The sequence below is a fragment of the Variovorax rhizosphaerae genome, assembly GCF_037889975.1.
In the GTDB taxonomy this organism is placed as follows: Bacteria; Pseudomonadota; Gammaproteobacteria; order Burkholderiales; family Burkholderiaceae_C; genus Variovorax; species Variovorax rhizosphaerae.
In genome coordinates, this window is record NZ_JBBKZT010000017.1 from 57672 (window position 1) to 173014 (window position 115343).

General features: G+C 65.1%; 100 protein-coding genes and 2 pseudogenes (2 of these 102 cut by a window edge). 49 read left to right on the forward strand and 53 right to left on the reverse strand.

Features of this window, described 5'->3' with window-relative positions; genetic code table 11:
* The 7 genes from WKW82_RS29345 to WKW82_RS29375 all read left to right on the forward strand — a co-directional run.
* Window positions 1–936: the 3' portion of an amidohydrolase family protein gene (locus tag WKW82_RS29345; protein ID WP_340346227.1), read on the forward strand. The gene continues 141 nt to the left of window position 1, outside the view; only the last 936 of its 1077 coding nucleotides appear in the window; the start codon falls outside the window, past its left edge; the stop codon is at window positions 934–936.
* Window positions 937–1131: 195 nt separating this feature from the next.
* Window positions 1132–2115: a Bug family tripartite tricarboxylate transporter substrate binding protein gene (locus WKW82_RS29350; RefSeq protein ID WP_340346228.1), complete on the forward strand. Its 984-nt coding sequence runs from the start codon at window positions 1132–1134 to the stop codon at window positions 2113–2115.
* A gap of 79 nt (window positions 2116–2194) precedes the next feature.
* Window positions 2195–3190 carry an aldo/keto reductase gene (locus tag WKW82_RS29355; RefSeq protein WP_340346230.1) on the forward strand — a complete coding sequence of 332 codons (996 nt, stop codon included), beginning with the start codon at window positions 2195–2197 and terminating at the stop codon, window positions 3188–3190.
* A gap of 85 nt (window positions 3191–3275) precedes the next feature.
* On the forward strand, window positions 3276–4301 hold the full coding sequence (locus WKW82_RS29360; RefSeq protein WP_340346231.1) for an amidohydrolase family protein: 1026 nt from the start codon (window positions 3276–3278) through the stop codon (window positions 4299–4301).
* A 62-nt stretch (window positions 4302–4363) separates the two neighbouring features.
* The gene (locus WKW82_RS29365) at window positions 4364–5395 is read left to right on the forward strand and encodes a Bug family tripartite tricarboxylate transporter substrate binding protein (RefSeq protein ID WP_340346232.1); all 1032 of its coding nucleotides are present in this window, start codon (window positions 4364–4366) and stop codon (window positions 5393–5395) included.
* Between the two features lie 51 nt (window positions 5396–5446).
* Window positions 5447–6442 carry an aldo/keto reductase gene (locus WKW82_RS29370; protein ID WP_340346234.1) on the forward strand — a complete coding sequence of 332 codons (996 nt, stop codon included), beginning with the start codon at window positions 5447–5449 and terminating at the stop codon, window positions 6440–6442.
* Window positions 6443–6918: 476 nt separating this feature from the next.
* Window positions 6919–7836: a Bug family tripartite tricarboxylate transporter substrate binding protein gene (locus WKW82_RS29375; protein WP_340346235.1), complete on the forward strand. Its 918-nt coding sequence runs from the start codon at window positions 6919–6921 to the stop codon at window positions 7834–7836.
* A 98-nt stretch (window positions 7837–7934) separates the two neighbouring features.
* On the opposite strand, the gene WKW82_RS29380 is transcribed toward WKW82_RS29375, so the two are convergent.
* The 17 genes from WKW82_RS29380 to fabG all read right to left on the reverse strand — a co-directional run bounded on the left by WKW82_RS29380 (window position 7935) and on the right by fabG (window position 26608).
* The gene (locus tag WKW82_RS29380) at window positions 7935–8342 is read right to left on the reverse strand and encodes a GFA family protein (protein WP_340346236.1); all 408 of its coding nucleotides are present in this window, start codon (window positions 8340–8342) and stop codon (window positions 7935–7937) included.
* Window positions 8343–8476: 134 nt separating this feature from the next.
* The gene (locus WKW82_RS29385; RefSeq protein ID WP_340346237.1) at window positions 8477–8950 is read right to left on the reverse strand and encodes a carboxymuconolactone decarboxylase family protein; all 474 of its coding nucleotides are present in this window, start codon (window positions 8948–8950) and stop codon (window positions 8477–8479) included.
* Between the two features lie 100 nt (window positions 8951–9050).
* Window positions 9051–10094: an alcohol dehydrogenase catalytic domain-containing protein gene (locus tag WKW82_RS29390; protein ID WP_340346238.1), complete on the reverse strand. Its 1044-nt coding sequence runs from the start codon at window positions 10092–10094 to the stop codon at window positions 9051–9053.
* Window positions 10091–11488: an MmgE/PrpD family protein gene (locus tag WKW82_RS29395; RefSeq protein ID WP_340346239.1), complete on the reverse strand. Its 1398-nt coding sequence runs from the start codon at window positions 11486–11488 to the stop codon at window positions 10091–10093. Before WKW82_RS29395 ends, WKW82_RS29390 begins: the two co-directional genes overlap by 4 nt.
* A gap of 118 nt (window positions 11489–11606) precedes the next feature.
* A complete protein-coding gene (locus tag WKW82_RS29400; protein WP_340346240.1) occupies window positions 11607–12380 on the reverse strand; it encodes an SDR family NAD(P)-dependent oxidoreductase in 774 nt (257 codons plus the stop codon).
* 35 nt (window positions 12381–12415) lie between these two features.
* A complete protein-coding gene (locus tag WKW82_RS29405; protein WP_340346241.1) occupies window positions 12416–13849 on the reverse strand; it encodes an aldehyde dehydrogenase family protein in 1434 nt (477 codons plus the stop codon).
* Window positions 13850–13883: 34 nt separating this feature from the next.
* A complete protein-coding gene (locus WKW82_RS29410; protein WP_340346242.1) occupies window positions 13884–15194 on the reverse strand; it encodes an NAD(P)-dependent oxidoreductase in 1311 nt (436 codons plus the stop codon).
* Window positions 15195–15269: 75 nt separating this feature from the next.
* The gene (locus tag WKW82_RS29415; protein ID WP_340346243.1) at window positions 15270–16601 is read right to left on the reverse strand and encodes an MFS transporter; all 1332 of its coding nucleotides are present in this window, start codon (window positions 16599–16601) and stop codon (window positions 15270–15272) included.
* A 34-nt stretch (window positions 16602–16635) separates the two neighbouring features.
* Complete coding sequence (locus WKW82_RS29420) at window positions 16636–18072, reverse strand: MmgE/PrpD family protein (RefSeq protein ID WP_340346244.1); 1437 nt, start codon at window positions 18070–18072, stop codon at window positions 16636–16638.
* A gap of 29 nt (window positions 18073–18101) precedes the next feature.
* The gene (locus WKW82_RS29425) at window positions 18102–19079 is read right to left on the reverse strand and encodes a Bug family tripartite tricarboxylate transporter substrate binding protein (RefSeq protein WP_340346245.1); all 978 of its coding nucleotides are present in this window, start codon (window positions 19077–19079) and stop codon (window positions 18102–18104) included.
* A gap of 281 nt (window positions 19080–19360) precedes the next feature.
* Window positions 19361–20287 carry a LysR substrate-binding domain-containing protein gene (locus tag WKW82_RS29430; protein ID WP_340346246.1) on the reverse strand — a complete coding sequence of 309 codons (927 nt, stop codon included), beginning with the start codon at window positions 20285–20287 and terminating at the stop codon, window positions 19361–19363.
* Between the two features lie 282 nt (window positions 20288–20569).
* Window positions 20570–21304 carry an IclR family transcriptional regulator gene (locus tag WKW82_RS29435; protein ID WP_340346247.1) on the reverse strand — a complete coding sequence of 245 codons (735 nt, stop codon included), beginning with the start codon at window positions 21302–21304 and terminating at the stop codon, window positions 20570–20572.
* A 21-nt stretch (window positions 21305–21325) separates the two neighbouring features.
* On the reverse strand, window positions 21326–22480 hold the full coding sequence (locus WKW82_RS29440; RefSeq protein WP_340346249.1) for an acyl-CoA dehydrogenase family protein: 1155 nt from the start codon (window positions 22478–22480) through the stop codon (window positions 21326–21328).
* Entirely contained in the window at window positions 22480–23247 is a 768-nt protein-coding gene (locus tag WKW82_RS29445; RefSeq protein WP_340346250.1) for a citryl-CoA lyase, read from the reverse strand. Before WKW82_RS29445 ends, WKW82_RS29440 begins: the two co-directional genes overlap by 1 nt.
* 9 nt (window positions 23248–23256) lie before the next feature.
* A complete protein-coding gene (locus WKW82_RS29450) occupies window positions 23257–25365 on the reverse strand; it encodes an acetate--CoA ligase family protein (protein WP_340346251.1) in 2109 nt (702 codons plus the stop codon).
* Window positions 25362–25844: a MaoC/PaaZ C-terminal domain-containing protein gene (locus WKW82_RS29455; protein WP_340346252.1), complete on the reverse strand. Its 483-nt coding sequence runs from the start codon at window positions 25842–25844 to the stop codon at window positions 25362–25364. Before WKW82_RS29455 ends, WKW82_RS29450 begins: the two co-directional genes overlap by 4 nt.
* A gap of 11 nt (window positions 25845–25855) precedes the next feature.
* A complete protein-coding gene (fabG, locus tag WKW82_RS29460; protein ID WP_340346254.1) occupies window positions 25856–26608 on the reverse strand; it encodes a 3-oxoacyl-ACP reductase FabG in 753 nt (250 codons plus the stop codon).
* 117 nt (window positions 26609–26725) lie between these two features.
* Between fabG and WKW82_RS29465 the strand changes: the two genes are divergently transcribed.
* The 6 genes from WKW82_RS29465 to WKW82_RS29490 all read left to right on the forward strand — a co-directional run bounded on the left by WKW82_RS29465 (window position 26726) and on the right by WKW82_RS29490 (window position 32760).
* Complete coding sequence (locus WKW82_RS29465; RefSeq protein WP_340346255.1) at window positions 26726–27685, forward strand: tripartite tricarboxylate transporter substrate binding protein; 960 nt, start codon at window positions 26726–26728, stop codon at window positions 27683–27685.
* 29 nt (window positions 27686–27714) lie between these two features.
* Entirely contained in the window at window positions 27715–28851 is a 1137-nt protein-coding gene (locus WKW82_RS29470; protein WP_340346257.1) for a CaiB/BaiF CoA transferase family protein, read from the forward strand.
* Window positions 28852–28947: 96 nt separating this feature from the next.
* On the forward strand, window positions 28948–29880 hold the full coding sequence (locus WKW82_RS29475) for a tripartite tricarboxylate transporter substrate binding protein (protein ID WP_340346259.1): 933 nt from the start codon (window positions 28948–28950) through the stop codon (window positions 29878–29880).
* Window positions 29881–29921: 41 nt separating this feature from the next.
* Window positions 29922–30704 carry an alpha/beta fold hydrolase gene (locus tag WKW82_RS29480; RefSeq protein ID WP_340346260.1) on the forward strand — a complete coding sequence of 261 codons (783 nt, stop codon included), beginning with the start codon at window positions 29922–29924 and terminating at the stop codon, window positions 30702–30704.
* Window positions 30705–30748: 44 nt separating this feature from the next.
* On the forward strand, window positions 30749–32356 hold the full coding sequence (locus WKW82_RS29485; RefSeq protein WP_340346261.1) for an FAD-dependent monooxygenase: 1608 nt from the start codon (window positions 30749–30751) through the stop codon (window positions 32354–32356).
* Entirely contained in the window at window positions 32353–32760 is a 408-nt protein-coding gene (locus tag WKW82_RS29490) for a VOC family protein (RefSeq protein ID WP_340346262.1), read from the forward strand. Before WKW82_RS29485 ends, WKW82_RS29490 begins: the two co-directional genes overlap by 4 nt.
* A 146-nt stretch (window positions 32761–32906) precedes the next feature.
* Here the strand turns inward: WKW82_RS29490 and WKW82_RS29495 are convergent, their stop codons facing one another.
* The 3 genes from WKW82_RS29495 to WKW82_RS29505 are packed head-to-tail and all read right to left on the reverse strand — an operon-like array spanning window position 32907 to window position 34634.
* On the reverse strand, window positions 32907–33461 hold the full coding sequence (locus WKW82_RS29495) for a phospholipase D family nuclease (protein ID WP_340346263.1): 555 nt from the start codon (window positions 33459–33461) through the stop codon (window positions 32907–32909).
* A 41-nt stretch (window positions 33462–33502) separates the two neighbouring features.
* On the reverse strand, window positions 33503–34450 hold the full coding sequence (locus tag WKW82_RS29500) for a DUF72 domain-containing protein (RefSeq protein ID WP_340346265.1): 948 nt from the start codon (window positions 34448–34450) through the stop codon (window positions 33503–33505).
* Window positions 34416–34634 (reverse strand): hypothetical protein, encoded by a 219-nt coding sequence (locus tag WKW82_RS29505; protein WP_340346266.1) that lies wholly within the window; start codon window positions 34632–34634, stop codon window positions 34416–34418. The genes WKW82_RS29500 and WKW82_RS29505 overlap by 35 nt, the downstream gene beginning before the upstream one ends.
* A gap of 182 nt (window positions 34635–34816) precedes the next feature.
* Here WKW82_RS29505 and WKW82_RS29510 point away from each other — a divergent pair.
* The 3 genes and pseudogenes from WKW82_RS29510 to WKW82_RS29520 form a co-directional block, all read left to right on the forward strand.
* Window positions 34817–35046, forward strand: a pseudogene (locus WKW82_RS29510) (DinB/UmuC family translesion DNA polymerase); the annotation flags it as partial.
* A gap of 96 nt (window positions 35047–35142) precedes the next feature.
* Window positions 35143–35304 (forward strand): DUF4113 domain-containing protein, encoded by a 162-nt coding sequence (locus WKW82_RS29515; RefSeq protein ID WP_340346356.1) that lies wholly within the window; start codon window positions 35143–35145, stop codon window positions 35302–35304.
* A gap of 175 nt (window positions 35305–35479) precedes the next feature.
* Entirely contained in the window at window positions 35480–35752 is a 273-nt protein-coding gene (locus tag WKW82_RS29520) for a hypothetical protein (protein WP_340346267.1), read from the forward strand.
* A 328-nt stretch (window positions 35753–36080) separates the two neighbouring features.
* Here WKW82_RS29520 and WKW82_RS29525 read toward each other — a convergent pair whose 3' ends face one another.
* A complete protein-coding gene (locus tag WKW82_RS29525; protein ID WP_340346268.1) occupies window positions 36081–36374 on the reverse strand; it encodes a helix-turn-helix domain-containing protein in 294 nt (97 codons plus the stop codon).
* 54 nt (window positions 36375–36428) lie between these two features.
* Between WKW82_RS29525 and WKW82_RS29530 the strand changes: the two genes are divergently transcribed.
* The 7 genes from WKW82_RS29530 to WKW82_RS29560 all read left to right on the forward strand — a co-directional run bounded on the left by WKW82_RS29530 (window position 36429) and on the right by WKW82_RS29560 (window position 41553).
* Window positions 36429–36911: a hypothetical protein gene (locus WKW82_RS29530; protein WP_340346269.1), complete on the forward strand. Its 483-nt coding sequence runs from the start codon at window positions 36429–36431 to the stop codon at window positions 36909–36911.
* Window positions 36912–37138: 227 nt separating this feature from the next.
* Window positions 37139–38491 (forward strand): AAA family ATPase, encoded by a 1353-nt coding sequence (locus WKW82_RS29535; RefSeq protein WP_340346270.1) that lies wholly within the window; start codon window positions 37139–37141, stop codon window positions 38489–38491.
* 2 nt (window positions 38492–38493) lie between these two features.
* Complete coding sequence (locus WKW82_RS29540) at window positions 38494–39018, forward strand: hypothetical protein (protein WP_340346272.1); 525 nt, start codon at window positions 38494–38496, stop codon at window positions 39016–39018.
* A gap of 28 nt (window positions 39019–39046) precedes the next feature.
* Window positions 39047–39544, forward strand: a complete 498-nt coding sequence (locus tag WKW82_RS29545; protein ID WP_340346273.1) for a hypothetical protein — start codon at window positions 39047–39049, stop codon at window positions 39542–39544.
* Window positions 39537–40277 carry a metallophosphoesterase family protein gene (locus tag WKW82_RS29550; protein ID WP_340346275.1) on the forward strand — a complete coding sequence of 247 codons (741 nt, stop codon included), beginning with the start codon at window positions 39537–39539 and terminating at the stop codon, window positions 40275–40277. Before WKW82_RS29545 ends, WKW82_RS29550 begins: the two co-directional genes overlap by 8 nt.
* Window positions 40274–40729: an HAD domain-containing protein gene (locus tag WKW82_RS29555; protein ID WP_340346276.1), complete on the forward strand. Its 456-nt coding sequence runs from the start codon at window positions 40274–40276 to the stop codon at window positions 40727–40729. The genes WKW82_RS29550 and WKW82_RS29555 overlap by 4 nt, the downstream gene beginning before the upstream one ends.
* Window positions 40726–41553, forward strand: a complete 828-nt coding sequence (locus tag WKW82_RS29560) for a metallophosphoesterase (RefSeq protein WP_340346277.1) — start codon at window positions 40726–40728, stop codon at window positions 41551–41553. Before WKW82_RS29555 ends, WKW82_RS29560 begins: the two co-directional genes overlap by 4 nt.
* A 222-nt stretch (window positions 41554–41775) precedes the next feature.
* On the opposite strand, the pseudogene WKW82_RS29565 reads toward WKW82_RS29560, so the two are convergent.
* A pseudogene (locus tag WKW82_RS29565) lies at window positions 41776–42805 on the reverse strand (IS30 family transposase).
* Window positions 42806–43738: 933 nt separating this feature from the next.
* Here WKW82_RS29565 and WKW82_RS29570 point away from each other — a divergent pair.
* Genes WKW82_RS29570 through WKW82_RS29585 form a run of 4 tightly spaced genes read left to right on the forward strand, consistent with a single transcriptional unit; the run spans window position 43739 to window position 48976 of the window.
* Window positions 43739–44452: a hypothetical protein gene (locus WKW82_RS29570; RefSeq protein ID WP_340346278.1), complete on the forward strand. Its 714-nt coding sequence runs from the start codon at window positions 43739–43741 to the stop codon at window positions 44450–44452.
* Window positions 44449–46689 (forward strand): hypothetical protein, encoded by a 2241-nt coding sequence (locus WKW82_RS29575; protein ID WP_340346279.1) that lies wholly within the window; start codon window positions 44449–44451, stop codon window positions 46687–46689. The genes WKW82_RS29570 and WKW82_RS29575 overlap by 4 nt, the downstream gene beginning before the upstream one ends.
* Window positions 46686–47687, forward strand: coding sequence for a TniB family NTP-binding protein (locus WKW82_RS29580; protein WP_340346280.1), 1002 nt, complete (start codon window positions 46686–46688; stop codon window positions 47685–47687). Before WKW82_RS29575 ends, WKW82_RS29580 begins: the two co-directional genes overlap by 4 nt.
* Window positions 47684–48976: a hypothetical protein gene (locus WKW82_RS29585; protein WP_340346281.1), complete on the forward strand. Its 1293-nt coding sequence runs from the start codon at window positions 47684–47686 to the stop codon at window positions 48974–48976. Before WKW82_RS29580 ends, WKW82_RS29585 begins: the two co-directional genes overlap by 4 nt.
* A 949-nt stretch (window positions 48977–49925) precedes the next feature.
* On the opposite strand, the gene WKW82_RS29590 is transcribed toward WKW82_RS29585, so the two are convergent.
* From WKW82_RS29590 to WKW82_RS29630, 9 genes are read right to left on the reverse strand one after another with little or no spacing between them, the layout of a single operon-like run.
* Window positions 49926–50459, reverse strand: a complete 534-nt coding sequence (locus tag WKW82_RS29590; RefSeq protein WP_340346282.1) for a nuclear transport factor 2 family protein — start codon at window positions 50457–50459, stop codon at window positions 49926–49928.
* Window positions 50456–50824 carry a VOC family protein gene (locus WKW82_RS29595; protein WP_340346284.1) on the reverse strand — a complete coding sequence of 123 codons (369 nt, stop codon included), beginning with the start codon at window positions 50822–50824 and terminating at the stop codon, window positions 50456–50458. The genes WKW82_RS29590 and WKW82_RS29595 overlap by 4 nt, the downstream gene beginning before the upstream one ends.
* Window positions 50821–51579 (reverse strand): SDR family NAD(P)-dependent oxidoreductase, encoded by a 759-nt coding sequence (locus tag WKW82_RS29600; protein ID WP_340346285.1) that lies wholly within the window; start codon window positions 51577–51579, stop codon window positions 50821–50823. The genes WKW82_RS29595 and WKW82_RS29600 overlap by 4 nt, the downstream gene beginning before the upstream one ends.
* Complete coding sequence (locus WKW82_RS29605) at window positions 51576–53744, reverse strand: acetate--CoA ligase family protein (RefSeq protein ID WP_340346286.1); 2169 nt, start codon at window positions 53742–53744, stop codon at window positions 51576–51578. The genes WKW82_RS29600 and WKW82_RS29605 overlap by 4 nt, the downstream gene beginning before the upstream one ends.
* A 2-nt stretch (window positions 53745–53746) precedes the next feature.
* Window positions 53747–54508, reverse strand: coding sequence for an enoyl-CoA hydratase/isomerase family protein (locus tag WKW82_RS29610; protein WP_340346287.1), 762 nt, complete (start codon window positions 54506–54508; stop codon window positions 53747–53749).
* Window positions 54505–55617, reverse strand: a complete 1113-nt coding sequence (locus tag WKW82_RS29615; protein WP_340346288.1) for an acyl-CoA dehydrogenase family protein — start codon at window positions 55615–55617, stop codon at window positions 54505–54507. The genes WKW82_RS29610 and WKW82_RS29615 overlap by 4 nt, the downstream gene beginning before the upstream one ends.
* A gap of 3 nt (window positions 55618–55620) precedes the next feature.
* On the reverse strand, window positions 55621–56790 hold the full coding sequence (locus WKW82_RS29620) for an acyl-CoA dehydrogenase family protein (protein ID WP_340346289.1): 1170 nt from the start codon (window positions 56788–56790) through the stop codon (window positions 55621–55623).
* Window positions 56791–56815: 25 nt separating this feature from the next.
* Window positions 56816–57745, reverse strand: coding sequence for a flavin reductase (locus tag WKW82_RS29625; RefSeq protein WP_340346290.1), 930 nt, complete (start codon window positions 57743–57745; stop codon window positions 56816–56818).
* Window positions 57746–57770: 25 nt separating this feature from the next.
* Window positions 57771–58862, reverse strand: a complete 1092-nt coding sequence (locus WKW82_RS29630; protein WP_340346291.1) for an LLM class flavin-dependent oxidoreductase — start codon at window positions 58860–58862, stop codon at window positions 57771–57773.
* Window positions 58863–58963: 101 nt separating this feature from the next.
* On the opposite strand from WKW82_RS29630, the gene WKW82_RS29635 reads away from it, so the two are divergent.
* On the forward strand, window positions 58964–59872 hold the full coding sequence (locus tag WKW82_RS29635) for a LysR family transcriptional regulator (RefSeq protein WP_340346292.1): 909 nt from the start codon (window positions 58964–58966) through the stop codon (window positions 59870–59872).
* Here the strand turns inward: WKW82_RS29635 and WKW82_RS29640 are convergent.
* Complete coding sequence (locus WKW82_RS29640; protein WP_340346293.1) at window positions 59869–60750, reverse strand: SMP-30/gluconolactonase/LRE family protein; 882 nt, start codon at window positions 60748–60750, stop codon at window positions 59869–59871. The two genes, WKW82_RS29635 and WKW82_RS29640, sit on opposite strands and share 4 nt — an antisense overlap.
* Before the next feature lie 140 nt (window positions 60751–60890).
* On the opposite strand from WKW82_RS29640, the gene WKW82_RS29645 reads away from it, so the two are divergent.
* The 6 genes from WKW82_RS29645 to WKW82_RS29670 all read left to right on the forward strand — a co-directional run bounded on the left by WKW82_RS29645 (window position 60891) and on the right by WKW82_RS29670 (window position 66958).
* The gene (locus tag WKW82_RS29645; protein ID WP_340346294.1) at window positions 60891–61850 is read left to right on the forward strand and encodes a Bug family tripartite tricarboxylate transporter substrate binding protein; all 960 of its coding nucleotides are present in this window, start codon (window positions 60891–60893) and stop codon (window positions 61848–61850) included.
* Window positions 61851–62609: an SDR family NAD(P)-dependent oxidoreductase gene (locus tag WKW82_RS29650; RefSeq protein ID WP_340346295.1), complete on the forward strand. Its 759-nt coding sequence runs from the start codon at window positions 61851–61853 to the stop codon at window positions 62607–62609.
* A gap of 13 nt (window positions 62610–62622) precedes the next feature.
* The gene (locus WKW82_RS29655; protein ID WP_340346297.1) at window positions 62623–63825 is read left to right on the forward strand and encodes a CaiB/BaiF CoA transferase family protein; all 1203 of its coding nucleotides are present in this window, start codon (window positions 62623–62625) and stop codon (window positions 63823–63825) included.
* 120 nt (window positions 63826–63945) lie between these two features.
* Complete coding sequence (locus tag WKW82_RS29660; protein WP_340346298.1) at window positions 63946–64902, forward strand: Bug family tripartite tricarboxylate transporter substrate binding protein; 957 nt, start codon at window positions 63946–63948, stop codon at window positions 64900–64902.
* An 801-nt stretch (window positions 64903–65703) separates the two neighbouring features.
* Entirely contained in the window at window positions 65704–66069 is a 366-nt protein-coding gene (locus WKW82_RS29665; RefSeq protein ID WP_340346300.1) for a DNA-binding transcriptional response regulator, read from the forward strand.
* 154 nt (window positions 66070–66223) lie between these two features.
* Window positions 66224–66958 (forward strand): Crp/Fnr family transcriptional regulator, encoded by a 735-nt coding sequence (locus WKW82_RS29670; protein WP_340346302.1) that lies wholly within the window; start codon window positions 66224–66226, stop codon window positions 66956–66958.
* A gap of 337 nt (window positions 66959–67295) precedes the next feature.
* On the opposite strand, the gene WKW82_RS29675 is transcribed toward WKW82_RS29670, so the two are convergent.
* Genes WKW82_RS29675 through pflB form a run of 3 tightly spaced genes read right to left on the reverse strand, consistent with a single transcriptional unit; the run spans window position 67296 to window position 72044 of the window.
* Window positions 67296–68888 carry an aspartate:alanine exchanger family transporter gene (locus WKW82_RS29675; RefSeq protein ID WP_340346303.1) on the reverse strand — a complete coding sequence of 531 codons (1593 nt, stop codon included), beginning with the start codon at window positions 68886–68888 and terminating at the stop codon, window positions 67296–67298.
* Window positions 68889–68915: 27 nt separating this feature from the next.
* Window positions 68916–69773, reverse strand: a complete 858-nt coding sequence (gene pflA, locus WKW82_RS29680) for a pyruvate formate-lyase-activating protein (RefSeq protein WP_340346304.1) — start codon at window positions 69771–69773, stop codon at window positions 68916–68918.
* Window positions 69774–69782: 9 nt separating this feature from the next.
* Complete coding sequence (gene pflB, locus WKW82_RS29685) at window positions 69783–72044, reverse strand: formate C-acetyltransferase (RefSeq protein ID WP_340346305.1); 2262 nt, start codon at window positions 72042–72044, stop codon at window positions 69783–69785.
* 276 nt (window positions 72045–72320) lie between these two features.
* Between pflB and WKW82_RS29690 the strand changes: the two genes are divergently transcribed.
* The 5 genes from WKW82_RS29690 to WKW82_RS29710 all read left to right on the forward strand — a co-directional run bounded on the left by WKW82_RS29690 (window position 72321) and on the right by WKW82_RS29710 (window position 79043).
* Entirely contained in the window at window positions 72321–74540 is a 2220-nt protein-coding gene (locus WKW82_RS29690; RefSeq protein ID WP_340346306.1) for a DUF3141 domain-containing protein, read from the forward strand.
* Window positions 74537–75721 carry an acetate/propionate family kinase gene (locus tag WKW82_RS29695; protein WP_340346308.1) on the forward strand — a complete coding sequence of 395 codons (1185 nt, stop codon included), beginning with the start codon at window positions 74537–74539 and terminating at the stop codon, window positions 75719–75721. The genes WKW82_RS29690 and WKW82_RS29695 overlap by 4 nt, the downstream gene beginning before the upstream one ends.
* Before the next feature lie 5 nt (window positions 75722–75726).
* The gene (gene fabI, locus WKW82_RS29700; RefSeq protein ID WP_340346309.1) at window positions 75727–76506 is read left to right on the forward strand and encodes an enoyl-ACP reductase FabI; all 780 of its coding nucleotides are present in this window, start codon (window positions 75727–75729) and stop codon (window positions 76504–76506) included.
* Between the two features lie 254 nt (window positions 76507–76760).
* Complete coding sequence (locus tag WKW82_RS29705; protein ID WP_340346310.1) at window positions 76761–78104, forward strand: DUF3300 domain-containing protein; 1344 nt, start codon at window positions 76761–76763, stop codon at window positions 78102–78104.
* Window positions 78105–78113: 9 nt separating this feature from the next.
* Window positions 78114–79043 (forward strand): DUF2950 domain-containing protein, encoded by a 930-nt coding sequence (locus WKW82_RS29710; protein WP_340346311.1) that lies wholly within the window; start codon window positions 78114–78116, stop codon window positions 79041–79043.
* A gap of 137 nt (window positions 79044–79180) precedes the next feature.
* Here WKW82_RS29710 and WKW82_RS29715 read toward each other — a convergent pair whose 3' ends face one another.
* The 7 genes from WKW82_RS29715 to WKW82_RS29745 form a co-directional block, all read right to left on the reverse strand.
* Entirely contained in the window at window positions 79181–79552 is a 372-nt protein-coding gene (locus WKW82_RS29715) for a hypothetical protein (protein ID WP_340346313.1), read from the reverse strand.
* 28 nt (window positions 79553–79580) lie between these two features.
* Window positions 79581–80687 (reverse strand): porin, encoded by a 1107-nt coding sequence (locus WKW82_RS29720; protein WP_340346315.1) that lies wholly within the window; start codon window positions 80685–80687, stop codon window positions 79581–79583.
* A gap of 87 nt (window positions 80688–80774) precedes the next feature.
* Window positions 80775–81728, reverse strand: coding sequence for an electron transfer flavoprotein subunit alpha/FixB family protein (locus WKW82_RS29725; RefSeq protein WP_340346316.1), 954 nt, complete (start codon window positions 81726–81728; stop codon window positions 80775–80777).
* A gap of 12 nt (window positions 81729–81740) precedes the next feature.
* The gene (locus tag WKW82_RS29730; protein ID WP_340346317.1) at window positions 81741–82736 is read right to left on the reverse strand and encodes an SLAC1 anion channel family protein; all 996 of its coding nucleotides are present in this window, start codon (window positions 82734–82736) and stop codon (window positions 81741–81743) included.
* 33 nt (window positions 82737–82769) lie between these two features.
* Window positions 82770–84161 carry a TolC family protein gene (locus tag WKW82_RS29735; protein WP_340346319.1) on the reverse strand — a complete coding sequence of 464 codons (1392 nt, stop codon included), beginning with the start codon at window positions 84159–84161 and terminating at the stop codon, window positions 82770–82772.
* Between the two features lie 20 nt (window positions 84162–84181).
* Entirely contained in the window at window positions 84182–85321 is a 1140-nt protein-coding gene (locus tag WKW82_RS29740; protein ID WP_340346321.1) for an HlyD family secretion protein, read from the reverse strand.
* Window positions 85318–85995 (reverse strand): DUF3302 domain-containing protein, encoded by a 678-nt coding sequence (locus tag WKW82_RS29745; protein WP_340346323.1) that lies wholly within the window; start codon window positions 85993–85995, stop codon window positions 85318–85320. The genes WKW82_RS29740 and WKW82_RS29745 overlap by 4 nt, the downstream gene beginning before the upstream one ends.
* Window positions 85996–86343: 348 nt before the next feature.
* Between WKW82_RS29745 and WKW82_RS29750 the strand changes: the two genes are divergently transcribed.
* Window positions 86344–87507 carry a BamA/TamA family outer membrane protein gene (locus WKW82_RS29750; protein WP_340346325.1) on the forward strand — a complete coding sequence of 388 codons (1164 nt, stop codon included), beginning with the start codon at window positions 86344–86346 and terminating at the stop codon, window positions 87505–87507.
* The gene (locus WKW82_RS29755; protein WP_340346327.1) at window positions 87504–87929 is read left to right on the forward strand and encodes a hypothetical protein; all 426 of its coding nucleotides are present in this window, start codon (window positions 87504–87506) and stop codon (window positions 87927–87929) included. Before WKW82_RS29750 ends, WKW82_RS29755 begins: the two co-directional genes overlap by 4 nt.
* A gap of 13 nt (window positions 87930–87942) precedes the next feature.
* Here WKW82_RS29755 and WKW82_RS29760 read toward each other — a convergent pair whose 3' ends face one another.
* The 3 genes from WKW82_RS29760 to WKW82_RS29770 are packed head-to-tail and all read right to left on the reverse strand — an operon-like array spanning window position 87943 to window position 92031.
* On the reverse strand, window positions 87943–89490 hold the full coding sequence (locus WKW82_RS29760) for a phospholipase D family protein (protein ID WP_422823626.1): 1548 nt from the start codon (window positions 89488–89490) through the stop codon (window positions 87943–87945).
* Window positions 89491–89539: 49 nt separating this feature from the next.
* A complete protein-coding gene (locus WKW82_RS29765; RefSeq protein WP_340346330.1) occupies window positions 89540–90187 on the reverse strand; it encodes a response regulator transcription factor in 648 nt (215 codons plus the stop codon).
* Between the two features lie 5 nt (window positions 90188–90192).
* Window positions 90193–92031, reverse strand: coding sequence for a sensor histidine kinase (locus WKW82_RS29770; protein WP_340346331.1), 1839 nt, complete (start codon window positions 92029–92031; stop codon window positions 90193–90195).
* A 332-nt stretch (window positions 92032–92363) separates the two neighbouring features.
* Here WKW82_RS29770 and WKW82_RS29775 point away from each other — a divergent pair, with 332 nt between their 5' ends.
* Window positions 92364–93269, forward strand: coding sequence for a hypothetical protein (locus tag WKW82_RS29775; RefSeq protein WP_340346332.1), 906 nt, complete (start codon window positions 92364–92366; stop codon window positions 93267–93269).
* Between the two features lie 6 nt (window positions 93270–93275).
* Here WKW82_RS29775 and WKW82_RS29780 read toward each other — a convergent pair whose 3' ends face one another.
* A complete protein-coding gene (locus WKW82_RS29780) occupies window positions 93276–98639 on the reverse strand; it encodes an autotransporter-associated beta strand repeat-containing protein (protein ID WP_340346334.1) in 5364 nt (1787 codons plus the stop codon).
* Between the two features lie 168 nt (window positions 98640–98807).
* Window positions 98808–98993, reverse strand: a complete 186-nt coding sequence (locus WKW82_RS29785; RefSeq protein WP_340346335.1) for a hypothetical protein — start codon at window positions 98991–98993, stop codon at window positions 98808–98810.
* Window positions 98994–99174: 181 nt separating this feature from the next.
* Between WKW82_RS29785 and WKW82_RS29790 the strand changes: the two genes are divergently transcribed.
* A complete protein-coding gene (locus WKW82_RS29790; RefSeq protein ID WP_340346337.1) occupies window positions 99175–100695 on the forward strand; it encodes a DUF3300 domain-containing protein in 1521 nt (506 codons plus the stop codon).
* Window positions 100696–100706: 11 nt separating this feature from the next.
* Window positions 100707–101639, forward strand: a complete 933-nt coding sequence (locus WKW82_RS29795) for a DUF2950 domain-containing protein (protein ID WP_340346338.1) — start codon at window positions 100707–100709, stop codon at window positions 101637–101639.
* Window positions 101640–101750: 111 nt separating this feature from the next.
* Here the strand turns inward: WKW82_RS29795 and WKW82_RS29800 are convergent, their stop codons facing one another.
* The 6 genes from WKW82_RS29800 to WKW82_RS29825 form a co-directional block, all read right to left on the reverse strand.
* Entirely contained in the window at window positions 101751–103481 is a 1731-nt protein-coding gene (locus WKW82_RS29800; protein WP_340346340.1) for a SulP family inorganic anion transporter, read from the reverse strand.
* Window positions 103462–104007 carry a GNAT family N-acetyltransferase gene (locus WKW82_RS29805; RefSeq protein WP_340346342.1) on the reverse strand — a complete coding sequence of 182 codons (546 nt, stop codon included), beginning with the start codon at window positions 104005–104007 and terminating at the stop codon, window positions 103462–103464. Before WKW82_RS29805 ends, WKW82_RS29800 begins: the two co-directional genes overlap by 20 nt.
* Before the next feature lie 10 nt (window positions 104008–104017).
* Window positions 104018–104896, reverse strand: a complete 879-nt coding sequence (ppk2, locus tag WKW82_RS29810) for a polyphosphate kinase 2 (RefSeq protein WP_340346343.1) — start codon at window positions 104894–104896, stop codon at window positions 104018–104020.
* Between the two features lie 30 nt (window positions 104897–104926).
* The gene (locus WKW82_RS29815; RefSeq protein ID WP_340346344.1) at window positions 104927–105946 is read right to left on the reverse strand and encodes a hypothetical protein; all 1020 of its coding nucleotides are present in this window, start codon (window positions 105944–105946) and stop codon (window positions 104927–104929) included.
* A gap of 84 nt (window positions 105947–106030) precedes the next feature.
* Window positions 106031–106285, reverse strand: coding sequence for an RNA-binding protein (locus WKW82_RS29820; protein WP_340346346.1), 255 nt, complete (start codon window positions 106283–106285; stop codon window positions 106031–106033).
* A 28-nt stretch (window positions 106286–106313) separates the two neighbouring features.
* Window positions 106314–107252: a phosphate acetyltransferase gene (locus WKW82_RS29825; RefSeq protein ID WP_340346348.1), complete on the reverse strand. Its 939-nt coding sequence runs from the start codon at window positions 107250–107252 to the stop codon at window positions 106314–106316.
* A 104-nt stretch (window positions 107253–107356) separates the two neighbouring features.
* Between WKW82_RS29825 and WKW82_RS29830 the strand changes: the two genes are divergently transcribed.
* From WKW82_RS29830 to WKW82_RS29850, 5 genes are all read left to right on the forward strand, one after another.
* Window positions 107357–109456: an ATP-binding protein gene (locus WKW82_RS29830; protein ID WP_340346349.1), complete on the forward strand. Its 2100-nt coding sequence runs from the start codon at window positions 107357–107359 to the stop codon at window positions 109454–109456.
* Window positions 109457–109736: 280 nt separating this feature from the next.
* Window positions 109737–111434: a DUF1302 domain-containing protein gene (locus tag WKW82_RS29835; protein WP_340346350.1), complete on the forward strand. Its 1698-nt coding sequence runs from the start codon at window positions 109737–109739 to the stop codon at window positions 111432–111434.
* Window positions 111435–111446: 12 nt separating this feature from the next.
* Window positions 111447–112796, forward strand: a complete 1350-nt coding sequence (locus WKW82_RS29840) for a DUF1329 domain-containing protein (RefSeq protein WP_340346352.1) — start codon at window positions 111447–111449, stop codon at window positions 112794–112796.
* A 15-nt stretch (window positions 112797–112811) separates the two neighbouring features.
* A complete protein-coding gene (locus WKW82_RS29845; protein WP_340346353.1) occupies window positions 112812–113909 on the forward strand; it encodes a WD40/YVTN/BNR-like repeat-containing protein in 1098 nt (365 codons plus the stop codon).
* 24 nt (window positions 113910–113933) lie between these two features.
* Window positions 113934–115343 carry the 5' portion of an efflux RND transporter permease subunit gene (locus WKW82_RS29850; RefSeq protein ID WP_340346355.1) on the forward strand. 1053 nt of this gene lie beyond the right edge of the window, so the window shows 1410 of its 2463 coding nt (coding positions 1–1410); the start codon lies at window positions 113934–113936; the stop codon falls past the right edge of the window.

A 115343-nucleotide genomic window follows, 5' to 3' on the forward strand; every position in this document is an offset into this window, starting at 1 on the left:
CACCACACCTATCTGGTGCCCGATCTGCTGGAGGACCTGCATTGCGGCCACAACATCCGTGGCACGGTCTACGTCGAATGCTCGTTCATGTACCGCGCCGACGGCGACCCACGCTTCGCGAGCATCGGCGAAGTCGAATATGCCAACGGCGTGGCCGCGGCGTTCGCGAGCGGGCGCTACGGGGATGTGCGGGCCTGCGCCGGCATCGTGGGCAAGGTTGACCTGACGCTGGGCGCGATGGCCCAGCCGGTGCTCGAGGCCGCCATGGCGCGCGCGCCCGACCGCTTCCGCGGCATCCGGCACATGCTGGCCTGGGACGCCAGTCCCGAGGTGAACCTGCTGCGCAAGCCGCCCGTCAAGGACCTGATGCTGGACCCGTCCTTCCGGCTGGGCTTTGCGCAACTCGGCAAGCTCGGGCTCTCTTTCGATGCGTGGTGCTACCACCCGCAACTGCCGCAACTGATCGGCCTCGTGGACGAGAACCCCGACACGCGCGTCATCGTCGATCATGTCGGAGGGAAGGCCGGTACCGGCCCTTACGCCGCGCGCAAGGACGAGACCTTCCGGGATTGGAAGCGCTCCATGCAGGAACTGGCGCGACGCCCGAACGTGTTCTGCAAGCTGGGCGGGCTCAACATGCGATTGAACGGCTTCGACTTCATCGATCGCGACCTGCCACCCACGTCCAGCCAACTCGCCACCGCCTGGCGGCCGTTGGTCGAGACCTGCATCGAGTTGTTCGGACCCGGTCGATGCATGTTCGAAAGCAACTTCCCACCCGACAAGGCCGGGTGCTCGGCGCGCGTGCTGTGGAACACGTTCAAGCGCCTCGCCAGCGGCCATTCCGAGGATGAGAAGGCGGCGCTCTTCGCCGGCACGGCCATCCGGGCCTATCGGCTGCCGGAGAGCCTGGGGACACCCGCGCCTGCGTCCTGAATGGTCGACGCCGTGCGTGCAGCGCGGGTGCATTCCTGTTGTCGGACATGCGCCGCGAGTGGCCTCGACCGACGCAAAACGGTGAGCGTCAGCGCAGCTTACCCAAGGGCAACAATTCGCGACTCGACAGCGCAGGACGCGTGAAGCAACCTCAGGGTGTCGCGACTTTGATCGCCAGCCCCTCAGGAGACACACATGCTTCATGCAGCTTCGACACGTCGTCGATGTCTGTCAGTCATCGCATCGCTCGCGCTGATTGCATCCACTGGCGCAGCCCATGCGCAGGCCGAATGGCCAACGCGCGCCCCGATCCGGATCATCGTTCCCTCCGCCGCCGGTGCGGCCGCCGATTTCGTGGCGCGAATCTTTGGCCGCCATCTTGAACAGCGGCTCGGTCAAACGGTGGTTGTCGAGAACCAGCCCGGCGCCGCCACGCTCATCGGAGTCGGAGCGGTCATGCGGGCCCCGGCCGACGGCTACACCTTCCTGCTCTCGGGCAGCTCGACGCAGGCGGCCAATCCCAGCATGTTCGTGAAGCTGCCGTACGACCCCGCGCGCGACTTCGTGGAGATCGGCCTCTTCGGCATGATCCCGATGATCGCGGTGGTCAAGCCGGGAAGTCCCCTGAAGTCGATCGCGGATGTGATCGCGCGCGGCAAGGCGCGCGATGGGCACTTGTCCTATGGCTACTACAGCTCTTCGTCGCAGGTCCCCCCCGCGCTGATCGAATCGCGCACCGGCATGCGCGCACTTGCCGCCCCGTACAAGAACATCACGCAGATCACCACCGACCTGGCCGGTGGCGTGATCGACTTCGCATTCCTGGACGCGATGTCCGCGGCGTCGGCGCTGAACGGCCTTCTGACGCCGATCGCGGTGACTTCGCCGCAGCGCAGTCCCAACCTGCCCGCCGTGCCGGCCGTGGCGGAAACACTCCCCGGCTTCGACATGCAGACGTGGCTGGGCCTGTCCGCCCGGGCGGGCACCCCGCCCGAGGTCATCAAGCGCATGGGCGAATACCTCCGCAGCGCGACAGCTGAGCCTGCAATACGCGACGCACTGATGAAGCAAGGAATGACGCCGCGGACCAGCACGCCACAGGAACACACGTTCTTCGTGGCGGCCGAGCGCACCCGCTGGGCCGAGTTCGTGCGGATTGCCGACATCAAGCCGCAGTGAGCGGCGCGATCGCTTCGTGCAGAAGCGCCGGTGCCTGGCTCCGAAGCACACACATCCAGCAGATCCAACAGAGATTGAAATGCAGTACAAAAAACTTGGCGGCACAGGCCTGACCGTCTCGCGCGTGTGCCTTGGCACCATGACCTTCGGCGGCCAGTGCGACGAAGCGTCGTCCCGCGACATTCTCGACAAGGCATTCGAAGGCGGCATCACGTTCTTCGATACTGCCGACTCCTATCCGTTCGGAAGCGCCCCCGGAGTGTCGGGGAGCACGGAGCAGATCATGGGACGATGGCTCAAGGGCAAGCGTCACCAGGTGGTCCTGACCAGCAAGGGAGGCAGTCGCGTCGGGCCGGCGCCGTGGGACGCAGGCGGATCCCGCAAGCACCTGCTCGATGCGATCGACGCTTCCTTGCGACGGCTGGACACCGACTACGTGGACCTGTACCAGCTCCACCACGATGACCCGTCGACGCCGCTCGAGGAAATCATGGAGGCGCTGGACACGATCGTTCGGTCCGGCAAGGCGCGTTACGTGGGTGCTTCGAACTTCCTGGCCTATCGGCTTGCCCTTTCTTTGGGGAAGTCCGAAGCGCGCGGGTGGGCCAGGTTCGCCTCCGTGCAACCGCGCTACAACCTGCTGTTCCGCCAGATCGAGCGCGAGTTGCTGCCGCTGGCAGCCGAAGAGAAGGTCGGCGTGATGGTCTACAACCCGCTGGCCGGTGGCCTGCTGACCGGCAAGTACGCATCCAGCACGGAATCGCTGCCGGAGAACACGCGCTTCAGCATCGGCAGCGACAAGGCCAACTATCGCGAGCGCTACTGGCACGAGCGCGAGTTCGCAACACTCGCGGCCCTGCGCACGGAAGCGGCAGAAGCTGGCCTGCCTTTGACGAGCCTGGCCGTCGCATGGGTGTTGGCCCACCCATCGGTCACGACCGCCATCGTCGGGGCGAGTCGGCCCGCGCAGCTTGCGGACAGCCTCTCCGCCGTCGACTTCCCGTTCGATCCCGCCTTCAAGGCGAGGCTGGACGAGTTGACGCACGAGTACCGCTTTGGCGACGCACCGCGGTAGTCGCTCGCCCGGCGAGCTTGCAACCTGGCTCGCTTTGCGCGCCCAGGTCCCCCGGCACATTGCAATCGATTGAAGGAATGACGAAATGACGATCACGGGCATCCCCCGCCGAGCCAATGAGGATTGGCTGTCACTGATGCCGCCGGAAGCGCCGCTCGAGCCCGCGTTGCCGATCGTCGATCCGCACGTGCATCTCCGCGACAAGGGCTTCAGGTACTTCATCGAGGAATATGCGCGTGACATCGCGGAGTCGGGCCACAACATCGAGGCCATGGTGTATGCCGAGGGTCATGCCATGTACCGCAGGGACGGGCCCGAACATCTCAAGTGCGTCGGAGAGACCGAGTTCGCCGTCGGCCAGGCAGCGATGGGCGCGAGCGGCAAGTACACCTCGACCCGCGTGGCAGCAGGCATCGTGGGATTTGCCGACCTCACCCTCGGGGAGCGCACACGCGAGACCCTGGAAGCGCATGTGCGCGCCGGCCACGGGAGATTCAGCGGCGTCCGGCAACGCGCGAAATGGGATCCGGATCCGGCCGTACGAGGACCGATCAGTGCCGATGCGCCAGGCCTCTACCTGACGCCCGAGTTCGGCAAGGGGCTCGACGTGTTGACCGCCATGGAGCTCTCGTTCGACGCCAGCATCTTCCATCCACAGTTGGCCGACGTGACCGCACTGGCTCGCTCACACCCGGACGCGAACATCGTCCTGATTCACTCTGGCAGCCCGGTGACGCATTCCTCCTACGCGGGACGCCCGGTGCATGCGGACTGGCTGGCTGGCATGCGCGAGCTGGCAACCTGCCCCAACGTGTCGGTGAAGATGGGCGGCCTGCTCGCGTGCGTCGGGGACTTCGACCCGAAGACGGCACAACGTCCTTCGAGTTCGGAGGAGCTGGCGATGACCTGGCGCCCGTACATCGAGCCTTGTATCGAACTGTTTGGCGCCGAGCGATGCATGGCCTCCTCCAACTTTCCCGTCGATGCGGCGGGCATGCGCTACGGCACGTTGTGGAACGCATTCAAGCGGATCACCTCGGGCTGCACGGCCGACGAAAAGCAGCAGATCTATGCCGCGACCGCGAAGCGCGTCTACCGACTGGAACGCTGAGAAATGCAATACCTCCCGCTCTCTCCTTGAAGCTTCCTCCATCCTTTCACAAAGAAAAAACCATGAGACACATCATTCAGCGTGCGCCAATCCAGGACGATGCGCGTCCATCCCGAGTGCGATGCGGGTCGCTCGGCAAGGCCCTGCGCCTTGTGGCGCTTTGCTTCGGCCTCGCCGCCAGCTTGGCCCACGCCCAATCGTTCCCCACCAAGCCGGTCACGGTCGTCGTGCCCTTCCCCGCCGGCAGCACCACGGACGTCATCATTCGCCTGGCCGGACCACGCATGCAACAGATCCTCGGTCAGCCGTTGATCGTGGACAACCGCGTCGGTGCGGCGGGCTCCATCGGCACGGCGCTGGTCGCCCGCGCGCCCGCGGACGGCTACACGCTCCTCTTCACCAGCCAGGCCCACACGGCCAATTCCAGCCTGTACCCGAATCTCCCGTGGGATCCGGTGAAGAGCTTCGCGCCGGTTCTTCTGGTCGGTTCCATTCCCAACGTCTTCGCAGTGCGCAGTTCTGAGCCTTTCAAGACGCTGGAAGAGTTCATCGCCTTCGCCAAGAGCAAGCCGGGACAACTCAACTACGCGTCCTCGGGCGTGGGCACGTCACCGCATTTGACGACGGAGCTGCTGAAGCAGGCGTCCGCGATCGAGCTCACGCATGTGCCCTACAAGAGCAGCCCCGAGGCACTCAACGCGCTGATCGCGGGCGACGTCGCCATGGCACCGCTGGGCATCGTAATTGCCAAATCACAGATCGAGGCAGGCAAGGTGCGCGCACTCGCCGTGTCTTCTTCAACGCGATCCCGGGTGCTGCCGAACGTGCCGCCCGTTGCCGAAAGCGGCATACCGAACTACGACGTCAGGCCCTTGCAGGCGATCTTCGCCCCGGCCGGAACGCCGCGCGGCATCGTGGATCAGTTGAACGCCGCTTTCACCAAGGCGCTGACCTCGCCAGAGATCGAGAGCAAGTTGGTGGATCTCGGCGTGGAACTCGACCTTCGTTCTCCGCAGGAGACCGGCAAGTTCATCCAGGCCGACGTAGACCGCTGGAGCGTGGTGATCAAGAGGGCGGGCATCAGGCTCGACTGACACCAGCGCCAATGACAGCTTTTTGAGATGGAACCAGGAAAGAAAACATCGATGCAATACACGAAACTGGGCGGAACGGGACTGAGCGTCTCCCGCCTTTGTCTGGGCACCATGACCTTTGGCAGCCAGTGCGACGAGGCTGTGTCCTTCAGCATCCTCGACAAGGCGCTGGAAGGAGGCATCACCTTCATCGATACCGCCGACGCCTATCCCTTTGGCGGCGGGTTGGATGACATCGGCCTCACCGAGTCAATCATCGGGCGTTGGATGAAGGGAAAGCGCCAGCAGATCATCCTGACCAGCAAGGGCGGCGCCGTGCGGGTCGGCCGCAATGTGCCGTGGGACGCGTCACGCAAGCACCTGCTCGATGCCGTGGATGCCTCGCTGCGACGCCTGGGCACCGACTATCTCGATCTCTATCAGGTTCATCACGATGACCCCTCCACGCCGCTCGAGGAAATCGTGGAGGCCCTCGACACCATCGTGCGAACCGGAAAGGCGCGCTATGTGGGCGTGTCGAACTTCCTCGCCTATCGCCTGGCACTCGCGCTCGGCCATGCCGAGGCGCGCAAGCTCTACAAGGTGGTGTCGGTGCAGCCGCGATACAGCCTGCTCTTTCGCCAGATCGAGCGCGAGTTGCTGCCGCTGGCCGCCGAGAAGCGCATCGGGGTCATGGTCTACAACCCGCTGGCGGGCGGACTTCTGACGGGCAAGTACAAGTCGATGTCGGACCCCTTGGCGGAGAACACCCGGTTCAGCGTTATCAGCAACCGGGCCAGTTACCGGGATCGCTACTGGCACGACAAGGAATTCGCAACGGTCGATGCCTTGCGCGACGCCGCTGCCAAGGCCGGCCAGTCGCTCACCGCTCTCGCGGTGGCCTGGGTTCTGGCCAATCCCGTGGTGACCAGCGCCATCATCGGCGCCAGCCGCCCTGAGCAACTCGCCGACAGCCTCGCAGGCGTCGAGTTCAGCCTGGATGCACTGCTGAAACAACAGCTGGACGAACTGACCCATGAGTATCGATTTGGCGACGCTCCGCGTTGAGCGAGTCCTTGACGAGGACGCGCAGGCCCCGCTCGTCATGGGTCTTGCGATTCCATGGCGGTAGCTGAAGCGCGCTGGCGCACACATGTCGCTGCGCAGGACATGCGACGCTTGCACCGCATACATTCACATCTCCGGGCTTGCTCCAACACGCACGGCGAATTGCCTTCAAGTGCCCTGTGAAAGCTCCCGCCGGCGCGCTCTTGCGGATGCGCCGCTGACGTCGGCACGCCTCTTGCGGAATTGACAGGCATGGCGTTGCCGAGAAGGCTTCGCCCTTCGCAGCCAGCGCGCCCAACACCCGTGATCGATGTCCGACACGCATCCGGTCACCGTTCAAGAGAGACAAGGAAGTACCGTGAATTCGAGCAAGAAACTTGGCAGCGCACGCTGCCTTCGAATGTGTGGCTGAACGGACGGCGATTTCGCGCCGAAGCCTGATCGCATTCGGCTTGGCGAGCGGACTGCTTCCCACGATGTCGATGGCGCAAGACCTGTCTTCCAAGACGATCCGCCTCATGGTCGGCGTGCCTCCCGGCGGATCGAACGACTTCGCGGCCCGGCTCATCTCGCCGCATCTGGCGGAAGCGCTGGGCGCCACGGTGATCGTGGAGAACAAGGTCGGCGCGGCCGGCACGATCGCGACGGACTTCGTCGCCAAGTCGGCGCCGGACGGCACGACCCTCTACTTCGGCGGTACCGGTCCGATCCTCATCGCACCGCAGGCGATGCCCAAGGTACCCTTCAACTTCCTCACCGACATCATGCCCATCAACATGGTGGGCGAGACGCCGCTGGCCCTCGCGGTCTTTCCGGGGCTGGGCGTCAAGACGTTGCAAGAATTCATCGCGCTGTCGCGCACGCGTCCGCTGTCGCTGGCCTCCACCGGCACCGGCTCACTACCGCACCTGGTGATCGAGTCCTTGATCCAGGCATCGGGCGGAAACATCCTGCACGTGCCCTACAAGGGCGGCGGCCCTGCACTCGCTGACGCCATGGGCGGCCATGTCAGCGGCGTGGTGCAGGACGTGCCGACATTCATCCCGCTGCACGAGCAAGGCAAGCTGACCCTGCTGGCCGTGACGAGCGCCAAGCGTGTCGAATTCCTGCCCAACATACCGACGGTCTCCGAAACGCTGCCGAACTTCTTCAGCGCGTCGAGCACCCTAGGCGTGTATGCGCCCGCCAAGACGCCGAGGGCGATCATCGACAAGATCAACGCCGCGCTCGTCAAGACCGTTGCACGCGACGACGTCCAGGAGCGCATGCGCAAGTCAGCGATCGTGCCGGGCGCAACGGCATCGCCCGAGGCCTTCCAGAAGTTGACGGCGCTGGAGTACCAGCGCTGGGGGAAGCTGTTGCGGGAGAAGGGCATCGTCATCTCGGCGACCTGATGAACCGCGCGCTGTGAAGGCTGGCGGCCGGAGGGAAGGAAGCTTCACATCGCGTCGCTTTGATCGCGAATGGAGCAACGTCGTCCAAGGGATGCCAGCTAAGGCTGCCCGTCAAACGATTCCATGGCATCTGTCAGCTGCACCCAGGCGAGGCGACGCCGTGTCCATATTTCGCGCCGGGGTGCACCCAGTGCTCGACTCTGTCGGATGGTTCCGACCCGGAGAGAGTAAGTCTGCGGATTCTCCTCGGCGCATGCATAGAGAGGACTTCCGCAGTTCTCGCAAAACGCATGGACCCGCCTGTTGCCGCTCGCTGCGGTCTTGATGTAGCGCCGCGGCGAGCCCTTCATCAGCCGGAAACCGCCGGCAGTCGCCAATATGGTGGTTCGGAAGGCAGAGCCCGACAGTGTTTGGCAGTCAGCGCAATGGCAAATGCCCATGGTGCCGGGCTCCACCTCTGCCTCGAACGCGATTGCGCCGCAGTGACACCCACCTTCGACTTTCATTGCAACTCCTCTGCCCGCGAAGTCCGCTTCCGGGCCAATGTTAGTCAAAAGGCAGCGCCGTTTGAAGGACCGCAGCCCTGATGATGCGCGGAGATGCTCGATGACACCAGCAATCTGCCTTCGCAGGGCTACGTCTACTGCTTGTCGACCTGCTCGAACGATCGAACCACATTGACGTAGCCCTTCTCGATGCGCCGCACAGCATGCTTCGCCGCCATCTCGCGACTCAAGGGTACGAGCCCAAAGCCGGTGGCAATTCGATGCATGAAAGCCGCCCGCCCCGCGATGGAAATCGCGTCGTGCGATGCATGCTCATCCCACCCCGCACTGACGACGGAATCGACGTCGAACTGGCATACGTCCGAGGGCGTGACCGAGAGCTTTCGCACGAGTGACAGCACCGGTTTCAGCCGAGCTTCCACACTTGCATTCTCCGGATCTCGCAGCAACTGCTCCAACACGCCTCTCTCGATCCCGCGCGCATAGGCAACCTCCGCATGGGCGATGAAGACGAATTCGCAGCCTGCCACGCCCGCCGCATAGGCAAAGAGCAGTTCACGCTCAGCCTGGCTGAATGGAGATGCGCCGTTCATCAGCACTTCGCTCATGACGGACCATGGCCCGTAGACCTCTGGGTACCTCTCGTAGATCGCGAGCGGCGTAGCGTTGTCGGGAAAGGATCTGAAGAAGGACAAAGAAACCCGCCTCCTACCGGTGGAAATCGGTGACGACGAAAGTGCCGGTCACTTCAGAACGCGTCATGCTCTCGAACGCCTCGCCGACTTCGGAAAGCCCGATCTCGCGCGTCACCAGCTTGCCTGGCGTGAGGCGGCCGTTCGCCACCAAAGGGATCATCGACGCATAGCGATGCGGGGCCATGCCGAGGGTGCCGATGATCTGCAGCTCGCGGTAGATCATCAGGTCGATCGGCACGCTGATATGCCCGGCTTCCTTCTTGATGGTGAGGCCAATCTGCAAATGACGTCCGCCCTTGCGCAGACTGCGGATGCCGTTGACACAGGTCTCCGAGATTCCCAGGGCGTCGATCGACACATGCGCTCCGCCCTTGGTGATGTCCATCACGGCACCCACCGGGTTCTCCGTCTCCCGGCCGTTGATGACGAATTCGGCGCCCATGACCTTGGCCAATTCCAGGTTGGCGGAATTCAGGTCTACGCCGATAACCCGCGCCCCCAGCGCTGCCGCAACATTGATCGCCGACAAACCGACACCACCGCAGCCGTACACCACCACCCACTCTCCGGCGGTCACTGCGGCGCGGTCGATCACCCCATGAAACGACGTCATGAAGCGGCAGCCGAGGGCGGCGCCGTCGCGGAAGCTCACCTCTTCGGGCAGGGGAACCATGTTCCGATCGGCCAGCGGCACGCAGACGTACTCGCCGTAGCCGCCCGAGTAGTTGCGGCCCGGGATCATCGTGTTGTCGCAGAGGTGGGCGCGTCCGGACTGGCAGTATTCGCAGGTGCCGTCGCTGCCGACGAAGGGCACCACCACGCGGTCACCCTTCTTGAATCGCGTCACGCCCTCGCTGACTTCTTCCACGACGCCGGCCATCTCGTGGCCGATGACGATCGGATAGGCGCGTGGCATGTCTCCCATCCAGACGTGCCAGTCGCTGCGACACACCCCGTTGGCAATGACGCGAATGATCGCGCCGCCCGGCGTCAGCGTGGGTTCCGGTACATCCTGGATGGAAAGCTTCTGGATACCTTCGAGAACCAACGCCTTCATGCCTTGGCTCCCTCGAAAAGCCCGGTAATCTGACCAAGGTTCGTCACCTCTTCAAGGTTCATGATCAAGTCCATCGAGCGCCGCGCGACCTCGTCTCCGAAATCCCTCGACACCAGTTCGCGGTACTTGCGCTGGATGTCGTCGCGGCTTACGGGGTTCTGGGGTGAGCCGGGCGCATAGGAACTGGCGGACAGGGTGCGGCCATCGCGCAGGCGCAATGTGACGCGACCCAACGGCCTTTCAAACGTGCACTCCGGATCCCGTTCGAGCCGTGTGCGTTCGGCCATCGCCAGGATCGCGGGATCCTCGAATCCGATGGCCTCGAGGTCGAGATAGCTCCCCACATCGTTGCTGCCCCTGACGATTCGCATGGCAACCCCGTACTCCGCGCTGAACTGGGCGCCCAGAACGTCCTTCGGACGTGGACCGACACTGCCCGTGTGGACAAAGGCCAGCGGGTCGCATCCGAGAATGACCTCTTCAACGTCCTGCGCAGAAAAGGCATGCTCCGCCTTGATCATGTCGTAGGCCGCGAAGTGAGGTTGCATCAGCGCGCAAGACGCGTACAGCTTGATCGAGGCCCGCTCGGGAAAATGCCACCGCATGCCCAGTTCCTCCGTCAGGTAGCGCGCATCGAAGTCATTGCAGAACGCCTGGAGAAAGCCCCTGCTCCCTTCGAGAATGGTTGGCGGTCCGTTGAGCCCCAAGCGCGCGAGGCGGGCGGAGCGGATGCCGGCTGCAACACTGATGCCCGCATGGACGCGCTTGACTTCCCCTCCGCTCTGCGCGAACTCCGTCGTGCCAGAGGCATGGCTGCCCGCTATGGCGATGGCATTGACAGCGACCTCCACATCGTCGCGCTCGATCATGGCGCTTGCGAGCGCCACGGCGAACACGCCCAGCGAACCGGTATGGTGAAAGCCACGTTCGAGAAGCAGGGAGGGCATGCTGGCCAAGGCCAGGCGAATGACGGTCTCGAACCCCACGACCGCGGCCCGCAGGACCTCCGCTCCGCTCGCGCCCTTTGCCTCTCCGATCGCAAAGACAGCGGGCACCACGGTGCATCCGGGGTGGCAGTTGGCACCCTTGCCACCATAGTCGTCAATCTCGAAGCTGCTTCCGGAAGTTCCGTTGGCAAAGGCCGCGGATTCCGGGTCGAGCCTGAGGCGGGTGCCCAGGATGGACGCCGTCCCGGCAGTGCCGAACTTCGACACGTACTCCTGCGTGATGCGGCAGGTCGGCAGCTCCCTGCAGCTGACCTGGGCGCCGATCTGGTCGAGCAGGTGCAGTTTGACTCGCTCGACGACATGGGGATCGATGTCGCACAGTTGGAGGCCGAGTGCCCACTCGGCGAGCTGCCTTGCCGCGGGCAAGGTGGTGGTGGTTGCTTGCATATGGTCCTGGTTCCCGTTCCGTGTTCCACCGCGCATCGACAGCGCAGTGCTTGCTCTTTTCCTGAAATCACACCGCGACCTACCTGGCGTCTTTCGTAGGCCAGCCAGGGCTTGCGGGTCACCCGGCCATGAATCCGCCATCCACTGTCATCAGGCTGCCCGTGGCGTAGCGAGCCCGGTCCGACATCAGCCACACGGCCATCTCGGCCATCTCCTCGGGTTGCCCGAGCCGACGCATGGGCACGGAGGCCAGCAGCTGATCTCCCCTCAGGGCGCGCGATGCCTTGAGGAAGCCGGTGTCAATGAAGCCGGGGCAAAGGCAATTGACACGTATTGCGGCGTCGGCGTATTCGATCGCGGCCGACTTGCTCAAGCCGATGATGGCGTGCTTGCTCGCGGCGTAGGCGCCCGAGCCCAGGCGCCCGACGGATCCGACCACGGACGCGGTGTTCAGAATGGTTCCGCCGCCCTGTTCGAGCATGTGGGCAATCTCGGCACGCATGCACAGCCAGGTCCCCGTGACGTTGACGCCCATGATCTGCGCGAACTGTTCTTCAGTGAGTTCGCCCACCTTGCGGCCGGCCGCCCCACATTGCCATTGCGCAATGCCGGCATTGTTGAAGGCGTGGTCCAGCCGCCCATAGTGGCTGACCGTGTCCTCGACCATGGCACCGACTGCCGATGCATTCGAAATGTCCACGCGCAGCGCCAGCGCCTGGCCGCCGGCTTGTACGACCAGGTCGGCGGTCTCCTCGGCGCGCTGCAGGTCAATATCGGCCAATGCCAGCCGAGCACCTTCGCGCGCGGCCAGCAACGCGGTCGCACGGCCAATGCCGGCCGCCGCCCCCGTGATCAGGACAATCTTGTCCTCGAGCATCCTGGTTGGATCCATGCGTTCTTTCCTGGGCAATGAGACGACGACGCCGCCTATGCAGCGGCCGGCGATGTGAAGCCGAGCATCGCCTTCACTTCAAGGTATTCCTCCAGGCCATAGGTGCCCATCTCCCGGCCATTGCCCGACATCTTGTAGCCACCCATCGGTGCGGACGGGTCCGCAGGTGCGCCGTTGTAGAAGATGCGGCCGGCGCGCAGCTTACGGCCTACAGCCATGCCGGCATCGATGCTGCCAGCGAACACATAGCCGCCCAGGCCGTAGTCGGTGTCGTTCGCGATGGCAATGGCTTCCGCCACATCCCGATAGGTGATGACCGAGATGACCGGCCCGAAGATCTCTTCGCTCGCGATGTTCATCGCCGGCGTGACGCCGGCAAAGATGGTGGGCGAGATGTAGTAGCCGGCCTCCAATCCCTCAGGCCGATCCAGGCCTCCGCGTACCAGTTGCGCGCCCTGGTCCAGTCCGCTTTGGATATAGCCCCGGATCTTTTCGAACTGTGCGCGATTGACCACCGGGCCCATCGTCGTTGCAGGGTCCGAGGGCGCACCGACTCGCACCTGCGCGGCCGCGTCACGCATGGCATCGAGCACCTGCGCAAGCCGGCTCTCATGGACCAGCACGCGCGATGGCGAGTGGCACGACTGGCCGCTGTTCGACATCGCACGCGCCACATTCCAGCGCGCAGCGGCGTCCTGGTCCGCATCCGGAAGCACGATGTTGGCGGACTTGCCACCCAGTTCCTGCGCCACGCGTTTGACGGTGCCCGCGGCGGCTTCGGCCACCAGGATGCCCGCGCGGGTGGAACCGGTGAAGGACACCATTGCAACCTCCCGGTGCCGCGTGATGGCGTTGCCCACCGTCGGGCCGTCGCCTTGCACCAGGTTGACCACGCCCTTGGGCACGCCGGCAGCATGCATGATTTCGACCATCAGCATGGTGCTCAGCGGCGTGAACTCGCTGGGCTTGATCACCATGGTGCAGCCCGCGGCCAGCGCCGAGCCGAGCTTGATGCACAGGAGCTGCAGCGGCCAGTTCCATGGCGTGATCAGGCCACACACGCCGATGGCCTCCCGGCAGATGATGTTGCGGCCCTGCCGCGTTTCAAACGCATAGTCCTCGAGGGTCACGACGGCCTGCTGCAGGGCCTCCAGCGCGGCGCCGGTCTGGCCCCTGAGGGTCAGGGGCGCGCCCATCTCCTGGCTGATCGTCGCCAGGACCTCATTTTCCCGCTCGGTGAAGGCGGCGATGATCCGCTTCAGCAGGGCGACGCGTTCGGCCTTGCCGGTTTCGCTGAAGGCGGGGAACGCCGCCGCAGCAGCCGCCACTGCGCGGTCGACGTCCTCCGCGCTGCCCAGGCTGATGCTTGCAAAGGGCGTTTCGGTGGACGGATCGATGAGCTCGAACCTTTGCTTGCCGATGGCATCGACCCATTCGCCATCGATATAGAACTTGCCGTAGTGTTTCATGGAAGTCTCTGTAACCTGTGTTGAAGCAGCGCCTTCAGCTGGTTGCTGCGATCGATTGCGCCGCAGCAATGAGCTGATGCCTGGGCCGAAGGCCCTCGGTGCGTGGCACCCCACCTGTCGCGTTCAGTCCGGCTTCGATCGCACCACAGCCGATGCGGGCCAGCAGCGCGGGAGCCCCACTGCGCATGGCCAGTGCGGCGGCGCCTTGCAATTTCTGCAGCACCGAAGCCATGTGGGTGCCGCCGCCTGAGGGGTCGGCTGCGAGCAGTGACAGGGCTGCCTCTGCAGCTCCATTCCATCCTGAGCTCTTTCTCAGCACCGGGCCCAGGCGTTCGAGCGTCAGCCCGTAGGCCAACCCCAAGGCCAGGCATTCGCAGGAGATCAAACGATTCAGTGCCGATACCGCACCGTCGATCAAGTCCACCACGCCGGCGGGCTCCTCGCTTGCTGTCGGCGTGCTGCCGTCACCCAGGTGAACGGCGCTCAGAGAGTCCACCACGCCGATCATGTCGTCCAGGCGCGCCTTGTCCCCCAGCGTGTTCACGCCCATCTGCAAGAGCATTTGCGCACCGTTGGTGACGGGCATCGGCACTCCCAGCGCCATGCCCAGCGACACGGCCTGGTCCACATCCTTGAGCATGAGCGCCAGGGCGAAGTTCGTGGATGGCTGGCCGTCCCAGATGGCCGGCAACACCTTTTCGGTGCCGAAGCTGCGCGATTCGCCGCGACTGAGCGCCTCGATCAGGCGATCGAGGGGGACACCTGCCTTGCGGCCCAAGGCAGCCAGTTCGAGCGCACCCAACCGGCAGCTTTCGAACATGGCGTTGTTCACGGTCTTGGTGGCCTGCCCGTCGCCGACGCGGTCGCCGCAGTGGTAGATGTTGGTGGTAATGGCTTGCAGCAACGGCAGAGCCCTTGCGTACCATTCGTCCGGACCGGATGCCATCAACGTGGCACCGCCAGCGGCGACCGTTGCCGGATTGGCGGACACGGCGGCGTCGACCATGCCGATGCCGCGTGCGGCCAGCTGCGCAGCAATCTCGCCCGTCGCACTGGGCAGTCCGCTGGTCTGGTCGATCACCAGCCTGCCGGCGGACATGGCTTGCGCCAAGCCGCCGTTCCCCAGCAGAACTTCCCGCACATCGCTGCTGCGTGGCAGGCACAGCAGCACCACATCACAGGTCCGGCCGAGTTCGGCCGGAGACGTCGCCCAGCGCGCGCCGAGCGCCTCGAAGGCAGGTGCGGCAGCCGCATTGAGATCCCACACCGTGAGTTCGTGCGCCGCGAGAAAGCGCTTGGCCAACTCGCCCCCCAACGCCCCCAGGCCAATATAGCCAACCCTCATGATTCGGAGCCTCCGTCAATGGACAGTGTGAAACGATTGCGCGTGAGAGGCCGCCGCCATGTGCCATGCACCGTGTCAAGTTCCGACCACGGGGGTATAGGCTTGTCGCTTCTTCACCACCGGGAGCAGGCTGTGGTGCGGTACGCCGGCCATGATCGCGATCAGGCTGACCACCGCGACAAGCACGGCGTAGCCGGCAAACAGCCACAACTGGCCTCCCTGCGCCGCCACAAGGGCTGTGGCAATCAAAGGCAGCGGGCCTGCGAACAACGCACCTGAGCTCTGGTAAGCCACCGACAGGCCGGTGTAACGAACAGAAGTCGGGAACATCTCGGCAAACAGCGACGGGATCGAGGCCAGCGCGGCCGAATGCCCGAGACCCATGATCATCACGTAGCCCACCACCAGTGCGACATACGACTTGCTCTGCACCGCATAGATGAAGGGAAAGGCGGCGAGCCCCAGAAAGACCAGCGAGCACACCAGCAATTTGCGGCGGCCGATCTTGTCGCACACGATGCCGAACAATGGAAGCGCCAGTACCTCGGCGACTGCACCGACGCACACCGCACCCAACATCTGCGTCTGGCTGAAGCCGAGCGTCTTCACCCCATAGGACACCATGAACACGACACACAGATAGAAGAAGGTGTTCGGCGCGGCCTGCGCGAACATCACCGAAAGGAGCTGCCTCGGATAGTCGCGCACGACAGTGACCAGCGGTTGGGCTTCCATCTCGCCATCGGCCTTGGCCTTCACGAAGTCGGGCGACTCGGCCATCTTCGAGCGGATGTAGACCCCCAGCACCAGCATGACGGCGCTCAGCAGGAAGGGCACGCGCCAGCCCCATTCCATCAGGGCCGAACGGTCAAGCCCGGACATGACGAAGAAGGTGACATTGCCCAGCAACAGCCCCAGCAAGGTGCCCACCTGTGACAGCTGACCGTAGAAGCCCCGCTTCGACTTGTCCGCATGTTCGACCAAGGTGATCACGGCGCCGCCATATTCCCCGCCAACCGACAGACCCTGGACGACGCGCAGCAAGACCAGCAACACCGCGCTGATGGGACCGGCCATGGCATAGGTTGGCAACAGCCCGATCAGCGTGGTCGACACGCCCATCAGCATGAAGCTCCAGTACAGGACCGTCTTGCGACCGATCCTGTCGCCCAGGTGGCCCGCCAGAACGCCCCCGATGGGGCGTGCAATCCATGCCGTGGCAAAGGCCATGAAGGACAGCATGCTCGCCGTGAGCGGGTCGAAGTTGGGAAAGAACAGCTGGTTGAGGAACAGCGCGGACATCGTCCCGAAAATGAAGAAGTCGTACCACTCCACGGTGGCACCGATCAGCGTCGATGCGACGACGATGCGCCTGCGCCGCGCATCTTGAGCCTGGTCATTGGTCATCTTGTCTCGTCTCCAAGTTGTTAATAGGCGAACTTCAACCCTGCATCAGCGCATCGCGCGGCTTGCCGTTCCGAGTTCGGGGTTGTGCAAACAACCCGGTGAGTTGCCGGACATCGGCCACGTCCTCCAGGTTCATGATCAAACCGAGCGAGCTGCGGGCGGTCTTGTCGCCGAAATTGCGCGACACCAGGTCCAGGTACTTCTGCTCGATGTCGCCGCGGCCGAGTGGGTTGAACGGCGACCCCAGGGCATAGGCCGTGGCAAACAGCACGCGCCCATCGCGCAGGTACAACGTGACCTTGCCCTTGGGGATCTGGGTCGCGCAGTCAGGATCGACCTCCAGGCGAACGCGGCCGGCGATGGCGGCGACGGCCGGGTTCTGGAATTGGTCCCTCTCGGCGTCCAGGTAGGCGCCTGCGTCGTTGCGGCCGCTCACGATGCGCATGGCGATCCCGTATTCGGCACTGAACTGCGCGCCGACGATGTCCGTGGGACGGGGTCCCGTGGCCCCGGTGTGCACAACCGTCAGCGGCTCGCAGCCGAGCACCACCTGCTCGACGTCACCCGCGGAGAAAGCGTGCGCGGCACGAAGCTCGTCGTAGGCCGCGAAGTGATGATGGATCAGCGCGCACGACGCATGCGGCTTGAGCGCACCGCGCTCGGGAAAGTGCCAGTGAGAACCCAGTTGCTCATGCAGGAAGCGGGCGTCGTGCGCATTGCAAAAGGCCTGCAGGAAACCGCGTTTGCCCTCGAAGATCGTCGGCGGCCCGCTGAGGCCCAATCGCGCGAGGCGGGCGGAGCGAATTCCTCCCGCGGCACCGATGCCTGCGTGAGCGCGCTTCACCTCGCCCCCGCTCTGGGAGTACTCCGTGGTGCCCGATGCATGGCTGCCGGCAACCCCCAGCGCGTCAACCGTCGCGTCCAGGTCGAAACGCTCCAGCATCGCGGTGGTCAACGCGACGCCAAACACCCCGTGAGCAGCAGTCTGATGGAACCCGCGCCCCAACAGCATCGACGGCATGCTCGCCAATGCCAGCCGGATGATGGTCTCGAAGCCTACGGTGGCGGCCCGCAACAGGCTTGCGCCGCTGGCCCCCAGCGCCTCGGCCACGGCCAGTCCGCCAGGCACGATGACGCAACCGGGGTGGGCATAGGCACCGTTGCCGCCGTAGTCGTCGATCTCGAAGCTGCTACCGGCCGTGCCGTTGACAAAGGCGGCATCCTCCGGATCGGCGCGGTGCGCCGTGCCCAGGATGGACGCCGGGCCGCTGCGCCCGAACTGCGTCACGTAAGCACGGGCGATACGCGGTGCCGGCAGGTCATAACAGCTGACTTGGGCGCCAATCTGGTCGAGGATATGCAGCTTGACCCGCTCCAGCATGGCAGCGTCGACATCGCGCAGATCAAGTGCCAGCGCCCACTCGGCGAGCTGCCGGGCGACAGGTGGCATGGAAGATGGTTGGGTGGCCATGGCGGTTCGGTTCTCGTGCATGCGGCGAACTACTCGGCACGCGCGCCAGATTTCTTGATCACCTGTGCCCAGGTGGCGATTTCCGTATTCAGGAAGGCACCGAACTCCTGCGGGGTCGAGGCAACGACATCCAGCGAGACGGCGTGCAATTGGCTGACCACGTCCGGCCGGCTGAGCACTTTGGCAGCCTCGCGCTTCAAGGTGTCGACCGTCGTCTTGGGCGTGCCGGCCGGGGCCAGCAAGCCGATCCATCCCAGCAGTTCGTAGCCCGGCACACCGGCCTCGGCCACCGTGGGCACGTCGGGCAGAAAGGGCGACCGGGTCTTGCCCGTGGTCGCGAGAATCTTGAGCCGGCCGCTCTTGCTCTGCGGGATGACGCCCGGTGGAGACTGGAGCGCGACATCGATCTGGCCGGCCATCAGTGCCAGGGTAACCGGGCCCGTGCCGTTGTACGGCACGTGCACAGCATCGAACCCGGCCATCGTCTTGAGCAGTTCCATGCCCAGGTGGTTGCCCTGCCCTGCCCCCGCGGAGCCGTAGCTCAGGTTGGACTTCTTTGCCTTCGCCAGGGCCAGGAATTCGCCCAGCGTGTTGGCAGGCGATGCGGCTGGCACCGCCAGCGCGAACACATTGCTCGTCAGCTGCGATACCGGCGCGAAGTCCTTGACCGGGTCATAGGAGAGCTTCGGATACAGATTGATGTTGGTCGCGTGGCTCGACGCGGTCACGAGCAACGTGTGGCCGTCGGGCGTAGCCCTCGCCACGTAGTCGGCGGCGATGTTGCCCGCGGCGCCCGGCTTGTTCTCGACGATGACGGGCTGCCCAAGTGCCGCGGGCAGGTGCAGGGCCAGCACCCGTGCCACCAGGTCGATGGTGCCTCCGGGTGGCGTGGACGCGATGATGCGGATCGGCTTGCTCGGGAACGTCTGCGCGGCCGCCGGCAGGCCAAACAAGACGCTTGCCGTCAGAAGAAGTGCGAGACGAGCGATGATGAACTTGGACTTCATATCAGCCTCTCGCGGACAGCGAAGCCCGGGTGATCGGCTGATCGACAAGGCATGGCCTGTCGCTGAGAAGACGTTGGTTGTGTTCGATCATCTGGCGCTTTCCTGTGGTCTTGGCCGCTTGAGTTCGCCCCGAAGGAAGGGCGCTGCGACGGCCGAAAGGACTTGCTTGTCTCCGTCCTTTGCATCAGGCCTTCACTCGGACCTTGACGCGGTGACCATCGCTCGGGCAAGTGTAGAAAGCGGGTTTGCGCGGCGGTAGTCGCCGCGCAATGACAGACCCTTCACTTTTTGTGAAGCTCAGCCCCAGGCCATCGGCCGTCCTGGACCAGCGTTTCCGCCGTCGCGCGCAGCACCACGCGCGCTGCCAAGGCGGCGGGTGACAGTTCGTCCTCGGCAAGCGAGAGCAGCGTGGTGATCCGGTGTGCGCTCGGGTCTGCAATCTCGACACAGATGAATGCGTCCTTCGGCATGCGCAAGATGGCTGCGCGCGGCAGGATGGTGGCCCCGATTCCGGCACGGACCGCATCCATCACGACCGAGAGGCCATCGACCTCCAGGGCAATGCGCGGCTGACACCCCGCTTGGGCGAACGCAGCGTCGACGGCGTCGCGCAATCCTTGCGCGCTGAGCACCATCGGGACATCGGTGAGTTGGTTGATCCGCACCTTCGTACCCAGCAGGCCCTGCAGCTGCGGCATGCCGGCAGCCCCGATCAGGCAAAGCTGCTCGTGGACCAGCGGTTCGGCGCTGCCGCGCAGCCCGCCCGTGGCCTGCATCACGACGGCGAGATCCAGTTCTCGCGCGTTGACCTTCGCCGCGAGATTGGTCGACAGGCTATCGACCACGTGCAGCCGAATATCCGGATAGCGCTCGTGCATGGCGCTGATGAACGGCATGGCGAGTACGGCAGACGCGGAGGTTCCGATGCCCACGCCGACTTGGCCGGACAGCCGGGCCTGTTGCGCCGCACGGACCGCCCCGTCCGCATGGCGCAGCGTGAGCTGTGCCTGCCTGTAGAAGGCAATGCCAGCATCGGTGGCACAAACGCCGGCCGCGGAACGTTGCAAGAGGCGCGTACTGAGTTCCGACTCGAGCCGGCTCATCTGCTGGCTCAGGGCGGACGTGACGATGTGCAGGTCCTTGGCCGCGCGGGTGATGCTGCCAAGTTCAACCAGGCGGACGTAGTAGCGAAGTTGCCGAAGCTCCAATGACGCCGCTCCTGTTGTTGTGATGATGTTTGTCGGTTGAAGCGCCGCTCAACGGACTCGCACGCTATAGCGCTTGTCATCAAGGGATCATGGCATCCCGAGCTTCCCGTGCGAACAAGCGCCGTACTCCTGCATAGCGGTCCCGATGACCTTTTCATGCCAATGACCCACTCTACTCCTCGGATCCAACATCTCCGCTGTGACACGCCGTGGCGGGCGGAGGCGTTCATCCCACCGAAACCAGAAGCAGCCCAACTCCCGTTTGCGCGCGGGGAGGCGGTGTCAACCAAAGAACTCCCGCCCTGCCGTGAGAATGACGTCCACGTACTCGGTCATGTTCTTGTTCATTCGCTGGGTGGGTCCGACGACGGAAAGCGCGGTCAAGCGGCCACTGACGTTGGCAGCAATGCCGATGGCCGTGACGCCCTCGCCTCCTTCGTCGGCAGCAAGAAACCAGCCTCGCTCGCGGCTGGATTCGATTTCGCGGCGCAACGCGTCCCGATCGTTCAGGCTGGAGACGGTCACGGCCTCCATGTCCAGCTTGTCGATCAGGGCGTCCCTTTCTGGCGCAGGCATAGCGCCCAGGATGGCCTTGCCCAGTGAGGTCGCGTGGACGCTGACCACGGTGCCCGGCTCCAGCACAAAGCGCAGCGCGCGAGAGCTCTCCTGGCAGCCAAAGATCCTGACTTGGGTGCCGTCCAGGTGCCCGCACATCGAGCTTTCACCGGTGCGCTTGCTGAGCAGTTCCAGCGCCTCGGCTGCAAAGGTTTGCATGGGGTCCTTGGCCGCAATGCGCAAGGACAAATCCTGCAGCCTGGTGGTCGGGTAGAAGTAGCGCGACTTGGGCATGCGAAGCAGGTAGCCCGCCTCACGCAGCGTGAAGAGAAGGTCCGAGCAGCTGCTGTCGGCGAGATCGAGAAATCGCGCCAGCTCCGAGTTCGTCAAGGGTCGCCCCTCGCGGGCAAATACCTCGAAGACTTGCAGGGCGCGTTGTGCGGTTGGAACAGCCTGTGGCATGGGAATACTGGAAAGAACGGCCTATCGTAGTGCCGACACGCCAAGCACGGTCTGCGCCATCAGCATTGCCTGGATCTGGTTGGTGCCCTCGGCGATGCTGAGATGGCGCGCGTCCCGGTAGTAGCGTTCGACCGGAAAGAGCGAGGTATATCCAGCACCTCCGTGAACCTGCAGCGAAAGTTCGGCGACCCTCAACACAGCGTCGGTTGCGTGGCGCTTGGCCATCGAACAGAACAGCGCGGCGTCGGGCGCGTTCCTGTCCAGAGCGTCCGCCGATCGATAGCACAGCAGCCGCGAGGTTTCCACCAGGGCCATCATGTCGGCGATCATCTGCTGGACGAGCTGGAAGCCGCCAATGGGCCGCCCGAACTGGCGCCGGTCCTTGGCGTACTGGACCGCCGCCTCCAATGCCACTTCGGCGATGCCCAGTGCCGAGAATGCGACCACGCTTCGCCCGATGTTGAGGTACTTCTTGGCCAGCGAAAAGGCCTGGCCGGGTTCTCCAATCAAGTGGTCGGCGGGCACCACGACATCCTCGAAGAGCAACTCACCCAGTGGGCAGCTGTGCATGCCCATCTTCGGCAGGGCGGTGCTGGAAAAGCCCTTTGCGGCCGACTCGAACAGCAGGCAGGAAACTCCATGCCCCCCCTCCTTCAACGCGGTGCGCGCGAAGACCACGCCGACATCGCAGATCGGACCGTTGCTGATGTAGAGCTTGCGCCCATTGATGCGCCAACCCTGCTCCACAGGCTCCGCCTTCGTCTCCACGTTGGCGGCGTCCGAGCCGATGTTCGGCTCGCTCAGCGCGAACGAGGCGATGGCTTCTCCCGCGAGGATGCGTGGCAGGATCCTCTCCTTCACGATCGGGCTGCCGGCATCCGCGATGACCGAAGCCGAAAGGTTGCTGGTACTGGTGATGCTGCGCAAGGATGGCCATACCCGGGCGACCTCGGCGATCAATGTGCCGTAGGTGGTCATGGACAAGCCGAAGCCACCCGCGTCCTCCGGCAGGAGCCCGCCGAGCAAGCCATATTCCCGCATGGCAGCAACAAAGGGCGCAGGCACGGGCAGGCTTTGCGCCTCGTGGTGTTCGACCAGCGGCGCGACCTCTGCCTCGAGGTATCGACGCAAGGCGTCCCGCGACGCCCCCTGGAACGAGTCGAGTGCAAAGTCCATCAGAGCGCCTTCGCCTCTTCATGCAGCACGGCTTCCCAGATCTGCGGACCATTCGGCTGCTCGGCCTCTTCCATGATGTGAGCGACCAGGCCGGCCGTGCGCCCCACCAACGCCAGGCCGCGCGCGATGCGGGGATCGAGGCCGAGATCCGCTGCGATCGCGCCCATCGCGCCGGCGCCGTTGATCGGCAGCCTCCGGCCGAACTCGGCCGCTTGCACGGACTCGATCGCATCGAGCAGCCGCCAGCACGCACGGTAGTAGCCGGTCTCCTTCGAGATCGCACGAAGCGCTGGAACGCGAGGATCGCCATCGACGTGGATCGGATGGCCGACACCCTGAATCCGCTTCTTTTCGGCGCGGTAGCGCGTGAGCAGGTCCCTTGCTCGCGCGTCGTACTCGGATTGTGGGGCGTCGGGCGCCATTCCGCGGCTTTCCGTCACGAGCATCTGTGCGACGTTCTGCGTCGCGCCAAGGTACCGGTCACCGGCACCCAGCAGACCTGCTGCGACCGCGCCTTGCAGCGACTCGGGGGCACCGAGGTAGGTGAGCCGACTCGAGATGGAACTCGGCGTGAATCCGTGGTCCGTAGAGGTGACCAGCAGCAGGTTCAGCATCCGCTTGAAGTTCGGCTCCGGCGTTGTACCCAGTATGCAGAGGCACAGCATGTCGACGAAGTCGGCATTCGGGATGATGTCGTTCGAGAGGTTGCGTCCTCGCACGAAGATGTCATGCACGGTGGCGTAGCCGATGGAGGTTTGGATGGTCATAAGAGCCAGTCAGGAGATTGAAGTTGTTGAATCCAGCACGAGCAAGGCGTCCAGCGGTATGGCCCCCTGGCCCACGGGCCCGACCCATACCGGGTTGAGGTCAAGCTCGTGCAAGCGCTCGCCCTGCTGCCGGGCAAATTCCGACACGGTCATGAGCAACGATTCGAGCGCGGCAATGTCAGCGGGGGGCTGCCCTCTGACTCCTTCCAGCAGTGCGTAGCCTCTGAGTTCGCGCAGCATTGCGCTGGCATCCCTGGGCGTGATGGGGATCGACCGATGGGCAAGGTCCCTCAGCACCTCGACAAAGATTCCACCCAGCCCCACGGTCAGGACGAGGCCAAAGGCTGCGTCACGGTGGACTCCGACCAGGATCTCGCGTCCGTCAGCGGGGAACATCTTCTCGACGAGCACGCCGTCGATCTCCGCGTCCGGCCGGGCGGCCGCGACGGACAGGCAGATGTCTCGGTAGGCGGTGCTGACAGAAGCTTCGGAGTCGAGGTTCAGCCGCACGCCACCGGCCTCCGTCTTGTGAGCGATCTGTGCGCTGGCCACCTTCATGACAACCGGCAACCCGATCGATGTGGCGATCCCGACGGCCTCCTCTTCGGAGCGGGCAAGCGCGCCTTGAGGCACCACGATGCCCGCCTCCCGCAACAATGCCTTGGCCTCGCTTTCGCTGATGGCAACCGGACCTGACCGTGAGGGTTCTTCGTGCGTATGCGACCGAACAACGGGCAGAGCGGTCTCGCCCTTGAAGAGATGGCGAAGCGCCGAGACGGCATCGGTCAGGGAAAAGAAGGGCATCAGGCCCGCTTGTTCCATCAATTCGAATCCACTTCCCATGCGGCGACTCATCCACACGGGCACGACCGGCTTGTTGTGCGTACGGGCCGCGCTGCAAACGGCCTGCGCCATCGTCGCCGTGATCTCGCCGTAGTCCATCGGGATGGGGAACATCACTGCGCCCACTCTGTCGTCGTCGCACACCACGCCGAGGCAACGGGTCAACACATCGGGGTCGCGCAGGATGTCCGCCGTGGTATCCAGCGGATTGGCGATGTTCGCGAACGAAGGCAGCAGCTTACGAAGGGCCTCCGTCGTAAGCGGACTGAACTGCGCCAGCGGCAGTCCGGCTGCCCCGGCGATGTCCGCAGCCATCGCGGCCGTGCCACCCGAGAATGTGAAGATCGCCAGACCGGCGTCCGCAGCAGGGCGCGAGGCCGCCAGCAAGTGCGCGACCGAGGCGAGTTGGTCGAGGTCCTCCACCTCCACGCAGCCTTGCTGCCGAAACACCGCGCTGTTGATCTGTGCTGAGCCGGCGATCGACGCCGTGTGGGACTGCGCGGCCAACACGCCCTGCTCCGAACGCCCGACCTTCAGTATCACCACCGGCTTGCCGTTCTCCCGTGCGAGAGCCAGCGCCTGCCGCAATCGGGCGCCGTCCTTGATGCCTTCCATGAGGACCGCGATCACGCGAACCTCGGGGTCAGTGGCCATGTGGCCGATGAAGTCCGGCAAGCCGAGGTCGCACTCATTGCCGCCCGAGTACCAGACACCGACGCCATTGCCATGCGCGAGCGCCTGCAAGACGTTCCGGCCCAACCCACCGCCCTGTGTCGCGAGGCCGATCGTTCCGGCGTTCAGGTCGTCCTTGAACGCTGGAGAAAAGGTCATGCCCAGACGCCGGTTCACATTCACCAGGCCGGGACAGTTGGGCCCATAGACCCGCAGGCCGGTGCGGGCGCAGAGCGCCGTGATCTGCCGCTCCAGCGCGGCGCCTTCATCACCGGTTTCGGCGAATCCCGACGTCATGACGATCGCGTAGGCAATGTCTTTCGCCGCGCACTGTTCAAGCGTGGGCAGGACCAGCGAGGCATTCACCATCACCAGCGCGACGTCCAGCCCGCTGGCTGGTATGGCAGCAACGGACGGGTAACAGGGCTGCCCCAGAATCTCGGACGCGCCGGGGTTGACCAGGTAGATGTCCCCGGTGAACGCGGAATGCAGCATCAGGTTTTCGGTGAGGCGCCGGCCCTGGCTGTTCTGTCGCTCCGAGGCGCCGACGATCACGATGCTGCGCGGCGTGGTGAGCCGGGTCAGATCGGTGAACGGTTTCACGATGCCACCTCGTCGCGCATCAGCATCTTGAAGTCGGCCTGAACTACCACCTCGCCACGCTGGTTGACCGCTTCGCGCCGGAACGTCACGACACTGCGGCCTGGCTTGCTGGCCGGCGCTCGCTCCAGCACCGTGACTTGCACGTGGATCGTGTCGCCGATGAAGGTCGCCTTGGGAAAGCGGCAGGCCAGGTCGACAAGCGCCAGAACCGCCGGCTCCAGCGCGCGGTAGCCGCTGGATTGCGTGGTCAGGCCCGACAGGATCGACAGCACCAGCAAGCCATGCGCGATCCGTTGCCCGAACGGGGTCCCGCTCGCGTATTCGGCGTCCACGTGCAGCCGGTTGAAGTCGCCGGAGAGGCAGGCGAAGTTGACGACGTCGGCTTCCGTGATGGTGCGGCCTGCACTGCGGAACGCGTCCCCGATCTGCATCGGAAGCGGCGCCGCCGGCCGGGCAGGAGTAGATGTGATTTCTTGCATGAGACAGTGGATCAGGAGGAGTAGCGGCCGCCGGTGACGTGCAGCAGGTCGCCGGTGATGAAGCCTGCCCGCTCGGACGCGAGGAACAGCACGGCATCGGCGATGTCGTCTGGCGCACCCAATCTCGGGATGGGGTTCTTCGCCAAGGCGATCTCCCGCAACTTCTCGTAGGTCGGCAGGGACTTCACGAGTTCGGTCTCGATGAATCCCGGCGCGATCGCATTGGCGGTGATGTTGTACTTGCCCTGCTCCATGGCGAGCGAGCGGGTGAACCCGATCAATCCCGCCTTCGCCGCCGCATAGTTGGTCTGTCCCGGATTGCCCAAGTGGGCGCGTGAAGAGATGTTGATGATCCTGCCCCAGCGGTTGGCGATCATCGAAGGCAGCACCGCCTTCGTACACAGATAGGCGCCTTTCAGGATCGTGTTGACCACGGCATCCCAGTCCTGCACAGGCATCCTGGTGAGGTATCCATCCCTGGTGAAACCGGCGTTGTTCACGAGGATGTCCACCCTGCCGAAGGCTTCGACAGCCTGCGCCGCCAGCGCATTGACTTGCGCCTCGTCGCAGACGTCTGCCACGACGCCGATGGCCGCAACACCGGCCTCGCGCAACTGCTCGGTGGTCTGGGCGACAACCGAAGCATCGATGTCTGTGATAACCACCTTGGCGCCCTCGCGCCCCAAGGCGATGGCCGTTGCCCTGCCGATCCCTCTTCCCGACCCCGTGATGACCGCCACGCGACCGCCGATGCCCAAGTCCATAGATTCTCCTATTTTCCGGTATACCGAAGATATTTTCGCTGATTCGGATTATGTTGTACTTTTTCCGGTATGTCGATACAGTCTACGAATTCCCGAAAACAAAGAAGAGACTTCATCTTGATCCCAAAGCTGTTCGCCGCCCTCGCCTTGGCACTCTCCATCGCACCTGCTGGTGCGCAAAACGTCTACCCCGTTCGCCCGGTCAAGCTGCTGGTCGGCTTCGCGCCGGGCGGCGCGACGGATCAACTGGCGCGCCTCTTTGCGATGAAGCTCACGGAGCGCCTGGGACAGCCCGTGATCGTCGACAACAGGCCAGGCAGTGGCGGCAACATTGCCGTGCATCAGGTCGCACAGGCATCGCCGGACGGCCATACGTTGGTGATGGCAGCCAACTACGTCGCCGTGAATTCCGCGCTCGGGCGCAATCCGTACAACTGGCAACGGGACCTGTCTCCCGTAGCCTTGATCGCTTCGACCCCGAATCTGCTGGTGGTCCCCGCGAACTCAAAGATCCATGCTCTGGCCGACATCCTGGAGGCGGCAAAGCGGCCAGGCAGCAACGTGACCTACGGGTCGCCCGGCATGGGGTCGTCCGTCCACTTGGCCGGTGAGTTGTTCAGCGTCATGGCGGGCGTCAAGATGACCCACGTGCCGTACAAAGGCGTGGCACCGGCGGAAGTCGATCTGTCTGCGGGCGTGCTCGACTTGATGTTCGACAGCATCTCGACAGCGGTGCCGCTTGTCGAGGCGGGAAGACTGCGCGCACTCGCCGTTACCGGCAAACAGCGCGTGAAGGCATTGCCCAACGTACCGACGATGGAAGAGCTCGGCATGAAGGGCTTCAATGTGGAGGCGACCTACATGGTGCTCGCGCCTGCGAAGACACCGACCTTCATCGTTGAAAAGCTGTGCACCGCCATCGCCGACATCTCCAGGCAGCCGGAAGTCCAGCGCTTCGAAGAAGGCCTCTATGCGCAGCCGCTGAAGGGCGGGGCCGCCGAGACAAACGCCTTCCTGAAAGGCGAAGAACAGAAGTGGGTCGACGTCGTCAAGGCGAGCGGCCTCAAGATCGACTGACCTGATCCTTCCCACGAGAAGACACCACCATGGGTCCCTTGCACGGAATCAGGATTCTGGAGTTGGCCGGTATCGGCCCGTCGCCCATGGCTTGCATGTTGCTCGCAGATCTTGGTGCGACCGTCCTTCGTATTGACCGGCCCGAGCCGGCAGACCTGGGCGTCCAGCGCCCCGCACGCTACAACCTGCTGCTGCGCAACCGTCGGCTCGCCAGCGCCGATCTCAAGCAAGCCGCCGAAGTTGCGCAGGTGCTCGATCTGGTCGAGCACGCCGACGTCCTCATCGAGGGCTTTCGGCCCGGCGTCGCCGAGCGGCTCGGCCTGGGGCCGGAAGCTTGCCTGTCGCGCAATCCGCGCCTGGTGTACGGCCGAATGACTGGCTGGGGCCAGGAAGGACCGTTGGCGCATGCGGCCGGGCATGACCTCAACTACGTCGCCCTCACCGGCATCATTGCCGCCATCGGACGTGCCGGGCAGCCCCCTTCAATCCCGCTGGCCCTGACGGGCGACATGGGCGGAGGCGCCCTCTACCTGGTCATGGGCGTCCTGGCGGCGCTTCTCGAAAGGGGTCGTTCCGGGCAGGGGCAGGTCATCGACGCGGCCATCATCGATGGCGCTGCCTCGCTCGCTACCGTCTTCTATGGTCTGCACGGAGCGGGCCTGTGGCAGGAAAGCAGGGGGAGCAACGTCCTCGACTCAGGCGCGCCCTACTACGACGTGTACGAATGCAGCGATGGCCAATGGATTTCGATCGGTCCGATCGAAGCTCGGTTCTATGCGGAGTTGCTCGAGCTCCTGGAACTGGACCCGAAGGAAATGGGCCCACAGCAGGACCGCGCCCAATGGTCCGCCGCAAAGGTGCGCATCGCGAACTGCTTCAAACAGCGCACTCGGCAAGCATGGTGCGAGTTGCTGGAGGGGACGGATGTCTGCTTTGCACCCGTGCTCACATTCTCTGAGGCACCCGACCATCCGCACATCAAGGCGCGCGAAACGCTGATCAACGTGGAGGGTGTCGTGCAGCCTGCGCCCGCCCCACGGTTCAGTCGAAGTGTCCCCTCCAAACCCATCCCACCGCCTGAGCGGCCGAACACCGATCTGCAATCGGTTCTCCAGGAATGGCGCTCGAGCACATCTGCGCCGGCTTCGTTTCAACTCAACCCATAGAGAGACAACATCTTGGCCACAAAATACTTTCACGCGTCTGGCATACCGATGCGGGCTGCAGGGACGCTTGCCATCGGCGCGATGGCCTGGATGGCAATGAGCTTTTCCCCCGTGTTTGCGGAGGACAAATGGCCCGCTCGCCCCATCCGCATGGTGGTTCCATTCACCGCGGGAGGCGTACTCGATATTGTGGCACGCACCGTGGCCCAGCAGCTTGGCGAGACGCTCGGTACTCCCGTGGTGATCGACAACAAGGCCGGCGCGAACGGGTTGATTGGCACGGACCAGGTCGCCAAGGCTGCGCCGGACGGCTACACCATCCTGATGACGACCGGCGCTTTCACCACAAACGCGGGGGTCTACAAGAAGCTCCCCTACGACACCGTGAAGGACTTTGCGCCCGTGACCCGTGTCGCCCGAAGCAACGGCGCGGTCCTCACCATCAACAACGACGTGCCGGCGCAAAACCTCAAGGAGTTCATCGCGCTGGCAAAGGCCCAGCCCCAGAAGATGAACTACTCCTCTGCGGGCCAGGGGAACACAACCCACCTGGCCGGCGCGCTGTTCAATGAGTTGGCGGGCACGCAGATCGAGCATGTCGCCTACAAAGGCAGTGCCCCGGCATTCCAGGATGTGATCAGCAAACAGATCACCATGACTTTTGTGTCCATGTCGAGCGGCGGCCCGGCCATCAAGGCGGGGCAAGTGAAGGCGCTGGCCGTCGCGAGCCCGAGCCGTTTGGCCGCCCTCCCCGCCGTGCCGACCTTTGACGAGCTGGGTTTCAATGGGATGGACAAGATCATCGGCTGGTTCGGCATGCTCTATCCGGCTGGCACGCCGCAGGCGTACATCGACCGCGTGCAGCAGGCGGTAGCCAAGACTCTCCTCAAGCCCGAGGTCAGGGCACGTTTCGACGAGCTTGGCCTGCTACCGGCGGCCAGCACACCAGCCGAGTTCACCCAATTTCTCGCGCAGGACATCAAGGATCAAGCCGAGTTGATCAAGGTCGCAAAGATCCCGCAGCAATAGAGCCTCTGGTCTTGAATCGAGCAACTACAAGAAGGGCAAATGTGGCTGAAGTCATCGAATTGCGGGGAACGCAGACGTACTGTGAAGTAGCGGGCCACGGGCCACCATTGCTGATGCTGCACGGCGCCGAGGGCAGCCGTCGCCAGTTCACGGCCATTCGCCCCGAACTGGAACCGCACTTCACCGTGATCACGTACGACCAGCGCGACTGCGGAGACACTGCCAACCCGGAGACACCTGCGACCTTGGTGACACTGGCCGACGATGCCAAGGCGTTGCTCGAGGCGCTCGGGTACCCGACTGCACATGTGTTCGGCACATCGTTCGGGGGGCGCGTAGCGCAGGCCTTGACGGCGCGGCATGCAGCGGCGGTTCGCCGACTGGTGCTCGCGAGCACCTGGCCGCTACCCCTGTCCCTGGCTACCGCCAACGCAGAAGTCGCACATGTCCTTGGGCAGTTGAGGTCGCAGCTGCCGGCCAGCGCCGAATTGTTGGCCGAGTACTTTTATCCTCCGGACTACCTGGCAGCGCATCCCGCAGCCCGCCGCCATTTCGCATCGGCCCCCGCGCGGTCGGACCGGTCGGACCGCCGGCGTGAAACCGTAACCGACAACTCTGACCTGAACATCGCCCGCATCGGCCAGCCGACCCTGCTGATTGCGGGCGCAATGGACCGCATCGTCCCACCCGAACTCACCTTGGCGCTGGCCGAATCGATAAGCGATACCCAGGCCATCGTGTTGCCAGGCGTAGGCCACCTGGGCGTCACACAGGCACCCGCCGCCGTCGCGCGGCACGTTGTCGATTTCCTGTCTCGAGACTGAACCCAAACCAATCTTTCGCGCCGCGAGGCGCATGGAGTATTCCCATGATTGATGTTCCCGTCCTGATCGTCGGCGGAGGCCCTGTCGGCCTCACCTCCTCGATCCATCTGTCGCACTTCGGCATCGATTCGTTGCTGGTCGAGCGCCACCCCGGTACCGCCATCCTGCCCAAAGCGCGAGGTCTGAACGCGCGCACCATGGAGATGTATCGTCAAATGGGATTGGAGGAAGCCATCCGTGCTGTGGCCATGCCGGACCGGTTCAACGCGATCATCTGGTCCGAAACGCTGGCCGGTGCCGAGATCAACCGCCTGGAACCCGGCCGCGCTGCCTCCGGCCGGGCGTTGTCGGTGACCACCAATTGCGGATGCTCGCAGGACATCCTCGAGCCAGTGCTTCGCAAGCGGGCCGAGGACGCGGGGCCCCACCGGCTGCGCTTCAGCACTGAACTGATCGACCTGCAATGCAGTGCCGATGGCGTACGCGCCAGGATTCGCGGTGCCGATGGCAATGAGGAAGACGTTCGCGCCCGTTACCTGATCGCGGCCGATGGCTCACAGAGCAAGATCCGCCATCAGCTCGGCATCGAGCGTGACGGCGAGCACGACGTCTACGACAGCGTGAACATTCACTGCCGGGTCGATCTCACCCGGTGGGTCACGGATCGGCCGGCCCGCCTGTACCTGATCGAACAGCCTGACCTGCGCGGCACGTTCATGACCATCAACGGCACGGACCGCTGGGGATTCCTCGTCACGTCCCTGTCGCACTATGGGTTCGCACCGGAGCAGTTCACACCGGAGTTCTGCACCGACATCATCCGACGTGCGATCGGTGCGAATGACGTTCCAGTGGAAGTGCTCGGCGTGAGCGCCTGGAAGGCCTCGGCCCTGGTCGCGCAACGGTACCGCTCCGGCCCGGTCCTGATCGCCGGCGATGCAGCCCACGAGATGCCCCCCACGGGTGGCTTTGGTCTGAACACCGGCGTGCAGGACGCTCAGAACCTTGCCTGGAAGCTTGCAACGGTGCTCCGCGGCGAGGCAGGTGATGCACTGCTCGATACCTACGATGAGGAACGCCGGCCTGTAGGCCAGGCGGTGACCCATTCGAGCCTGCTGAACGCGCTGTCCATGGGTCGCACGTCGCGCCAAGACCGTGCGGTTCTGCCCCGTAAGGAGTTCCTCAACGAGATCGGATTGGTCTTCGGTGCGAAGTACGAGTCTGCGGCCGTCGTGTCCGATGGAACCACGCTGCACCTCGACGACCCGGTGGTGCAGTATGTGCCCAGTGCGGTCCCGGGATGCCGCGCTCCGCACGTCCCGCTGACGCGAAACGGCGAATCGCTGTCCACGCTCGACCTGTTCGGACGCGGGTTCGTGCTGCTGACGGCACCGCAGGGATCGGCGTGGCGAGACGCCGCTGCGCGCACGCAAGGCCCGGCAATCGAAAGCTTCGTCATCGGCGATGAGATCGGGGACGCAAGTGGGGAATGGCTCAAGGCCTATGGACTCGACGCAGATGGCGTTGTGCTGGTCCGACCGGATGGTCATGTGGCATGGCGTTCGCGTGGCGCTCGCGAGAACCCAGCCCACGCTTTTGGCGCTGCATTGGATGCGATCCTTTGCCGCAGCACCAGCGAAAGCCCCGCATGATTGCCAACGTATCCGCCATCCACCATTTCACCGTCGGCTGCACGCCCGCCGATCTCCCGGCGCTGCTTGAGTTCTATACGCGGGTCGTGGGGCTACAGCAGGGCTACCGTCCGGATTTGCGAAACCCCGGCTACTGGCTCTACGCGGGCGGACACGCCATCGTCCATCTGAACGCGCTGCTGCGAGAAACACCTGTGAGGGACGGCGGCGCGCTCGACCATGTCGCCTTGCAGGCGCATGGCCTTCTTTCCACACGGCAAGCCCTGAGAGATGCAAATGTGACCTTCGATGAAGCACCGCTGAAGGGAACCCACTTGCACCAGGTGTTCGTAGAGGATCCGCTGGGGCTCAGGATCGAGCTCAACTTCGATCTGGAGGCCGAAGGCCTGTTGGGATGCGCATGAACTCGAGGGCAAAGGCGCGATAACGCGGCTTTTTTGACCCCCATCCACAGCTCTGCCTCTGGCACGCTGCGGACGCGCGATGGCGCGCGCCCGAGGCACGGCAGCGAGCGAGCATCGGCCGCGTCTTCTCGACCGATGTCCGTCGCTCAGAAACTGCTTTCGACGGCGAAGCCTTGCGCCCAGCGGTTTTCCCAATGCGCGAGGTAGCGCCCCGCCACGCTCGCGTTGTCCCACACCACGAGCACGTCCTCCGAATTGGATTTCGCGGCGGCCTGGCTGTAGTTGAACGAACCGGTTTCCGTGTGCTTGCCGTCGACAACGATGTACTTGTCGTGATGGATGGCATAGGAGGTCGCGCGGATCGGAATGCCGGCGCCTGCGATGAGGTTCATCGCCGCAATGCTCGACTTGCCTCTGTTGCCCCTGTCATCGACGAGCACCTTCACGTCCACGCCGCGACGCTGCGCATCCATGAGACCTCGGACAACAGCCGGCGACGTGAACGAATAGGCGGCCAAGCGAATGAATAGACGCGCCGAATCAAGCACCTTCACGACGAGCGCTTCAGAACCTCCGCCAGGAGAAAAGGCAACTTCTATCCGAGGGGCAGATGCCGCGGCGACCGCGGGAGGCGGCTGGGTCGCGCAGCTCGTGGTCGCGGTCAATGCGACGACCACCAGCGTATTGATCAGGGTTCTCAATGGAGCAAGCTCTCGTGAGGATGGAATTCAGCTGGACAACTCTAGCAACCGGGGGCACCCAAATTTCCGGCATCGAGGGCTTCAAAACGTTGCGACGAGTCCATACCAAGCAGCATTGCCATGGTTCTGGCATTTCGCTGGCCCTGGTCTTCCATGTTGTTGTTGAAGATGACGTGTGGGTCCTTCACCATGTGCACCAGGCGGCCCACCTCGGCCGCCAGGTCACGCAGTTCCGAATCGGAGTAGTCGTAGTTGAAACGGTCGGAAGCCGCAGTGGCACCCTTCACGTTCCAGGTCGCCGCGTTGCGGCCATGCAGGCGCACCAGCGCGTAGTCCGGGTGCGTGGCTTCCCAGACGGCGGGGACGCTGTTGCTGAAACCTTGCGGGCCGTCGACGATCGTGTGCACGGCGCCCAGCTCCTGGATGAAGCGAAGCGTGCCCTTGCGATGGGGCTCGTCGAACCAGGTCCGGTTGCGGAACTCGATGCTGACCGTGTGCCCAGTCATCTGCTCGACGCAGTGGCGCACATGGTCGTGTCCCTCGCCATTGCGCAACAGCCACGGCGGAAACTGGAAGTGCACAAGCCCCAGCTTTCCCGCGCGCTTGAGCGGTTCCAGCGCCTCGATGAAGCGCCGCCACAACTCCGTCCGGATCTCCTCCGGCGTGCTGTGATAGTAGAGATTGGCACCCTGCCCTCCGAGCGCATCCTGGAGATCCTTGTGCAGCACCTTGGGCTGCGTCTGGTGACCCGTGAACAGCCTGAAGGCTTTCACGTTCATCGTGAAATCATCCGGCGTGCGCTCGGCCCACAACTGCGCATTGACCGCGGACGGCATCGCGTAGTAGCTCGAATCGACCTCGACCAGCGGGAACTGCGAGGCGTAGTACCGCAAGCGCGCCTCGGGTGTCTTCGCCTCCTTCGGATAGAAGCGGCCACACTCGATCAGCGTCTTGTCAGTCCACGAGGCGGTGCCGACCTTGATTGCCATCATCACATGCTATCGGCTTCAACCACGCCGCCGCGGCCTCCGACGGGCCCATGGCGCGCAAACGCTCGTCATGCCAGATCCCATCGGCCACCTCTTCCAGCTCTGATGGATCGACCGAGCGCCAGCGCAGCTGCAGCCGGTGCGCGCACGCTGCAATCCATACATCAGGGTTCAACTGCTCCATGGCGCCATCGTAGCAATATACTGGATGAATGAACAGTATTCCTCCCTCGGTGACGTGTGGAGCGCACCGTGCGCGAGTTGCAGGGCCAGGCCTGCGTCGGCTTCGAGAACGAGGCGCCTGCGAAGAAGGAGATTGCCTGCACGCGCAGCTTCGGCCAGCCCGTCACACAGCTCGCGGACCTGGTGGAGGCCGTGAGCCAGTTTGCGAGCCGCGCGGCGGAGAAGCTGCGCCGTCAGGAGAGCCATGCCGGCAGGTGCTGGCCTTCATCCACACGAGCCCGTTCCGGCGCCAGGACAAGCAGTATTCGCGTTCCATCACGGTGCCGCTGCGCCGGCCCACGTCCGACACGACACTGCTGGTGCAGGCGGCCGTCCAGGCCGTGAAAGCCGCGTACCGCCCCGGCTTCAACTATGCCAAGGCCGGCGTCATGCTGCTCGACCTGCAGGACGGCTCGGTCGAACAGCAGGAACTCGCGCTGGATGACGCCGGCACGGACCGCAGCGCGTTGATGGCCACCGTTGATCGGCTCAACGACCGGTACGGGCGCGGCGCCATCGCACTTGCCGGGACTGGCCAGAGCCGCGGCCCACGACGCTGGACCATGAAGCAGACCCTCAAAACCCCCGACTACACAACCAGATGGTCGGATGTGCCTCGGGCCTTGGCATAGGAGAGGTCACAACAGTCGAGGGAGACATGGCTCACAGTGGAGATGCGTTCGCAGAACGCGGTCAAGAAGTTGAGGATTTTCAGAACCACGATCAGGATCGCGTTGCTGCGCAATACTGACGAACCATCAGGCGACGCGCAGTCATTGCTTGAGCAGGATGTCTGGAAGCCGCCGTTTGAACGATCATCCGCGCATGGCAAGAAAAATCGCGCCCGGTTCCGACGCCCCCACCGAGCAAACCACCACGGTTTTTGTCCGGAAGCTAGCGCGTGCATTGAGCACGCCGGGAATCCACGAATCGCTCGTGTTTCGCGGTCCGAATGCGGCGAAAGTCTTCTCTTACTCGGCCGATCCTCGCGATCCCGGCAAGATCCTTCGCAAATCTTTCGACGGCACTCGCACAACTGGCCAGCTGGTCGATGGCAAATTTCGTGCGAGCAAGGGGTGAAGTCCCGGGGCATATCCCTCCCAGGCCACACCTCTTGCGCGCCGTGCATTCAGTCGATCGCATATTCGCTCGTTCGTCGACCTTCTGGTCGGACGTGCTACGGGCGCTGGCATGAAGACCACTGCACGCTTTTTGAACGGCAAGCCCCCCATACATTTCCAAGATCAGCGGTAGCGCCCGCGCGCGAAAAGTTCACTTTATGCGCCATCGCACTTGTGTGCGGCGCTTGCAAGCCGGAGCATCGCAGTACGTTCTTCGCGCCCGCTAGAAGTGAGATTGATCGAAAGCAATCGTTGCCCGTGACGTCGTGCCCACAGTGGCGGGCAACTCACTCTATCAAAGTCAACCGTTGCAATTCGTTTGTCACGCGGTTCAAGAGCCGTTCGGTCGCTGCCGGAGTCGGCTTCGGAAGGTAGCAAAGCGCCAACAACGTCAATGGGTGCACCTTCAATACGGTCGCCAAGTCGTCGACCTTCAAGATAGTTGGCGTCTTGAGACCGCGCTCCAGCGACGAGATGTAAGTTCGACTTGATATCTGATCGAAGGCCTCTTGCGGCAGGCCTACGGCTTTTCGAGCGATGCGCAAAGCGGATCCAAAGTCTGATCTTGGCGGAGTTTGCATCCACCGATTTCGTCATTTAGAATCCCATAGGGCTACAACCTATAGGATTCATTTATGTTTGCGACGTCAGATGTCAATGAAGAAACGTTCTCGTCCGCGTTCGCCCCACCCGGCGTGAAGTGCTGGCGCGCGGTGAACCTTGTAGTGGCTCGACCAATTTTTGTACCAACTTGGTATGCGTCTGAGCATGGGCTTTCCTTCTCGGAGCACGCCCTGCTGCTGAGGCAGGAAGACCTACTTCAACTGATAGAAGAAGTCGGCGCAGGCTCGCTTGTCAACCTTCAATACCTTGTACCTGCCGACAAGAACAAGCGATGGGAGATTCGCGATATTCGGAAGGTTTGGTCCTGCTCTAGAGACGAAATTGCAGGAGGTCCTGTTGTCGTGATGGAAGACCAGCGCGGCCTGCGCTTCACGCATATCGAATGCGAGATTCCCGACCGACTCGACCGTGAGATCTGGCTCGCCCGCCCTCAAGGCATGCCCATCCGAAAGGCGAAGCGGTCGACCCAACTTCGCGGCGGACGCAACCATTGACTGGCCATCCATGCTGAAGATTCCAACTGCGCTCACATTGCACGTTCCCAGCAACGTGCGGCGCAACGCGGCGCCCGCGATGAATATTCGGTCGTGGGTCCGAGGCATACGCCTGACTTTGTCGACTAGCGCCAAGTCGATGAATTGCTCGATACCGCGCTCGATCAAGGCACCCATTCCTCGAACCTGAGGAGCTGACATGACCGGCTCCTCGCAAGGAGCCTCACATGTCCCAACCCAATGCCGGTAGCGATCCCCCAAACGGTTTCGATCTTCACGAGAAGCACCTAGGCTGGAAGGGCGACGTTCGCCAGACCATGCGCCTGCTTGTCCCGCTCGCAGTCAAGGAAGAACTCACCGCGGACGCCAAGCGCGAGGAAGAGGCAGCGGAGCACGCGAAGCGGGAATCAATCCAACGAATCGTGGCCGAACGAGCAGCTCGGGAAGCCGTATCGTCGTCCGCTGCATCGAGTGCGGCCGTAGGCATGGCGCGTGCGCCAGTTGCGAGCCGCATGCGCCCCGGGCCGACCATTCCTACGACATTGCCGAAGCGCCCTCGCTACACGGTGCCTGTCTATGACTGGAAGGCTGCTCGCTTGCGCTTCGAGTCGTTGGGCACCGGTGCCGCGAGCGGAAACAAAGACGTCGTTAACCGCGATCTGGAGTACTTCACAAAGGCAATGGCCGCAGGTCCATGGCGTTCTGTCACATCGCCGAGCGGCTGGAACAAGTCGTTGCCGGCATTGGCTGACGAAATGCCCAACTTCAAGCCTGTGGTCACTTTCGTCTCGCGAAGACTCGCGCTCGCCGAATTGTCGGCGGCCCCACTGCAGCCCCCTCCCGTTCTACTGCTCGGCGACCCGGGCGTCGGCAAGACCTACTTTGCCCAACGGCTCGCAGAAGCATTGGGAACCGCGGTGCACCGAGAGACCTTCGACAACGCGCAAGAGAACTCTGCATTGCGAGGATCTTCACGCTATTGGAGCAACACGCACGTGGGCGCCTTGTGGGAACTCATTGTCCTGGGCAAACACGCGAACCCCGTGGTCTTGCTCGACGAATTGGACAAAGGTGCGCATGGCAGCAATCTCTACCGGCCGGTGAATGCGCTACTCACGTTGCTGGAGCCTGCGACGGCCTCATGCGTGAAAGACCTGAGCGTCGACTTCGAGTTTGACGCCAGCCATGTCTGGTACATCGCAACGGCAAACGAGGCCGATGACATCCCCTCGCCAGTGCGGTCGCGCTTCACCGAGTTCACGATCGAACCGCCCGATATCGATGGCCGCCTGGTGCTCGCGCACAGCATCTTCAACGCCACGCTCAAGCGCCTGGTGCCGAAGGCAAGCGTGCGGGGGCGCTTTCAGTCTCCGACCAACATGCAGATGTGCCGTCTCGCATGGCTGACTGCTCGAGAGATCCGCATGGCATCGGAGCGCGCCCTCGGAGCGGCCGCCTTGGCGCGCAGGCACCACTTTGAGGATGCCGACTTCGATGAGGTCGGGCCACGTCAAAGCCGCAAGAAGAGGCCACCCGGCGGTGATGGTGACCCCGTCGAATTCGTAGTAATCAGGAGATGAACATGAACGCTGACGGCTATCGCGAGACCCCACGTACGCTTCGGTCGCGCTTCCCCTACATGTTCTCTGGGCCGAACATTGGTTTCGCGTTCTACCGCGGCTGGATGCTGATCCTGCGCAATGCCTGCGAGGAAATCGACGCCCTGCTCGGTGCCGACAAACGCCACTTCCACTGGATCCAGATCAAGGAGAAATTGGGAACCGGGCGCTTCTACTATCACCTCGACGGAGGTGGAGGCGGCGTAACGGTACGCGTTCACGATCTCACCAGCAGTCTCCCGCCACAGGCGCCCATCGTGCTCGAGCCTGCCGGTCAGGACGAAGTCGTCCTCAAGGTCAGCGCCATCGTGCAACACGCCGAGCTCGCCACACACAGCGCCTGCATCGTGTGCGGAGCAACTGCCACACCGCGCGCATATGACGGCTATTGGGTCAATGTGTGCGCCCTTCACCAACCTGCCAGCGCCAAAGACGACACCTGGCGTATTCGCGTACGGCAAGCGTACCTGGGAGACGATGATGAGTGAGCCAGGACCCTGGGACATCCGCATCATCATGGCGCGCTATCCCTACATGTTTCTCGGGAACATGACCCGCATGGAACCCAGCCGCGGCTGGCTGCCCCTCATCGCCCAGGCCTGCGAAGAGATCGATCGAGTGCTGGGTGATGACCGGCGAGGGTTCCGATGGACGCGAATTGTCGACGTTGTCGGCGTGTTGCACCTCCACTACATGATGCGCAGCGCCTCACAGGAGTGGGTGGAAGTTGGCACGCCAGAGAAGCCGCTGCGCGTGCTGGTCGACCGGGATCCCGTTGAACCGGAAGCGCAGGCGGTCAGGCGAATCGTCATTCGCGCCCAGCTTGCCAGCACCACAACCTGCTTCGTTTGCGGGGAGCCGGGCATCGTGTGGCCACCCAAGGCACAGATCTCCATGGAATTTGCCATGTGCGCAGCGCACTGCCCTACGACGCTCGGCGGCGACAACCCCGATCCAGACTGGTACTACAGTAACTGGGCGATCTCGGAAAAGTTCCAGGGCGAAGATGTCTAGGTCTGTTCATCCAAGGCCTCGGATCTTGTTCTTCGGTGACCCGCACGGAGACTTCAGGTCCGTGATCCGAGCCGTCGAATGCCATCACCCGGAAGCCATCATCCTTCTTGGCGACATTCAGGCCCGCAAGCCATTGCACCTCGAACTGGCAACGATTCGGCACCAGACCGACATCTGGTTCATCCATGGCAATCACGACACCGACTCGGATGCCGACTACGACAACCTGTGGGGTTCCGAGTTGGCGGATCGCAATCTTCATGGACGAGTCGAGACCGTTGCAGGGTTCAAGGTGGCGGGGCTCGGGGGCATCTTCCGGGAGAAGATCTGGCATCCCGAACAGCCAATCGACGACGCGACGTTTGAATCACCGGAACGGTTGCTGCGCCAGGTGAACTGGAGCGACAAGGCCAGAACGCTCGACACATGGCGCGCCGGCATCAGCCGCCGGCATCGGTCAACGATCTTTCCTTCGGACTTCAATGCCCTTGCCGGCCTTGATGCGGACATCCTTGTGACGCACGAGGCGCCCTCGGCACACAGGCATGGCTTTCGGGTCGTCGACGAGTTGGCCATCTCGCTGGGGGTCGAATTGCTCGTCCATGGCCATCATCACGAGTCCATTGACTACCTGGCGGAAGGCAAGCAGGACAGGACCTCCTCGTTCCGAGTCTTTGGCGTCGACAAGGGTGATCACCTCGCATGGCCATTGCAACAGGAGAGCTGGCCATGATCTTGTTCCTCGACTTTGATGGCGTGTTGCATCCGGTGCACGATGGCGAGTTTGCGGGCCCTCCGGTGTTCTGCCACCTGCCGCGCCTGGAACGTTTGCTGCGCGAATTCCCGCGAGTCGACGTCGTGATCACTTCGAAGTGGCGCGAGCATCTGTCGCTGGAGATTCTTCGCGAATTCTTCTCTGAAGACATTCGCCCGCGCGTTGTCGGCATGACGCCATTGACGCAACCCAACTCGCTCGGCTACATGCAAGCCCGACGTGAGGAAGCAGTCATCGCCTGGCTGCAAGAGCATGGCATGCACGAAGGCCACTGGGTAGCCCTCGACGCCGATGACTGGCAGTTTCCCAATCACCGCGATCGATTGGTTGCGTGCATCCCGCAAGTCGGGTTCGATGACCAAACGGAGGCTTCGTTGCGTGCGCACTTCGAGAGGTGGAGAAAGTCATGAAGCTGCTGATCCTCTCTGACCTTCACGTCGAGTTTGAAGAGTTCCGCCTGCCGAAGGACCTCGACTACGACGTTGCGATCCTGGCGGGCGATATTCACTCGCCAGGGCGACTGGTGGCACCGTGGGCACGGGCGACAGAGTTCCTCCAGAAGCCGGTGATCCATGTGGCTGGCAATCACGAGTACTACGACTGCCAACTTGAGAACGAGCAGGAGGCGATGCGCGCGGCGTCGGCTGAGCACGGCGTTCACTTTCTGGACTGCGACGAAGTGGTGATCGATGGGGTGCGGTTCCTCGGCTGCACGATGTGGACCGACTTCGCGTTGCGCATCGACGTACGAGGCTTGCCTGGAAAACCCGCGCGTCGAATTTCAAACCGGGACCGGGGAATGAGCGAGGTCGGCCGCGCGTTGAATGACTTCAGGCTGATCTGGCGATCGGTCGTCGACGGCCAAGAGAGCGGAGACAACCGAAGGCTGAAGCCGATCGACACGCTGCAGATCTACAGAGCCCATCGATCGTGGCTTCGCAGGAAGTTGGCCGAACCGTTTGTGGGCCGCACGGTCGTGGTGACGCACCATGCCCCGCACCGCGGATCGCTGGCACCACGGTATGCCGACGACTGGGTCTCGACTGGCTTCGTGACCGAGATGCAGGACGAGTTCTTCGAAGTGCCGGCGCTGTGGGCGCATGGACATACGCACGACAGCTTCGACTACAGCGTGGGCAACTGTCGAGTCGTCTGCAATCCGCGTGGGTACGTCAGATGGACGGGGGCGGCGGAGAACAAGAGCTTTGATGCGGCGATGGTCGTGTGCATTTGAATCATTGCCTCGATGTCCGCCCAATTCGACTGGCTGGACACCGACTGACGATGGGACGTGCCGATGGACTGCTACACGATGTTTCTGATTGGATTTGCTGCCGCTGCTGTTCTCACCGCCGTTGTGGGAATCGTCGGAGTTTGGCGCGGGTTTGAGATCCCCGGTCTCACGCTACCTGGCCATTGTGGGCGGATTCAAGTCTGAAGTGCAACACCCATGGTTTCAATGAATGGCAGTGGCATGCTGGGCGCTATTGATGAGCAGTTCGCGGTACACGGCCAGCGGAGATCGTACGCCCAGGCCCTTGCGGGGCCTGCCGTTGATCTCATCGGCAATGGCATCCAACTGCTCCTGGCTGTAGCCAGACAGATCCGTGCCCTTGGGCCGGTACTAGCGAACCAGGCCGTTCATGTTCTCGTTGGAGCCACGTTGCCAAGGGCTGTGGGGATCGCAAAAGTACACCGCGATGCCCGTGCGCCTGCTCAACTCCTTGTGCATGGCCATCTCCCGGCCCTGGTCGTACGTCACGCTCAGGCTCATCGGCTGGGCGATGCTCAGCAACTTGTCGCTGAAGGCTTGCAAGACGCTTGCAGGCCTGGCCGGCTGCGACTCCGAGAGCTTGACCAGCATGACCAATCGGCTGGTGCGCTCCACCAGCGTGCCCACGGCGCTGGCATTGGCCGCGCCCTTGATGAGGTCTCCTTCCCAGTGCCCCGGGAACTGATGATCCTCGATCTCGGGCGGGCGCACGTGAATGCTCAGCATGTCCGGGATCTGGCCCCTGCGATCTTGCCCCTTGCTGCGCGGCACGCGCTTGTTGTGCGCCTGGCGCCTGGCGCATGCGGGCGATCAGATCGCGTCGAAGCTCGCCCACGGGCTGGGCGTGGATGCAGTTGTAGATGGTTTCGTGTGACACGCGATGCGCATGGCCCTTGGGATACAGGGTGGCCAGTCTCAGCGCAATCTGCTGGGGCGACCAGCGCAGTCGCATGAAGTGCTCCACCACTCCGAATAGAGCGTCCTCGGGATGGAGCTTTGGTAACGCTCGCGCATCGCGTCGACGTTGCCAGCAAAGTCGCTGCGAGGTCGCGCTGGCGTAGCTCTGCTCGCCAGCGGTGTTGCGCCGCAACTCGCGACTGATAGTGGCTGGCGAGCGATGAAGCTGAGGTGCTATGTCGCGAACTCCAAGTTGCTGCTGGCGCAGGCTGGCAATGGTGACTCGGTCCTCGGGTTGAAGCTGACAGGCTGACAGTACTGAACGGCGGCAAGTTGCATCTGCGGACCTTAACGGTAGGCAGTGTTGCACTTAAGACTTGAATCCGCCCAGCCTTTGTATGGCATGTTGCCCGGGGTCTGCTTAGCAATTTTCTGAATCTCACGTAGTTTCAGATCAGGCAATTTTCTCCTGTTCTATAGTTTTCGGAAAATTTCCTTCTGCAGGCCGACTCGCGCGGATCTTTAACCTCTCTCCACCTTTCCTCAAATTGCATTTTGTAGAAAATAAAGTCACCAGCACAATTTTCTGTAATTCGCTCGTTTACAGAAATCTGAGGTCTGCCGGAGCGGCGCCTCTGTGTCCTTCACTGCCCAATCGAGCCTTTCCGCGAGCGCTGTTTGAGAAATTTGTGACGCCTCATCAGCGGGAGAAAGGCCTCGCTGAGTAGGCTGCCCACTGCTGAGAAATGCTCTGTCTCGCATAGGTTCGCGGGACCCGAGGGGTTACTGCGGCTCCCCGGTGCAAGCGCTCTTCCGGCCAGAGGAGCCATGTCTTGTTTGAGGAGCGACGACTATCGAACCGATGCGCTCGGGATGCGTTGGGCCAATTGACCAAACCCGCGAGCCGTCTCACTCAGTCCTTTCACGCGTGCACGTACAAATAGCACGACCCGCCTGCACAGTCAAATCCAGCGGCAAAAAAAAACAGTTGAATTCGCTATAGCATGAGGGTCATACTTCGGCTCCATTTATCTGTAGGAGTACGAATGGGCTACCCATAGCAAAAAAGAGCCAAGCAATGGCCTGGTACGCCGTTGCCTGACTCTTCCTTCGTTCAATTCAACTGGAATGCAGCAATATTCAGTCCGCCCGTAAGGTACCGGAAAGCACTGGTACTGTCAAGGCAGGCGGGGAATTGTGCGAGAGTTTTTTGCATGTTGGCCAGTTCGCCTTTTTTAGGACTGAGACCATGAAGCAATCCCGCATAGGCAGCAGGATCGGGACCCAAATGCGCGGGCAGTTCGAAGAGCTGTACGCCCGGCGAGGTGGAAAAACCGCTTACATCACTGTGACTTACAGCATGAAGGCGGCCATCGACGTTGGCCTCCTTGGGCGCACGAACTATTTGAACTACCTGGCGTGCGAAGGTGATCCGTTGATTGAGCGAGTGCAGTACAAACCGCAGCGCTGCTTGGCCGAGGTTGGTGTGACAGCGGCCGTAGTGACCCGCCAACGCATCCTGCAGCTCCGGGTAGTACGCGCCAAGCGCATCGATACGGAGAAGCTCTCCCCTCTCCTGGATCACTATGCGGAGCAGTTTCGGCAAAAAGCTCTCCGGTCGCCCTGTGCATTTGATGACGTCGAAATCCTGTCACTGGGTTCCCAGGATCTGGTGACCGGCCACGAGGTGGCGCTGCGCAATTGGCACGAGTTGGTGCCATGGGTCGCGCAGGCACGGTTCCACCGCCTCGAGCGCCTTGAGCAGCTTTTCGCGGACCTGCTGGTTACGCGCGGTCAACTGACTACGGGTCAAGTGATGGCTCTCGCGCTACAAATGGAGGAATCACCCGCGTTGCTGATGGCCGCGGCGATCCGAGGCGTCGCGTGTGGACGGTGGATGTCGGACTTCGACATTGCTCCGTTTGGCGCGCATTCAGTATTCCGTCTGGGAGCATCGCAATGAGCGCCGCACAGCTCGATCTGGATCTGGGCGATGCACCGGAGGTATCGAAGCAAGTCCAAGCAGGCGGCGGCTGGCTGCCGACGCTGATCCAGGCGACCCCGCTAGGGGCAGGACCCCAGGTAGCCGCCACTGGCCCCCACAAGGCGGCAGTCAATGACCACCGGCTTCTGCTCGATAGCGGACGTCCACGGTTCAGGCAAGTCGGCAAGTACTCCGTTCACACCGTGCCCTCTCATCTACGCGACCCAGAGTCTTGGGGCAAGTACGACCCGTCCACACTCGCCAGGACGCTAGGAGACGGGCAGAAAGAGAGTGACTACGATCGGCATCAGCGCTTCTATGCGGGCATTCAACACTACTGCAAGACAGAGATTCTCAACGCGGCGGCCGAGTTGGCTAAGACCAGTTCCTCGGAATTGTTGAGGGTCTACAACCGCTGCCTTTGGCAAGACCAGTTTGGCCGGCCCTGGGGGTTTGCCGCGACAGTCAAGGGAGCGCACAGCGGGACCTACGATCGTACTGCCCCGGTTTCTGGCGAATCCGGTCCGCGCGGCAAGGCGGGAGCCTTCCGCTACTTCCTAGCGACGCATCCCGAAGTGCTCATGCGAACCGTGGCGGCCATCAATCCTCACAAAGGAGCCCTGCGCCTATCTCATGGGTCGGTCGACGTCGTGTACAACGCGTTTCGCGAAGCTTGCAACGACGAAGGGATCGACAACGACGAATACCCACTTGCGACCGACAGTGGTGCGCATCGAAGCATTCGGCGCCTTATCGACAAATACTTGGACGGCAATCCCGAGGCGCTCGAATACTGGTATGGGGCAGGTGCCAGCGAGCATCTGCTGGTCGGTAGCTTGGGCGACTTCTTCCAGCTGGCGCAGCATCCGTATGGTGAGTGCATGATTGATGCGCACCGCGTCGACGTGTTGGGCACCACTTTCGTCATGACGCCCCACGGTCCAAAGACCATACCGATCAGCCGGCTGTGGCTCGTGGTGGCCGCTTGCACGACCAAGAGTTCCGGTGCTGCAATCGGGTTCAGCTGGAGTTACGAAGACAAGCCATCGGCCGAGACGATCGAACGCGCAATCCTGCGTGCGCAAATGCCTTGGAAGGTCAGGCCGCTCTGCGGGGGCTTGAACTTCATGCCAGACGCAGGACTTCCCAACGGGGTTGTTGCAGGTCTGGAGGGGGCGCCAATCACCTCGCTGAGAATGGACAACGACTCGGCGAATTGGGCTGCCGCGATTCAGGAGAATCTGCGCCAGGCCTTGGGATGCCACATCGTTTACGGGCCGGTCAAGAAGTGGTTCACCAACGCGCGTCTGGAGCGACTGTTCCGCGCTCTCAATCAAGCCGGCCTGCATCTCATGCCGAGCACGACAGGCTCCGGTCCCCAGGACAAGAAGCGTCCGCGCAATCCCGGAAAGGCAGCTGTTGAAGCACCCGTAGACTTCACTTTCCTGCACGACGTGATCGAAACAACTATTTCGGCGATGAATGCCGAAAAGCGGGCATCGCAGAGCGACATGTCCTCTCTGGAGATCATTCGAAATAGCCTGACGCTCGGAGCAAACCGGTGGCTGCCGCGCCCCAGCGCACCACCGAGTCCCTTTGCGCCGCGTCTGGGCTGGGTTGACAGGTGGTGTCGCATCGCCGGAGATCGGTCTACGGGCCTGTCGCCTTACTTCGAAATGTATGGCACGCGTTACTCCAGTCCTGACATCAAGCATCGTTGGGACTTGGTGGGCGAGCACTTCTTGCGCCGCGTGTGTCGCGCCGACAGTGCCATTGAGGGCTTCTTTGCGGATGGTCGCGAGATGCGCGATATCCGAGCGCTCGGACAGGCGGAAGACGTCAAGATGCCGCTGAGCCTGAAGGCGTCTCTCTATGGCACCAAAAATCGGAGGAAGGCCCCATTCATCGACCTTCCAAAAGCCCTGGAGCGCCTCATGCACGAACTGGCCACACAGGCGGCCCAAGATGCAAGCAAGCGGCCCAACAAGATCAGCAAGGCGGCCACGCAGTTCGCTCAAATCATCGTGCTCTATGAGCAGAATGGCCTTCGCGCTCCACAGACGCGACTGGTTCTCCCTGGATCGGTTCCCGCGCATTCCTCCAGTGGCGATGAGGGCAACTCGTTGACGCACACTCTGTCTACAGCATCGAAGAACGTAGTCCCACTGCGCCCTTCCGCCGACTTCGCACTCGTGAACAAGAGGGGTCGTCGGTGAGCGGCATGCGTGACGCGTCCTCGTACTTGGGACACCCGTTCATTGCGAACAGGCACGTCGTTATCACCTCAGGAATCCGGCGCATCTACGCAGAGGTCGAGCGAGCCGTTGCTATGGGACGACGGTCAGTGGCCTTCGAAGGGCCGTCGAACCACGGCAAGACATGGACCTCCAAAGCAACCCAGAAGACGTGGATCTCCCAACATTCGGAACCTGTCTTCTGGTTCACAACTAAGACTTCCCTGGATCCGAAAAAGTGCAATCCAGAAGCGGCGGTTTGGGCCAACATTCTTCGAGCGGTGGGCTTTCCAAGCTATGCAAAGATGCGGGTCGACCAACGCTTTGACTCGGTGCTCCTCCGAATTCGTTCTGCCTGCCGCGCCTCGGGAACAGACAGGGCTCTGATGATCATTGACGAAGCCAATGGTCTGCTGCCCGAGCACCTCTACTTCCTCAAGGACCTGCGCAATGTGCTCGAGGGCGAAGACGACTCGATCGACTCTGGCGCTCCTGGCTCGATTACCTTGGTTTACGTGCTCTTCGGTTCGGAGAAGATGGGAGATCTGAATGCGGACCTCGTCAATGAAGGGGAAACCACTTTGCACGGGCGATTCTTCATACACCGCGAATCGTTCTGCGGCCTGTGCTGCAAGGAGGACCTGCTTGAGCTGCTCGCGGAGATGGACAACGGCGCGGTCCTCGGGCACCCACTCGGTTCCGGCGTGAGCACCACTCAGTACTTTTTTCCCGCCGCATGGCAGGCCGGGTGGCGAATGGAGAAAGAAGTGGACACGCTCTGGCGCGTCATGGGCCAGCACTTTCCTGAAAACCGGGACATTGACGTCGGCATGGGGGCGGCGACAGACGTGCTCAAGAGCTTTTTCGAGTTTCTCCCGCAGAAAGACACGCCAGAGTTCACGGGTACCGAAGCGCTCTGGACCGAAGCCCTTCGCGCCTCCAAATTCGTCGCTTTGGTCAACAACTGGAGACGCTCATGACTGCCGAGGCCATGGGGTTGACCTGGTATCCGACGTGGCTCAGCGATGGCGAAGGACCATACACGCGGATGGCCAAGCTTGCAGCCGCGAACCCGTTGCCGCCGGTCACACTGCGCCGGTTGCTCCTCAACGAGCATTCGAGTTCCAAGTACAGCCAAGTAACGCAGCCGAACTCCTTTCTGTCGAACGGGTGGATGCGCCGGGGTGCAAAACGGTGCGCATGGTCGAACTCACTCGCCAATTCAGCCCTCAGTGCCACCTTGGGGGATTGGACGACTCGGCTCGCTGGGGATCGACACGTGCGATATTGCCCGGCCTGTCTGGAAATGGGGTTCCATTCGTCCGTCTGCCAGATGGATGCACTGTTGATATGCCCTTTGCATGGCCAGGCGATGCAAAGCACCTGCGTGCACTGCGGGGCCGGCGCACCAGCATTCGCGTGGGATGACTGCACCCCGATGGCGTGTACCCATTGCCTCATGCCTTTGTCCGCGGCTTGGTCTCCGAGTGGCGCCTTGAGGTGGAAGCTCATGCCGGGAGCCCAACAGTACTCTACCCTCGAAAAGAGGCTAGAACCGCTGCGCCACGCGAACTGGACGGATCCTGATGGCTGGGCCTGTCGCTATTCCGGCAAGGACGCCATCAATGCAAAACGGCGCGCTGAAGGCGCTTTGCTCGTCCATGTTTTGGGCATCCCCGCAACCGACGACATTGGGGGCATGTGGCCGTCGACTCCCGAAGTCATGATCCTTCCCTTGGGTCAACTCGCTAGCGCCCGAGTCTCCGAAGACATGTGCCGAATTTACGAAGGTTTCTGCGAAAGCATCGCCCCTTCTTTAGGGAGGGCCGAAGCAGAGAAATCCGTCCAGTGCTTCCTCTCTGTAAGAGACCGCGCATTCAGAGTCGGCGATTTCCGAGATGAGCGCAGCTTCGCGTACATCCTCTTTCGAAGACGTTTCGAGGTAACCGACCGTCCAAATGGTCAGCACTTGGCGACGCAGTTCCTGAGCGAGTCGATGAAGGGCTTGTTGCCGACGTTTTCAACTGATCTTGAGGCATGGAGACGATTCCTCGACCTCTGCTATCGAGCAGAGCTCCGCTACTGCGAGTTCCTGCACGACCGCACGCACGGCCTGGTGCCTGGCGAGCCCGCCTGGAAGGAAGTCGTCAGCATGCATTCCGCCGCTCTTAGCCCCCTGATGCTCCCCCTGCCCTACGGCATGGGAATTCTGAAGGTGACGCGTGGCCAAGATACCTTTGCTGTGATCGCATTGGCAGAACTCTCTTGAACTCACTACTTGCGCACTTCAGATCAACGTGCACGCGCGCTTCAGCCGATCGTGGTCGGTATCTCAGACGAACCTGACCCGATGGCATTTCAAAGTGATCGCGGACGATTCTTGTATTCACCTGAAGATTGGCCTGTCCCTTGAGACAGTCCGAGTGCCAGTATGGCTCCTGCCGAGTACCATGGCTACTTCTTGGTGACGTGCAATGTCTCTACGCCAAGACTGTCCTGTAACAAGACCGACTCGGCCTTTGAGTAGGGCGAATGCGAGGCAGCGCTTACGCCCCGGGAGTCCCTCGTCAATGAGTGGGTGCAAGCGAGCGCAGCTTGGCGTTCTCCAGCACTTTTTGGTTATCAAGGGGGCCATATTAGCGGAAGGGGTGGACCAATTAGAACGGAAAATGTGGTGGCCTGCCGGCCCAAGTTGCCAAGTTGCCGGCTACCGAGACCCATCCGCCTCGTTCTTGAGCAACGGCTTTGCGAACGCGGCAGGCTTGCTGAGCGTGCTGCATGCTCAGAACACGGCCATGACGGGACAAACGTGAGCCGCGCCTTCCCCGTTACTTGTCTTCAGTGGGCTGAGCAATGCGGCGAAGTAGCAGCACACGGCAAGGGGGACCCGCGTGTGAGCTCAGCAGATTTCGAAGGTTTGCCTGCTTCTACCTCAGCAGGTTTTGAGGATCTTGGCGCATCTCAGCAACTTTTGAACTTTTTAGGTCTCGGATAACAAAGTTCAAAATCCGGTAAGTCCTTGTCGAGTAATCGATTTTTACTATTGCGTCAGCTTACTCCTGGGATCGATGAATTCAAAAATTCGAATGCAGCGCACGGAGTCGAAAGAGGGACGCCCGCACCCTTTCAGGGCGCCAATGCCTTCACCGTGGCCCACCAAGGACTACCCGAGGTCGAATCTGGGCGACCGATGCTGACACCACGATCGGCGCGCGATACTACGCGCGCTTCGTGCGCATTTCATGAAGCAGCGCATAGATGGGATCTGATGGAGCCGCACCACCGTTCGGTTGGCGCCGTCCAAACAACGCGGCGTCTTCACAGGCCAGCTCGGGGCGGTCGCGTTCCTCGATCCAGTCGTAAACCACTGTTCGCGCCGCGATGCGCCATTCGTCCTGGCGGCGCTCAAAACGGTCCACGTAGCGGCCGCAGAGAAAGGTCTCTTGCCCTGGCGCAGACGCGGGGGCCTGCAGCGCCAGGAAGGCACTCTCCACCGCAGCACAGTCGCCGTGGATCTCGATGGCGATATTGTTCACCTGATGGACACGGCGGCCGCCCTCGCGCAGCTTGGGCAGCGCCTGGTCGATGAAACCCGTGGCGCTCCCGTTCCACGCCCCGTGGCAATCCGTTGCGTCCTCCCAGTAGGCGCTGCGCAGCGCGGCTTCGTCTGCGCGATCGATGCCGCGGCAGTAGCGATACACGCACTCCCGTATCGCCTCCCGGTCCAGCAAACCCTGCAAGTCCGCGTTCATCCGGCACGCTTGAAGAGCTGGACCACGTTGCCCTCCGGGTCGCGCAGCGACAGGACGGCGCCGTGCGAGCCCATGTCGCGCATGCCGATGACCTGGCCGCCGGCGGCGGTAATTCGTTCCTCGGCACCGGCGAAGTCCTCGACCTCCAGCACCATCACGAGGCCGGCGGTCGCCGGTGCCGCTTCCTGTGGCGACGCAAGCGCAACATTGGTATTGCCCACGCCGTACTGGATCCACCGATCTTCATCGCGGAACTTCAGCGGCAGGCCCAAGGCGTTCTCATAGAAGGCGTGCAGCTCGCCTGGCTTCTGCGCGACGACGAAGACGCTCTGCAAGCGCTTGGGTGGGACGGCGACCGTACTCACAGCGAAGTCTCCGACGCGCCGCCATCGAGGCGAAGCACGTCCGCGCTCAGGAAGCGCGAGTCGTCACCGGCGAGGAAGCAGATCGCGTCCGCGATGTCCTCCACAGTCCCCAGGCGGCCCAGCGGTGTCCGTCCGATCCGCTTGGCATCGAGGTCCGCATTCCTGTGCTTGGCCGTCCCCTCCGTCGGCACGGCGCCCGGGGCGACCGCGTTGACACGGATGTTGCGCGAGCCCAGCTCGGCCGCCGCGGCGCGCGTGATGCCGAGCACACCGGCCTTGATGCCGCTGTAGACCACCGAGCGCATCGGCGCCTTGAAGGCAGCAATCGACGCCACGTTGATGATCGATCCGCCCCGCTGCGCGTCCATGACTTCAGCGGCCGCCTGGATGCCCCAGATCACCGACTTGAAGCCGATCTCGACCATCCGGTCCAGGACCTCCGGCGTGATCTCGGCCAACGGCTGGTAGCGTACCCACGCGGCGTTGTTGACCATGATGTCGAGCCGTCCTGCTTCCCGCGCAAGCTGCAACACGGCTGCGCGAACGCCTTCGCGGGTGGACACGTCACGGGGCAGCGGAATCGCCTTTCCGCCCAGGGCGCGAACCTCTGCGACGGCCTCCTCGACGAACTCCTGCTTCAGGTCATTGATGCCGATGGTGGCGCCCCGCGCGGCCATGGCGCGCGCGGTGGCCCGACCGATGCCGTGGCCCGCGCCGCTGATGAAGGCCACGCGGCCTTCGAGTGATGAATTCATGGTTTGGCTTTCTCTGGGATTTCGGGGACCAGTAGCGCGTCGAGCGCAAAGGCGCCTTCGCCTGCGTCGAGCACCACCAGGGGGTTGATGTCGATTTCAGCCACGTTGTCGGCATGGCGGGCGGCGAAACGCGACAGCGCCGCAATCGCGCGCGCAGCAGCCTGGACATCGGCCTTCGGACGACCGCGCGCGCCATCGAGCAGCGCAAAGGCCTTCAGGGAACGCAGCATCTCGACGGCCTGCACTTCGTTCACGGGCGCGGGGCTGAGCGCCACATCCTTCAGGATCTCGGCAAAGATGCCACCCAGGCCCACCATCACCATCGGCCCGAAGATCGGATCCTTCTTGGTGCCGAGAATCAACTCCGTACCACCCTGCGCCATCCGGGCGACCAGCACGCCCGTGATGCGGGCCTGCGGTGCCCTTTGCGCGACCCGCGCGAGCAGGCTTTCATAGTCGTCGACCAACTGGCCTTCCGAGCGCACACCAACCACCACGCCACCGACTTCCGTCTTGTGCGCGATGTCGGGCGAGACGATCTTCAACACCAGCGGAAAGCCGATGTCGCGCGCCGCCGCCAGGGCTTCTTCACGGCTTTGAACGACCGCCTCCTTGAGCACTGGCAGGCCGGCCTCCGCAAGCGCCGCCTTGGCACTGGCCTCGGTCGCAAAGGCCTGTGCATGCAAGGGCGCGCGCACGATGGCGGGCGCTGGCTGACGAGCCTGCTGGCGCGCACCGAAGCGCACCAGCGCCGCCAGCGTCGCGCAGGCCGCGTCGATGCCCTCCACCGTCGGAAAGCCCATCGCATTCAAGCGCGCACGCACGTCCTGAGGCGCGCGGGCGCACAACAAGATGAGCCGCGAGGGATGGTCCTTGCGGACCTGCTCCAGCGCCGACAGGAAGACCTCCCGCAGTCGCGGCACATGGAATGCATTCGCCGATTGCAGGATCAGGGCGTCGCAGGAGGGGTCCTCCGCCACGGCAGCCAGTATCCTGGCCAGAACTTCGGGACGGCTCGAGACCTGCGCGGTCATGTCGACCGGATTGGACGGCGCCGCGAACGGCACGACCGACAGGATGCGCTCTTGCGTCCCTGCAGCCAGCTTGGGCAGGACGAGGCCCTGCGCACTGGCGGCATCCGCCAGCAACACGCCGAATCCGCCGGACGCGGTCAGAACGGCGACCTTGTGGCCCCGGGGCGCCTGGTCCGGTCCGACGACCGAAAGCGCATGGCCCACTTCCAATAGTTGCTCGATGCTCGGCACCCGGATCGCACCGCCGTTTCGCAGCACGACATCGAACACTGCATCGGAGCAAGCAAGGGCGCCCGTGTGCGACGCTGCCGCTTCGCTGCCCGCTTCCGATACGCCGACTTTCAGGACCACCAGCGGCTTGCCCGCATCGCGCGCCATCGCCATGGCTTGCTGCAACTTGGCGCCATCGCGGCAGGTCTCCATGCAGCACAGGATCACGGTGGTGCCCGGGTCGGAAGCCAGCGAGGCGATCGCATCGGCAATGTCGACGTCGCACTCGTTGCCAGTGGTGAGCATCCGGCTGATGCCGACGCCACGCTCGGCCGCGAGGCGCAGCGTGTAGCTGCCCAGGTTGCCGCTCTGGGAGACGATGCCCACCGGGCCCGGCTCCGGAAACGAGGACTCCAGCGCCACCGAGAAGGTCGCGATGCTCTTGTCCGGCACGCCGATCGCACCCAGGCAGTTGGGGCCGACGACACGCATGCCCGTGGACTTGGCCACCCGGCCGATCTCCTCCTGCAGCCTGCTGCCCTCCTCTCCCATTTCGGAGAAGCCGGCGGAGAGCACCACCGCCGCACGCACGCCGCGCGCGGCACATTCCTTTACCGCCTCGAGGACGCTCGCGGGTGGCACGGCCACCACCGCGAGTTCCGGCGCTTCCGGCAGGTCCCCGACGCTCGCATAGGCCTTGAGCGATTGCACCTGTGCTGCCTTGCGGTTGATGGGGTAGATGCTGCCGGCGTAGCCGTACTTCAGCAGGAACTGCAGCGGTCGCCCGCCGATCTTCGTGACATCTTCCGATGCGCCGACGATGGCGATCGATCGCGGCTTGAACAGCGCCTCGAGTCCGCGCCCTGCTTCGATCGGCTTCACGGCGGTCACGAAATGAGGAACATTGGGAGTGAGCTTCATCCTCAGCGCCCCTTGTAGACAGGCTGGCGCTTCTCGAGGAAGGCCTTGCGCGCTTCCTGGGCGTCCTCGGTCTTCGACAGCGCCATCGTGATGTTCTGTTCGACGCGGTAGCCATCGCGCTGCGGCATCAGGTCCATCATGTTGGCCGCCTGCTTGGCGTAGGCGATGGCAAGCGGCGCCTTGCTGGCGATCTCCTTCGCAATCTCCATTGCCAGCGGCAGCAGTTGTTCAGCCGGCACCACTTCGTCGAGCACGCCGCGCCGATACAGCTCGGCGGCCTTGACGCGCATGCCCGTGTAGAACATGCGGCGCGTGAAGGAGCGCCCGACCATCGTGCGCAGCATCGAGACGCCGCCCGCCAGGCCCACGTTGATCTCCGGCATGGCGAAGCTCGCGTCCTCGCTCGCAAGGAAGATGTCGCACGCCGACATGAGGCCGAAGCCCGCGCCCAGCGCCGGCCCGTTGACGGCCGCGATGACGGGCTTGGCGCATTCGCGGATCGCGTTGCCAGTCTCCCGCGTGAGGCGGTTGTGGCCGAGGAAGTCACCGGCCTTGTCGGGGTCCGGACGGTCCTTGAGATCGGCGCCAGAGCAGAAGTACTTGCCGGTCCCGGTGAGGATCGCGACACGAATGTCGGTGCGTTCCGAGATCTCGTCGAAGACCTCGATCAGACGACCCCGCGTCTTGCGGTCCACGGCATTGACGGGCGGCTTGTCGAGTCGCACGACGGCGACGTATTCGGAAACTTCGAGGCTGACGCTCATCGCGCACTCCCTGTGAGATTGGAAAAGGAACCTTGGTCGGAGGCCGGCTGTGGTGCCAGCAGTTGCGCGGCATGCGTGAGGCGGTCGCCGTAGCGGAACTCCGATGCGAGCAGGCGCTGCGCAAGGCGGGTGGCCAGCACTTCCTCGCTCATGCCCATGCCGCCGTGCATCTGGATCGCGGCTTCTGCGCAAGCACGGGAGGATTCCGCCAGCGACACCTTGACCAAGCGCAATGTGCGGCGCAGGTCGGCCGCCTCCTGCTCGTGCTGCTGGAAGGCGTGGATCACGAGGCCCTTGGCGCCGAGGTACTTCACGTACATGTCGGCCGTGCGGTGGCGCAGCACCTGGAAGGTGGAAAGCGCAACGCCGAACTGGCGCCGCTCCTTCAGGTGGGCGACCGTCTGCTGGATCAGCGCGGCCAGCGCAGCCACGGTGTCGGCGGCGGTGAGCAGCAGCGCGGCATCGGTCGCCGCTGCCAGTGCTTCGCTCGCCGCAGCGCCGCGTGCGATGCAGGCGCCTTCCGGCACCGCCAGCCGGGCCAGCGTGAAGTCGGCGCAGCGCCGTCCCTCCATGGTGCGATAGGTCGCGGATGGCGCGCCGATGCGTTCGGCATCGACCAGGAAGATCGCGCATTCGCCATCCGACACGGCGGGCACGAGGAAATGCGTGGCGGGGAGCGAGACATCGACGCCCTGCACGCTGCCATCGAGTTCGAATCCGATGTCCAGGTGGCGTGCGTGCACGACCAGCTCGTCCGGCGTGGACGACAGCGCGCTCAGTGGAACGATCTTCGCGGTGCCATCGGCGACGGCCTCCAGCCAGCGCCGCGCGGTTTCGAGCGGGGCGGCCTGCAACAGCAGCGGCGCCACGGCGCAGGTCTCCACCACGGGCAGATCGAGGCCATGAGTTGCGAGGCCTTCGATGATCGATGCGAGGTCGGCCATGGTGCCGCCGACGCCTTCGCAGTCCTCCGGCACGAGCGTAGCGGTCCAGCCGAGCTCGCGGACAGGATCACCTTGCAGGCCCTGTGCCGCGGCATGGTCCTGGGCGTAGCGGCTGGCTGAATCGAGCAGCATGCCGGGGAAGAGCGAGGGAAATGAGGGGGACATCGTTCAAGCTCCCAGGAGTTCGTTGGCGACCACGTTGCGCTGCACTTCGGAGGTGCCGCCGGCGATCGTGCGGGAGCGCGTGAACATGTAGTTCTGGATCCAGGTGGCGGCAGGCACATCCGCGCTTCCGTCATCCGCTTCGGCCAGGAAGCGGTTCGCAGCCTCGGGACCGACAGCATCCAGCGCGATGGACGTCAGGCGCTGGGCCACGTCCGCGCAGGTCATCTTGATCGCGGAGGGCTGCACGCCCAGCGGGCGCTGGTGGATCAGGTCGTCGGTGGCCTGCGCCATCATCACGCGCGCACCCTTCACGTCCGCCTCGCACATGAGCAGCTTGTGATGCAAGCCACTGAAATCACGCCGGCCGGCCGCGGCCTTCCCGGCATCCTCCACCAGGCGGGCGACCTGGCGGCGCACCAGCTCCAGTCGGGCGACATTGGCCGGCGGCAGGCGCTCGCGCTCCAGCAGGAACTTGGCGCAGGTCCAACCCTTGCCCACCTCCCCGATGAGGTTGTCGGCGCGCACGCGCACTTCGTCGAAGAACACCTCGTTCAGGTGATGCCAGCCATCGATCGTGCGGATGGGGCGCACAGTGATGCCAGGGGTGTCCATCGGCACGAGGACCAGCGAGATGCCGTCCTGCTTCCTGGCCTCCTTGGACGTGCGCACCAGCATGTAGATCATGCTGGCTTCGTGCGCATGCGAGGTCCAGGTCTTCTGGCCGTTGATGACCCACTCGTCGCCGTCGAGGCGGGCACTCGTGGACAACGACGCCAGGTCCGACCCCGAGCCCGGTTCCGAGTAGCCCTGACACCACCAGTCGGACCCGTCGAGGATGCGCGGCAGGAAGCGCGCCTTCTGCTCCGGCGTGCCGAAGCGGATGATCACCGGGCCGATGTGGCCGAGGCCGTGGTGATAGAGCGGCGGGCAATCGTTCTCCGCCATCACTTCCTCGAAGATCAGGCGTTGCTTGATGTCCCATCCGGTGCCGCCCGCTTCCCTGGGCCAGCTGGGCGCACCCCAGCCCTTCGCGGCCAGGATCATCTGCCAAGCCTTGTACTCGCGCTTGGTGATCTTCTGGCCCGCGGCCACTACGGCGCGGATCTCGGCAGGACAGGACTTCCGCGCGAACTCTTCCAAGTCGCGCCGGAAGGCGACGTAATCGATGGACATCTTGTCTCCTCGGGTTTATTGAACTTCAGCCCTTGCGCAGCTGCGTGATCAGCTCGTCAAGGGCGGCCGCGGCGCCGTCCGCATCGCGCCGGCGCAGGGAGTGGGCGATGTTGCGGCGCAGGGGGAACAGGTCGGGACGGGGACGCACCGGCAGCACGTGCGTCATGCGTTCGCGCAGCACCGAAGTCATCGTCTGCGCCATCAGCGTGAGGGCCTCGTTGTGGCCTGCGGTCGCCACCGCGGAAAAGAAGCGGCTGGCCGAATCGATGCGGTCCTTGAGCGGAGCGTCGTCGGCATGGGCCTCGATCGTGTCCACTGCTGCTTCCACGGCATCCAACTCGGCGTCGGTCGCGCGATCGCAGGCCAGCCGAAGCAGCGTGCCGTAGAGCGCGCGGTAGGCCTCGTCGATGTGCGCGTCGCCGAGCTTGCCCTGCAACACCATGTTGCGCAGCGACTCGGCCAGCATCATGTAGGCGCCCTTGTAGAACACCAGGGCCTGGTCGCCGGCCCCCGCATCCATGTGCTTCACTTCGCCGATCAGGACGACATGGTCGCCGGCCTCGTGGCACGCGAACACGCTGCACTCGAAGCTGGCCAGGCACTCGTTGATCAGCGGCATGCCGTTCGGGCCCGACCGCCAACCCACGCCTTCGAACTTGTTCTCGATCTTGCTGGAAGCAAACCGGCCCGACAGCGCATCTTGCCGCTCCGACAGGATGTTGATGGCGAAGCCATCGGCCCCCTTGAAGGTATCGAGCAGCTTGCTTGCGTTGCGCAGGCTGAACAGCACGAGCGGCGGATCCAGCGACACGGAGCTGAACGAGTTGCAGGTCAGCCCCGCGGGCTTCCCGTCGGCAGTGCGCGTCGTGATGACGGCCACACCCGTCGGAAAGCAGCCGAGCAGCTGCCGGAATTGCGTCTGTTCGATGGCGGTTCGTTCGGCGACTTCTGACATGGCGACTCCTTGCGGCGAGTTCAGGTCAGGCCGCGACGAGCTCGCGCTCGGGCTGGCTGCGGTGCGGCGGGTCGTTGGCGATTTCCTGCTGGACCGCGGGAATGATGATCTCGGCCCAGGTCTTGAGCTGGCGCAGCATGGTCGGGTGATCGAAATCGCCCATCTGCGTCTGGAAGCAGTAGTGGACCGGCTTCAGCACACGGATCTCGTTGACCACGCGCTCGATCACGGTGTCGATGCTGCCCACGGGCAACAGGGCGCGCATCTCGTCGAGCGTCGGCTCGCCTTCGACGATGCCCTCCTCCACCTGGTAGTCATCGGCGATCTGCGCGGTGCGGCGCTTGAGGCTCACGGCAATGCGGCGCTGGTAACGGGCGCAGTCCAGGTAGCGCTCCACCTCGTCCTTGTTGTCGCTCGCGTAGGCGGCGCGCAGCAGGCCCACGTTGATGCCGGCCGGGTCCTTGCCTTCTGCCTTGGCGACCTTGTCGATCAAGGCCCGGGTGCCATGCAGCTTCTCGAGGCCGCCGTCACCGCCAGAGACGAACACATGGTGGCCGGACCGCACGGCGCGCGTCACGAAAGCCGGGTCCACGCTGGTGATCCACATCGGAGGCCCGGGCTGCTGCACGGCGCGCTGGCTGATGGCGCTCATGGGTTGCTGGTAGAACTCGCCGTCGTAGCTGAACTTGGGCTGTTGCAGGCCCATCTCCAGCATGTCCAGGATCTCGAAGGTGCGGCCCTTGGCGGTCTCCAGCGAAACGCCGAAACGCTCGAATTCGAAATGCTGGTAGCCCGAGCCAATGCCCAGGTTCAGGCGGCCGTTGGACAGCTGGTCCACCATGGCCACGTCGGCGATCAGGCGCGCCGGGGTGTACAGCGGCGCGACGACGATGCCCGTGCCGAGCCGGATGTTGCGCGTGACGGCGGCGCAGTGCGCGATCATCGTCAGCGGCGACGAGCACATGCCATAGTTGCTGAAGTGATGTTCCGCATACCAGGCGGCGCCGAAGCCCAGTTCATCCGCCAGGCGCGTCTGTTCGACGGCATCGCGCAGGATCTGGTGCGAGGTCTTATGCTTGTTCCGCTGCTGCATCAAAATGAAGATTCCGAAGTCCATTGCCTGTGCTCCTGTGGGATGGGTGTTGAATGGGTCCATCGTAGGAATTCAGACGCCTTGCGGATCACCAACCTGCGTACAGCTTCTTTGCGTGTATTGAAATGAAAGCCCTCGATTCGCTGCGCATCTTCGTGACCACACAGCGCAAGGGCAGCCTCTCGGCGGCGGCCCGCAGCCTCAGTCTCTCGCCCGCAACCATCTCGCGGCGCATCAGCGCGCTCGAGGAGGAACTGGGTGTGCAACTGGTGGATCGCACCAGCCGGAACCTCAAGATGACCGAAGCCGGGCAGGCCTTCATCGAGCGGGCCGAGGTGGTGTTGGAGGCCATGGCCGAAGCGGAGCAGGCCGCGCGGAACTCCCGCCAGCGACCCGAAGGCCGGCTGCGGGTGCATTCGCGCACGCACCTCGGCCTGCGGGTCCTGGCGCCGCTGCTGCCGCGCTTTGCCCAGCGCTATCCGGACATCCGCGTCGAGATCGAACTCTCGGAACATCCGGTCAACCTCGTCGAGCAGGACTTCGACGTCGACATCCGCACGGGCGAATCGAACGACTCGGGCTTCGTCATCAAGCGGCTGCTGTCCAGCGACGAGGTCCTGGTGGCGAGTCCTGAATTCGTGAAAATCTATTCGCGCATCAAGCATCCCACCGACCTGCCGGATGTGCGCTGCCTCACCTACCGGCGCGAGCACGAGGCCACGAGCTGGAAGTACGTGGATGCCCAAGGCGAGCAACAGGAACTGCCGATCCAGGGCGTGCTGAGCGCCAACAACGGCGAACTCCTGCGGCTGGCCGCCATCGGCGGCATGGGCATCGCGCTGCTGTCGGAACCCACGGTGCGCAGCAACCTGCAGGACGGCACGCTGGTCAGGCTGTTGCCGGACTACCGCTTCGCCGTGCGGGGCTTCTCCAACGGCATCTTTGCCGTGTTCCGCCAGAGCCGCGCACTCCCGCTCAAGGTTCGCGCGTTCGTCGACTTCGTGGCTGACGCGCTGCGGGAGGACGGCGTCTAGCGGTCCGCGAAGCGATGCGGTGCCCTGCCTGCCGCGGGAAGCCCCTCGACCAGGAAGAGACCGCCATCGTCCGGCAGCGATCCTTCGAGGCGCGTACTGCGCGAAATGGTCGTCAGGTAGAGCTGCTCGAAGCGAGGGCCCCCGAAGCAAAGGCTGGTCGGATAGGTCGCGGGAACGTCCACCAGGCGCTCCAGCGAACCGTCGGATGCGAAGCGGGCGAGCTTGGCGGCGCGCGTGAGCACGGTCCACAAGAAGCCCTTCTCATCGACGGTGGCGCCGTCGGGCCCGGAGTCGAAGCGCCCGGTCCGGGTGAAGACACGCTTGTTGCGCAGCGGGCCGCGCGGATCGTAGTCGTAGGCCCAGATCGTTCGCTCGAGGCTGTCGGCCAGGTAGAGCGTGCGTGCGTCGGGACTGAAGCAAGGGCCGTTGGCAAAGCCGATGTCGTCGGCCAGCTGCTCCACGTTGCGGTCGGGTCGCAGTCGATAGAGGCCGCCCAACACCCGCTCGCCGGGCGCGCGGTTCATGTGCATCGTGCCTGCGACAAAGTTTCCCGCCGCGTCGCACTTGCCGTCGTTGAGCCTGACATCGGGATGGTCGATGGGGACAGCGGCAATCACTTCGAGCGAGCGAGACGCGAAGTCGTAGCGCGCAAAGCTATTGCGCAGCGCCACCACGACAGCCTCGCTGCGGCATGGCGCGATGGAGCCGACCGGTCCCGGGATGGCATGCCGTTCCGGCGTCCCTGAACCAGGGACCAGTCGCCAGAGCGTGCCCGCCAAGGCATCGATCCAGCAGACGGCCTGCGCGTCCGCATCCCAGCAAGGGCTCTCGCCCAGCTGGTCCTTCGTTTCCCCGATTCTGGTGATCGCAACGGTCATGGACGCAGTGTGCCGACCCGTCGCCCGCGGTCCGCATCGCAGCCTGCAAAGCAGCTTTTCATGCTGTGCAGCATCGGCGGACCCAGCGCCACCTAGACTGAATCCACAGGGCAGAGCCCCCCAATCAGGAGACCTTTGACATGCCATTTCGCAAACACCTCGGCGCCTTGCTACTTGGCCTGGCGGCCGCATTCGGCGCAGCCCAGGCCCAGCAACCCACCCGGATCGTCGTCCCGTTCGCTGCCGGCGGCGGCACCGACCAGTACGCGCGCTTGCTCGCGAACGAACTGGGCCAGCATGGCCTCCAGGTGATCGTGGAGAACAAGCCCGGCGCCAGCGGCATCGTCGCCGCGGACTATGTCGCGCGCTCGCGGCCGGACGGCCAGACGCTGCTGATGTCGTCGCTGAGCACGCTGGCCACGAACTCGGTCATGTATGACAAGCTGCCCTACGACCCGGTGAAGAGCTTTGCGCCCGTGACGCAGATCGCGTACCAGCCCACGATCGTGGTCGCCCGCACCGACCTGCCCTACAAGAACATCAAGGAGATGGTGGCCTACGCCAAGGCCAACCCCGGCAAGATCAACCGGGGGTCGCCGGGCGCCTCCATCCTGACCAACCTAGCGCCGATGGCCTTCGAGAACATGGCCGGCATCAGCACCACCCATATCCCTTTCAACGGCGACACGCCGGGCCTGCAGGCACTCCTGGGCAGCCAGATCGACATCCAGGGCACCTCCATCACCGGCCCGCAACAGCACATTCGCGCCGGCAAGATGCGCGTGCTCGGCGTGATGGGTGACAAGCGCCTGTCCCAGGTGCCCGAGGCGCCCACCTTCAAGGAACAGGGCTACGACATCGAGGCGTTGCTCTGGTATGGCCTCTCCGCGCCCGCGGGCACCCCCAAGGACGTGGTCGAGCGACTGAATCGCACCGTCAACCAGGTGCTTGCCGATCCCGCCTTCATCACCCGCGCCCGCGCCAGCGGGATGGAGCCGCGCGGCGGCACGCCCGACGAGTTCGCGAAGTACGTGCAGGCCGAGAGCGCGCGCTGGATCCCCTTGTTGCAGCGCCTCGAACTGCCCAAGCAGGCTCAGTGAATGAACGCCATGTTCCCGGACACCGTGGCGCTGGTCAGCGGCGCGAGCCAGGGCATCGGCCAAGCCATTGCCAGCCGCTTGCTGCAGGCTGGTTGTCGCGTGGCACTGACGGACCTGGACCTCGGCAAGGCGCAACAAGCCGCGGCAGAGTGCGGCGACCCGCCAGATCGCATCCGACCCTACGCGCTCGATGTGCGCGACGCGGCCCAATGCGCGGCGATCGTTGCCGACCTCGATGAAGCGTGGGGGCCGGTCGGCGTCCTCGTCAACAACGCCGGCGTCAGCGGCCAACACACCCGGCAAGACGCGCAAGCCCTCGGCGAGGACATCGACCGCGTCATGGCGGTCAACGTCAAGGGCGTGCTGAACCTGACCATGGCCTGCGCGGAGGGTCTCAGGCGCACCAGGGGTGCGGTCGTCAACGTGGCATCGATCACCACGCTCGTGGCGACGGGCGCGCATCTCGCCTACGGCGCGTCCAAGGGTGCGGTGGGCCAACTCACGAAGTTCCTTGCACGCGACTTCGGCGCGCATGGGGTGCGCGTCAATGCCGTGGCACCGGGTCTGGTCATGACCCCGATGACCCGCCACATCGCGCAGGACGCCGCGCGCTATGGCCGGATGGTCGATCGCACCTTGCTGGGACGTCCGGCCGAGCCCGACGACATTGCCGGGCCGGTTGTGTTCCTGGCCTCCGAACAGGCCCGCTATGTGACCGGCACCATCCTGCCGGTGGACGGCGGGTACGTCGCCAACTGAAGCAGGAAACTCGATGACCCCCATGCAACCGCTTTCCGGCCTCCGTGTCCTGGACTTGTCCAGGGTCATGGCCGGCCCCCTCTGCGCCATGGCGCTTGCCGATCTCGGGGCCGACGTCATCAAGGTCGAGCATCCCGAGCGCGGCGACGACACCCGCGACTGGGGCTTGCGCATCGGACGCCACAACACCTCTTACTTCAACAGTTGCAACCGCAACAAGCGCTCGGTCTGCATCGACCTGCAGACACCGGAAGGCGTCGAACTCGCGCGCGACCTCGCGGCACGCTCGGACATCGTCATCCAGAACTTCAAGTACGGTGGCGCGCAGAAGATGGGGCTCGGTTACGAGGACCTGAGCGAACACAATCCCGGCCTGATCTACTGCTCCATTTCCGGCTACTCGGTGCTGGGCGAAGAACGCGGCCGGCCGGGCTACGACCTGGTCGTCCAGGGCGAGAGCGGCCTCATGGCGACCAACGGCGAAGAGGGCCAGGGACCGCTGAAATTCGGCGTCGCCGCGGTCGACATGTTCACCGGCATGTACGCGGCCCAGGCCATCCTCGCGGTGCTGCACGAGCGCCACCGCACGGGCCGGGGCCGGCACATCCAGATGTCGCTCTATGACAGCGGCATGATGATCGGGTCCTACTACGGGCTGACCGCATGGGCGAACAAGTGCGACCCGGCGAAGTTCGGCAATTCGCATCCGTCCATCGTCCCCTATGGCGTCTTCGAAGCCGCGGATGGCCCGCTGGTGATTGCCGTCGGGAACAACGGCCAGTTCAGGAAGTTCTGCATCGACGTCATCCAGCGCCCGGAGCTCGCCACCGACCACCGCTTCGAGAAGAACACCGAACGCGCAAGGCACCGGCAGGCGCTGATTCCCATCCTGGAAACGTGCATCCGCTCGCACACGCGCGAGGAACTCCTGACTCGGTTGCGCGCGGCGGGCATTCCTTGCGGCGAGGTGCTGGGACTCTACGAAGCGATGCAGGCCGAGCGGACGGCGCAGACGCAGGTCCTGCATCACTTCGATGACCCCGACGCCGGGGCGCAGGCCATCCATGCCCCGCCCTACGTCATCGATGGCGCCCGCTGCGGTGTGCGCCACACGCCGCCGGACCTCGGCCAGCACACGGGCGAGGTCCTGCACGAATTGCTGGGCATCGACGAGGGCCGGCTGGGCTCGCTTCAAGCGCAGAAAGTCATCCGATGACGCGCGCTTGCTTGCAATAGACGGAAAGCACCTTTTCATTGCATGCAGATGCGGCGCCGAAGCCGCGAACTAGACTGATTTCAGCCAGTCCACATGGGACCGGAACAAGGAGACAAGCAATTGAACTACCGGAAATTCATCTGCGGCGCCGTCATCGCAGGCTTCACCATCGGCTCGGCAATTGCACAGCAGGTCACCCGCATCGTCGTGCCCTTCGCAGCGGGCGGGGGCACCGACCAGTACTGCCGCATCCTCGCGCAGGAACTCGGCAAGCACGGCATGAATGTCATCATCGAGAACAAGCCCGGCGCGAGTGGAATCCTCGCCGCCGACTACGTGGCCCGCGCCAAGCCCGATGGCCAGACTGTGCTGGTGTCGTCGCTCGGCACGCTGGCGAACAACAGCGTGCTCTACGAAAAGCTGCCCTACGACCCAGCCAAGGACTTCGCGCCGGTCACGCAGATCGCCTATCAGCCGGCCATCATCGTGGGCCGCACCGACCTTCCTTACCAGAACATCAAGGAGATGGTCGAGTATGCGAAGAAGAATCCGGGCAAGATCAATCGTGGCTCACCTGGCGCTGCGATCCTGACGAATCTCGCGCCCATGGTGTTCGAGAAGAACCTGGGAATCAGCACCACGCACATCCCGTTCAATGGCGACAGCCCGGCCGTGCAGGCGCTGCTCGGCGGCCAGATCGACATCCACGGCACTTCGATCACAGGCTCGCTGCCCTACATCCAAGCAGGCAAGTTGCGCGTCCTGGGCGTGATGGATACCCACCGCCTGCCCCAGCTGCCTGACGCACCGACCTTCCAGGAACAGGGCTACGACATGGTGGCCACCTTGTGGTACTCGCTCTCCGTTCCTGCCGGCACGCCCAAGGATTCGATCGATCGACTGAACAAGGCGGTGAACCAGGTGATTGCAGACCCGGCCTTCGTGACCCGCGCGCGCGCCATTGGAATGGAGCCGCGCGGCGGCACGCCGCAAGAGTTGTCGAAATTCGTCAAGCTGGAATCCGATCGGTGGCTACCCGTGCTGCAAAGCCTGAACTTGCCGAAGCAGGCGCACTGAGTGTCGGGCCAGCGATTTTTAGAATCCTGTCAGCTTACTAAGTGTTCAGCTTCGGCTATTTGTGAGCCAGGTTCCTATGGACATCCTCCGTAGTCAATGACGACATGGCTTTGCCGCGTTCGAGGATTGCGCGGTAGCGGTGCAGGCGTCGCACCCCGAACGGTCAAATTGGCGAATGTCTTGATTCCAGTTCCTGCAGGGCACGAGCAGCCCTGCCAAGACAAGCCAGCGGTCAACCGGATCTGTCACAGGCAGCGCGGGGACGGAGGCGTTCCGGAGTTGATCGATTGCCTTCGTTACAGGATTGCCCCGTCGCCTTGTCCTGGCCGGGGTGCACCACCACAGCGGCGCGCGCCGGCAGGCCTGCATGCAAGGCACGCAGTGCTGCCGGCCGAGAGGCGCTCGGGAAGCCACATTCCCAGGCGCCTCCCCTGCCCCATTGCGCTGGACTTTCATCTCATCCGGACAAGGCCACGGGAACCGTTCAATACCTCAATGAAGCCAAGGTCAGTGCGTGGCGCCTACTCGGTGGGTGCTTGCCGGGTCTGCTGCCAATCGAGCCCCGGTTGGAGCGCCGCGGACTGGGTGCGGTACCCGCAGTGCGCGACGGCCTCGTCCATGGCGGTGGGCTGCAGGTCCGGCGAGCCGGCCACCTAAGTGGATGTTGGGTGCGCATCTCACTACCCAACGCCTGCGAACGGGAGCAGCATCACTGACTGGCGCCTTGCAGGATGAGCGACTGGAGGACAGCCGTTTACGCAATGGCATGGGGCGGTATGTCCTCCACGACATGAGGCGGCGGTGGCGACGACGGCATTCGTACTTGAACCCGATCCGGTGGAGCGCTCCTGGATTGCGTCGGCGCTCGCGCCGCTGGTTGAAACAGTCGTGTTCGTGAGCAGCCCGGCGGCGCTGCTGAGCTTGCAATTGTCCGAGAGAGACTGCCTTGTCGCATGCGCGGAACCCGATGCGAGCGCCGTGCTGGAACTTGTACGCGAGCTCAGGCTCCGGGGTTCGAGACTGCCGGCGATCATGTTCGGCTCTCACACGGCCTTCCGGACCGCAGTGGAACTTGCGCGGATGGAGGCGACCGACTTTCTCGAACGTCCTTTCAGCGCGCGTCAACTCCGTGACGCCGTGCACAGGACGCGCGCGGCCGGTCGCTGAACCGAACTGAATAGGTGGCACCACCCACGCCATAGGTGCGCACCTGCAACCGAATGCGTGGCCGCCACCATATGCCGGCCACACGGCAATGCCTACGCTTGCCCGAGCACTGCCATTCGGCAAGCTGCGGCCCTCCAACAGCCAGGAGCTAACCATGTACGAAGCGACGCGGAGTCGGGAGAGCCATCCGTTCGGCCCTCACCAGATTGACGAACTGCTGCAGCTGGTCCAGGCGAGCGTACCGTTCCAACGGCGGCTGGTCCGAGCCGATGACGTCATCTTTCAGGCAGGTCAGGCGTTCGTGAACCTCTACATCGCCAACAGCGGCTTCTACAAGCTGGTGAACTCTTCAGGCGAAGGTCGCGAACAGGTTGTAGGCCTGCATTTCAAGGGTGATTGGATGGGCTTGGACGGCATTGCCCACGGTTGCTACGGCTGCGAGGCTGTGGCATTGGATACGGGTGAGATCTGGGCGGTCAGTTATGAATCGCTCTTTCATTCGGCGATGAAAACGCCTGCCTTGCTCGCCGCCATGCATTCGGCCATGAGTCGCGAACTGGTGCGCGATCACGACGCCATGCTGTCGCTGTGCACCCTGCCAGCCGACGCGCGTGTCGCCGGCTTCCTGCGTTACTGGGCCGATGCGCTCGAGCAGCGCGGCCTGCGCACGGATCAGGTCACGCTACGGATGTCGCGCGCCGAGATCGGGAACTATCTGGGCATGACGCTGGAGACAGTGAGTCGCGCTCTGTCAAGAATGGCGCGCGACGAAGTGATCCGTTTTGCCGAAAAAGGCCGTCGCGAGATCCACATTCCGCAGGTGCAGGCGCTCACGAGTTTCATCCGTGAGGCCTGTGCTGCGCCTGTCGGTACCGCGAACGCCCGCTGAAGCGGCCTGCGAAGTGCATCACGGTGCGCGCGGCGGCACAGCCGCTGCGCATGCTGCAAGCCCTGGGGCACTGGAACATCAAGGCAGAGACGGCTTGCTTCTCCGAATGGCGAACTGACGACCGGGTTGGCGGATGACGCCAAGGCATGGGCGCCAACCTGATCGTGCTCGGAATTCACGGGCACAAGGGGCTGGTGCGGGTCCTGTGCGGGGCAGCGACGCCGAGGACGTCACGCGGATCGTGGACGTACGGTGCTGATGGTCCATGCACCCGCGGCCGCCCGCAGCGGCTGATCGACAACCTGTCCGCGGCAGCACCCCACATCCAGCCCGCGGCTCACCCGCTCAGCAGCGCCGGCACGATGTCCACGAAGAGGATCTTCACGATCGTCATGCCCGGAAAGATCATCGCGTAGCCGAGGTCGGGCTTCTCCGTGGGGGTCAGCTTGTTCGAGTACGCAAGGATGGCCGGATTGCCGCAAGCGCCGGCCACGATCCCGGCCACTTCGTCATACGGCATCTTGAACACGCCCAGTCCCAGGATGAGGATCGGCACCACGAGCGCGGCCACCACGATGGCGGCCAGTCCGATCATCAGGAAGCCCGTCTGCGAAACCGTGTTCACGAACTTCGGCCCCGACGACATGCCCACCTGCGCCAGGAAGAGCGTCAAGCCCAGGTTGCGCAGCACCAGGTTGGCCGACAGCGGCATGGTCCAGTTCAGGCCGCCGGTGCGGCGCATGTTGCCGAGGATCAGCGCCACGATCAGCACGCCCGACAGGCCCAGCGCAAGCTTGCCGATGCCCGGCAACGGGAAGTTGATGGCGCCGAGCAGGAAGCCGAGCGCCATCCCGAGTCCGATGGAGATGTAGCTGAACTCGGCGGTTCCCTTGATCGAGTCGCCGAAGAACTTGCGCAGCGATGCAAAGTCGTCGCGATGTGCCAGCAGGCCGACGCGGTCGCCGTACTCGAGCACCAGGTTGTCGTTGGGCACCATCTCGGCGTCGCCACGCCTCACGTGCACGAGCACGTGGGGCTTGCCGTCCGGCAGCTTCAGGTCCGCCAGCGTACGCCCGACGGCGGCCGGGCGGGACGCGAAGACGCGGATGTAGTCTAGGTCGCGGCGGTCCCCTGTCATCCGCCCCTTGTGCACCTCACCGAGCTGCCTGGCGGCCTCTTCCAGCGCGTCTCTGCTCTTCCCGGTCACCAGCAGGACATCGTTGGGTTCCAGCGCCGTCGAATGCGTGGCGGGCATGTTGTGATGCGCGCGCCGCACCGCCGCGATCTCGGTGCCGGCTGGCAGGCCGGCCAGCAGGTCGCCGACGGTCTTGCCCTTGATGACAGCGTCGTTCGGCGCAATCTCGAGCATCTCCAGCCCCCCTCCGGCGGGCACCTCGATCTTGGGCTTGAGCACCATGAACGTGATGTAGAGGAAGAGGATCGGCCCTGCCACACCCAGCGGATAGGCCACCGAATAGCCGACCGCCGGATCGTCGTTGCCCAGCGTCACGATGGCCGCCTGCAGCGTCGGCGTGCTGGTGCCTGCGCCCGCGAACAGGCCGAGCGTGTGGCCGAGGTCGAGGCTCGTCATCTTGAGGAACAGCACGCTGACCACGCCGGACAGCAACACGCCCGTCAGCGCGATGAAGTTGGCCTTGCGGCCCGCCGAACTCGTGAGCCCCAGGAAGAACTGCTTGCCGTACTGGACGCCCACGGCATACAGGAACAGTGCAAGCCCCAGCGTGCCGACCATCGGCGCCGGCGCCGACTTCGGTACCAGCCAGCCCATGAACAGGGCCACGAAAAGCACCGCCCCCACACCGAGCGAGAAGCCCTTGATGTTGACTTCACCCAGGAGGTACCCAAGGGCGATGGTCAGGAACATCGCCATCATGGGCTGGGGTCCGAGCGCGCTGCTCAACCATTCCATATCGTTCTCCTTCTTGTTGTCTGGAAATCAGTACACCGTGAGGCCGCGGCTGCGGAACTGCCCGCGGACGCGCTCGCTCAACTCGGGGGATGGCGGCTCCACATCCTTCAGCGGATATTCGAGCCCGAGTTGCTCCCACTTGTCCTTGCCCATCTGGTGAAAGCGCAGGATCTCGACGCGCTCGATCGACTTCAACCCGGCGCAGAACTCGGCCACCTTCTCCACGTTGTCGAAGCCGTCGGTCAGGCCCGGCACCAGCACGTAGCGCACCCACATCGGGCGCCCCAGGTCGGACAGCCGGCGCGCGTAGTCCAGCGTCGGCTGCAGCGGCTGGCGCGTGACCTGTTCGTAGATGACCGGGTCGCCGGACTTGATGTCGAGCAGGTGCAGGTCGATGTACGACAAGTCCTCGTCCGTCATGCGCTCGCCGAGCCGCCCGGCGGTGTCGATGCAGGTGTGGAGGCCGAGTTGCTTGCAGCGCTTGAAGATCTGCATGGCAAAGGCCTTCTGCACCATCGGCTCGCCACCGGAGATCGTGATGCCGCCCTTGCTGATCTTCAGCACCTGCGCGTACTTCTTGATCTCCTGCATGGCGCGCGCGACCGTCACCGGCCGGCCGTTGTGCTTGTGCCAGGTGTCCGGGTTATGGCAGTACTGGCAGCGCAGGAAGCAGCCCGTGAGGAAGGCCACGAAGCGCAGCCCCGGGCCGTCGACCGTGCTGCCCACTTCCCACGAATGGACGTGGCCGACGATGTCGTCTCCGGCGTCGTCGGCCTCCTCCATGTCGCCCGAATGGATCTTGTAGTAGTCCTGCGACTTCGTCTCCGCCGCCCCCTGCCTCGTGACGTGCAGTTCATACCGGCTGCCGGTGAGTGACTGGGCCATCGCGGCCTCCTACATGGCGCCGTGGAAGGTTCGGTTGATCACGTCGAGTTGCTGCTCCCGGTTCAGCTTGATGAAGTTGACGGCATAGCCCGAGACCCGGATGGTCAGTTGCGGGTACTTCTCCGGATGCTCCATCGCGTCCTGCAGCGTCTCGCGGTTCAGCACGTTGATGTTGACGTGGAAGCCGCCACTCGCAAAGTACGCGTCGAGCGCCCCGGTGCCGCGGGCGAGGCGGTCTTCCTCGTTGCCGAGCGCCGAGGGCACGACCGACAGCGTCAGCGAGATGCCGTCCTCCGCATCGTCGTACGGGATCTTCGCCACCGACATCAGCGCCGCCAGTGCGCCGTGCGTATCGCGTCCGTTGGACGGGTTGGCGCCCGGCGCGAAGGGCTCGCCCTTCTTGCGGCCGTCCGGCGTATCGCCGGTGCCCTTGCCGTAGACCACGTTCGACGTGATGGTCAGCACCGACTGCGTGTGCACCGCGTTGCGGTAGCTCGGGTACATGCGGATCTTGCTCATCATCTTCGACACCAGATCGCGGGCGATGTCGTCGACCTGGTCGTCGTTGTTGCCGAAGCAGGGGTATTCGCCCGTGGTCTCGAACGCGGTGATGAGCCCGCGTTCGTCGCGGATCGGCTTCACCTTGGCGAACTTGATCGCCGACAGGCTGTCCGCCGTATGCGAGAGGCCGGCGATGCCGCAGGCCAGCGTGCGCAGCACGTCGCGGTCATGCAGCGCCATCTCGATCGCTTCATAGGCGTACTTGTCGTGCATGAAGTGGATGACGTTGAGCGCATTGACATAGGTCTTCGCCAGCCAGTCCATCATCGGGTCCAGCCGTTCCATCACCTGGTCGTAGTCGAGCACCTCGCCCGTCACCGGGGCCAGTTGCGGCCCGACCTGCGCGCCGCTCACCTCGTCGCGCCCGCCGTTCAGTGCGTAGAGCAGCGTCTTCGGCAGATTCACCCGGGCGCCGAAATACTGCATCTGCTTGCCCACGCGCATGGCCGACACGCAGCAGGCGATGGCGCAATCGTCGCCCCACTTCGGGCGCATCAGGTCGTCGGACTCGTACTGGATGGAGCTGGTGTCGATCGAGGTCTTGATGGCGAAGCGCTTGAAGCCTTCGGGCAGGTTGACCGACCAGAACACCGTCAGGTTGGGCTCGGGTGCCGGGCCGAGGTTGTTGAGCGTGTGCAGCATGCGGAACGCGCTCTTGGTCACCAGCGTGCGCCCGTCCTCGCCCTGCCCGCCCACCACCTCGGTGACCCACACCGGGTCGCCCGAGAAGAGCGCGTTGTACTCGGGCGCGCGCAGGAAGCGGACGATGCGCCACTTGATCACCAGGTCGTCGATGATCTCCTGCGCCTGCGCTTCGTTGAGCTTGCCCTCGCGAATGTCGCGCTCGAAGTAGATGTCCCAGAAGGTCGACAGGCGCCCGGCCGACATCGCCGCGCCGTTCTGCTGCTTGATGGCGGCGAGGTAGCCGAAGTAGGTCCATTGCACCGCCTCGCGCGCGTTCGACGCGGGGCCGGAAATGTCGTAGCCGTAGCGCGCGCCCATCTCCTTGAGTTCCTTGAGCGAACGGATCTGCTCGGACAACTCTTCGCGCAGGCGGATGACTTCCTCCGTCGAATGCCGCTCGTCGAGTTCCTGCTTCTCGCGTTCCTTGTCGGTGACCAGGAAGTCGACGCCGTACAGCGCGACGCGGCGATAGTCGCCGACGATGCGCCCGCGGCCGTAGGCATCCGGCAGGCCGGTGACCACGGAGGCCGAGCGCGCCCTGCGGATGTCTGGCGTGTAGGCATCGAAGACACCGGCGTTGTGCGTCTTGCGGTACTTGGTGAAGATGTCGATCAACGACGGATCGGGCTCGTACCCGTAGGCGCGAAGACTGTCCTCCACCACGCGCCAGCCACCGAAGGGCATGATCGCGCGCACCAGCGGTGCGTCGGTCTGCAGGCCCACGATGATCTCCTGCTCCTTGTCGATGTAGCCGGCCTCGTGCGCCAGGATGCCCGAGGGGATTTGCGAGACGCCGAGGATGCCTTTTTCGCGCTCTTGCGCCAGCAACGGCTTGAGCTTGTCCCACATCGCCTGGGTGCGCGCCGTGGGCCCCTGGAGGAAGCCGCCGTCGCCTTCATAGGGTGTGTAGTTGCGCTGGATGAATTCGCGCACGTTGACCCGGCTCTGCCAGATGCCGGGATTGAAATCGCGCCACGCGCCTCCTGCCATCTTGGCCGCGATATCAAACGCAAGTGGGGTGTCCATGACTGTCTCCTTCGGATGACGCGCGTGGCATCTGCTTTCGCCGCAAGGCGGCCTTTCAGGCGAGCCATGGCCCGCCCCCTGTGCAATCGAACCTGGTGTCGAGACAACCCTGATCACGTGCGCCACGATCTCGCGCTCGCAGGTGCTCCGCGAACCAGCGATGCAACGCTAGTCCTTGGCGCACGGCGCGGAAATCCTACTTTGGTTGGATTTCCACGACGCGCAGCGAAGGCGCAAGCTTCAAGCACCGTGCCGACCGCCGAGAGGAGTGCATTGATGGCAGACAAGGCCCCGCCCCCGACCGCACTGTCCGCACTGTCCGGACTGTGGCCGATGCAGGCTGCGCAGACAGTCTCCGAGTACTTCATCGATGCGTGGCAGCGTTCCATCCTCACCATCGATGTCCTGCGCCAGCGCGGCAACGAGTACCTGGAGCACACGCAGTCCGGCACCCCGCCCGTGCTGGTGTTCGACTACGAGATGGTGCTGGACGCCCGGGGGTTCCAGAAGCCGGCCAACTACGCGCTGGTGCGCATCAAGCCGGACACGCACCACACGCCAACGGACGCAAACAAGCGCCCCTTCGTGGTGATCGATCCGCGCGCCGGCCATGGACCGGGCATCGGCGGCTTCAAGATGGACAGCGAGATCGGCATCGCGCTGCAGCACGGGCACCCCTGCTACTTCGTGATGTTCTTCCCGACGCCGATGGCGGGGCAGACCATCGAGGCCGTCTGCGGCGCCGAGATTGCCTTCATGCGCAAGGTCAACGAGTTGCATCCCAAGTCGGAAGGCAAGCCCTTCGTGATCGGCAATTGCCAGGGAGGCTGGGCGCTGATCATGCTCGCGTCGCTGGCGCCCGAGGAGGTCGGACCGCTGCTGCTGGCCGGCACGCCGGTCTCGTACTGGGCCGGCGTCGAGGGCAAGAACCCGATGCGGTACTCGGGAGGGCTGATGGGCGGCACCTGGCTGGCCTCCCTCGCCGGGGACCTCGGGCACGGCAAGTTCGACGGTGCCAACCTGGTCAGCAACTTCGAGAGCCTCAACCCCTCGAACACCTACTGGAGCAAGCTTTACAACCTGTATTCGCAGGTCGACACCGAGCGCGAGCGCTTCCTCGAGTTCGAGAAGTGGTGGGGCGGCCTGTTCCTCATGAACAAGGAGGAGATGGAGTGGATCACGAAGAACCTCTTCGTGGGCAACAAGCTCTCCGCCGGCGAAGTCGAGTCCTTCGACGGCAAGCACCGCGTGGACATCCGCAACATCCGCACGCCGATCATCGTGTTCGCCTCGTGGGGCGACAACATCACGCCCCCGCAGCAGGCGCTGAACTGGATTCCGGACACCTACTCCAGCGTGGAAGAGATGCGGCTGAACGAGCAGACCATCGTCTACTGCCTGCACGAGAAGATCGGTCACCTGGGCATCTTCGTCTCCGCCGGCGTGGCCAAGCGCGAAACGTCCGAGCTGGCCAGCGCGCTCGACCTCATCGAGACGCTGCCGCCCGGACTCTACGAGGCGCTGATCCAGGACACGCAGCCCGACATGCCGGGGCTCGCCTTCCTCGACGGCCGCTATCTCATCCAGCTGGCGCCGCGCACCATCGAGGACATCCTCGCGCTGGACGACGGTCGCGAGGATGAAAAGGCCTTCGAGGTGGTCGACCGGGTGGCGCAAATCAACCAGGGGCTCTACGACACCTTCGCCTCGCCCGTGGTCAAGGCGATGACGACCGAGGCCACCGCCGAGGCGGCCCGCGCTGCCAACCCCGCACGCGTGGAGCGCTGGGGTTTCTCGAACCTCAACCCCTGGATGTTCTGGGTCCAGGCGATGGCCGAGATCGTGCGTGAGAACCGTAAACCGGCCGCGCCGGACAACCCTCTCACGGCCCTCGAGCGCCAGGTGTCCGGCAACATCGAGCAGTCCCTCGATCGCGTGCGCGATGCGCGCGACCAGATGTCCGAGCGCATGTTCAAGGCGATCTACGAGGCGCCGTGGCTTGCGGCGGCCGTCGGCCTCGGTGGCGGCGCAACGGGCCGCCGCGGGCCGAAGTCGACGACCTGGGAACATGAGGAACTGCGGCGCACCAAGCGCCTCGAGATCGAGAAGCAGATCGAGTCCGGCACGACGCTCGATGCATGGGCGCGCCTGCTGCTCTATGTGCGACGCGAGGAGAACATCGTCGACGAGCGTCCGTATAACCTCATGCGGCGCATGATCGACGAGATGAAGCCCGAGCGGCGTCCGACGCTCACCGCGGTGAAGGAAGCGATGAAGCGGCAGGCCTTCGTGCTCGCGCTCGACGAAGAGCGCGCGATCGCCGCCCTGCCCGGCCTCATTCCCGAAGCCCCGGTCCGCCGCCGCTGCATCGATGCGGCGCGCAAGGTCGTGAGCGCGCGCGGCACACCCACGCCGCACCAGGAAGAGCGCTTCCGCCACGTGGAGGACTTGCTGTCGCTCGCAGCGCCGAAGCGGCGCAGGAAACCGTCGCCATGAGCGATGCGATCGTGGTGCTCAATGCGGGCTCGTCGAGCATCAAGTTCTCGCTGTTCGCCGGCACGGAGGATTTGCCGCTGGTGGCCGGCGGCCAGGTGTCAGGCGTGTACACCACGCCTCACTTCATCGCCAAGGATGCCAACGGCCAGACGGTCGCCGAGAAGCGCTGGGAGTCGGGCGCCACTCTGGGCCACGACGGCGCCCTCGCGCACATCGTCGACTGGTTCAAGGCCACGCACAGCGCTGCGCATCGGCTGGGCGCGGTCGGCCACCGCGTCGTCCATGGCGGCACGGACTTCGCGGCGCCGGTGCGTGTGGACAGCGAGGTGGTGGCGCGGCTCGAGAAGCTGGTGCCGCTCGCGCCCCTGCACCAGCCTCACAACCTGGCGCCGATTCGCTTGCTGCTGCAAAGCTCGCCCGACCTGCCGCAGGTGGCCTGCTTCGATACCGCGGCGCACCGTTCGAATCCACCGTTGGCACAGATGTTCGCGCTGCCCAAGGCGCTCACCGATTCCGGCGTGCGGCGCTACGGCTTCCATGGGCTCTCCTACGAATACATCGCATCGGTGCTGTCGCAGCATGACAAGCGCGCGGCGCGCGGCAAGACCGTGGTGCTGCACCTGGGCAACGGCGCGAGCATGTGCGCGCTGGAAGGCGGCCGCAGCATCGCCAGCACGATGGGGTTCACGGCCGTCGACGGGCTGCCAATGGGCACGCGCTCCGGCGCACTGGACCCGGGCGTGTTGCTCTACCTGATGGACGAGCACGGCATGGATGCCCGCGCGATCGAGAAGCTGCTCTACAGCCAGTCCGGCCTGCTCGGCGTCTCGGGCATTTCGAGCGACATGCGCGAGCTGCTCGCCTCCGACCAGCCGGATGCCGCGCTGGCGGTCGATCTCTTCCTTTATCGCATCGGTCGAGAGCTGGGATCGCTGGCTGCCGCACTCGGTGGGCTCGATGCCATCGTCTTCACAGCCGGGATCGGCGAACGGGCGGCGGTAGTGCGCGAGCGCGTCTGCCGGCAGGCCGCATGGCTCGGCGTCGAACTCGATGCCGAGGCCAACGCCGCGCAAGGCCCCCGCATCAGCACACCGGGCAGCCGCACCGCGGCGTGGGTCATCCCCACCAACGAAGAACTCATGATCGCGCGGCATACGCGGGATCTTCTTGCACGAGGATGAACCCCATGCCGACACCGCACAACCCCGTCCTCGCCGGCAAGAAAGCCCTGGTGGTCGGAATCGCCAACGAGCATTCGATTGCCTACGGTTGCGCGCATGCCTTCCACACCCTTGGCGCCCAGCTCGCGATCACCTACCTCAACGACAAGGCGCGGCCACATGTCGAGCCGCTGGCCCAGGCCTTGGCGGCGCCGATCGTGCTGCCGCTCGACGTCGAGAAGGAGGGGGACATCGAAGCCGTGTTCCGGGTCATCGAGGACACATGGGGACGGCTCGACATCGTCGTCCACTCGATTGCATTCGCGCCGAAGGCCGACCTGCAAGGCGGGCTGCTGACGTGCTCGGCGGAAGGCTTCAAGCGCGCGATGGACGTCTCGTGCCATTCCTTCGTGCGCATGGCGCGACTCGCGGCGCCCCTGATGAACGAAGGCGGCACCATGTTTGCCATGAGCTACCACGGCGCGCAGAAAGTGGTGCCCAACTACAACGTGATGGGGCCGGTGAAGGCGGCGCTGGAGGCGGCCTGCCGCTACCTCGCCTACGAACTCGGGCCGCAGGGCATCCGCGTGCATCCGGTCTCGCCCGGCCCGTTGAAGACGCGCGCGGCCTCCGGCCTGAAGGATTTCGACCTGCTGCTCAACGAGGTGGCGGGCCGGGCACCGGTGGGGGAACTGGTGGACATCGACGACGTCGGCTTCGCCTGTGCCTACCTCGCCACACCCTATGCGCGCCGCCTGACCGGGCAGACGCTCTACGTCGACGGCGGCGTGAACATCATGGCTTGAATGAAGCCCACCCCCGCAGCGCCTCATTCGCCCGGACGGCCGCCAGAGGCGGCTGCTCTTCCAGGCCGTCCAAGCCCGCACAGGCAGGCTTGGAGCCGCGGCCTTCAGCCCTCGAGGGGGCGCACCCAGCGACCCGGCAAAGCCGGTTCCGCGGGTGCCCACGAACGGGCATTGCTCGTCCGGGTTTTATACGTCGCGGGTCACGCGATAGCGCGGTGGAAAACTGAAATGAAACCTTGAGCAGGGACTTGTCAATGAAGCAGCTACGGCACTCGCCCCCATCCAAGCCCTTCCTCGCCTCGCTGGCCATACCCTTGCTGGTGGCGAGTTGCGTGGCCCCACCCGCGCCGTATGTGGCGGTGCCTGTCTCCGGCACGGCGCCGCGATCCGTCACCGCGCCTCCGCCGGCCGCGTCCGCGCAGAGCAGTGCGCCGTTCAGCGTCGAGCAGATCGACCAGATGATGGCACCCATCGCGCTGTACCCCGATTCCCTGCTGTCGCAGGTCCTGATGGCGTCCACCTATCCGGCGGACGTGGCCGACGCGGCCAGATGGTCCAAGGCGAACGCCCAGCAATCCGGCGACGCCGCGGTAAAGGCTGTCGAGAACGAGCCCTGGGATCCGAGCGTCAAGTCCTTGGTCGCATTCCCGCAGGTGATCCAGGTCATGGGCGACAAGCCGGATTGGGTGCAGAACCTCGGGGACGCCTTCCTCGCCTCGTCCAAGGACGTGCTCGATTCCGCCCAGCGGCTGCGTGCCAAGGCGCAGGGCACGGGCAACCTCAAGACGTCGGAGCAACAGAGGGTGGGCGTTGCACCGGACCCCGAGACCCAGCAGAACGTGATCACGATCGAGCCGGCGGATCCGCAAGTCGTCTACGTGCCGACCTACAACCCGACCGTGGTGTACGGCACCTGGCCGTACCCCGCCTATCCGCCCTACTACTACTATCCACCGTCCATGTACTACCCCGGCTACTACCCGGGCGCGGCCTTGGCGACGGGCATTGCCTTCGGCATCGGCGTGGCCGCGACGGCCGCGCTGTGGGGCAACTGCAACTGGGGACGCGGCGACGTGAACATCAACGTCAACCGTTTCAACAACATCAACACCAACCGGCAGCTCAGCGCGAACCAGACCAATTTCCGCCACAACGCCGAGAACCGCCGTGGCGTGCCGTACCGCGACGGCCGCAGCCAGCAGCAGTTCGGCCGCAACGTGCCGGGTGCGGAGCAGCGTGGCGACTTCCGCGGCCGTGACACGCCCCGCGACGCACAGCGCCAGCAGGCGCAATCCGCATTGCAGCAGCGCGGCATGGACCCGGGCCAGGGGCGCAGCGAACTGCGCAACGACCCCGGCACACGCGACCGCGCACAGGCTGCAGCAGGCGGACGTGGTGGCGGCGGCTTCGAAGGCGTGAGTGCCCGCGGCGGCGACAACGCATTCCGCGGTGCTGGCAATGCAGGGCAGGCGCAGCAGCAATTCAACCGCGGCAGTTCGAGCCGGCAGTCGATGGGCCAGTCGTACGGTGGCGGCTTCAGCGGCGGCGGGGCACGTGGTGGCGGTGGTCGCGGCGGTGGCCGCGGCGGGCGTCGGTAGGAGACAGGCATGACGCAATCCCTCATCCATGGAGCCCCCACCATGCGGAATTCATTGGCCGTCAAGACGTTGGCAGCGGCAATCATCGTGGCCAGTGCCCTGGCGTCGGCGCCTGCATTCGCACAGCGCGCCTACCCCAGCGCGGAGGCGGCCTCGCAAGCGCTTCACGACGCCATCTCCCGCAACGACACCGCCGCGTTGCAGACCGTGCTCGGCGCCGACTGGCGGCGCTTCGTCCCGGCCGGCGACGTCGACCGCGAAGATCTCGACAACTTCCTGTCCGCCTGGACGAAGCAGCACAAGATCGTCGCGGAGAACGACAGCAAGGCGCTCCTTGCCGTCGGGGAAGGTGGCTGGACACTGCCGGTGCCGATCGTCAAGGGCAAGGCGGGCTGGCACTTCGATCCACGCGCCGGTGCCGAAGCCATGCGAACCCGGCGCATCGGCCGCAACGAGCTTGCGGCCATGCAAGCCGCGCTCGCGTACTTCGACGCCCAGAAGGAATACGCGCAACGCGACCGCACCGGCAGCGGCGTACTGGAATACGCACAGAAGTTCGTGAGCTCGCCGGGCCGCCGCGACGGCCTCTACTGGCCGGACGCGAGCGGACAGGGCCAGAGCCCGCTCGGACCGCTCTACGTCAACCAGAAGCCCGGCGAGGGCTACCACGGCTACCGCTTCAGGATCCTCACGGCCCAAGGCAAGGCGGCACCCGGCGGCGCCTACGACTACATCATCGGCGGGCGCATGCGCAGCGGCTTCGCCCTGATCGCGTGGCCCCTGCGTTACGGCGACACCGGCATCATGAGCTTCATGGTGAGCCACGACGGCGTCGTCTATGAGAAGGACCTCGGCGCCGGCACCGAGGCGGCCGCAGGCGCCATCAAGCGCTTCAATCCCGACACGGGTTGGCGCAAGGCGGCAGTACCCGGGGCTTGAAACGACTTTGCAATCCATCGCAGAACAAGGCGGAGCGCCGCAGACGGTGCTGTAGCACGGCAAGGCGATCCAACGCAGTTATGCGATGGATTGCGAAGTCGTATGACGGGCTTCAGCCCAACTCGACGCCTTGTAGATCAGTAGCTCTGCTCGCCCGCCCGGATCTCGCCCGCCTTGTTGGCGCGCGCGGCCTCGGTCTTGTAGGGTGCGCGCGCTGCGTCGCGCTCAGCGCTGAAGTAGCCCGGCAAGGGAGCGGACTCCGGAGGCTTGGCGGCCGGAGCGGGAGGGGTTCGACGCGCCCTGTACGCGGCCTCGCGTTCCTCGGCCGAATAGGAGCGCCGCGGATCGGGAATCGGATTGCCCTCCCCCATCTGCGGCCCACGCGCCGCCTCGTAGCCTGCCTTCATCCGTGCGGCCCTTGCCGACTCGGCGTCGGTGCCCGCAGGCTGTGAAATCGCTGCTGCCGGGAGCACCATCGCGATCGCAAGAACTGCTGTCAGGACTCTCATTCAAGACCTCCCTGATGTCACTTCATCATCAAAAGCTGTGCCGCAAACCCAAGTCATAGCCATTGGAACTCCGATCAGGATCGGTCAGGGAACCGTTGAGCGCGCGGGAGGCCCCGCCACTGTTGCTCAAGTGCGCGTAGGTCGCATAGGCCGCCGTTCGCTTCGAAAAGTTGTAGACATAGCCGATCGCGAACTTGCGGCTTCGCGGACTTCCCACCTCGTCGGTTCCATACTCCGAGTAGGACACGCGCACCTGGTCGACGCCGACCGGAATTGTGCCGCCGACCAGGTAGCCCGTGCCGGTCACGGGCACGAAGCTCTCCACCTTGTCGCGGTAGTAACCGCCCGATAGCTTCAGGAAGCCGAAGTCGTAGAAGGCGCCCACGTTCACCACCTTGATGTCCCCTGTGGAACTGGTCTGCGCGAACTTCGTGGTTCCGGAGGCGATCGCCACCCCGAAAGGGCCGATGCCGTAGCCGATGCGTGCGGCATAGCCGTCGCCGTCCTTCAGGTTCGGGGTGATGGCGGGGCTGAACGAGATTTGCTCGCCCATGAAGTATTGGACTTCCCCGAAGAAGCCGCCCAAGCCCGGCGGAAGGAAGTAGCCGATCATGTTGGACGCGCGCGTGGAAGTGGGCCCGCCCAGTGTCGCGGCTTGCGCCATCGAAGTGCCGGCACCGTTGTTGCCGAACGGGTCCGGCTGTTCGCGATTGCGGTAGATGGCCGTGAAGTCCCGGCCCAGGCGCAACTCGCCCCACACATCGATCAGGCTGACGGTTGCGCGCCGGTTGAACGAGATGGCGTCGCCCGACGTGGCACCCGCCGGCGTGTTGTTGGTATTGCCCGCAACGCCGCTGCCATCGTCGGCGTTGTAGCCGGCTTCCAGCCAGAAGTTGACCCCCAGCCCGCCACCCAGCGCCTCGGTGCCGCGAAAGCCGAGCCGCGACAGCGTGTTGGCGCCGCTGACCAACTGGGTCTTGCTTGCGATGCTGCCCGTGCCATACGCGATGGCCGCATCCGCCACGCCGAAGAGCGTCATGCCGCTGCTGCTGACAGGGCCCTGCACCTGGCTGGTCTGCGCAAATGCCGCGCCCACGAACATGAAGTTGGCGGCCAGCGTGATCTTCACTCGCATCGTTTTCTCCTTGTTCTTCGGGGGCGCCGGGAGGATGCTAGGTCAGCGGAAGATCGCGGCAAATCCTACCTTGGTCGGATGTGCTGCTCATCGCTTTCCTGCGGCCTCGAGTGCGGCAACCAGTTCGGGAACCGCGATGAAAAGATCAGCGACCAACCCATAGTCCGCCAGCGCAAAGATCGGCGCTTCCTCGTCCGAGTTGATCGCGACGATCACCTTCGCATCCCGGATGCCCGCCAAGTGCTGGACCGCGCCGGAGATGCCGCAGGCGATGTACAGCTGCGGCGCGACGATCTTGCCCGACTGGCCCACCTGCCAGTCGTTGGGCGCAAAGCCTTCCTCGACGGCTGCCAGGCTGGCGCCCAGGCCCGCATGCAACGTGTCCGCCAGGGGCGCCAGGACGTCCATGAAATGGCCTGCGCTGCCCAGGCCCCGTCCTCCTGCAACGATGACCTGGGCCGCAGTCAGCTCCGGGCGTTCGCTCTTGCTTTCCTCCCGGCCGACGAAGGTCGTTCGGGTAGTGCCGCTGACGCCTTCGACATGCTGCACCTCGGCGCTGCCCCCGCTCGCAGCAGCCGCCACGAAGCTGCTGGTGCGAACCGTGATCACCTTGATGGCGTCGCTGCTCTGCACCGTGGCGATCACGTTGCCCGCGTAGATCGGCCGCTCGAAGATGTCCGGGGCAATGACCTGGGTGATCTCGCTGACCTGGGCCACATCCAGCTTCGCTGCGACGCGCGGGGCGACATTCTTGCCATGGGCGCTGGCCGCGAACAGGATGTGGCTGTAGCCCTGCGCCATCGCCAGGATCTGCGCGCCCAGGTTCTCGGCCAGGTTGTCGGCGAGGGACGGGCCGTCGGCCGCAATGACCCGGGCCACGCCCGCGATCCTGGCCACGCTCCCGGCGGCCTCGGCCGCGCTCTCACCGGCAACGAGCACATGCACGTCACCGCTCGCGCAAGCCAGCGCGGCTGTGACCACATGCAAGGTCGCCGCCTTGACGGTGGCGCCATCATGTTCAGCGATGACAAGTGCGGTCATGTGGGCATCCGTTCAGAGCGTCAGGTCGCGCAGTCCGCCTCGGGCGATGCCGACGGTCGTGCGCAAACCCATCGACAGGATCACGAAGGTCGTGAACGCGAGCAATGCGAGCGCGAATGCCTGCGCGAGCCACCATGGCCGTTCGACCGAGAATTTCAGCGCAGCCAGCGTCATGGCCGCCAGCGGAAAGCTCACGGCCCACCACGACGTGTGGAACGGCGAGCAACTGCGCAGGCGCAACAGCTTGGGCAGGAGCACCGCAAGCATGAAGACGCCAAGGTAGAAGAGCGACTCCCCGAAAAGATCGAGCCGCCCCGCCACATTGAGATAGGCCGAGAAGCCCACCGCGAAAGGTGCCACCAGGATCATCAACGAAGGCTGCAGGGCCTGGGGCAACGGCGCCTCGAAGATCAACCGGGACAGGATCAGCGTGAAAAGCGGCACCGCGAAGAACAGCCCCACCGCCAGCGCGAAGACGCACACGGGATGCGAGCCCGGGATGTCCAGCGGAACGCCGGAGTACGAGATGTTGATGGTCCCGACGACCGGGACGATCCAGGCGGGCGTGGCATGCGCGATCTGTTGCCGCACGCTCATCCATCGGCTCACGATCAACCAGGCGAAGCCCAGCATGGCCAGGGTCCCGGTGACCCAGAGGACACTGGCCACCCCAAGCGCATACGGCGCAACGACTGCCGGCAGAAGCAACAGCGAAATGATCGGGGTCGAAAAGAAGTTCGCCGCAACGGGGTGCGCAAATTCGGCACGCACTGCAGCGGGCGATTGAAGGCATTTGATCGCATAGGCCACGACCAATGCGACGAAGACGAGCACTGCCACATGGCCAATCGCCTCGCCCACCCACCGCGGCAGGCCGAACTGCGTCGCCGCGAGCCGCCAGGCCAGCGCCAGGCCACACAAGCCCATGACCGAGCCGAACAGGCTGACCGGCAAATAAGCCAGGCCTGCCATGTTGCCGACGCTGGAAGCGTCAGTGGGTTTGCTCACGGCCACGCGCGTTCCGTCCAGCGAGGTGAAGGATCAGCGGGCAGCGATTTCCGCGCTCTCACCCCATCCTCCACCGAGCGCCAGCAACAGGTTCACGCGCTGCACGCGGCGCTCGGCCTGCACGCGCAGCAAGGTGGAGCGCACCGCGTACACCGCCATCTGCTGCTGGGTCACCGCGCGCAGGTCGCCCGAGCCGACGCGGTAGCGGCTGTTCTGGAACTCGAGCACGCGCTGCGCCTCCCGGATCTGCGCATCGATGATGGGCTCGCGCTGGCGCAGCGTGGCCTCTTCAGCGAGTGCGGCCTCGACTTCGTTGAAGGCCTTCATCGCGGTCTGCGCCCACATCGCGGCGGCCAGGTTCTGCTCAGCCGTGCGCGCGTCCACCTGCGCCTGCAACGCGCCGCCGCGGAACAGCGGAAGCAGCAGGCTCAGGCCCACGCCCGGGATCGGGTTGTCGCGGTTCTTCAGCACGAAGAGTTCGCTGGTGACCGATGACAAGCCCGCCGTCAGCGAGATGCGCGGCAGCCGCGCCATCTGCGCCTCCTGCGTGGTGTTGAAGGCCGCGGCCACGCGACGTTGCGCGGCCACGATGTCGGGCCGGCGCTCCAGCAATTCGGAAGGCACGCCCGCCTCCACCGCCATGTCCACGCGCGGCCAGGTATCGGTGGTCTTGAGTTCCGCCGCGGGATAGCGGCCGAGCAGCATCTCCAGCGAGCGCAGCGACTTGACGTAGGCCAGGTCGAGCTGCTTCTCGGCATCAAGAAAGCCTTGCCGATCGGCGCGCGCCTGCACCACGTCGGACTCGCTGGCCGCGCCGATTCGAAAGCGATCACCGGCCAGCCTCACCGACTGGTCGGTGCTGGTGATCATCTGCCGCGCCAGTTGCCGCTGCAACGAGGCTTCGGTCGCGAGGAACCAGCCCTTGGCCACCAGCGCCGCGATCGATTGCCGGGCCGCCGCCATGTCGGCCTGCGTCGAGGCGAACTGGTCTTCGGCGGAACGCCGGGCATAGCGCACGCGGCCCCACACGTCGATCTCCCAGGAGGCCGAGATCAGCCAGCCGTTGAGGCCGGAGCCGTCGCCGCCGAGCTTGCCGCCCTTGCGCCCGAGGAAGTCGACCGCCGGCACCGCCTGGGCGCCCGCGGCCTTGACGCCTGCCGCCGCCTGCTCGATGCGCGCGGCCGATGCGCGCAGGTCGAGGTTGAAGAGCAGCGCCTCGTTGACCAGGGCCGCCAGCACCGGATCGTTGAAGCCCCCGATCCAGCCGCTGCGCACGTCGCCCGGCATCCCGCCGGCCTTCCAGCCGCCGGGCAGCACCACGTTCGACAGCTGGTCCGTTTGCAGCGCGGTCGTGTCGGGTGCGGTCTTGAGCGAGCATCCCGCAACGCTCAGCGCGACGAGCGCCAGCATGGACCAGGACCGCATGTGTGAGGCCAGCATGGTGCTCAATGCAGCTTCAACACCAGGTAGTCGATCTTCGCGCCGACGCGAATGATCACCTTCCGGATGATCTGGATCACCTCCAGGTGCTGCGTGTAGATCGCGCCGTCCCCCACCGCGCCTGCGGGGAAGAGTTCGCTCTGGAATTTCGGGTCGATGTCCAGCCGCACGGCGAAGCGACCTGGCGGCAACGGCCCCACACCGGCGGTAGGCAACTGCAGGGTATTCGGACTCTGCCCGCTGCCTTGCGCCCAGACGATCGATTCGACCTTGGCCTTGTAGATGACGCCCGGGTTGGTCTTGAGCGTGAACTCGGCCTCGTCGCCCGAGGCAACCTGGTGCAGTTCGTTCTGCTGGTAAAGCGCGACCACCTGGTAGGCGTTCTCGACGTAGCTCATCACGGGCGTGACCGGCAGCGCCGCGGTCATCGAACCGACGCGCAGTTGCAGGTTGACCGCCTGGCCGTCGGAGGGCGCGACCACGGTGGTCTGCGACAGCTCCCACTTCGCGTTCTCGAGTTGCGCCTTGATCTGCGCGACCTCGGCCTGGTCGTCATCGACGGTGGCGGACAAGCGCGCACGCACCTGCGATTCGCCGGCAATGGCGCCAGCCAGTTGTGCTTCCATGTCCTTCAGGTTGGCCTGCGCCTGCTCCAGCGCAAAGCGGTCGCCCGCACCGCTGGTCACCAATTGCCGGTTCTGCGTCACGCGCTTGCGCATCAGTTCGAGTTGCGCGCGCACGGCGGCCGACTTCGAGGTCGAGGCATTGAGTTCCTCGCGCAACTTGCGCGAGCCGCCTTCCGCGTTGGCCAGTTGTGCCTCCAGTGACTTCACCGTCAACTGGTAGGGCGTCGGGTCGATCTTGAACAGCACCTGGCCGCGCTTGATCGGCTGGTTCGCCTCGATCGGCACCTCGATCACGCGCCCCCGCACCTGCGGCACGATGTTGACCACGTACTTGTAGACGCGCACATCCGCCGTCGACGGCGCGAAGACGTTCAGCAGCATGACCAGCACCGTCAAGCCCACCACCGGAATGGTGATGACGATCACCATCGAGACGTTGTTCCACGGCAGCCACTTGAACTTGAAGAAGATCAGCCAGACGAAGAACGAATAGATGCCCAGCAGGATCGCTTCCATCATGCCCCCCTGGGTGCGTCGGCCGCGGCAGCCGTCGCGGCTGGCGGGACGGGGACGGACGCAGGAACCGACGTGCCAGCCCCGGCGTTCGCTGCGGCCATGTTGCGCTCCGCAGCCATCAGGTTCTCGCGCACGCGCTTGAGCTCGGGCGTGAGGTGACCCTGGCGTTCCATCGCGTCCAGCTCGGCCACCATCTGGTGCAACTCATGCGACGCCAGTTCGCCGCGCTCGGCCTTGTCACCGTGTTCGAAGTAGAAGTCCTCGTGTTTCTCGGTGCCGTAGGCCATCTTGTAGGCCACCGGGCGCGTGTAGGCCCACAGCCAGGCAATGGGCCAAAGCAGGCCGCCGAAGACCAGCGAGAGCAGGCACAGGGTGTGGATCGCATCCTTCTGCGGATGGTGGCGCTTCTCGGCGATCTTCTCCGGCATCACATGGACGATCCAGAAGAGCGCGATGCCCAGGCACGGCACCAGGGCCAGCACCACCCACGACAGCACATTGGCCATCGTGTCGAGCGCCTCGCCCTGCAGGAAAGAGGCATGCGCGCCGGACGCCAGCAACGAGGACGACATCCCCATCGCCACCTGGAATGCACCACGCGACAGTCCACGCTCGCGCCGGAGAGGTGTCGTGCCTGGCACGTGCGGCCGAAGGCCCTGGTCGATTTCTGTCCTCATGTGCTCGCTCGATGTTGGGCCGAGAAAAGTCGATCGGTCCGAATCCTAGCCAGCGACCACCGGGCCCAACTTGCGCCAAATCAAGTTCGGGCGTGAAAGAACGAACACATCTTTCTGCTCGCGGGAAGCGATCGGTGCGGAATTGATCTGGCGCAAGCGGAGCATGAGGCCATGGCGCTAGGCTGGCTTGCTTCTTCTGGTTGCCTGCACGCGCCAGCGGCATCGCAGCCCGGCAGTCCCGCCATCTCCAGCAGGAAAGTCATGCACGCCCAAGCTCTCGAACAGAAGACAAGTCCGAACAGAGATGCCGGAGACGCGGCGCGCCTGCCTTGCCTGCGGAACTGATCCGTGCGCCTGCGTTGGTTCGTGCTGCCACTCGTGCTGCTTGCCGCAGAAGCCATGGCGGCGGAAGGTGAGCCAGTGCCCGAAGCCGCGTCCGAGCCCAGCAAACCCAGTCGCGTACGCGGTGACGATGGCTGGCTGGACATCAGCGGCTTTCTCGACGAGAGCTACGGCTTCGTGCCGCTGGCCATCCCGATCACCGAACCGGCCGTGGGCTACGGTGCCGTCGCCGCCATGGCCTTCATCGACAAGCAGAAGGATGATGGCGCGGGCGCGGGTTTCGGCCGGCCCAACGTCTCGGTGATTGCCGCATTGGGCACCGACAACGGCACCAAGGGCGCCTTCGCGGGCGACGTGCGCCATTGGATGGATGACCGGGTGAGAACCGTCGTCGGCGTGGTGCGGGCGTCGGTCAACCTGGACTTCTATGGCGTCGGCCGCGACGCCGGGCTGCAGGAGAATCCACAGTCCTACAACCTCAAGACCAGCGCCCTGGTGGCCCAGGGCCGTTATCGCATCGGCAACACGCCGGCCTGGGTCGGCATCGGCTACGCCGTGGCCTCGACCAACGTCGACTTCAACACACAGGATCCGTCACGCCTTCCACCGGCCTTCCAGCGGGAGTCCAGGGTCGCGGGGCTGCTGCCGATCCTGAATTACGACTCGCGCGACAACATGTTCACGCCGACCAAGGGCGACTACCTGGAGTTGTCCGCGGGACTCTTCTCGAAGGCATTGGGCAGCTCCAGCAACTTCCAGCGGGTCAACCTGACCGCGATGCACTACCAGCCGTTCTCGCGCAAGCTGACGCTCGGCGTGCTGGGGAGCGCGGTCCTCAGCTTTGGCGATGTGCCCTTCTACCTGCGCCCCTTCATCAGCTTGCGCGGGGTGCCGGCGATGCGCTACCAGGGCGATCACACCGCGCAGGCCGAGGCGGAACTGCGCTGGCAATTCTGGGAACGCTTCAGCCTCGTCGGATTCGCAGGCGCCGGCGCGACGCGCAATGGCGATTCGCGCAATCGCGCGACCCAGAACGTGACCACCGGCGGCTTCGGCTTCCGCTACGAGATCGCACGCAAGTACGGGATGCACATGGGCCTGGACGTGGCCTACGGCCCTGCGGGTCCGGTCTACTACGTTCAGTTTGGCAGCGCCTGGAATCGGCCGTGACAACAGAAGGAAGCGAGGACGAAATGACAGGATTCATGCTCAGGCACATCACGCCGGTAGAGGCGCGCGCACGCGCTTCGACGATGGCCGTGGCCCGCGCGCTCTGGTGCGCCGGCGCGCTGGCCCTGGGGGGTTGCGCGTACTACCCCTATCCGGTGGCCGCGCCGGTCGCCGCACCGGCCAACTACGACCGCTCCTTCAGCGCGGCGGCGGGCGCGATGCGCGACCAGGGCCTGTCTATCAGCGTCGAGGACCGCGGCAGCGGAACCATTGTCGGAAGCCCGGGCGCGGGCACGGTGACCGCGACGATCAGCCGGCAGGGCGACGGCAGCGTCAGGGTCCAGTTCGATGCGGCCGGACTGCGCGACCCCGGATTGCTGCAGCAGGTGTCACGCAGCTACGACGCGCGCATGGGGCGCTAGGGTTCGCGGCCGGCTACAACTGCGACTCGATCGGCAGCAGGCCCAGGAACCAGATGCCGAGTTGGCGCCAAGCGCTGACACCGGGTTCATCACGGTATTGCATCGTTCCGGTCGCGGTGCTTTCGGTCCAGACCAAACGCGCGCTGCCGCCGGCGCCGGTCGAGCGTTCGACGCGCCAGGCCACCTTGTCGATGCCACGCGTCAGTTGGCCGGCCATGTCGCGTGCCATGGCTTCGCTTTCGCAGATGACGCCGATCTCGGTATTGAGCTGCACCGACCGCGGATCCAGGTTGAGCGAACCGATGAACACGGCGCGCTGGTCGAGCACGAAGGTCTTGGCATGCAGGGATGCGCGCGAACTGCCGATCGGCCGGTCGCCAGCCTTGGCATCGACGTGGGCGATGGCGTCGGGTTTCAACTCGTAAAGGCGCACGCCACCGTCGACCAGCGCTTCGCGATAGCGCTTGTAGCCCGCATGCACCGCGCCGACATCACTGGCTGCCAGCGAATTGGTCAGCACGGTGACGCGCACGCCCTGCCCCACCAGCCCGGTCAACGAGGCCACGCCCGCCTCGCCCGGCACGAAATAGGGCGAGACGATCAGCAGTTCGCTGCGCAACTGGACACCGATCCGGTGCAACTGCGGCAGCAGGTGGCCCTTGTCGTCCTCGGGCGCCCGCGTGATCTTGTCCGGGTCGTCGACGAACACCTGGGCGCGGCCCCAGAAGACGTCGCCGGTTCCGGCGGCCACGATCTGCGCGCCGGTCGACCGCGCATGGCGGACATACGCGGTGTCCTGCTGCGCCTCGACGTACGCAGCAAGCGTCGCACGCAGCGTGTCGAGCTTCGAGGCCGCGGCCTGGCGCCCCATCAACGCCGTGATGGGCAGCGAGGCCGGCGCGTTCCAGTACGCATCGAAGGCCCTGGATGCTTCGGCCACCACCGGTCCCAGGGTCAGCACGTCCAGGTCACCGAAGGCCAGGTCGCTGGAGGCGTTGAAGTATTCGTCAGCGATGTTCCGGCCGCCGAGCACCGCACGCTGGTTGTCGGCGACGAAGACCTTGTTGTGCATGCGCCGGTTGATGCGCGCGAAGTCGCCCAGCATGCCCAGCACGCGGAAGCTGCGCGATGCGACGGGATTGAACACCCTGATCTCGATGTTCGGATGCGCGTCCAGCGCCAGCAGCGTCTCGTCGTTCGAGCGGGTGCCGACGTCGTCGATCAGGACGCGCACCCGCACGCCGCGATCGGCGGCACGCAACAGTGCGTTCGCGAACAGCCGCCCGGTCAGGTCGTCGCGCCAGATGTAGTACTGCACGTCCAGCGAACGCTCGGCCACTTCGGCCAGCAGCATGCGCACCGCCAGCGCATCGACCCCGCCAGGCAGTGCCCGGCATCCGCTCTGGCCCGCATGTGCGCGCAATGCATCCTGCCCGGCCAGTCCCAGCGCGGTGGACGCCGTGTCTTCCAGCGCGTGCGTTTCGGTGCGCTCGTATCCCTCCGGAAGGCTGGCGCAGCCGCCGGCCAGCAGCACGACGCACAGGAGAATCAAGCGCCACATGTCCTGCGATCGATGGGCGAAAAAGGGCCGTTGCTGCAGCGGCCGATGATCACTTGACCTGGAAATCCACAGGCCCGGACTCTTCCCGCATCAGGCGCATCAGCTCGACGATCGACCCGACACCGAACTTCTCCAGCAAGCGGCTGCGATGGTGCTCGACCGTGCGGTGGCTCAGGGATAGCTGCTTGGCGATGAGCTTGTTCGGCAGGCCGTCGAGCGCCAGGGCCATGATTTCCCGCTCGCGTTGCGTGAGCGCTGCAACCCTGCCGGTGAGCGAACCGCCCTGCTTGCCCGGCACGGCATGGGCGGGTTTGTTTCGCCAGGCCGCGTCCCGGCGCAAGGCCTCGTCGATGGCGTCGAGCAACTGTTGCTCGCGGTAGGGCTTCTGCACGAAGTCGACCGCGCCGTCCTTGATCGCCTTGACTGCCATTTCGATGTCGCCATGGCCGCTGATGAACACGATCGGCAGCCGTGCGCCCATCGTGGCGAGCTTGGTCTGCAACGCGATGCCGCTCATGCGCATCATGCGCACGTCCAGCACCAGGCAGCCCGGGCGCTCCGGGTCGAAAGTCTCCAGGAACTCGAGCGCCGAGCCGTAGGTCGCGGCAGAGGTGCCGACCGAGTTCACCAGTTCCTTGACCGAGTCGCGATAGGCTTCGTCGTCATCGACGATGAATACGGTTTGTTCGGTGCTCATGTTCTTCAGTTTCCAATGGTCGCCGCCGGCAGCGTGAACTCGAAGACCGCGCCCCCTGCGGGACGATGCGAGGCCCAGAGCTTGCCCCCGTGGGCCTCGATGAGCTTGCGGCTGATCGCCAGCCCGATGCCGAGCCCCCGGGCCTTGCTCGTGTAGAAGGACTCGAAGACACGCTCCAGGTCACCCGCGGCGATGCCGGTTCCCGCGTCCTCCACACCCACCGAGACGATGCCGGCCGCATGCCGGATCCAGAGCCGGATGATCCTGGGCCGATCCAGGTCGGGTGGGTCCATCGCTTCCATCGCATTGCGCAGCAGGTTCAGGACGACCTGCTGGATGTGCACCTCGTCGGCCACGATGAAAGGGATGTCCGGTGCCGTCTCCTGCGCCAGTTCGATGTTGCGAAGCTCGCAATCCATCCGAACGGTATCGGCGCAAAACCTGATCACGCGTTCCAGGTCCACATAGGCCAGTTCCAGGTCGTGCCGCCGCACCATGGTGCGCAGGCGTGAGATCACATCGCCTGCACGGCTCGCCTGCTGGATGATGCTGTCGAGCAGGCTTGCAACCTTTGCAACGTCCGGTCCCGGCGCGGCAAGACGCCGCTTGGCCGCGTGCGCGTAGTTCTCGATCGCGCCCATGGGCTGGGTGATCTCATGCGCCAGCGCGCCGGACATCTCGCCCACCGCGTGCACGCGGACGATGTGGGCCAGGCGCTCGCGCCAGAGCGCTGCTTCCGCTTCGGCCGCCCGCCTTTCGCGATCGACCGCCAACTGGACATTCAGGCTCGAGAACACCTCGGTCAGCAGTTGCAGGCCTGAAACCACAGGCGCCGGCCACTGCCGATCGCCCTCGACCGCCGCCACCGCCAACGCGCCATCCACCACGCCGCCCAGGCAATGCGGCACGATCAACTGCGCGCCCACGCCCAGCGATCGAAGGGTCGCCCGGTCGGTCGTCGCGGATTCGGGCAGGTCGTCCAGCCGCGAGAGACGCACGACCTGGTTGGCCACCAGCTGGGCACTGATCCACGGGGCATCGATGAAGTTGAAGTACTCCTTGGGCGTAGGCACCCCGGGCGCCGTCCAGCGGCGGATCTTGCGGAATTCGGCCCTGCCGGGCAGGCGTTCCCACAAGCTCGCGCGCTCCACCTTGAGAAACCTGGCGATGTCGCGCAGGGCATGGTCGATGGCTTTCGAGCCATCCTGCGTCCTGGCCAGCAACAAGGATGCCAGGATGCCCGTGGTCAGGCGCTCGAATTCCAGCGCATGGTCGAGTTCCTCCTGCGCCCGCTTGCGCGCCAGCGCATTGCCCAGGACCTCGGCCAGTCTCCGCAGGCGCGCCTGCAATGGTTCGGACCAAGCACGCTCGCGCTGCGTGCTGCCGAAGCTCAGCAGACCTCGCACCTCGCCCGCGATCCACAACGGCATCACGAGATGGGATTTCTGCCCGTATTTCTCGTAGGTCACGCGGTCGATGCTGGCCTCCGGCGGCAATTCATCGAGCCGCGTGAATGCCACCGTGTCGCCGGCCATGACCGCGGCCAGGGCATGCGGGAGATGCTGGCGCGGAACCAGTGACTTGGGCGCCGTCTCCACGCCTTTGCGTGCGACGGCATGCGTGAATACGGTCTGCGCCGTTTCGGCTTCCAGCCTCAGCAACGCGCACCGGTCGATGTCCAGGATGTCGATGATGTTGCGCAAGCCGCGCTCGATCGATTTGTCGATCCGGTCGGCAGGCAGGTTGATGAGTTCCGCCGAAAGTTCCGTCAGCACGTGGTCGAAGGCGGCAAACTCTCCCGGGCGTTCCCGCACGACGGCAGCGGCCGAGGGGCGGTCGGTCATCACAGAGGTGTGCATGGAAAGTGGTATCGCTTACGGTCGGAGGGCCGATCAGGCGCCGATCGCCGACATGCCAGCGATCCATGCCGCGGCACCACATGCAGTCTGAAACCCATTCGTCCCTCTACCGGTTCTACACCGCGACATGCGGCAGCCAGGAATCCCTCGATCCGGCGGCAGGTGCAGCCACCCGCGCCTACAACGCGTGTCGGATGCGGCGATCTTGCTGCCGTGATTGACGATCGTCAACAAATGTTTAATTAGCAGTCTTCCCGCGTGCAGCGGGCGCCCCACTGGCCGGAGAATGTCATTCGGTCAAGCAACCTGGAGGCCTCATGTCCGCATACCTCAAGCAAGGGCCCAGGTACCTTGCCGTCTGCCTCTGCAGCGCGTTGGCAGCCGGCGCTGCATTCCAGGCCTGCGCGGCAACCGCGGCCGAGATGCGCGCCACCTACCAGCAGATGCGCACCGAACTGGCCGCCAGTCCGCTGCGAAGACCGATGCGCTTGACTTCCCAGGAGACCTCCAGCGGCTTGAGGGGCGATGTGCATGCGGTCGTCAACCAGCCACTGTCGTCGGTGGTCGCTGCGTTCGGCTCGGCACCCCCCTGGTGCGATGCGCTGCTGTTGCATCTCAACAACCGCGATTGCAAGGTCTCGGGCGAGCCGGGCAGCGAGGTGATCACGCTGAGCGTGGTCCGGAAATTCGACCTGCCGGTGGACGGGGCCTTCCAGCTGCCTTTTTCATACCGGGCGGTCGACCGGTCCGCGGATCACCTGGAAGTTGCGCTGACGGCCGCGAAGGGGCCGCTGGGGACCAGCAACTACCGCATCGTGCTCGAGGCGATTGCCGTGGACCCTCAGCGCAGTTTTCTCCATTTCTCGTACCGGTACGACGAGAGTGCCGCAGCACGATCGGGAACGAAGGCCTACCTGGCCACGACCGGTCGCAACAAGATCGGATTCACGGTGGTCGGCAAGTTGCCCAACGGCGAGCGCGAGTTCATACGCGGCTCCCGGGGCCTCGTGGAGCGCAATGCCATGCGCTACTTCCTGGCGGTCGATTCCTACCTCGCGGCGGGTGGCGGGAAAGGCGGCGAAGCGGAAGCCGTTGCCATGCAGAAGACCTGGTTCGCGGCCACCGAGAAATATCCGAAGCAGTTGCACGAGACCGATCTGGACAGCTACCTCGCAGCCAAGCGCAGCGACACCCAGCGCCGCGCCGGTGCAGCGCCGCGGTAGGAGGTGCTACCAGCGCACCTTGATGCCGAGCGAGGCTTGCACCGCGGACTTCAGCGTCGCATCGCCGCCGATGCTCCAGAGGTGGCCGATCTCGCCGTACAGGCTGGTCGCGGGGTTCAGCGTCAGCGTGGCGCCGGCGGCCGCCTCGGCTGCGCTGTAGCCGCCCTCGGTCGAGATCGCGAGCGCTCCAGCCGGGCCGATGAAGGTGGCCACGCTGTCGCCGAAACTTGCCCAGTACAGGTTCACGCGGGCGTAGGGCTCCAGCCGCCCGGCAGCGGTGGCCAGACTGCCCTTGAGGCGCACGCCCAGGCGTCCGATCCAGCCGCTGGCAACGTCCTGGCGGACTTGCGCGCCACTGAGCACCATGTCGTCGACGCTGCTGCGCTGGAAGGCGATCTGTGCCTGTGGTTCCAGGCTCCAGCGCGCATCGAGGGCGAAGGGCTTGCCCACCTCGACGGAGGCAGCAAGGCTGCTGGCCTTGCCGCCTACGCCCAGGTTGATGTCGGGGCGTATCGTGAAGCGCTGGCTGCCGCCCTGCAACACGCTGTCGACGTACATGCCGCCCGCGTCCATCCAGGTGGCATAGGCGCCGAGGTAGCGCGATTGCAGTTGGTTGTAGCCCACGCGGGCGACGATGCCGCGGGCATTGCCGCTCACGTCGGCACTGCCGTCGAGATAGCCCACATACACACCCGCGCGCCAGTTGCCGCTGGCCCACAGGTCGGTCCCGGCCTGCAGTCCGGCCACATGGCCCTCGGAATGGACTTGTGCGACGCCTGGCTGCTGGATGTCCAGGTCGGCGTAGACCACGCGACCCCATGCCCGACGCGTGCCGCCTGGCGCGGCTGGCTGAGGATCTTGCGACCGGGTCGACGGGGCCTCGTCGCCGATGCGCCGGTGCAGGTTGCCCAGCATGGCCAGGTCGGCCTGTCGCAGTTGCGCGGGCAAGGCGGCCACGAGAGGAACTTCCGCCCGGAAGGTCGGCACCTGGATCGGCGCGACGGGCGGTTGACCGGGAGGCTGCTCGTCCGGGGGTACGACCGGGGGTTCGACCGGAGCGGTGGAGCGCAAGTACCAGTTCTCGCCGGCGCCCTGCGCGTCGGCCGCATACAGCCGGTATTCGTAGGCGCCTGCATCGACATGGCCATTCGCCAGGGCGAAGGCGCTCTTCGTTGTCTGCGCGGTCGTCGTTGCGCCGTTCAGGCCGCTGACCACCTCGATCCCATTGCCCGTGGTGAGCGCGCCCAGCCCGCCCAGGTTCGTGACCTGGATCGTGGTGTTGCCGCTGGCGCTCGCGCCGGGACCGTCGAGGACCAGTCGGTCGCTCACGCTGCCGTCTCCGCCGAGCTGGGTGCCCAGCCTCAGCAGGCTGTGGGCCACATAGGCCCCGGTGACCGTGAGCGTGCTGCCTGCGGCGGCGCTGACCAGGCTCACGGTGCCGCCGTTGTCCAGGGCTGCGACGCGTTGGTTGAATCCCCCGGTATCGAGCGTTGCGCCGCTCGCGACGATGTGGGCCGAGTTGGCGCTGAAGGCATTGGCCGAAGCTGCGCGCAAGGTGCCGGTGGCCACCGTTGTCGCGCCACTGTAGGTGTTCGCCGCCGACAGTACCGTGGTGCCCGTGCCGGCCTGGCTGACACCACCGCTGCCGGAGATGATGCCGCCGAAGGTGTAGCTGTCGCTGCGGTTGAAGGCGAGCGTGCCGTTGTCGACGGCGACGTTGCCGGTGATGGATCCGGTGGCGCCGCCGTTGCCAAGTTGCAGCGTGCCGCTCGAAATGGTTGTGCCGCCCGAGTAGGTGTTGGCGCTTGTCAGCGCAGTCGTGCCGGCCCCGATTTGCTGCAAGGAGCCGGTACCTGAAATCGCATTGGTCACGACGCTGGTGTCGCTGCGGTTGAACGCGAGGACGCCGTTGTTGGTGACATCGCCAGCGCCGACGGAACCTGTGGTGCCGCCGTTGCCGATCTGCAAGGTGCCCGCGCTGATGGTCGTGCCGCCTTCATAGGCGTTGTTGCCCGCGAGAACCAGCGTGCCACCGCCCAGCTTCGTGAGCCCGCCGTTGCCGCCGATGGTCTGCGCGAACGTGGCGCTGTGCCCGTTGGTGTCGATGCGGCCGCCAGGCGCATTGAAGGTGATCGGGCGCGTCGCCGCAATGCCCAGGTCGGCGTCGGCGCGCAAGGTACCACCACTGAATTCCAGCGGACCACCGGGTGCCCCCAGGTTGGTGTCGCTCGCCACCGCGAGCACGCCATTGCCGAGCAAGGTGCCACCCGCGTAACTGTTGGCGCCCGCAAGCACCAGGGTGCCGCTGCCGCCCTGCGTGAGCATGCCGGATCCGGAGATCGGGCCTGTGAGACTCAAGGTCGTGCCCGACATGGGCGAGAAGGTGCCGCCGTCGCTGCCGAGATCGACGCTGCGCGCGCTGCCGAGGGTCGCGCTGGTGATCAACGTCCCCTTGTTCAGGCTGAGGCCGCCGCTGGCTGCGCCGAGGTTGCTGTCGGCACCGATCTGCACCGATCCGCCGTTGATCGCGGTGCCACCCGAATAGGTATTGATGCCACCCAGCACCAGCAGCCCCGCATCCGAACTGATCAACCGCGCAGGGCCGCTCGCGCCGTCGGCGATGGGCGCATTGATGGTGGCGGTCACCGACGGATCGACCCGGACGATCGTCTCGGGTGCACCTGCCAGCGCAAAGCCTGCGCCCTCGATCGTGTAGCCGGTGGTGCGGAACTGCATGCCTTCCAGCGCGATGTTCTGGCCCAGCGTCACGGTCCCGGCGGTCCCCTGGAAGACGGCGAAGCCGTTTTGCCAGGGCGCGTTGACCGCGCCGGCCGCATTGGTCCAGTTGGTGGTCGTGGTGTTCCAGGTCGCCGTGCCGCCATCGACCGCGTTGTTGGCCGTGGTGTTCAGCCCGTCCCAGTACTGGAGCGCAAAGCCGCCCGATTGCACGATCAGGTTCACCTGGCCGGCCGTCGCGGTGTCGACCAGGAAATCGCTGCTGGCAAAGCCCCTGGGCAGTTGCCCCGCGACCGCGAGTCCGTTGTCGGTGAGCGTGCCGCTGTAGTTGAACACGCGATACGTGCCGGGCGACATGCCGCCGAGATTGGCCAGGTTGAGCGTGCCGTCGAGCGTGAGGCTGCCGGCCACGTTGGTCAGGTCGTTCTGGGTGCCGCCGACCTGCCCGGGAAGCCCCAGTTCGTAGTCGATCTGCGAAGCGCCATTGAGCACCAGCGAGCCCACGTTGAGAGTGCCCGGGCTGTTGCCCGGTGCGAGATGGCCGCCGTCGGCCACGGTGACCGGACCGGTGACCGTGCCGGTGCCGCGCAGGGTCGCGCCGGTGTTCACCTGCGCGCTGCCGGCAACTGTGCCGTTCACCGCCAGCACGCCACCGGTGACGCTCGTGAGGCCTGTGTAGGTGTTCAAGCCGGTCAGGGACAGGATGCCATTTCCGGCCTGGGTCACGGTGCCGGTGCCGCTGATCACACCGCCATAGGTGCGCGTGTCGCTGCGGCCATACACCAGCGCCCCGTTGTCGACGATGTTCCCGGAGACGGTGCCGCTGGCGCCGCCGTCTCCGACTTGCAGGGTGCCACTGCTGATGGTCGTGGTGCCGGTATAGGAACTGGCGCCCGTGACCGTCAGTGTGCCGGTGCCCGCCTGGGTCAGGGCGCCCGTGCCGCTGACGACTCCGCGGTAGGTGATGGCGTCTGGCCGGTTGAAGACCAGCGTACCGTTGTCGACCACGTTGCCGGCAAGGCTGCCCGAGGCGGCGCCGTTGCCGATCTGCAGCGAGCCCGCGCTGATGGTCGCGCCGTCACTTTGCGTGGACGCATTCGTCAGCACCAGCGTGCCGGGGCCGGTCTTGACGAGCATGCCGGCGGCCGGCCCATTGCCGATGGTGCCGGCCAGGACAACGCGCTGGCCCGTCGATACGTCGATGGAAGGGAGGCCTTTCAGCGTCACCGCGTTGGCCAGCGTGCGATCGCCTTCGAAGCCCAGCACGGTGGCGCTGCCCAGCAGCACGCCGCCAGTCCCCAGCGAGCTGTCGTTGCCCACCCGGAGCGTGCCCGACGCGAGCGTCGTGCCGCCGCTGTAGGTGTTGGCGCCAGGGAGCGTCAGCGCGCCACTCCCCGCCTGGGTCAACGATCCCGTTCCGCTGATCGGGTTGCTCACCGTGAGCGCATTGGAGCGGTTGAACACAAGCGCTGCGTTGTTCGTCACGGGGTCGGTTCCCAGCGTGCCGCTCGCGCCGCCCGCGCCTACTTGCAGCGTTCCGCCCTGGATGGTGGTCGCGCCGCTCCAGGTGTTGGCGCCCGTCAGCGCCGTCGTGCCCGAAAGCACCTGGACGGAACCCTTTCCGGTGATGGCGGGCGCGAACACATGGCTGCCGGCGTTGTGGTTGAAGACCAGCGTCCCCGTTCCGGCGCCGAACGCGACGCTCGTCGCGCTGAGTGTTCCCGGCGCGGTCGCGGGACTGCCGGCGGCCGAACCGATGTTCAGCGTGCCGATGGAACCGGCCTTGCTGGCAATCGTGATCGGACCGTTGACGATCCCTCCGTCGGACACCGTCAGCGTGCCGCGGCCGGAACCGCCCGCGTTCAACCCGTTGTTGTTGCCCCACGAAGAGCCCGTGCCGGTCACGGACACCGTACCCACGCCGCTCGCGAAGCTGCCGATGTCGGCGGCGAAGCCGGTGTTCTGCACCGCTGCGCCGTTCTCGATCGTCAGCGTTCCCTGGCCAAAGCTGCCCACGCTGAGCCCGAGCGCGTTGGTCCATGTGGACTTGGACCCGGTGATCCGCACGCTGCCGTTTGACCCGGCGTCCTGGCCAATGGAGCCGCCGCTGGAGCTGAGCGTGCCTTCGTTCTGCACAGTGAGGCTCCCCCTCGCCGTTGCCTGGCCGCCGACCAGGATGCTTCCCGTGTTTCTCCACGTCGAGCCGTTGCCGGAGACGGTCACCGATCCCGTCGAACCCGGTAGATTGCCCACCACGCTTCCAACGTTCGTCAGGCTTCCTCCACCCTCGATCGAGAGGATGCCGACGAGGTCTTGACCCACGGTCGTGTCCCTTGCCGTGGCATTGCGGGTCTTGATGACCGCCGAGTTCGGAGACGAGACATTGATATTGGCGATGCTCGCCGCTGATGGAATCCGGCCGCCGATCCAGTTGCCTGACGAGAACCAGTCAGGGGACACCGCGCCAGTCCATTCGGACTGGGCTTGCGCAGGGCCGGCCGCCGCCAGCAGGGCTGCGACAGGCGTCAAGACGGCGACGATCGTGCCGGCCTTGCACACGCCTCGCGCCAGTTCGGATGCCACGGTCCATGCCTGATGGGCGGCGCTCCAGATCACCCGGAATGTTGTGTTCATCGTCGCTCCTTTGATTGATCGTCATAACCCGACCTTGGGCGAAAACTGGAGGCGGTAGTCGTCCGCCGTTTGACCCAGCTTGTTCTCGATACCGCCCCCGAACAACTCGCCACCCACCGTGGCGTTCGGCGCCAGCGAATACAGCAGGTTGAGCGAGGAGTAGCTGCACTAGCGAAATGCCGTCGGCAGTTGGCCATCGGCGTTGTCCAGGCGGTGCTCGCTGCAGCCGATGGAAGTGGCCTGGTCCAGGTCCGCGGCGCCCTCCTGCGTGGCCTTGAGCTCTTCGTTGGACAGCACCTGCGCGCCGCCACGCGGGGCAACAGCGATGGAACCGAGCGCTGCAGGTCGATACATCCCAGCTCTCCTTGCCGTTGTTCCTGGCCCGCCCCCTGCCTTTGTCGACCCGGCGTCATGGGCAATTCCCCGCCGCGCGGAAAGTCTCTGCGCTTTGCACGGCCGGCGCTTGATCTGCATCAAGCGGCACGCATGCCATTGCCCTGAAGATGATCGGACCGTTCACGAAACAGGAGGCGGTATGCGAGCCTTGGCGGTCCGATTCGCGCGCGCACTCATGCTCGTCGCCTCGCTGATGACGGCGCTCGCGGGCGCGCAGCAGGCGCCGAGTTTCTCGAAGGAGCAACTCGACCAGATGATGGCGCCCATCGCGCTGTACCCCGACTCGCTGCTGTCGCAGGTGCTGATGGCGGCAACCTATCCCACGGACGTGGCGGCTGCCGCCAAGTGGTCGAAGGCCAATCCCAGCCAGAAAGGCGAGGCGGCGCTGAAGGCCGTGGCCGATGAGCCCTGGGATCCGAGCGTGCAGTCGCTGGTTGCCTTCCCGCAGGTGATCCAGACCATGGGCGACAAGCCCGACTGGGTGCAGAACCTGGGCGACGCCTTCCTCGCCTCCTCGAAGGACGTGCTGGACTCCGCGCAGCGGCTGCGCAACCGCGCGCAGAGCAACGGGAGCCTCAAGAGCACCGAGCAGCAGAAGGTGATCGTCGAGCAGGCGCCGCAGACGCAGGAGACCGTCATCAGGATCGAGCCGGCGGATCCGCAGGTGGTGTACGTGCCCTCGTACAACCCGACCGTGGTCTATGGCGCCTGGCCCTATCCCGCCTACCCGCCCTACTACTACCCGCCGCCCGCGGCCTACTACCCCGGCGCGGCGCTCGCCACGGGGATCGCTTTCGGCGTCGGTGTCGCGGCCACCGCCGCGCTCTGGGGCAACTGCAACTGGGGCGGCGGCAACGTCAACATCAACGCCAGCCGCTACAACAACGTGAACGTGAACCGGCAGATCAGCGCCAACCAGTCCTTCCAGCACAACGCGGCCAACCGGCGCGGCGTGCCCTACCGCGATGCAGGGAGCCAGCAGCGTTTTGGCAAGAACGTGCCCGGTGCCGAGCAACGCGGCGACTTCCGCGGACGCGACACCGCGGCGCGTGACTCGCAGCGCCAGCAGGCGCAATCGGCGCTCCAGCAACGCGGCATGGACCCGGGCCAGGGACGCAATGAGCTGCGCAACGACCCCGGGACGCGGGAGCGCGCACAGAACGCGGCACGGGACACCGGCCGTGGCCAGGGCGCGGGGGATCGGGGTGGTGTGGGTGACCGCGGCGGCGATCGCGCGGGTGACCGGGCGGGCGACCGGGGCGGTGATCGCGGCGGCGACCGTGCTGGCAACCGGGCCGGGGACCGCGGCGGCGCAGGCGATCGCGGCGGCGGCCAAGGCATTGGGCAGGGCTCGCGCGGCGGCGACAACGCCCTGCGCGGCGCGGGGGATGCGGGCGGCGGCCAGGCCCGCCAGCACGCCAGCCGCGGCGATGCGAGCCGCCAGTCCATGGGGCAGAACCGCGCGGGCCAGGGTGCCGGCGGCGCGCACGCGGGCGGTGGCGGTGCACGGGCCGGCGGTGGTGGCGCGCAGGTGGGCGGTGGCGGCGCGCGGGCCGGCGGCGGTGGCGCGCACATGGGCGGTGGTGGCGCACGGGCCGGCGGCGGTGGTCGCGCGGGGGGTGGCGGTGGTCGCGGCGGTGGCCATGGCGGCCGTCGCTAGGAGGATCCGACATGGCACAAGCAACCCAGCAGAAAGCGCGGAACATGCCCGTTCACATCCACTCGGCCAGGACCTTGGCGACAGCAGCGGCCTTCGCGTTGATGCTCGCCTCTGCATCCTCTTTCGCGCAGCGCGCCTATCCCAGCCCGGACGCCGCGTCTCAGGCCTTTGCCGATGCCATCGCCACCAGCGACGTCGCCGCCCTGCAGACAGTGCTCGGCCCCGACTGGCGCAAGTTCGTCCCCGAAGGCAGCGTCGACCAGGAGGACATCTACGGCTTCCTCGGTGCCTGGGCCGCGCAGCACAAGACCGTGCAGGAAGGCCCCGATCGCGCACTGCTCGCCGCCGGCCCCGGCGACTGGACCTTGCCCATCCCGATCATCAAGGGCGCCGGCGGATGGCGCTTCGACACGCACGCAGGCGCCGACCAGATGCGTTCGCGGCGCATCGGGCGCAACGAACTCGCAGCGATGCAAGCCGCCCTCGCCTACTTCGACGCCCAGAAGGAATACGCGCAGCGCGACCGCGATGGCAACGGCGTGCTGGAGTACGCGCAGAAGTTCGCCAGTTCACCGGGCAAGCACGACGGCCTCTACTGGCCCGACAAGCCCGGCGACGATCCCAGCCCGCTCGGCCCGCTCTATGCAGGCGTGCGGCCCGGCGAGGGCTACCACGGCTATCACTTCAAGATCCTCAAGGCGCAGGGCAAGAATGCGCCCGGCGGTGCCTACGACTACGTGATCGGCGGACGCATGCGCGGCGGCTTCGCGCTCATCGCCTGGCCGGTTCGCTACGGCGATACGGGCGTGATGAGCTTCATGGTGAACCATGACGGCACCGTGTACGAGAAAAACCTCGGGGCAGGCACCGATGCGGCGGCGCGTGCGGTGACGCGCTTCGATCCTGACGCCAGCTGGCGCAAGGCGATCGCGCCCGCAAACTGAGCCCACCCCCGATGCGCCTGCGGCGCCTCCCCCTCGAGGGGGCGCACCCAGCGGCCCGGCAAAGCCGGTTCCGCGGGTGCCCAAGAACGGAGTTCACCCGGCGCGAAGTGCCTACAACAACTCTCCCGAAGTACTCGGCCGCGGTTCGATAGGCCCCGCGGCCTGGTAACGCTTCATCGCCACCTCGGTGTTCTGCAGCATCCGCTCCGGGCCCAGCGTCGCGCCCAGCGGAGATCGCTGCACCATCTCCAGCACGGCGGGGTTCAGGCGCGAAAGCCACAGGGCAATGCCGCTGTCGCGCAGCCGCTTTTCTGCGTCGATCAGCATCTTCAGTGCCGTGTATTCGAGGTCGAACACGCCGCCCATGTCGAGCACCACGACCCGGGGCTGCTCCGCATCGATGCAGGCTTGCACCTTGCGGCCGACCTGATGCGCATTCGCGAAGTAGATGCGCCCTTCCGGCCGGAGGATCAACAGTCCGGGAAGGAATTCGTCCTCGGGATGTTCGTCGCTCCTCGGCCGCATCACATTCGTGCCGCGCTTGCGCCCGAGCACGTGGACGGGAGGGTCCGACATCTGCCAGGCCAGCGCCACGAGCGACACGACGATCGCCGCCACGATGCCTTGCAGCGTCCCGAGCAGCACCACGCCCACGGCTGCCACCAGCGCCCAGACGAACTCGGTGCGCCGCACCCGCGCGATGTCCCTGAACTCGACCGGCTTGATCAGCCCGACCGAATACACGATCACCACCGCGGCCAGCGTGGCATGCGGCATCAAGCCGATGACGGGCGCGAGCAGGAGCGCCGTGAGCAGCGAGGCCGCCGCCGTCACGAGTTCGGCCACTTGGGTGCGGGCGCCTGCAAGCCGGTTCACCGCCGTCTGCGTGGTGCCGCCGCCGGCCGGCATGCCGCCCAGCAGGGCGCCGCCGGCGTTCGCAATACCGGTGGCAATGAATTCCCGGTTGGGCAGTGGCAATGGCTCCCCGGCGCGCGCGAAGGCCCGTCCGGCCGCGATCGACTCCGTGAAGCTCATCAGCGCGATGCCCAGTGCCGCGGGCCACAGCGTCGCCGCGAGCGCCAGGTCCGGCAGCGTCACCGCCGGCAACCCCGTCGGCACGGCCCCGACGGCCGAGACTCCATAGCGCTCCAACCCGAGGAACTTCATCGCCGCGATGCCGCCCGCCACGGCAATCAGTGGCGCGGGTGCGCGCGGGAAGGCGTATTCCAGTGCGACGAGACCGACGACCGTGATCACGCCGACGGCCAGCGTGGCCATCGACACCTCGGGGATGCCGTGCACGATGGCCAGCAGGTTGTGCAGGAACGAGCCCTTGTCGAAGTGGATGCCCATCAGCTTGGGTACCTGGTCCAGCACGATGACGATCCCGATGCCCGCCTTGAATCCCACCAGCACGGGTTCCGAGATGAAGTTCGCGACAAAGCCCAGCCGCAGCAAGCCACCGAGCACGAGGATCACGCCGGTGAGCAAGGTCAGCGTTGCGCAGGCCGCCGCCAAGTTGGCCGCGCCCTCGCCCGTGGAAACTTCCGCAAGCGCGGCGCCCGTCAGGATCGCCAACGTCGTGGTCGTGCTCACGCTGAGCGGGCGCGATGACCCGAGCAGCGCATAGATCACCATCGGGACCAGGGCGGTATAGAGCCCGACCTGCACCGGCAGGCCGGCGATCGTGGCATAGGCAAAGGCCTTGGGAATGACCACCGCCGCCGCGATCAGCCCCGCGATCGCGTCGGCCCGGAGCCAGCCACGCTGGTAGCCGCGGACCCACTCAGGTATCGGAAAGCGCGTGTTCCTTCCCGGCGCCTCAGCCCCCTGCCGTTGCACGGCCGCTCCCCAGCACGCGGCTGACCACGCGCACGGTGGCGTCCCGCGGGTCCGCCTTGTCCTCGAAGCCAAGCCGCCGGGCGAGCCCGCGCATGGACGCGTTCGCGGTCAGCACGGAGCCTTCCATGACGTGGAAGCCATGGGCTTCGGCGGCCTCCATCAGCGTCTCCATGAGGCGCGGCGCCAGGCCCTGGCCTTGCCAGTCGTCGACGACCATGATGGCGAATTCGCAGGTGTCGCTGCCCGCATCCGAGGCATAGCGCGCGCCGGCGACGATGCTTTCCGCACCGCCTTCGTCATTGACGGCGACCAGGGCGAATTCTCTGTCGGGCACGGGATGCGTGGCCTTCTCCAGCATCGGCTCGGAAATGGCCTTCACCGTGGCCATGAAGCGCATGTAGCGCGATTGCACCGACATGTTGCCGACGGCAGCCTGGAGTCCGTCCTTGTCCTCCGGCTCGATCTCGCGCACCCACACGCTGCGGCCATCGCGCAGTTGCAGCCTGGCAGGAAGGACGGGACCCATCGCCTGCTGCCTAGAAGACCTGCGGCACGATCTTGAGCGGCAGCTTCGGCCCGACGTAGTCGCCCGGCACCTTCCGCTTCGGCAGCTTGACCTTCTCGCTCGGCACCTTCTCGTACGGAATCTGGCTGAGCATGTGCTTGATCATGTTCAGCCGCGCGCGCCGCTTGTCGTTCGATGGCACGACGAACCAGGGCGCGGACGGCAGGTCGGTGGCCTGGAACATCTCGTCGCGGGCACGCGAGTAGTCATCCCATTTGGTGTACGACTTGACGTCCATCGGCGACAGTTTCCACACCTTGCGCCCGTCGTCGATGCGGGATTCGAGCCGGCGGGTCTGCTCCTCCGGGCTCACCTCGAGCCAGTACTTGAGCAGGATCACGCCGGACTGGATGATGGCCTGCTCCACCAGCGGCACGGCCTGGAGAAAGCCCCTGGCCTGCTTCTCGGTGCAGAAGCCCATGACACGTTCCACGCCGGCGCGGTTGTACCAGCTGCGATCAAAGATCACGACCTCGCCGGCGGCCGGCAGGTGGGGGATGTAGCGCTGGACGTACATCTGCGACTTCTGCCGTTCCGTCGGCGCCGTCAACGCCACCACGCGGAACACCCGCGGGCTGACGCGCTCGGTGATGGCCTTGATCGTGCCGCCCTTGCCCGCGCCGTCGCGCCCCTCGAAGATGATGCAGACCTTCAAGCCCGCATGCAGCACCCACTGCTGCAGGCGGACCAGTTCGACATGGAGTTCCTTGAGCTCCGCGAGGTATTTCTTGTTCGACAAAGGCGCGTCATGCGCGTGCTCGCCGTCGTCGTCGCCAGCCTGGATCGCGTCGACCTTTTCCCGCGGCGCTTCGTCGGGACCATGACCATGCGCCTTCTTGCTTCGTGACATCACTGACTCCTCTGTGAAAGATCCGGTTCATCAACCCAGCAGCCGCGTCGCCTGGTCCAGTGGATTACTGGCTGCGGGCAGGTCCACCCGCGCGACACGCACGATCGCGATGGCGCGCTCGCGCGGCGGATCGCCCGGAACGCGGGCAATCTGGAGATCGAGCGTGTGCGCGTCTTCCGGCGCCGCGTCGGCCACCACGATGTTCATGCGGTTCAACCGCACCTGCCTGGCGGCAACATGGATGCGGCTGGCCGGGTCGGAGAAAACCTGGCAGAAGCACTCGAGCTGGCGATCGACCAGCTCCGAGAGCGAGCCGAGGCTCCTGAGCTCCTGGCTGTTCTCGTCCATCTCCGCTTCCAGGCGGGCACGGTCGGCCGGGTCGGCCTGGCTGCCTCCCGCCATCGATCGCATGCCGGCGTCCTGGCGCTCCAGGATCTTGAGCCGGGTCATCAGCAGCGCGCGCTCCTTCTTGAGCGCGTCGCGCCGGTCGCCTTCCTCCGCAATCATGGCCAGTGCCTCGATGCCCAGTTGGTCCATCATGCGGGCCACGATCTCGTCCCGGAGTGCGTCCACGGACGATCCGCAGATGCGGAACTGGTGGTCGCTGAAACTCACCGTCGTCTGGGGTACCTCCGTGCGCGTGACGCCGCCTTCATGGGATGCCCCCAGGACCTGCCGTTCCTGCATGTCCATCCCCAGCACTGCATGGACCTCGGCGTCGCCGGGCGAACGGGCGAAGGAGGCCCTGAGGTCCCTGGAGCGGCCGATGGCATCGGGTATGTCCTGCGCCGACGCGAAGAACGCGCGAATGCAAGGGTCCGTGGCCCAGGCCTGCGGACTGACGGCGCGCACCAAGGGAAACGCGGCGACCCGATCGCGCAGGTACGCAAGCGATTTGGCGACCGCCGAATGCAGGCGGGCGTCATGGTCATGCGCATGGCGCAAGCGCGGATAGAGGCCGTAGACACGCGCCACCATGCGGCCGAGCTCGTCGTCGGCTGGTGCGCCGCGCGCCTTCTTGCGTCCGAACAACCGCTCCAGGATCTGCACGATGTATTCCCTCAGCGGGTATCAGTTGTCCACCACGCCAGCGCGTGACCCGCCACGCAGGCGCATTCGGGGGTGGGCGTCATTTCACACGTAGTCATCCTTGAGGACTTGCGCAACGATCCGGCCCTTGCGCCAGTACATGTCGTGGATGCGCTCCTTGAGGCCACGCAGCGCCTCGGCATCCACGTTCGGGAAGTTGACGACGACGGCAGGCCGCGGCCCGTCGTCGGTCACATGCTGCAAGTCGCTGAAGGCCGGAAAGCCGTACTTCGAGAGAAACTTGCCGATCTCCTCGTCCGAGATTCCGCTCTCGATGTTTCCCAACCAGAGGCGTGCCATATCGATCTCCTCGCAATGCGCCATGGGTTCAACCCATGAGTTTCAAGTTCTCCCGGCGCGCCTTGGCCACCATGGCGGCCACTGCGCAGGACGCCAACCTCGACAGCACCGAGTCGGCCCGGCTCGTCAGGATGATGGGCACCCGCGCGCCGAGAACGATGCCGGCGGCATCCGCCCCGGCCAGGAAGGAGAGGCTCTTGGCAAGCATGTTGCCGGCCTCGAGGTTGGGCACCATCAGCACGTTCGCGCGTCCCGCGACCGGCGAATCGATGCGCTTGATCTGAGCCGCCTCCATGTTGATGGCGTTGTCCAGCGCCAGCGGACCGTCCACCGTCGCGCCCGTGATCTGGTGCCGGTCCACCATCTTGCAGAGGGCCGCGGCCTCGACCGTGGAGGGCACCTTCGGATTGACGGTCTCCATGGCCGAGAGAATCGCCACCCGCACGTCATCGAGTTGCAAGGCATGCGCCAGGTCGATCGCGTTCTGCAGGATGTCGACCTTCTCTTCGAGAGTCGGCGCGATGGAAATGGCAGCGTCCGTGATGATGATCGCGTGCTCGTACGCGGGCACGTCCATGACGAAACAGTGACTGACGCGCCGGCTTGTGCGCAGGCCGCCTTCGCGCCGTACCACGGCGCCCATCAATTCGTCGGTGTGCAAGCTGCCCTTCATCAGCGCTTCGGCCTTGCCCTCGTGCACCAGTTGGACGCCCACCTGGGCCGCGGCGGTGCTGTGCGGTGCGTCCACCAGCGGATAGCCGGAGATGTCGATGCCAGACTCCCTGGCCACGCCCTCGATGCGCGCCCGCGGGCCGACAAGGATCGGCGCGATCAAGCCCAGCGCCGCGGCTTCGTGCGCGCCGGCCAGCGAACTCTGGTCGCAGGGATGCACCACCGCTGTCGGAGTCGGTTGCAAGGTCTTGCAGAGTTCGATCAGGCGTTGGTATTTCTCGTGCTTCACGGTCATGACGATGCCTTCTTGCGTGCCGCCCTCGATTAACGGCGCGAAGCGATCGATCTGGTTTGATCCAGCGCAAATTCAGGCGACTTCGAGGTGGCCAGAATGGCTACATGCAGCAACAAGACGGTGCTTCCCGCGCGTGGAAAACCATGACCGGCCAGGTGCTCGACCTCATCGACCACAGTTCGGAGATCCGATTGCGGCGGGGATCGTCCGTGATCATCGAGGCGAGGAGTTCCCGGCACGACCCGGCAACCGCCTTGCAGGAACAGCGTGCGGTCGAATGCGTGTTGACCGCCGTGTCCCGACGGCTCGCGGACACCTCCGCCCCGGACATCCTGCGGGCCATCGAGACCTCGCTGAGCGAGCTCGTCGAGGTCCTCGGCTACGACCGCTGCTCCTTCTCGGAGTTGATCGCCGGCGACTACCTGAACGTGCTGTGCTCGTGCGCGACCGGTGACACCGAGCGGCTGCCCCGGGGCCGATTCCCGCATCACCTGCCCTGGTTCGTCGGACAGGTGCGGGCGGGCCGGACCGTGGCACTGTCCAACCTGCCGGACGATCTTCCCGCAGAAGCGGTCGAAGAAAGAGAGCATTGCCGCAAGAGCGGATTGCGTTCGTTCCTGTGCATCCCGGTGCGCGTGGGTCGCCGGGTGACCAGCACCCTGACCTTCGCGGCAATGCAGCATTCACGCGCGTGGCTGCCGGCGACGGTCGCCCGCCTGACGATGCTCGGCGAACTGCTCGGTGGCGTGCTGGCGCTGGCACGCGCGGAGGAAGAGGCCCGCGAGCTGCGGCGGCGCGCCTGGCATGCCGATCGCGTCGAGCGCGTGAGCCTGCTCGCAGCCACCATCGCCCATGAACTGAACCAGCCACTGGCCGCGATCCTGAACAACGCCCAGGCCGGGCTCAAGCACCTGTCGCGCGAAGACGCCGATCCTCGCGCGCTCTGCGAGATCCTGGAGTCCGTGGTGCGGGAGGACAAGCGCGCAGCCGAAACCATTCGCACCATGCGTGCGCTGGTCAGCAAGGAAGAAAGCCAGCGGGAAGTGGTCGATGTGGCCGCCGCCCTGGGCGAGATCCAGCGACTGCTTGCCAGTGAATTTGCGGCGAATGGCGTCCGGCTCGAGACGCGCTTCGACATCGGCTGCCGCGCGATGGCGGACAAGGTGCAGGTCGGGCAGGTCGGCCTCAATCTCCTGCTCAACGCCATGGCCGCCGTGCAGTGCAGGCCGCCGGCAGAACGCCTCGTGCAGATCGAAGTCTGCCGCGTTGCGGGCGAGCGCATTTCAGTGTCGGTCCGCGATGCCGGCCGGGGCATCGCGAGCGCGGACCTGGAAGCGATCTTCGAGCCCTTTTGGACCACGGGAAAGAGCGGCCTGGGCCTGGGCCTGGCGATCTGCCGGGCCATCGTCGAATCGCACGAAGGGCGCATCTGGGCAGAGCCGAATGCGCTGGGCGGCGCCACCTTTCGCGTGGAATTTCCGGCCGCGCCCTGTGAGCCCGACAAGGTCAGGCGCGGTGACTTCAGGACGGCAAACAAGGCCGTGGCAAGTGATCGACTCGCTGCGGCCAACGAGCGCGAAGAAAGAGCGCTCGTGTGCGTCATCGACGACGACCCCGACGTGCGCCAGGGCCTGGTGCGCTTGCTTGGCGAGGAAGGATGGCTGGCGAAGCCCTACGCTTCAGCCGACGAATTCCTCGCGGAGCCGCCGGCCGCCGAGGTCGCGTGCCTGCTGCTCGACATCCGCATGCCGGGCAGTTCCGGACTGGAACTGCAGCGGCACCTCGTCCTGACGACCTGCGCACCCGCCATCATCTTCATCACGGGCCAGGACGATGTGGCCGCCAGCGTCGACGCCATGAAGCTCGGCGCGGCGGATTACCTGGTGAAGCCAGTCGACGCCAGGGTGCTCGTCGAGGCCGTGGCAAAGGCCGTCGACCATTACCACGCCCGACGCGAGCAGGCGCATTCCCAATCGACGTTGATGCGGCGCATTTCATCGCTGTCGACGCGTGAGCGCCAGATCATGGAACACGTCATCGAGGGTCGCCTCAACAAGCAGATCGCGGCCGACCTGTTGATCACGGAGCAGACCGTGAAGCAGCACCGCGGGCGCGTCATGGACAAGATGGAAGTGAAATCCGTGGCGCAACTCGTGCGGGCTTGTGAAGCCACCGGACTGTTTCCGGCGTCGGCGCTGAAGTAACGGCGCCCAGAGCCGCTCCACCGCGCTCCACCCCGCTCCGCCAACTACAGCCTCCCCGCTCGGCGCGCCCTTCCAGGGCACCGCCGCGCGACATCCGAGGCCCCGTTTCCACCGCACGCCGAGCCCCCGCCCCGGGGCATTCCCCGCCCTGCTCCCCCTCCACCAAGGAGGGGGTGACGCACGGGGGTGCCACCCAGAATTCCTCCACCCCAAAGTCCCGGCCAGCCTCGCAGCGCCGGGCCTATCAACCCACGTTCACGATCCAGAAAAGAGCAGTCAAGTGCATCATCGCCCCCTCCCGGTCCGGCCCGCTGCGAGCCAACCGGCCTTCCGCCTCGCCGCCATCGCGCTTGCCGCAGCCCTCCTGTCGATGTCTTCGGGCGCACAGGCCTTCGAACTCGAGACCGGCAATCCCGACTTCTCCGTGCGCTGGGACAACACGCTGCGCTACAACTACGCGAACCGCGTGGAGGAGCGCGACTCGAAGATCGGCAACTCGGCCGTTTCGGACGAAGGCACGTACAGCTTCAACAAGGGCAAGACCGTCGCCAACCGGCTCGACCTGCTGAGCGAGTTCGACCTGACATACAAGAAGCGCTACGGCGTGCGCGTGAGCGCCGCCGGCTGGTATGACGATGCCTACGGCTCGGTGAGCCAGACCAACCCGAACGCGCCGCTGACCAACATCCCCAGCTACATCGGCAAGCGCTACAGCGACTACACCCAGCGCTACTACCACGGCCCCTCGGGCGAGCTGCTCGACGCCTTCGTGTTCGGTGGAGTCGACATCGGCGCGGTGCCGGTCAACATGAAGATCGGTCGCCATTCGCTGTACTGGGGCGAGTCGCTCTTCCTGGCGGGCAACCTGAACAGCGTGGCCTATGCGCAGAACCCGCTGGACCTGCAGAAGGGCTTCGCCACGCCGGGCGTGGAAGCCAAGGAACTGTTCCGTCCGCTGAACCAAGTCTCGGCCCAGGCCCAGCTGACCGAGGAACTCTCCGTCGCGGCCCAGTACATGCTCGAGTGGGATTCCTTCCGCTATCCCGAAGGCGGCACCTACCTCGGCCCGGTGGACTTCGCCTTCAACGGCCCGGACCGCCAGTTCATCTCGCAGGCCCTCGGCTTCGCCCGCCGCGGCAACCCGTCCGAGCCCAAGCAACATGGCGAAGGCGGCCTCGCGGCGCGCTGGAGCCCGGCCTGGCTGGACGGCACCATGGGCTTCTACTGGCGCAACTTCGCCGACAAGCTGCCGCAGACCTTCATCACGCAGGCCGGCCCCGGCGTCAGCCGCTACAACCTGATCTACGCCGACAACATCAACCTGTACGGCGTGAGCCTGGCGAAGAACATCGGCGGCATCAGCTTCGGCGGTGAACTGTCCTACCGCGAGAACACGCCGCTCAACAGCACCGTGCTGGGCATCTCCCCCGGCCTGCCGACGCCGGGCGACACCAAGGGCCCGCGCGGCGACACGTACCACGGGCTCATCAACGCCGTGGGCGTGATCAACAAGACCCCACTGTTCGACACCGCCACCTGGGCGGCCGAACTGGTGTGGTCGCAATGGGCCAAGGTGCGCAGCGGCGGCAACCTGTTCTTTGCCGAAGGCTTCGCGCCCTGCGTCGGCAAGGACAAGTGGGATGGCTGCACCACCAAGAACTACGTCGGTGCCGGACTGTCCTTCACCCCCACCTGGTTCCAGGTGTTCCCGGGCGTCGACCTCTCCATGCCCATGACCTACGCGGTGGGTCTCAGCGGCAACGCCGCCACGATCTTCGGCGGCAACCAGGGCAACGGCAACTACAGCGTCGGCCTGGGTGTGGACGTCCAGCAGAAGTACCGCTTCGACCTGAAATACATCGACTACGTCGGCCACTACCGCAGCACCAACGGCACGGCCGTCACCAGCCAGAACGGCTTCACGACGCTGCTCAAGGACCGCGGCTTCGTGAGCCTCACATTCAAGACCACCTTCTAAGGAAGACAACCCATGAAATTCGCACTCAAGCTCCTCGCCGGGCTCATCGCGGCCCAGTCCGCCATCGTCGCGCAAGCGGCCATCAGCGCCGACGAGGCCAAGACCCTCGGCACCACGCTCACGCCCGTGGGCGCCGAAAAGGCCGGCAACAAGGACGGCACCATCCCCGCCTGGACCGGCGGCCTGACCAAGGCCCCGGCCGATTTCAAGGCCGGTGACGGCATGCGCCCCAACCCCTTCGCCAGCGAGAAGCCGCGCCTCGTGATCGACGCCAAGAACATGGCCGAACACGCTGACAAGCTGACCGACGGCGCCAAGACCCTGCTGCAGAAGAACCCGGGCTTCCGCATCGACGTCTATCCGACGCACCGAACGGTCACCTTCCCCAAGTACGTGACCGACAACACGGCGAAGAGCGCCGTCACGGCCAAGACGACCAATGACGGCCGTTCGATCGAAGGCGTGCATGCGGGCTTCCCCTTCCCGATCCCGAAGACCGGCTACGAGGCGATGTGGAACCACCTGGTGCGCTTCAACGGCCAGAGCTATGAAGCGAAGTACCGCAACCTCAACGTCGACGCCAGCGGCCGCCCGGCCCTGGCCACCGAAGGCGTGAGCGTGCAGGACTTTCCCTTCTGGGATCCCGCCAAGGCCGACGCCGACACCTACTGGCGCATCAAGCTGACCTACTCCGGCCCCGCACGCCGTGCCGGCGAGGCGCTGATGATCATCGACCCGCTCGACACCGGCAACAAGGACCGCCGCGCCTGGAGCTACCTGCCGGGCCAGCGCCGCGTCAAGGTCGCACCGGACCTGTCCTTCGACACGCCCAACCCCGGCACGGCCGGCGCCACGGTTTTCGACGACACCTTCATCTTCAACGGCTCGATGGACCGCTTCGACTTCAAGCTGGTCGGCAAGAAGGAGATGATCGTTCCCTACAACGCCTACGGCGCCGTCTACCAGGCCAAGCAGGACGACCTGCTCAAGCCCACCAACCTGAACCCGGACCTGGTGCGCTGGGAACTGCACCGCGTGTGGGTGGTGGAAGCGACGCTGCGTGAAGGCAAGCGCCACGTCTATGCCAAGCGCACCTTCTACCTCGACGAGGATTCGTGGGCGGCCCTGGCCTCGGACAACTACGACGCCCGTGGCCAGTTGTACCGCTCCGGCTTCGCCTACATGGCGCCGAGCTACGACCTGCCGGCACCGTACACCGACATGTTCGGCCACTACGACTTCGTGTCGCGCGTCTACTCGCTGACCGGCTTCATCGCCGAGACCGGCGGCCTGCGCCACACCAAGGCGCTGTCTGACCGCGAGTGGACTGCAGACTCGCTCGCCGGCACCGGCGTGCGCTGATCAGGAGCGCTGGAAATGAAGGCGAAACGAGCCACGATGGCTGGCCGAGCGGCGGCCATGGCGCTCGTCGCCTGCACGACGGTGTGGGCGGCGCAGGGCGTCGACGACAAGGGCTGGCGCGACGTGCTGGACACACCGGCGGCCCGCAGCCCGTATGCATCGCGTGCGCTGCTCAACGGGTTGGCCAATGCCGGCGCGCGCACTGTCGCGGTCGGCCAGCGCGGCCAGATCGTCTACACGGACGATGCGGGCAAGACCTGGCGCCAGGCCGAGGTGCCGGTCAGTTCGGACCTCGTCGCCGTCAGCTTCCCGACCCCCGCCACCGGCTGGGCGGTGGGCCACGACGGCGTGGTCCTGCGCTCCACCGACGCGGGCCAGACCTGGGCCCTGCAACTGGACGGGCGGCGCCTGGGCGCGTTGATGGTGGACTTCTACACCCGTGAAGCCAATGCCTCGCTGTCGGGCGATCCGAAGCGCACCGCGGCCTTGGTCGAAGAAGCCAAGCGCTTCGAGGCACAAGGCGCGGAGAACCCCTTCCTCGACGTCTGGTTCCGCGATGCCTCCAACGGCTACGTCGTCGGCGCCTTCGGCCTGGCGCTGCGCACCAGCGACGGTGGCGCGCACTGGGAGCCGATGCTGCATGCGATCGACAACCCGAAGGGCCAGCATCTCTATGCGGTGCGCGGCATCGGGGCCGATGTCTACATGACCGGCGAGCAGGGCCTGCTGCTCAAGCAGGCGCAGGGCGACGCGCGCTTTCGCGCACTCGACATCCCCTACAAGGGCACCCTGTTCGGCCTGACCGGCAGCGCCCAGTCGCTGGTCGCCTACGGGCTGCGCGGCACCGTCATCCGCAGCACCGACGGCGGAAGGAACTGGCAGCCCGTCTCCACGGGCCTGCAGGCCGGCCTCACCGCCAGCACCCGGGACGGCGAAGGCCGTCTCCTCATCGTGAGCCAGGTCGGCCACGTGCTCATGAGCCGCGACGACGGCGCGAGCTTCACACCCATTCCCTTCGAACGGTCCGCACCCGCGGCGGCCGTGGCCGTGCCAGCCAAGGGCACGCTTCTCATCGCCGGGCCGCGCGGCGCCCAGGCATTGCAGCTGCCCTGAACACAGCGCAGCCCGAGACACAACATGCATACCCCCACGACGCAGGTCGAGGGAGCCGCCCCCGGCTCGCTCGAAAACTTCGACACCCGCTCAGGCTCTCGCCTGGAGCGCCTGGTCTTCAACAACCGCCTTGCGGTCATCATCGTCTGCGCGCTTGTCACGCTGGTGCTGGGCTTCGTCGCGACGACGAAGCTGAGCCTCAATGCCAGCTTCGAGAAGATGATGCCGAGCAGCCATCCCTACATCCAGAACTACCTGGACAACCGCACCGAGCTGCGCGGCCTGGGCAACTCGCTGCGCATCGTCGTCGAGAGCACCAACGGCGACATCTACGAGCCCAAGTACCTCGAGGCGCTCAAGCGCATCCAGGACGAGCTGTTCCTGACGCCGGGCGTGGACCGCGCCTGGATGAAATCGCTCTGGGCCCCCGGCGTACGCTGGACCGAAGTGACCGAGGAAGGCTTTCGCGGCGGCCCGGTGATGCCCGACAACTACGACGGATCGGCGCGCACCATCGAACAACTGCGCGGCAACATCGCGCGCGCAGGCCTGGTCGGCAGCCTGGTCGGCAACGACTTCAAGTCCAGCATGATCGTGGTGCCGCTGTTGGACAAGGATCCGACCACCGGGCAGCGCATCGACTACCGCGCGCTGTCGCATGCGCTGGACCAGTTGCGAGAACGCCATGAGGTGGGTGCCTCCGGGCAGCCTTCGGGCATCCGCGTGCATTCGATCGGCTTTGCCAAGCTGGTCGGCGACCTGATCGACGGGCTCTACCAGGTGGCGCTGTACTTCGCGCTCGCAGCGCTGGTGGCGACGCTCATCATCTACCTGTACACGCGCTGCTTCCGCAGCACCGGGCTGGTCGTGGCCTGCTCGCTGGTGGCCGTGGTGTGGCAGCTTGGCCTGGTGGCCGGGATGGGCTTCGAACTCGACCCGTATTCGATCCTGGTGCCCTTCCTCGTCTTCGCAATCGGCGTCTCGCACGGCGCTCAGAAGATGAACGGGATCATGCAGGACATCGGCCGCGGCGCGCACCGCCTGGTCGCCGCCCGCTTCACCTTCCGCCGCCTGTTCCTCGCGGGGCTGACGGCGCTGGTGGCCGACGTGGTGGGCTTCGCGGTGCTGATGGTGATCGACATCCCCGTCATCCAGGACCTGGCGCTCACGGCGAGCGTCGGCGTCGGCGTGCTGATCTTCACCAACCTGATCCTGCTGCCGGTGCTGCTGTCCTACCTGGGCGTGAGCCCGGCCGCGGCCCGCCGCAGCCTGCGCGCGGACAACGAGACTGGTGGACAGGCCCGCGTCTACGCCTGGCTCGGGCGCTTCACCGAACGGCGCTGGGCGCTGGGCGCGGTCGTTTCGGCGGCGGTGCTGCTGGTCGGCGCATTCCTGGTGAGCACGCAACTGAAGATCGGCGACCTCGATCCCGGT

What these genes read in the sequence shown, in the direction of transcription:
- WKW82_RS29350 (WP_340346228.1), top strand. Translation starts at nt 1,132, where the DNA reads ATGCTTCATGCAGCTTCGACACGTCGTCGATGTCTGTCAGTCATCGCA.
- WKW82_RS29355 (WP_340346230.1), top strand. Translation starts at nt 2,195, where the DNA reads ATGCAGTACAAAAAACTTGGCGGCACAGGCCTGACCGTCTCGCGCGTG.
- WKW82_RS29360 (WP_340346231.1), top strand. Translation starts at nt 3,276, where the DNA reads ATGACGATCACGGGCATCCCCCGCCGAGCCAATGAGGATTGGCTGTCA.
- WKW82_RS29365 (WP_340346232.1), top strand. Translation starts at nt 4,364, where the DNA reads ATGAGACACATCATTCAGCGTGCGCCAATCCAGGACGATGCGCGTCCA.
- WKW82_RS29370 (WP_340346234.1), top strand. Translation starts at nt 5,447, where the DNA reads ATGCAATACACGAAACTGGGCGGAACGGGACTGAGCGTCTCCCGCCTT.
- WKW82_RS29375 (WP_340346235.1), top strand. Translation starts at nt 6,919, where the DNA reads ATGTCGATGGCGCAAGACCTGTCTTCCAAGACGATCCGCCTCATGGTC.
- WKW82_RS29380 (WP_340346236.1), bottom strand. Translation starts at nt 8,342, where the DNA reads ATGAAAGTCGAAGGTGGGTGTCACTGCGGCGCAATCGCGTTCGAGGCA.
- WKW82_RS29385 (WP_340346237.1), bottom strand. Translation starts at nt 8,950, where the DNA reads ATGAGCGAAGTGCTGATGAACGGCGCATCTCCATTCAGCCAGGCTGAG.
- WKW82_RS29390 (WP_340346238.1), bottom strand. Translation starts at nt 10,094, where the DNA reads ATGAAGGCGTTGGTTCTCGAAGGTATCCAGAAGCTTTCCATCCAGGAT.
- WKW82_RS29395 (WP_340346239.1), bottom strand. Translation starts at nt 11,488, where the DNA reads ATGCAAGCAACCACCACCACCTTGCCCGCGGCAAGGCAGCTCGCCGAG.
- WKW82_RS29400 (WP_340346240.1), bottom strand. Translation starts at nt 12,380, where the DNA reads ATGGATCCAACCAGGATGCTCGAGGACAAGATTGTCCTGATCACGGGG.
- WKW82_RS29405 (WP_340346241.1), bottom strand. Translation starts at nt 13,849, where the DNA reads ATGAAACACTACGGCAAGTTCTATATCGATGGCGAATGGGTCGATGCC.
- WKW82_RS29410 (WP_340346242.1), bottom strand. Translation starts at nt 15,194, where the DNA reads ATGAGGGTTGGCTATATTGGCCTGGGGGCGTTGGGGGGCGAGTTGGCC.
- WKW82_RS29415 (WP_340346243.1), bottom strand. Translation starts at nt 16,601, where the DNA reads ATGACCAATGACCAGGCTCAAGATGCGCGGCGCAGGCGCATCGTCGTC.
- WKW82_RS29420 (WP_340346244.1), bottom strand. Translation starts at nt 18,072, where the DNA reads ATGGCCACCCAACCATCTTCCATGCCACCTGTCGCCCGGCAGCTCGCC.
- WKW82_RS29425 (WP_340346245.1), bottom strand. Translation starts at nt 19,079, where the DNA reads ATGAAGTCCAAGTTCATCATCGCTCGTCTCGCACTTCTTCTGACGGCA.
- WKW82_RS29435 (WP_340346247.1), bottom strand. Translation starts at nt 21,304, where the DNA reads ATGCCACAGGCTGTTCCAACCGCACAACGCGCCCTGCAAGTCTTCGAG.
- WKW82_RS29440 (WP_340346249.1), bottom strand. Translation starts at nt 22,480, where the DNA reads ATGGACTTTGCACTCGACTCGTTCCAGGGGGCGTCGCGGGACGCCTTG.
- WKW82_RS29445 (WP_340346250.1), bottom strand. Translation starts at nt 23,247, where the DNA reads ATGACCATCCAAACCTCCATCGGCTACGCCACCGTGCATGACATCTTC.
- WKW82_RS29455 (WP_340346252.1), bottom strand. Translation starts at nt 25,844, where the DNA reads ATGCAAGAAATCACATCTACTCCTGCCCGGCCGGCGGCGCCGCTTCCG.
- fabG (WP_340346254.1), bottom strand. Translation starts at nt 26,608, where the DNA reads ATGGACTTGGGCATCGGCGGTCGCGTGGCGGTCATCACGGGGTCGGGA.
- WKW82_RS29470 (WP_340346257.1), top strand. Translation starts at nt 27,715, where the DNA reads ATGGGTCCCTTGCACGGAATCAGGATTCTGGAGTTGGCCGGTATCGGC.
- WKW82_RS29475 (WP_340346259.1), top strand. Translation starts at nt 28,948, where the DNA reads ATGAGCTTTTCCCCCGTGTTTGCGGAGGACAAATGGCCCGCTCGCCCC.
- WKW82_RS29485 (WP_340346261.1), top strand. Translation starts at nt 30,749, where the DNA reads ATGATTGATGTTCCCGTCCTGATCGTCGGCGGAGGCCCTGTCGGCCTC.
- WKW82_RS29490 (WP_340346262.1), top strand. Translation starts at nt 32,353, where the DNA reads ATGATTGCCAACGTATCCGCCATCCACCATTTCACCGTCGGCTGCACG.
- WKW82_RS29500 (WP_340346265.1), bottom strand. Translation starts at nt 34,450, where the DNA reads ATGGCAATCAAGGTCGGCACCGCCTCGTGGACTGACAAGACGCTGATC.
- WKW82_RS29505 (WP_340346266.1), bottom strand. Translation starts at nt 34,634, where the DNA reads ATGGAGCAGTTGAACCCTGATGTATGGATTGCAGCGTGCGCGCACCGG.
- WKW82_RS29515 (WP_340346356.1), top strand. Translation starts at nt 35,143, where the DNA reads ATGGCCACCGTTGATCGGCTCAACGACCGGTACGGGCGCGGCGCCATC.
- WKW82_RS29525 (WP_340346268.1), bottom strand. Translation starts at nt 36,374, where the DNA reads ATGCAAACTCCGCCAAGATCAGACTTTGGATCCGCTTTGCGCATCGCT.
- WKW82_RS29530 (WP_340346269.1), top strand. Translation starts at nt 36,429, where the DNA reads ATGTTTGCGACGTCAGATGTCAATGAAGAAACGTTCTCGTCCGCGTTC.
- WKW82_RS29535 (WP_340346270.1), top strand. Translation starts at nt 37,139, where the DNA reads ATGTCCCAACCCAATGCCGGTAGCGATCCCCCAAACGGTTTCGATCTT.
- WKW82_RS29540 (WP_340346272.1), top strand. Translation starts at nt 38,494, where the DNA reads ATGAACGCTGACGGCTATCGCGAGACCCCACGTACGCTTCGGTCGCGC.
- WKW82_RS29545 (WP_340346273.1), top strand. Translation starts at nt 39,047, where the DNA reads ATGGCGCGCTATCCCTACATGTTTCTCGGGAACATGACCCGCATGGAA.
- WKW82_RS29550 (WP_340346275.1), top strand. Translation starts at nt 39,537, where the DNA reads ATGTCTAGGTCTGTTCATCCAAGGCCTCGGATCTTGTTCTTCGGTGAC.
- WKW82_RS29555 (WP_340346276.1), top strand. Translation starts at nt 40,274, where the DNA reads ATGATCTTGTTCCTCGACTTTGATGGCGTGTTGCATCCGGTGCACGAT.
- WKW82_RS29560 (WP_340346277.1), top strand. Translation starts at nt 40,726, where the DNA reads ATGAAGCTGCTGATCCTCTCTGACCTTCACGTCGAGTTTGAAGAGTTC.
- WKW82_RS29570 (WP_340346278.1), top strand. Translation starts at nt 43,739, where the DNA reads ATGAAGCAATCCCGCATAGGCAGCAGGATCGGGACCCAAATGCGCGGG.
- WKW82_RS29575 (WP_340346279.1), top strand. Translation starts at nt 44,449, where the DNA reads ATGAGCGCCGCACAGCTCGATCTGGATCTGGGCGATGCACCGGAGGTA.
- WKW82_RS29585 (WP_340346281.1), top strand. Translation starts at nt 47,684, where the DNA reads ATGACTGCCGAGGCCATGGGGTTGACCTGGTATCCGACGTGGCTCAGC.
- WKW82_RS29590 (WP_340346282.1), bottom strand. Translation starts at nt 50,459, where the DNA reads ATGAACGCGGACTTGCAGGGTTTGCTGGACCGGGAGGCGATACGGGAG.
- WKW82_RS29600 (WP_340346285.1), bottom strand. Translation starts at nt 51,579, where the DNA reads ATGAATTCATCACTCGAAGGCCGCGTGGCCTTCATCAGCGGCGCGGGC.
- WKW82_RS29605 (WP_340346286.1), bottom strand. Translation starts at nt 53,744, where the DNA reads ATGAAGCTCACTCCCAATGTTCCTCATTTCGTGACCGCCGTGAAGCCG.
- WKW82_RS29610 (WP_340346287.1), bottom strand. Translation starts at nt 54,508, where the DNA reads ATGAGCGTCAGCCTCGAAGTTTCCGAATACGTCGCCGTCGTGCGACTC.
- WKW82_RS29615 (WP_340346288.1), bottom strand. Translation starts at nt 55,617, where the DNA reads ATGTCCCCCTCATTTCCCTCGCTCTTCCCCGGCATGCTGCTCGATTCA.
- WKW82_RS29620 (WP_340346289.1), bottom strand. Translation starts at nt 56,790, where the DNA reads ATGTCCATCGATTACGTCGCCTTCCGGCGCGACTTGGAAGAGTTCGCG.
- WKW82_RS29625 (WP_340346290.1), bottom strand. Translation starts at nt 57,745, where the DNA reads ATGTCAGAAGTCGCCGAACGAACCGCCATCGAACAGACGCAATTCCGG.
- WKW82_RS29630 (WP_340346291.1), bottom strand. Translation starts at nt 58,862, where the DNA reads ATGGACTTCGGAATCTTCATTTTGATGCAGCAGCGGAACAAGCATAAG.
- WKW82_RS29635 (WP_340346292.1), top strand. Translation starts at nt 58,964, where the DNA reads ATGAAAGCCCTCGATTCGCTGCGCATCTTCGTGACCACACAGCGCAAG.
- WKW82_RS29640 (WP_340346293.1), bottom strand. Translation starts at nt 60,750, where the DNA reads ATGACCGTTGCGATCACCAGAATCGGGGAAACGAAGGACCAGCTGGGC.
- WKW82_RS29645 (WP_340346294.1), top strand. Translation starts at nt 60,891, where the DNA reads ATGCCATTTCGCAAACACCTCGGCGCCTTGCTACTTGGCCTGGCGGCC.
- WKW82_RS29650 (WP_340346295.1), top strand. Translation starts at nt 61,851, where the DNA reads ATGAACGCCATGTTCCCGGACACCGTGGCGCTGGTCAGCGGCGCGAGC.
- WKW82_RS29655 (WP_340346297.1), top strand. Translation starts at nt 62,623, where the DNA reads ATGACCCCCATGCAACCGCTTTCCGGCCTCCGTGTCCTGGACTTGTCC.
- WKW82_RS29670 (WP_340346302.1), top strand. Translation starts at nt 66,224, where the DNA reads ATGTACGAAGCGACGCGGAGTCGGGAGAGCCATCCGTTCGGCCCTCAC.
- WKW82_RS29675 (WP_340346303.1), bottom strand. Translation starts at nt 68,888, where the DNA reads ATGGAATGGTTGAGCAGCGCGCTCGGACCCCAGCCCATGATGGCGATG.
- pflA (WP_340346304.1), bottom strand. Translation starts at nt 69,773, where the DNA reads ATGGCCCAGTCACTCACCGGCAGCCGGTATGAACTGCACGTCACGAGG.
- pflB (WP_340346305.1), bottom strand. Translation starts at nt 72,044, where the DNA reads ATGGACACCCCACTTGCGTTTGATATCGCGGCCAAGATGGCAGGAGGC.
- WKW82_RS29690 (WP_340346306.1), top strand. Translation starts at nt 72,321, where the DNA reads ATGGCAGACAAGGCCCCGCCCCCGACCGCACTGTCCGCACTGTCCGGA.
- WKW82_RS29695 (WP_340346308.1), top strand. Translation starts at nt 74,537, where the DNA reads ATGAGCGATGCGATCGTGGTGCTCAATGCGGGCTCGTCGAGCATCAAG.
- fabI (WP_340346309.1), top strand. Translation starts at nt 75,727, where the DNA reads ATGCCGACACCGCACAACCCCGTCCTCGCCGGCAAGAAAGCCCTGGTG.
- WKW82_RS29705 (WP_340346310.1), top strand. Translation starts at nt 76,761, where the DNA reads ATGAAGCAGCTACGGCACTCGCCCCCATCCAAGCCCTTCCTCGCCTCG.
- WKW82_RS29710 (WP_340346311.1), top strand. Translation starts at nt 78,114, where the DNA reads ATGACGCAATCCCTCATCCATGGAGCCCCCACCATGCGGAATTCATTG.
- WKW82_RS29715 (WP_340346313.1), bottom strand. Translation starts at nt 79,552, where the DNA reads ATGAGAGTCCTGACAGCAGTTCTTGCGATCGCGATGGTGCTCCCGGCA.
- WKW82_RS29720 (WP_340346315.1), bottom strand. Translation starts at nt 80,687, where the DNA reads ATGCGAGTGAAGATCACGCTGGCCGCCAACTTCATGTTCGTGGGCGCG.
- WKW82_RS29725 (WP_340346316.1), bottom strand. Translation starts at nt 81,728, where the DNA reads ATGACCGCACTTGTCATCGCTGAACATGATGGCGCCACCGTCAAGGCG.
- WKW82_RS29735 (WP_340346319.1), bottom strand. Translation starts at nt 84,161, where the DNA reads ATGCGGTCCTGGTCCATGCTGGCGCTCGTCGCGCTGAGCGTTGCGGGA.
- WKW82_RS29740 (WP_340346321.1), bottom strand. Translation starts at nt 85,321, where the DNA reads ATGATGGAAGCGATCCTGCTGGGCATCTATTCGTTCTTCGTCTGGCTG.
- WKW82_RS29745 (WP_340346323.1), bottom strand. Translation starts at nt 85,995, where the DNA reads ATGAGGACAGAAATCGACCAGGGCCTTCGGCCGCACGTGCCAGGCACG.
- WKW82_RS29760 (WP_422823626.1), bottom strand. Translation starts at nt 89,490, where the DNA reads ATGTGGCGCTTGATTCTCCTGTGCGTCGTGCTGCTGGCCGGCGGCTGC.
- WKW82_RS29765 (WP_340346330.1), bottom strand. Translation starts at nt 90,187, where the DNA reads ATGAGCACCGAACAAACCGTATTCATCGTCGATGACGACGAAGCCTAT.
- WKW82_RS29770 (WP_340346331.1), bottom strand. Translation starts at nt 92,031, where the DNA reads ATGACCGACCGCCCCTCGGCCGCTGCCGTCGTGCGGGAACGCCCGGGA.
- WKW82_RS29775 (WP_340346332.1), top strand. Translation starts at nt 92,364, where the DNA reads ATGTCCGCATACCTCAAGCAAGGGCCCAGGTACCTTGCCGTCTGCCTC.
- WKW82_RS29780 (WP_340346334.1), bottom strand. Translation starts at nt 98,639, where the DNA reads ATGAACACAACATTCCGGGTGATCTGGAGCGCCGCCCATCAGGCATGG.
- WKW82_RS29785 (WP_340346335.1), bottom strand. Translation starts at nt 98,993, where the DNA reads ATGTATCGACCTGCAGCGCTCGGTTCCATCGCTGTTGCCCCGCGTGGC.
- WKW82_RS29790 (WP_340346337.1), top strand. Translation starts at nt 99,175, where the DNA reads ATGCGAGCCTTGGCGGTCCGATTCGCGCGCGCACTCATGCTCGTCGCC.
- WKW82_RS29795 (WP_340346338.1), top strand. Translation starts at nt 100,707, where the DNA reads ATGGCACAAGCAACCCAGCAGAAAGCGCGGAACATGCCCGTTCACATC.
- WKW82_RS29805 (WP_340346342.1), bottom strand. Translation starts at nt 104,007, where the DNA reads ATGGGTCCCGTCCTTCCTGCCAGGCTGCAACTGCGCGATGGCCGCAGC.
- ppk2 (WP_340346343.1), bottom strand. Translation starts at nt 104,896, where the DNA reads ATGTCACGAAGCAAGAAGGCGCATGGTCATGGTCCCGACGAAGCGCCG.
- WKW82_RS29820 (WP_340346346.1), bottom strand. Translation starts at nt 106,285, where the DNA reads ATGGCACGCCTCTGGTTGGGAAACATCGAGAGCGGAATCTCGGACGAG.
- WKW82_RS29825 (WP_340346348.1), bottom strand. Translation starts at nt 107,252, where the DNA reads ATGACCGTGAAGCACGAGAAATACCAACGCCTGATCGAACTCTGCAAG.
- WKW82_RS29830 (WP_340346349.1), top strand. Translation starts at nt 107,357, where the DNA reads ATGCAGCAACAAGACGGTGCTTCCCGCGCGTGGAAAACCATGACCGGC.
- WKW82_RS29840 (WP_340346352.1), top strand. Translation starts at nt 111,447, where the DNA reads ATGAAATTCGCACTCAAGCTCCTCGCCGGGCTCATCGCGGCCCAGTCC.
- WKW82_RS29845 (WP_340346353.1), top strand. Translation starts at nt 112,812, where the DNA reads ATGAAGGCGAAACGAGCCACGATGGCTGGCCGAGCGGCGGCCATGGCG.